The following is a 115,343-nucleotide window of genomic DNA, read 5'->3' on the forward strand; positions in this document are numbered from 1 at the left end:
AGCGCGACCGGATACGCGAGTGGGCGGAGAGCATCGCCGCCCGCCACTGGGGCACGGACTTCGGCATCCCCGACCAGTCCCGCCCCATCCGGGCCACCGACCGCTTCCAAGCGGCACTCCTCGACCTCGCCAAACTGATCGTCCGCGCCCGCGTCCGCACGAGCACCGCTGGCGACCCCGAAGACGGCACACGCGCGCAGTATGAGGACGAAGTCCTCGGGGAACTGCTCGGGCGCATCACGGAGGACTACAACGACCGCTCGACCTCCACGACCCGAAAACCCGCGACGACTCAGAGTTCCTCAGCGAGCACCGGACGGCCCTGATCCAGGAGGCCATCGAAAGCCTCACCGACCCGGACAACGAGTCGACGCCGGTCACCGACAACCCCTCGGCCGCAGATCGCCGCTTCAAGAGAGCGGTGCGGATCGTGGCGGCCTACACCGTTGAACTCGAGGCCGCACCCACGAATGACCCGTGGGTGAGCGACCGCTGGGACCATCACGAACGCTGGGCGATCAGCCGCCGGGCCCTGTTCGACCTGATCTACCAGGACACCCGGCGACAGAACCCGGCCTGGACGGACGAGCGCGCCCTGCTGGCCGCGAACCAGACCCTCGACGCCGGCCTCGTCGGCCACCGGAGTGGACTCATCAACCGCCAAATGCCCTGACCTCCGAACAGCGGAAGAGAGACCACGACCTCCCATGAGCGATCCCCCCGTGCAGAGCACGAAGATGCTGGACCACGCGTTCAGCAAGGCATCCTACAGCCAGCGCCGCCGCGACCCGACCGCCGCGTACGAAGCCGGTGCCCTGGCGCTCGTCGCGATCGCCATCGACCTGCACCGGCTCGTCACCCACCTCACCAGCCAGACGAAAAACGCCAGCACATGACCGGAACCAGCCAGAACCCGACCGTGACCGCACGACCGGTCACCCACGACGCCTGCAGCGACCGTCAGCCCAGCACCGTCGTGTAGGTACGACGGGACCACGCCGCCGACGTCACCTCGACGAAGCGCGCATCGACGCCAGTTGGCCGCCCGAGCGGGACGAGGAAAACTGGGTCTTCGTGGTGCAGACCGTCTACGGCAGCGTCCATCCCGGGAGCAGCCTGACGAAGTCCAAGCGCTTGCACGTCGAAGACTCCGAAAGGGAGACCATTCCGGTCACCCGACTGGAGAGCCGAGGCCGCCGCGCACGTCATCCTCTCCGATCCCGAGAAGGCGCGGTAATTCCTGGACGCCGCGCTCAGATCTCGACTCGCCGCCGCCACGTATGCCATCCGACCCAAACTCGTTCGAATCCACCGGATCAAAAATGGGAGATTAACTTTGCTGACGAAAAGCGAACACGAAGCCGTAGACCTTGCTGGCAAGCTGTACACCCTAATCGTCAATAACGTTATCGAACATGGGGAATGTTTCGCAGACGACGAACGTGAGATCAGGCGCCTTATCCATGGCATCCAACGAGCCGTCGAAGCGCAAGCGGCCGTGCGGACTAGCGAACCCGGGCAGTACCGATTCCTCGGACTTAGCCTAGAAGAATCTGCGCGTGCGATGCGATCACACGAATAACTGCGTCCTGGGCCGCCTCGGAAATTCTCCACGAAGCTGTCACCACCGACAACCGCCCCATGGTCGCGTACACCAATGCGCGGGATGTATCCCGACTGCTCCGCCCTGACCACTGGAACTGCAAGCCGCCTGATGCAAGACCGGCCGCTGAGCATGCGAGCAGACGATTGACCACTCGGTAGGGAATCATATGACCAGCGCCGCTACCCGAAAAGCGGGCGAAGTGAAGCCGCTCGTGGCGAACGGCCCCCACAACAGCGTGTTCGCGCTGAGGCCGCGATACAATCCACCGCTCACCGACGATGTATCCATGGAAGTCGGGCACCGCACTCTCGGCGATTTCATCAGCGTCCTCCTCACCCCCGTTGAAGCAAATCATCTCGCGCTATGCCTGTGCGACCTGCCTACCCGCGAACCCTGGCAGTTCCGCGATCTGCAAACCACCGCCACGGTCACCATGGTCGACGATGTTTTGGAGATCCGCGTCAGCTGGCACAGCGGGCGATGCAGGACCGTACGCCTGGACGCCCGGCAGACCAAGCCGATCGCCCAATGGTTGAACGACTGGGTGGAAACTTCCTGGTCACCTCACCTGCTTCGATCACGTAAAGCCGTCGACCCCCAGATGGGCAGGGAAATCCCAGAAGCGGTTTTCGAGCCGACCGGTAACCCTGCGGCCGATGAGCAGATGACCGTGATGCAACACCGGATCGGCCAGCTCGAATCCGACAAGGACAAGCTCATCGCCGCACTGAACGCTCTGACTCATCACCCGGCCGGCAACCCCGGCCCGTGCATCGCAGGTGACTGCACCCAGGACATGGACGCAGCGGTCCACCACACCCCGGCCCGGGTGTTGGGCCTGCCCCCAAACGAGGGCGGCACCCCCGGTATCGGTGCCTACCAGGATGGGAAGAACCCGGTCGACACGGCAGCGCTGGTGATCGCGACCAGCCTGCACGCGGCCGACACTAGCGCGCACACCGGATGGGGATGCCGGTTGCCCGGCGCGAAGGCGGCGGCGCTGGACCTGATCGCGGCCGGATGGGCACCCCCCGTTGGTCGATGACAGCGACCAGCCACTACGTCAACCGATCGCCCTTCACCAGCAACAACCCGACGAGCCGAGCGCGGTCATCCATCGTCTCGAGACGGGACTCGATGCGAGGAAACGCTTCCATGCAGCCGTGGTAGCGGAGGTTCACAGCCTGCTTACGCAGACCAAGACGCGGGCTACGAACGCCCAGCGGAGTCACGAGCCTGCGCTCACCTATCCCAGCGATCGCATCCCCATTTGGGCAGACGAACTCCTCCGGTCCGCAACTTGAGCTACCACACGCTCGACCTTGGCGGCGAAGGCCCAGTGTCCGGCCGTCTGAGCACCCGGTCGCTCAATCGTTTCGCCGCTCAACGCTGCTCGGCGTGCAGTGCGGCCGCCCGGACGCCGGGCGAGCCTCGCATACCCGCCCCCGCTCCCGGGCACCGGTTCGTGCGCCCGGCCCGGTCCGGCCGGTTGCCCCGGGAGCGGGGGCGGGTATGCGGGACGGCTGACCCGCCGCCGTCCGATCCCGCACCGCACGCACGGCATGCAGGCGTTCTGGGAGCAGGCCAACGGACGGAGAGCCGCAGGTGCGTGAGGACTTTGTGGATTGGGGCGACTGCGATGAGTGGGACTACCTTGTCACCGACACAAAGATCGAAGTCATTCAAGATCTGCGGCGAGAAGGGTGGACAGATACAAAGATCATCGATGCCCAGGTGATCCTGGGATATCCATTGCATCGTGCCAAGGACCTGATTTCTCATGCCAACACCAGGAGCAGCCCCATTGTGGTCGCTCCTGGATCCCAAGCGCTCAGGGCCGGCTCCGAGCCGCCCGCGGTCCCCGACGCGATGGTCCTGACCGCTCTCGCCGCCTACTTCGCCGACGGCCGCGCGCAACTCGGGGACTTCGCAATCGAGGACATCGACGGGATGCGCGATGCCCTCGCTGCAGTGATCCCTCTGACCCGCGCGTAGGTCGCCCCAGAGGTCAAGGAGAGCCGCGAACCCGCCACGTGAGCTTGTCGTCCCGCCGGTCTCGCTCCGGTGCCCGTCGACGCGCCCTGGCCGGTCAGGCCAGGGCACCGCCAGCGGGTGCGGCAGCACCGAATCCTGCTGCCGGCACCGGCCTGGGAGCCACCGCCGTATCCCTCGCCTCCCTTGAGGTCATCGCACGTCGCGAAGCCGGTGATCCGATAGCCGATCGATCCAGTCGAACCCATCCCCCGCGAGTGAAGGAGTAGTTCATGCAGACCACGCTGAAGCAGGTTCTGGAGTTCATCACCCAGGCCACCCTTTCCGACCTTGATCGGATCGAGGCCGCCATCCAGCCGTGCCGCTCGCAGGCCCTGCAGATCTGGCGCACTAACCTCCGTGCGGGCGAGACCGTAATGCTCGTCGAGATCAAGCCCGTCGTCTTCCAGGGGTTGACGGGCACCGTCGTGGGCAAAGCGCCTCGCAGCAAGGACCGCTTCACCGTCCGGCTCGACAAGCGCTCCACGCAGACGCTGCGTCTTTTGGGCGGCGACCGAGTGAAGGTACGGGCTGGTGTCGAGGAGCACGAGACGGCCGTGCCGGTCGGCTGCCTCGCGCCTTTCCAGCCGTGACCCCTTGACCTGTCTCACCTCGGGGGACGCGGTCTTTTTGGCGAGATGCGCTCGACACTGATTGGGCCGCGGCGCAGTCATTGGCCTTGCGCCGTCCCGGTTAGCATTCAGCCACGCTACGGCAGCGGCTGACTGCTGCCTTCGCCCAGGTGGAGACCGTGCCCCCGATGTGCGCTATGCCGATGGTTCACTGACCGCCCGGGGCGTCGATCCGGTCTGGTCCGGCAGGTCAGAAGCCTGCCCCGGGCACGGAGGTACCCCGCCGCACATCGACCGCAGCGCATGTCGTGGTTCAAGCCACCAGACCTATGAACGACGTAGAACCCGCTGCCGCCGCTCTGCCTGCCGCTCCCGCCCGTGCACAAGAGAACGCGCCACCGGTTCCTCGCCGGCTGGTGATCGTGGGATGCGGGGCGGCAAAGCTGAATGTGCCCGCTCCAGCGGGCCAGATGTACATCGGGTCCTTCCATCGTCTGTGCCGCCAGGTAGCTGAAGTCGTGGCACGCCCGGACGGGCAGGTGATGATCTTGTCTGCTGAGCACGGGCTACTGGACCTGCAGCAGCGCATCGAGCCCTACGACCGGCGGATGGGCGACGCCTCGGCGGTCACCGCGGAGGTCGTCGCCTGCCAAGCCGACCGGTTGGGTCTGCGTACCGCCGAGGTGACTGTCCTCGCCGGCAGGGCTTATGCCGAGGCGGTGCAAGCGGTGTGGCCGAACGCCCGCACACCACTGGCCGGATGCCGGGGCATCGGCGAGATGCAGGCCCGGCTTGTTCAGCTCCGGCAGCGATTCCGACCCACCTGAATCCGGGTGACCGCTCCCGATCCGGCCGATCTCTCCGACCTGTAACCGCCATCAACCGATCCGGGGAGGGCGCCTTCAACGTCCTCCCCGGATCGCCTGGCTACACCCCGCTCCCGGACAAGACGGCCGATAAGAGGTCGACATGCCACAGGAAATGACGTGGGGGGCCGACGACCCGGACCGACCGGTGCCCCTCGACGACGTACTCATCGACGTCACCGAACTGGACGGCCGTAGAAACGCCGTCCTCCGAGACGAGTCCGGAAACGACCGTCAGTCGCAACGGCACCGCATCAGTGATCCCGGCGACGCGTGGATCGCCGCCTCGGGGAAAGTCCGGCCGACTCGCCATCTGCATGAAATCCTCCACGCTCGCTCGGCGGCCCTCGCGGCGGCCCGCTCCAACCAGCTCACCCCAGCGATACGGTTCTTCAACTGCCGGGCACCCCTCAACCTCAAGATCGACGAGGCAGCCCCGGCGGTGGCTGGGTGAGCGCGCCCTTCGCCCAGAGCCTGTACGACGCCGCCGACCTGTTCGGCGGCCTCGGCGGATGGGACGTCGAGGCCGAGCGACTCGGGATCAGGACCATCGGCATCGAACTGGACCCCGCCGCCTGCGCCACCCGGCGCGCGGCCGGGCTGCCCACCGTCGAGGGCGACGTGCGCAACTTCGGACCTCGGGACTTCCCCGGCGTTCGTCACCTGCTCGGCGGCCCGCCGTGCCAGACCTTCGCCATCGGCGGTCTCGGAAGCGGCCGCAAAGCCCTGGACGTCGTCAAGGACCTGGCCCTTCGTATGGCCGACGGTCAGGACGTCAACGCCGACATCGACGCCCTGGAGGACGAGCGCACCGGCCTGGTTCTCGAGCCGCTGCGCTGGGCGCTGGAGATGCTGTGGTGGGCGCTGTCGGCGGCCGACGCCGGGTGCCCTTACGAGACGATCTTGCTCGAGCAGGTCCCGACCGTCCTGCCGGTCTGGGAGGTCATCGCCGAGATCCTGCGCGGTCTCGGCTACCACGTCGTTACCGGCAAGCTGTCTTCGGAGGAGTACGGCGCGCCGCAGGTCCGCCTCCGCGCGGTCCTCATGGCCAAGCTCAACGGCAGGATCGCGCTCCCCGACCCGACACACCGCCCGTACCGCAAGGGCGTCCCGCAGCACGACGGCGACCCGCGCCTGCGGCCCTGGCTGTCCATGTACGACGGGGTCGGCTGGGGCATGACGCACCGGCCCGGCCTGACCGTCACCGCCGGGACCGCCGCCGGTGGGACCGACCCCTCCTGCGTCGGCGGATCCGGTGCCCGCGCCACGCTGCGCGGCGAGCTGGCCGCCGGACGGTGGATCCACCGCGACGAGCCCGGCATCGAGACCGCCGGGGTGGTCGAGCAGACCCGCGTCAGCGTCCGCGACGCTGCCATGCTGCAGGGCTTCCGAGCCGACTACCCCGTCCAGGGCCGTAAGGGCGAGCAGTACCAGCAGGTCGCCAACGCGGTTCCGCCGCCTCTGGCCCGCGCCATCCTCCTGGCGGCCGGGCTGGGCACCGCCCACGACCTGGGGATGGCGGCATGAGCGGCTAGATGAACAACGTACGCGCGCGAAGAGTCCATCCGGTCCCCTCGGATTCAGTGACGCGGCCTGGATGCTGGCATCGGCCGGGCCCCAACTGGGCGTCGACGTGCGTAGGAACATCTGCGTGGCGGCCCGCGTCTACGGGCCGGGCGTGACCGCCACCGTCTGACCGCACTCCGCGCTCAGCCTGCCACCGCAGGTCCGGGATCCGTTCTGGCGCACAGGTGTGAAGCGATTGTCGTCGAACGGCTCCGACCGGCCGTGACGCGAACACCAGCCCGCCAGCCCCAGTGCCATGATCGCCCAGGACTCACATCGATCAGGCCTTCTGGGCAGAAGGGGTAATCCGCCGGCCGCCACCCGTCTCGGCGATACCCAGCCAGGCGAAATGACCACCGTCCCTGAACACCTCCCCGCCCCATCACCGATCCCAAACCGCGTCTGAGCACCAGCTTTCCCTTGTCGCGCGATCGAGCCGTGCGAAAGTCCCGGCCAACTCCACGGCGCACCGCGCCACACGTCCCGGCGCGGCGAATCCTGTGCCGTACCCGGCTGGCAGGCATGCCCTTTTCGGCAGCAGGAACAACGCGCCGTACCGCCGAACTGAAATCACCCTCTGTCTGAACGGAGTCCCCTCACGTGGACATCACCCCTGCCGTACTCGTGGATGTCGACGGCGTTCTGAACCCCTCCTGCGACTGCCGGCCACCAGGCTCCGTCTGCCACCCCAACCACGTTCTGCAGGACATCCTCGACTTCCGGGTCTTGCTCGACCCGGACCACGGCCGCCGGCTGCGGGCGCTGATCGAATCGACCGGAAGCGAACTGGTCTGGGCGACCATGTGGCAGGAGGCCGCGAACGAGCACATCGGCCCGCGCATCGGTCTGCCTGCATTGCCGGTCGTGCCGATCCCTCGCCCTCACGAGGGAGACACGCCGTTCGAGTCGATGGGGGCGTGGAAGGCGCGGCACGTAGCCGAGTGGGCATCGGACGGCCGCCCGTTCGCGTGGTTCGACGACGAGCCGGACATCGAGGAGGTCCTGGCGGCCCTGCCCGGCGCGGAAAAGCTCGGTCCGCACCTCATCATCACCGTCGATCCGCAGACCGGTCTGACCGAGATCGATCTGACCAAGGCGGAGCAGTGGCTACGACACCTTCGCGGCCATGGCGATGTGAGCTGATACGGCCGCCGCCGTACGACCCGTCCTCAGCGATCGCAGCCCAGCCCCGGCCGATCGGCTGGGGCTTCGTCTTCATGGAGCCACCGAATGGCGATGAGCCGCTGTCCCTACCGAGTGGGTGACCCCGTGTGGTGCACCTACGCCGTCGACCGCACCAGCCGACTGATCCTGCACGCACTCGGCATCGTCCTGCACGCCTGCCCGATGAACGACGGCACCTGGCGGGTGACCTGCCGCGTGCCACTGCGACCGACGACCGTCGCTTACCACGTCAACGACCACGGCGACGACCAGGGCCGGGACCTGGATATCTACCTCGGTCCGACGGGACCGGCGGGATGGCCGTGGATCCGCTCGGCCGACCAACCAAGGAGCACGCACCGATGAGCGCCCCGGCCGTCAAGCCGCAGATCACCATCGTGCACACCCGGCAGCACGGGACCATCGTGTACGGCACTGTCCAGGGAGACGGCGCCGGTCGAATCTTGAGCAAGCACCGGTTCCACGGATCGGAGTTCCTCGAGGTTCCCGTCGATGACGAACTCGGCGAACCGTACTGGTACATGCGGAACTCTCAGCGCCGCAGCGCGGACCAGTACTACATCAACGCGGCGGCCGACGAACTGCGTGCCGCCGAGTGGCCGGTCGAGATCCGTATCGACGACACCACCCCGGCCGTCGGGTTCTGGGAGCTCGAGCAGCGCAAGTATGAGCGCGCAGCCTCCCGCGCCGACCGCTTGGAGGGCCGCGCGGGAGCCGCCGTCGGAACCGCCGAGACCATCCGGGCGGCCAACAAGCAGACCTATGAGGCGCTGAACGGTACGCCGCTGCTCGTCGACCACTACTCCTTCTCTCCATAGTCCACCTCTGTCTCAGCCCGACCTCGGGGATGCCCTGGGGTCATCTTTTTGATCACGAGGTGACGGTTACTCCGCATGGTTGGAACCGTCTCGACGGAGAGTGGGATGGAGATCTTCTACGTGAATCGGGCTCTGCTGCCGTCTTGTTCGCAACCGGAGGGGTTCGACGCGCTGGCGGTGCTTGAGCATCGGACGCTGCCGGATGGCTTGCCGCTGATTGTGGACGGGCGGATGCGTCCGGTGGAGCCGTTGTGCGCTTGGTTCCGGTCGCTGGCGTACGAAGGCAAGCAGCCGGAGACGTTGAAGTCGTACGCGTACATCGTGCGTCGCCTGGCGGTGTTCCTGGCGGGTCGCGGCACGGATGTGTTGGGGGCGACGGAGGCTGATCTGGTCGCGTACCGGCGGTCGCGGACGGAGCTGGGTGAGCGGCCGGTCGACGGGCCGACGTGGGACAAGGAAGCCGTGGTGATCAACGGCTTCTACGGTTACCTGCTGGATTGCGGGTTTGTGCGGCGACGGCCGTTCCGGCTGGTCGGGAAGGGCCAGACACGCAGTTCGCTGCAGAGCGGGACGCGGCGGAACATGGACATCCGGCACATGACGGTTGAGCAGTACCTGTTCTTCCGGGATGTGGGGTTCGGCGGGCAGCTTCCGGACGGGAGCGTGGACGAGGCGTTTCGCGGCTGGGCGCCGAACCGGGCCCGCGCCGGTCTGGAGCTGGCGCTTTTGACCGGGATGCGGCTACAGGAGTGGTCGACGCTGCTGCTACCTGAGCTCGGTGAGGGCATACGGCGGCCGGGCGAGCTGGCGACGTTCGACCTGCAAAAGTGCGCCAAGTACGAGATCGCCCGCGAGGTCTACGTGCCGCCGGCCGCGCTGGACATGGTCGACCACTTCGTTCTGCTGGAGCGGCCGGAGATCGTCGAGGCGTCCGCGCGAGTGCTGGCACGCCGTCATCGGGAGCTGTTCGTCGTCTCGAAGGTCGACCATGACCAGGGCAGGCTGCACGGCGTCTTCGAAGGCCGTCACCGGCGGATGCTGATGTCAGCGATGCCACCGAGCCTGCGACGGCGCACGGTCCGGGAGACCGATCTGGGGCTTGAGCCGCTGGCGGTGTTCGTCGGCCATGGCGGCCAGATGCTCGGGCCCTCATCGTGGGACCGGATCCGCACCGACGCGTGGCGGCGAATGCGCGCCCACGCCGGTCACCCGGCGGCACCGACCCTGCCCAGAAAGCCGTGGCGGTTCCATGACGCCCGCCACACCTTCGCGCTGCAGCTGCTGAAGTACCTGCAACGCCTGCGGATTGAGCAGGCACTGACCCAAGACCAGCCGCGCAGGCTCGCCACTCTGCCCGAACACCACGCCCTGAACCCGGTGCTGACCGTCCAGCGGCGCCTGGGGCATCTGCGGACATCCAGCACGTATGAGTACCTGCGTTACAGCGAGGATCCGATGAACTACGTCGATGACGCGTTCCGCGAGTGGAGCGCACACGACGGCGCCACCTACGCCGAAATCGCCCTGCGGGCGCTGGAAGCCGACCGGAACGGAGCGACCGGTGCCTAAACGCGGAGAGCACACGGATGCTGTCCCGGTGCCCAAGGCCGAGCGGACAGCGTCGCGGCGGATTGGCGTCCGCCAGGTCACTCTCAAGGCCAACGGTCGAGAGACCACGATCGTCATCGACCCGTCCGCTTACCGCTGCTCACGGCTAGTCGGCGAGCTCGCCGACGAGTGGGAGTCCTACATCGCCCTGGCCCAGGGCACACCGAGCGGGGCCTACCACTACCGCAGCGCGATCCTGGACTTCGCTCAGTACGTGGATGAGCACTGCGCCAGCCCGGAAGCGGCGTCGCTGACCAAGGACCACCCGGACCTGGCCTATGTGATCAGCGAGATGTGGCGGACGCTGCCGTCGAAGTATCGGGAGGGGTCGCCCAGCCCTGGCAAGCGAGCGCACGCGCTGCGGGGGCTGCTGAGGTTCCGGGCCCAGCGCGAGGACGCTGCGGTCGCCGATGGGTTGCTGCGGCTGATCTCGGCGCCGCACAGCGTTCCCGCAGGGAAGACCAAGGAACTGGATGAGTTCTCCCGCCAGGAGAAACAGGGGCTGGTAAGGGCGGCCTGGAACGGGATCCGGGCTGTTGAGGACCGGCTGGAACTTGGGCGGGAGATGATCACAGATGCTGCGGGGCACCCCGATGAGCACGGATGGTTGGACCCACGGAACCTTCTGTGGGCTCTGGCCCGGGGCGAGCTGACGACCGGTGAGATCTTCGCTGGCCTGCCGCCGTTCCGGCAGTGGCCGGACGAACTGGTGGAACTGGCGTCGATGCGCACGCCGGCGACCACGCGCGTGGCCAAGTTTCAGCTGATCACGGTCCTGGTCAGTCTGCTCTATCCGCGCGATGAGGACCTGTACGGCTTCCAGGTGCTGCTGATGTCAGCCACGGGCCGCGCTCCGGAGGAGGTCACCGGGATGAACGTCGGGGATGTGGAGTTCACTCCGGGCGGGGTCCGGCTGACCATGGCGAAGAACCGCGCGCACGTGCTGCGGCATGAGGAGTTCGGTGCTGTGGTGGTCGCCGCTCCGGTCGGTGGGGAAGCGCAGACCGCGGCGGAGGTGGTCCGGCGGCTGCTGGCGGTGACCGAGCGGGCCCGCCAGGACTGCGACCTGGACACGACGCCGTTGTTCCTGCGGGCCGGGGCCAGCGACCAAGGCCGGGTGCTGCGGTTCGGCAGGATCGGAGACACCAACCCACACGGCGCCTTCCGCACCTGGACCAAGGCCCATGGCCTGGAGCTGTCCCAGCCGGTGGACATTCGACGGCTGCGTAAGTCGGGGAAGGTCGAGAAGGTGATCGCGCGCCGAGGTGTGGTCTCCGACATCGCCGACGACCACACCGTCCAGACGTTCAAGGGCCACTACGCGCACGGCACCACCGTCCATGTCATCTCCGGACACGTGGTGAACCAGGCGCAGAGCAGCTGGTTCGAAGCGGCGACGAACGGCCCGGTCAGCCTGGACCAGGCCGCCGCCGAGGACCTCAGCAAACCGGAGGCGCTGGACGCCATGGGTCTGACCCGCGAGGAAGCCGGGCAGATCATCAGCGGCGAGCTGGACATGGGGGTCGCCAACTGCCGGGACCCGTTCGACTCTCCTTACAGCAAGCAGGGCGAGCTGTGCGCGGTCGCGCCGCTGCGCTGCCTGGAATGCCAGAACGCGTTCATCCTGCCCGCCAACCTGCCGCAACTGCTGTTGTTCGCCGACCACCTCCAGCAGCTCAAGCTGCGGCTCACTCCCCAACACTTCCACGCCCTGTGGGGCCAGAGCATGACCAACCTGCAGGCCGTCCTGCGCGAGCGGACCCCTGCCGAGATCAACGCGGCCCGGCAGCAGATCCATGAAGAACACCTGGGCCTCCAACTGCCGCTGTCCGCACGAACGGAGTTCGACCTGTGACCGTCCCCGCTGTCCTCCCCCTCCCCAGCGGTGTCTTCGCCGACGACGAGCCAGTGCTGCAAAGCAGCCCGCTGCTGCCCGGAGCAGAGATCCCACGGTTCGGGAACACGACCTCCTGGCCGATGAGAGCCGTCCGGCGGCCGGCGAACATCACCCCGTCCGCCTGGGACATCAGCTTCGCAGGCGTCGCCGATCCGATCTGGAACCTGCGCGCCCGCGAGATCAGCATGGCCTTGCTTAACCCGACCCATCCGGCTGTGAAGGCCCGGGTGCTGAACCTTCGCCCCCGCCCGGCTCAGGGCCGCTCGGTCCGCGCGACCATCCAACGACTCAGAACATTGGCCGCCTGGGCCACGAAGCAGGGCCTGCCCTCGAACCTGTCCCTCTGGCAGGACGACGACTGCAAGGCGTTCATCGCCAACCGGCGCGAGGAACTGGGGCCGTCGTCGATCCACACCTACATCTTGCTGATCAAGCTGCTGCACCGGCTCTCGCCGCTGCTGACCGGCGGCGGTCTGACCACCGACCCATGGCCCGGAACGACCTCCGGGAAAGCCGCCCACCTGCACCAGACCATGTACCTGTCGACCCCGAACATCCCGCCGCAGACGTGGTTCCCGCTGGTGAGGGCCGCATGGCAGTACGTGCACGTTTTCGCGCCCGACATCCTGTCCGCCCGCCGCCGCTACCAGCAGCTGCGGCGAGACGCCGTCTCCTTGCTCGCGGGCCGGGAGGACAAACTGACCGCCTACCTGGCCGACCCGGCCAACATCGTCCCGCTGCACACCGACCGCGTCCCGAGGACCTCCGAGGCGATGGAAACTGGCGGGATCAACTGGCGGCTACTCAGCCTCATGATCGGCATTGACGACAACCTGCGGCCGTTCAGCAGCGGGAAGAAGACCAGCGTCTTCTATCGGATGCGTGCAGCGGTCGAGGACGCGGTGGCCGCCGGACGGGGACGTCCTGGAGGTCTACTGGCCGAGTACGCAATCGTTGATCGCCCTGACGGAACGTCGGGGCCGTGGCATCCAGGCCTGTGCTCGCGCTCGGTCGTGGATGAGTGCTTCGCCCTCCGGGCCGCCGCCTACGTGTTCGTCGCGGCGCTCAGCATGATGCGGGACTCAGAGATCAGGGAGATCACCCGAGGGGCGGTGACCGAGTTCTACGGGGCCCCGGCCGTCACCTCGACCAAACGCAAGCACGACCCGGACCTTCCGGTGGAGCACTGGTGGATCATCGAACCGGTCGCCGAGGCCATCGCGGTCGCCGAGGAACTGTCCGACCACCCGGAACTGATCTTCGCTGCGGACAAGGCCTACGCCAAGACGGGCGGCGGCTTCAACAGCGGGACTGTGGTCCGGACGTTCATCGAACGGGTCAACGCCGGAACCGCCCACCACGGACTCCACATCCCGGCCGCGCGGGTCACCCCGCATATGTTTCGCAAGACCATGGCGATGCTGACCGAGCATGAACCCGGCGGGGAGATCGCCCTAGGCGTCCAGCTCAAGCACGTCGCGGCCCGGACGCTGGCCAACCGCACCACCCACGGCTACGGCGCGACGGACACGCAGTGGGAGAAGCTCCTGGGGACCGCGGTCGAGCACGGCAGGTTCGAGCGCCTCAGCGACTTCTACGACGCCCACCACGGCGGCGAGAACATCGGATTCGGCCCCGGAGCCGACCAGCTGAAGAAGGCATTCGACGACGTCAAGACCCAGATGGAGGAACTGGTGGCCACCGGCAAGGCCCGGCAGGGCGACCGGCGGGTCGAGCAGGACCTTCTGCGCAAGGCCCGAATCTCGATCCGGTTCGGCAAGCTCAACCACTGCACCGTGAACGAGGCGAACCCCGTCGGCGCCAAGTGCTTGGAGGGCAACGTGCGGATCCCCGACGGGCACCGAGGCCCTCTCATCGACCGCTGCCAGCCCGGACGATGCGCCAACAGCATCACCAGCCCCGCCCACCTGCCGATCTGGAAAGCCGAGCGAGCCAGCCTGCGCAAGCTCAAGCAAGACAAGAAGCTCCCCGCAGTCCGGCAGGCACTGATCGACCGACAACTCGAAGACGTCCAAGCGGTCATCGACCGGGCCGAAGGCCAGGAGCAGGCGTGAGCGTTTCACCAGCGACAGACAAGGCGCTGCGGGAAGCGATGGCCCGGCTGATGGCTGGCAAGCCCCGCCACACCGACGGCGCGTTCACCAAGGAGAATTTCTACCGCGAGGCGGGCGTCAGCCGGGCCACCATGAACCGGGCCACCGAGATCATGGACGAATGGGACGCCTACGTCGCCCAGCACGGCCGCCGTACGAAAGGTGAGGTCACCCGGGACGCCGAACTGCAGGAACTGACCAAGAAGCTGAAGGCGAAGACGGCCGAGTGCACCGAACTGCGGAAGAAGCTGGACGCGGCGGCCACCGTGATCGCCGCGTTGCACCACGACAACCAGGCCCTACGTGAGCACATCGACAGCCGCTACGGCAAGGTCGTCGACCTGAACGAGCATCGGCATTGACCGGAAGACACTCGCTGCGAAGCTTACTGATCGTTTCAGAATGAGATCTTGATCTGACTTCTCGGGTGAGATGGCGCTCAGTGGCGCGGCGGAAACGGTTGCTCTGCTTGCGCGTTGGCTTGACAGGACTTGGGGGAGAACCTTGTCGAGTTTGAGCTTCCCGCCGACGCGGGCGGTCGGACGCGGGGCGGCCTGGTATCGCGGGGACTGCCATGTCCACTCTGTCCATTCGGACGGGGAACTCACTCCCGAAGAGTTGGCCGGTCGGGCACGCGCTGCGGGGCTCGACTTCATCGCGACGACGGAGCACAACTGCGGTGCGGCGCTTGGGGCATGGGGGCATCTGGCCGCCGATGACTTCTTGATCGTTCTCGGTGAGGAAGTGACCACGAGCACCGGGCACTGGCTCGCGCTCGGCATCAGCCCCGGCCAGGTCGTTGACTGGAATCACCAGGTCAGGGACGGGCTGATCGATCAGTGCCTGGACCTGGTCCATCGAGTGGGGGGCCTGTGTGTGGTTGCGCACCCACATGCGCCCTATCCGTCGGGTGACTTCATGTTCCCCTTCCGGGGCTTCGACGTGGTGGAGGTGTGGAACGGACTGTGGACTTCTGATCGGCCCTGGAATGCCGACAACGAGGCTGCCCTGGCGGAGTGGGGACGAAGCCTCGCAGCCGACATCGAGACGGGCTCATGGCTGCCGGCGATGGGCAGCAGCGACACGCACTTGGAAGGGCAGATCGGCATCCCTCACACCGTGGTCTTCGCCGAAGAGCTGAGTACGGAGGCGGTCCTGGCCGCGATCCGTTCGGGCCGCAGCTGGATCGCCGAGTCGGCGGATGTGGAGGTGGCGTTCACCGCGAACGTCGAGGGTTGCGTCGCCGGGGTGGGAGAGCGGCTCACAACTCATGGCGGGCAGGTCGAAGTGCAGGCAGCAGTACAGGGGGTGCCGTCAGCGGCCGTCAGCTTCCACACCGATCGGGGGAAGGTCCACCGGGTGACTCTTCCCGGTGGCGGGGCAGGTGTAGTGCAGTGGCACACGACGGCGGAGGAGTCGGCGTTTGTCCGCATCGAGGTCCGCCATTCCAACGGGCACGTCGCCGCACTCACCAATCCGATCATCCTGACCTGATCGCTCGCTTCACCATGCGGTGCGCAGGCGCCGGAGGCACACACATCCGTATCGCGAGGAGGCTGCGCGTCTCAGGTGTCACCGCTCCCCAGAGAGTGCTCAAGAACCCAATATCGTGACCGTCGACACCAGGTATCAACGGCGTCATAGGAGCTGATCACGTCCTCAACCGGGTGCCCGAGGCACGCGGGCGGGGTGTGGCACGATCGGGTCCATGGCGGCTGCTGCTCCGACGATCCTGGCCACGACGATGGGGTTCCACCGGGGTGGGCGGCGGTGGCGCCCGGGTGCGGTCTTCGACTTCGCGTTCGAGCTGGCCGGGCGACCGTCGCAGCCGCGGTTGTGTTTCATCGCCACGGCGGGTGGTGACCAGCCCGTGAGTGTCAGTTGTTTCTACGGGGCGTTCGCCAGCACCGAGGTGCGGGCTTCGCACTTGGCGTTGTTCGACATGCCGAACGTCGACGACGTCGCCGCTCACCTGCAGGCTCAGGACGTGATCTGGGTGGACCGGGGCAGCCTGGTCAACCTGGTGGCGGTCTGGCGGGCGCACGGCCTGGACAAGGTGCTTCGAGAGTGCTGGCAGGCCGGGGTGGTGCTGGCGGGTGAGTCAGCCGGGTCGCTGTGCTGGCACGCTGCGGGCACCACGGATTCCTACGGGCCGAAGGTCGCTCCGGCCGAGGGGCTGGGGTTCCTGCCGTTCTCCAATGCCGTTCACTACGGCCACCGCCGCACGTCGTTCCACAAGCTCATCGCCGAGGGGACCTTGCCCTCGCCCGGGTACGCCACCGATGTAGGCGCCGGGCTGTACTACCGCGGCGGCGAGCTGGCGGAAGCGTTCGCCGACCGGGCCGAAGCCGGTGCCTACCGGGTCGAGCGGAACGAGGACGGCACAGTGATCGAGACGGCGCTCGAGCCGAGGCTGATCCGCTGACGGTGAGGCAAGCCGTAGGCCTTCGCCGGCGCCGAGTACGAAGCCGTGGCCTCATCCGAGGTCGTTGAGGCGGTGACGGACCTCGCCGACGTCATCACGTTCGGGCCACCGGGCAAGGGCTGGCAGGACACGGCGGAGTTCGCTGCGTGTGGTCTGGGAATCCACGGTGGTGACCTCGTCAAGAACGTTCAGGATCAGGCCGCAGGCGAGCCCGGGCTCACCCGCGTTGGCATAGGCCTGGGCGAGCTTGGCACCGGTGATCGTATGGGTGCGCTGCGATCCGTTGCCGATGACCGTCATCCGCGGCGCGAGCGCCTCGATCACCACGGTGCCGCCGCCGAGATAGACCTGGCAGGTCGCCTCGTAGATGGCCAGCAGATCGGCGTCGTTGACACTGTGCTGGCCGACCACCGGCCCCTCTTCCTCCCCGTGGCGAGCGGCGCAGTCGAAGAACTCCACTGTCTTCTCCAGCGCGCGTTTGCTCGCGTCTGGACGCTGCGCGAGCGCATACCCGTAGGCGGCCTGCTTGGCCGCCATCGCACGAATCCGCGGCGGGGTACCTGGCGTGTTCAGCGCGAGCAAAGCCTGCTCGGCGGCGGCGAGACCGTCGCTGGCATAGCTGATGGCCAGCATGGAGCGGCGGACATGGGCATAGGAGGCCATCGCCTGCCAGCCGGCGACCGAGGCCCATTGCTGGACCCGGTCGGTCCAATACAGTGCCGCGCCAAGATCCCCGCTTTCCTCGGCCATCCAGCTCAGCGATTCGGCGCAGCGAGTCTGCAAGATGGTGAAGTCGCGGGCCAGCGAGCCCGGGGCCCGGCGGCGGACCGCGTCAATGACGGCGACATGCCCGGTCAGCGGGTCGATCAGCCGAGCCGGAGGCAGGGTCCGCCCGGCGGTCTTGAGCCCGTCCAGCGTTTGGGTGAGATCGGCCAGGAGCTCTTCGTCGGCGGCCAGACGAGCAGTGGCCTGCTGCAGGCCACCGAGCATGGTGCCACCGAGGGCTCCGATGCCCAGAGCGGCCAGCAGCTGTCGTCGGGAGACCGGCACCGTGATTCCTTGCTGGGGAACGCGCACCAGGACGACGTCATGGCCGGACTCGACCCGGTTGCCCTGTGATTCCCCAGAATAGACCTGGCCGCACAGCGCCGTGATCGTGCCGCCGGTGCCATAAGCGGCATCGAGGGCTTCCGCCAACCACTGGTGCACCTGGCGGTTACCGGTCTCGGCCTGCGAAATCAGCGATTCGGCGCAGCCCACCTGCCCGGCCACGGCCGCGAGCGTCAGCTTCCGGGCGGCACGCAGACTGCGCAACACCCCGCCGAGCTTGGGATCGCCGCGCATGACGCGCCAGCCCTTTCTTCACAGTTCTTCACACCGGGCCCGTCACCGGTGGCCGCACCCTGACTGACGTCTGACTCTAATCACGCACGTCATGCCAACGGAACCCCCACACCACCGTCGGCAGCCGAACATCACCGACCGTGAACCCCACAGATCTCCTCTCGACCGGATGACGGGAGCAGCCCATGGCCACGCCATCAGCCCTGCGGATCAACGACGGGACTGCACCCGAGCTAGAGAGGCTCAGGGCGACAGCGACGCGCGTGCTGGGCGAGCACGTCAACGACGCCGGGCTCTGCGCTGTCTGCGGGTCCTCCTGGCCATGTGACCGCGTCCTTCTGGCCGACACCAACCTGGCCGCCACATGAGCGCCACGGATGAGCCAGCCGTGCCGTCGGCGCCGGACCCGTGAGCCCGCCGACGGCACGGCCTCCCACCCCGACTTCAACAACCCGCCCTCACTACCGGCCTCACAGACCTTCAGGAGCAGCCATGTCCGCGCTCCCGACCGAAGCGCCCACCACCATGCACTCACCCTTTCGTCCCCGCCCCGAACGGGTCTCCGAAGACCTGCAACTCCCCGCACAGCCCACCGCTGTTGGTGCCGCCCGCGCATTCGCCCGCGACCAACTGCACCGCTGGCGGCTGGACGAGCCGACCGGCTACGACCTGCCCGGCACCACCGAGCTGATCACCAGCGAACTCATCACCAACAGCCTGAAAGCCACAGGCCTGCCCCACGCGCCCGCCGCGGGGCCTACGACCGCGAAACCCGGCGCGATCGTGCTTCGGCTGCGGTTGATCCGCCGCAGCCTGTTCGTCGAGGTCTGGGACGCCAACCCTTATCCACCCCTCCTCACAGGCGCCGGGGACCTCGACGAGAGTGGGCGGGGGCTGATGCTGGTCACCGCATTGGCCAAGGCATGGGACTACTACCACTCCGACGCGGCGGCCGGCGGCAAGGTCGTGTGGGCCGAGATCGACATTCCGGCCGAGCTGGCCGGTCACATCCCGCCGACCGGCATCCAGCAGGTCCTGCTGCGCTCGGCACCGACCCTAGAGCCACCGCCTTCGCCCACCCGCAACACCTACCGGCCGCCAGCCCCTGATGCCCATAACCGGCACCACTGGACGCATCCCGGCCCCTGGCCGATCGTTCCACATCCGTCTTCGCCTGTGAGGTGATGCAGATGCTTCAGATCCCGGCCTTCACCACATTTCACGACGCTTACCTCGCGGTGCTGCGGCACGTCAGCGAACAGCATGAGTACCGCAACGCGCCCCGTGGCAACGCCGCCCGCGAATGCCTCAACGTCAGCTTCACCCTGACCGACCCGCGAGAGCGGATCGTCTACGTCCCGGCACGCCGCACCAACATCGTGTTCTGTTTCGCCGAAGCGCTTTGGTATCTATCGGGCCGCGAAGACCTGGAGATGATCTCCTACTACGCGCCCCGGCTGGCCAGATTCTCCGCTGACGGGGAAACGCTGACCGGCTCCGCCTACGGACCGAAACTGTTCAGGCCCACCCACACGGGCCACTCGCAGTGGGAGCGGGTGCTGAACCTGCTCGCCGAGGACCCGGCCTCCAAACGAGCCGTCGTGTCGTTCTTCGAGCCCGAAGAGCTGATCGATGCCGCCAACCCGGACGTGTCCTGCACGCTCGCGCTGCAGTTTCTTCTCCGCGACGGCCACCTGCATGCGGTCACCTACATGCGCGGCAACGACGCGGTCATCGGGCTCGTCTCCGACGTGTTCGCCTTCACCCTCATCCAGGAGTTCACCGCCCACCAGCTCGGCGCACAGGTCGGGTCCTACAGCCACCACGTCGGCTCCATGCACATCAACGACGTCGACGCCGAACGGGTTGCCGCCATCGTCGCGACCACCTATGACAGGCAGGCGTGGTTCCCGGCGAAGGCGATGCCCCCGACCCGGTGGACCGATCTGGAGATCGTGGCGCGCTTTGAGGAGGCGCTGCGCCGCGACGAGGAACAACTCGACCCCGGCGATCAGGGCTGGCTGGGCCTGGACCCCTACTGGCAGCAGGTCGTGCTGCTGTTTGAAACTCATCGGCAGATCGTTCACCACCCCGACCAGCCGATCTGTCTCTCAACGCTTCACGCGCTCGACCCCGGCTACCGGTGGCTGGTCGCCCACCGCTGGTCCGAGCGGATCCCAGAAAAATTCCACATACCCGCAGGAGGCGAGCGATGACTTCCCGAATCCAGCCCGGCAACCAGCATCAGGTCGAGTACGTCACCGGCCAGGACGGGCTGACGGCGGCCCAGGCCGCGCACGACGGTCCCCCCACTGGCCAAGGCCGGTTGCGGATCGGGTTCAGCTTCTGGGGGTTTTTAGGGCACGGCGTGACCGACACCCCCGATGGTGGCCGGTTCTGGCGGCGGCCGATCGTGGACGCGCTCATCGCCGCAGGGCATCAGGTGATATTGCTGCAGGCCAACCGGGATGCCGCCGAGGCCGGGCAGGATCTGCCCTACCAGTGGGAGAGTGGCTTCCCGGCCCTGGACGTGCTGCTGGCCGAATGGCGGTGGCCGATGCCCGGCCGTAACACCACTGCCTGCGGTAGCACTGGCCACACCTGCGACCTACACCGCCAGAACGACCTCATCGGCCACTACACCGCCGCCGGAACGGCCACCCTCATCTGGGACACCGACCGGCAATTAGCTGCAGATGACGCGCTGCGGGGGCTTCCCCACGTGATCGTGGGCGACCCAGCCCTGCTGCCCGCCCCTGGGGCGGTGAGCCTGCTGGCGCCGGTCCCTGACCATTTGCTGGACGAGGCTGACCCGCAGAAGCTGGCCGCCCGTCACCGCCCGTTGCCGTTGGCCTATGTCGGCAACCAGTACGACCGGGACCACGACTTCGAAGAGTTCTTCGTTCCCGCCGCCACCCGCTTTCGGCACCGGGTCGCCGGGAAGTGGCCACGCACCAGCCGCTGGCCTGCGGTGAACTTCACCGGCAGATGCCCGTTCCCTGAGGTCCAAGACATCTACCGCGGTGCCCTCTGCACGGTCTTGCTGAACCCGCGACGGTACTCATCGGTGGGAGCGGTCAGCCAACGCCGGTTCGAGGCGCCGTTGGCCGGGTGCCTGCCGATCACCCCCACCACGCTCGCCCAAGCCTCCGCGTTCACCCCCGAGATCCTGCACGCCGCCGACGGACGCGAGGTGATCGAACGGATCGAATGGGCGCAGCGCATCGCCGGCACCGCTGAACACGCCGCCGTGATCGGTGACTGCCTGACCCGCCTCGCCCCGTTCCGCTTGTCCACCTGGATCCCCCGCCTGCTACAGGTGCTGCACACCCTCACCACTGCGGCCAAGGCCACACCATGACGGGCAACGGCACCACAAGCGGTGACACCGCCGGCCGGGCCCGCCTGTTCCTGGTGGACTGGGGCCGCTGGTCGGTGATCTACCTCAAGCCCGACTGCATCTCCCGCGGCCTCACCGGCCAGGTTCTGGACTGGATCGCGCAGGTCGTAAAGGTCAGCGCCGTCACCCAGGTGAACGTTACCCGCCAGCAGATCTACGCCCACTACGCCAACCTGTTCCCCCGCAGCGAAGAGATCGGCGTCGACATCGCCGCCGAACTCGACCGCATGCACGTCGGCCGGCCCGCCGTCGTCGCCCTCGGCCACGGACCGGACGCTCCCGCCCGCCTACGGGCACTCATCGGCCCCACCGACCCTGCGGCAGCCGGACCAGACACCATCCGCGGCCACTTCGGCATCGACACCCTCGCCGCCGGCAAGGCGGAGGGACGACTGATCGACAACCTCATCCACACCTCAGACGACCCCGACGCCGCTCACCGGGACTTCCTCATCTGGTTCGGTGCCGACCACGCCGACCTGCTCACGCCCGCCCACCCGCACGACTGACCGGAGGCACCCGTGAACAACACCTCGCCCGACCCGATCAAGACCGGCCCCGCCACGTTGAGGCTCATGCCGCTCGAACAGCAGCGGGCCCTGGACCCCTACATGGCCCAGATCGTCACCTACCGCAAATCCGGCCTGTCCTTGAACCACATCGTCGGCTGCCCGCTCGACTGCGGCTACTGCGTCCGCCACTTCTGGGGCGATTTCGAGCACAAGACGCCCCACCTGCTGTGCTCCACCGACGACGCCATCGACATGCTCACCGGCCACGAAGCGTTCCAGCCCTCGATCACGCCGATTCAGCTCTTCAACAAGGCCACCGACCCGTTCCTGCCCGGCGTCAAACCCCACCTGTTCCAGGTCCTGCGAGCCCTGGATGACCGCGGCCTGGACAACCTTGTCCTGATCATCACCCGGTTCAAGGTCACCGCCGAGGACATGACCGCGCTCGAAGACCTCCGCCATCTCCGCGTGACCCTGCTGTTCACCTACTCCGGCCTGAAGGACGCCCGAATCGAACCGATCGCCAAGTCCAACATCACCGTCTCCTCCCTCACCCTGGCCTGCCAGAAGAAACACCGCACCAAGGTCGTGCTCTACTGGCGGCCGATCGTCCCGGGCTGGAACGACCAACCCGAGACGATGCAGCACGTCCTCGCCGTTGGCGAACGTGCGGACGCGATCGTGTTCACCGGCTACTACCACAAGCCCGAAAACGCCGCCTACCTGCGCGCTCAAGGCGTCGAGCTCCCCTACACCGACGAAGACTTCCACCGCCGCAAGGTCCTACCGACTGAATTGGACGCCCGCGTCATCGCGGCCTGGCGCGAATCGGGCATCACTACGCCGCTGTTCCGCAAGACCTCCTGCGGCGTCTCAGCCGCCCACAACATTCCCGACTACAACGGCCACTGGGGAGTACGCGAACTCTGCGAAATCTGTCCGGCCGCCCAACGCGACCTTTGCGCAGCCGACCACAACACGCCCACCGACGCCGAATTCACCGCGGTCATGACCGGCCTGGGTTACAGCAGCGACTACCTCATCGACGGCGGACACGTCTGGACCCACGGCCTCGGCGAACAACGCCGCTACGCCATCCAGCACACCCTACGTTTCCAAATCTGGGAGCTGGACCAGCCGCACTTCCTGCACGCCCACGGCCGCTCCCTCACCGGTCACCAACCCGACCCGACGGAACAACACCGTCTTGCCGAGTTGCGGCACCAGTTCACCGCCGCCGCACGGTTTGATGACGACTGACAACCCATCAACCTCTGAGAGGCGGGCGACCCTCATGGCCGACGGCTCGGACACCTTCTGGAAAGACGCGCCACTTGTCGCACTCGACCTGGAAGGCACCGGTGCCCAAGACCGCGACGCCGAAGCGATCCTCGAAATCGCCGTCGTCCCGATCAACGAGGGCCGCCCGTCTCTCGACGAGGCCTACACCATGCTCATCAACCCGCAGCGACCGGTTCCCCGCCGCCCATGGATCTCTCCCGGCCTGACCAACAGAACCCTCGCCGACGCCCCGCCCTTGGCCGAAGTTGAACCCGAGCTCGCCGCCAGGCTCAACGGCCGCGTTATCGTCGGGCACAACATCACGGTGGACTGGCGGCTCTTGCACCGCCGCTGCCCCGCCATCCAACCGGCCGGCCTGATCGACACCCTCCGCTTGGCCCGCCGCGTCGACCCAGGCCACAAGCGCAAGAGCCTTACCGCACTCCTGGAACAGCATGGACTCCTCGATACGGTCTCCGACTACGCACCGGGCAGCCAGGCCCACCGCGCCCTCTGGGACACCATCGGCACCGCCCTGCTGCTCCGAGCGCTAATCGGCCACCTCCCACACGGCGGAAGCCGTGACCTCACCCTCGCCGAACTCTCCGGGCTCGCTGGCCAGCCCATTGGTGACGATCACGTGGTCCAGCCCGATCCGCAGCAGACCTCTCTCTGGGATATCTGACCAACAGCCAATCTTCCCGGCCGGTCGGCATGTCGCACGCCCGTCATACTCGACTTAGGTAGAGTAAGGGCTATGGCTCAGCCGTTCCGCGTGACTGCACCCCTTCTCGACGTGCTGGAGGTGTTCCTCCAAGCGCACTACGAAAACCGTGACGACCTGCATGGCTGGCCGATCGCAAAGGCGACCGGACGGTCGGGGCCAACGGTCTACGGGGTACTTGAACGTCTCCTGGCCGCCAGCTGGATCACTGGCAGGTGGGAAGAGGAGAACCCACAGCCCAACCGGCCCAGGCGACGCCTCTACCGGCTCACGCCCAACGGCGTGGTCGCATCCGAGCAACTACTCGCAGAACGGCGACCGCGACGCACCTCGGCCAAAGCGCCGCCTCGTCCAGGCTTCGCGTTCAGCCGCCTTTGGCGCGCGGCCATCTCCGGGGGCGCTCGATGAGTGCGGGGGATGTGCTGTTCGCCGTGATTTCTGGTCTGCTGATCAACGAGTGCTGCGACCTCTGCCCGTGGCTGGCGGACAAGCTCGTCCGATGGTCAGCACGTCTTCGATGCGCTGACCCGGCCGAGGCCGAAGTGATGGCTGAAGATCTCGCCACCTACATCGTCAATCGTCCCGGCAAGCTCTTCAAACTGCTTGTCGCGTTCGGCTTCGTCGGCGCCGGCCTAGCTCGCCGAGCTCGTCGCAGCCAGGCCACTGACGCCTTCCTGGACCGCCGGATCACCTGGGAGGCCAGCTTCCGCGGTTTCTGCGTGGCCGCCAGCCTGGTCTGCGTCCTGCTCATGTTCCACGGATTCGGTGCATTCCTCTCCTGGCTGATGGCGGTGTCCGCCCTGTCGTGGGTATCGGCGCGGATCGAGAAGCTGCAAGCTAAGGGGCGGGTCTCCAGGCTCGAACGGCCCTACGTCCTGGGCTTGGTCCTGCTGCTCGTTCCCGGCGTCTACCTTTGCTGTCTCGGGACCGCCATCGTCACCGCGATAGGAGTCTTCGCAGGTCACCAGTCGATCGGAATCTGGATAGGTCTGATCTTCAACCTGCTGATGCTCCCAGCGCCAATTTCCTGGTTGACGACGGCCAGAGCGCAACGCCGACTACAGCACGCCACCGTTCAACGCCCGCAGGCGAGATAGCGAGTCCGCTCCGGTCAGCGCCTTACCGTATGCACCCGAACTCGAAGCTCCAGGACTGGGCTGGCCTGACCGCAACCCGGATGCCAGAACCGAGCCTGTTTAACTACAGGACAGACTCGGCACTTGTGAGACAATCGCGTCGTGACTCATGACCCCAAGCTCAAGGAGCTATCTGCTCTGGCGGACTGGTTTCCGGAAGACAATTGGCCATGCCTGCCCTGCCCGTCATGCAGACGCGGGGAGCTTAGGGTCACGAATATAGCTACTAGGGAAACCCAGGAATCCAGAGCGACGCACGACCATTGCGACTGGGAGCCTGAATGGATCTCTGGTTTCTTTTATGGCGAACTTTGCTGTAATCGCGATAGCTGTGCGGAGCCCGTGGTCGTCTCCGGGGAGATGACGGTCGCGATGACGGGCCACAAACATAGCCCTAGCTACGATCACTACGCGACGCACTACCGCGTACTGTACTTGCTGCCCGCCTTGCCTCTCATCGATTTTCCCGAGACATGTCCACAGATCGTTAAGGACCGAATCGCGGACGCTTCGGCGATCCTGTATAGAGATCCGAGCTCTGCCGCAAATCGCATACGTGTGGCAATCGAAGAGCTACTCACTCTCCAAAGAGCGAACAGATACCCTTCGCGATCACGGAAGCGGCCACTTACGACGCACGCCCGCATTGAACTGTTCGCAGCGAAGAATCCGGACGCCGCGAAGATGCTGATGGCGGTCAAGTGGATTGGAAATAGCGGCAGTCACGACAGTGGCCTCCGAGTAGAAGATGTGCTCGACGGCGTAGAGCTACTATCTCATGCCATTAACCTCATTTATGATCGGCGGGTCAGAGAGTTGGATAAACGGGCGGCGAAAATAAACGCGCAAAGAGGAGTGAGGCGACCTCGGTCAAAGACATTTCCTGCACCGCCGTTCTAAGAGACTGCAACCCAAACTAGGATGGAATGTCTTCCAATCGCAGCAGTATGCGAGACCTGTTCCCAGGCTACTACCCACCCGCTAATGACGACATTAAGGCGTTCATCGCCGAGGGTCTTGTCGTCTTGGATACCAACGCGCTACTCAATATATATCGATTCACCGAGGAGGCTCGAACCGAGTATCTCGACACTCTTCGGATTCTCGGAGATCGCCTGTGGATCCCTCATCGAGTTGTCTACGAGTTCTTCGAGAACAGAACCAATGTGATCCGTGACTGTGCCATTGCGAATGATACTCTGACGGCCGCCCTTGCGCGCCCCTTTTCCGATGCTTGGGCTATGATTGATACCTTCGCAAAATATCGGGGCCTCTCCGAGTCGGAAACTGAAAGCCTCACTCAGATCCTGGACATGGCCGCCACTCAGATCCTGGATCGGCTCAATGAGATCTACGACTTCAGCATCGAGCCCGACACCGACCCAAGCGCAGACCCGCTGCTGCAGGAGATCGAGGTACTGCTCGAGGGCAAGATCGGCCCAGCTTTCGATGAGAAGGAAGCCGGCCGGGCGGCCAACGATGGAAAGCGTCGCATCAACAACAACATCCCGCCGGGTTACGCCGACAGAAGCAAGGGTGACGACCGAGCTATAGGCGACTATCTGCTGTGGGCCCAAACGATCAAAGAGGCCAAACGTCGACAGCTACCCGTACTTCTCGTCACTAACGATCAGAAGGAAGACTGGGTTCACCTGGATTCGGACCAGGTGCTTGGCCCGCGCAGTGAACTCATCGTGGAAATGCGCACGGAAGCGGGCCAAAAATTCCACATTGCTACTGTCCAAATGTTCCTAGTCTACGCTAAGAATTATCTGTCGGCCCATGTCAGTGATGCGACGGTCAACCAGGCCGCATCCGCTCGTCACGCAGAGGCGCAGGATGTCGACGTGGGCGCCATAGACAGCGACGTTCAAATGCAGGGCAACCGAAGCCCTCTTGAGACCCGCCTCGCCGCGGACAGCTCACGAAGCGTCCGAACCGCCTCTACGAGCCGCCTGGTGGCCGAACTCGCCCGGGCCAATCCCATGAGCCGCCTGGCCGCTCAGTTGGACGCCCTGACCTCCACGAGCCGCTTGGCCGCTCAGTTGGACGCCGTGACCTCCACGAGCCGCTTGGCCGCCGAGATTGCTCAGAGCCTTCCCACGAGTCGCCTGGCCGCTCAGTTGGACGCCGTGACGTCCACGAGCCGCCTGGCTGGCCAGTTCACCAGCGAAGCCACCGCTCACCACTTCAGCGAGAAGACCGACGATGACGAATCTAACGACGCCGAGCTGGAGGCGTCAGCCGAAGAGTGATCGTCCGAGGCGTCACAGGTCGCTAGCCACGCATCCGGCTGCGCAGCGCGAAAAGCCTATCCTGATTGCCGTGATCTGGGCGGTGGGCAGTTGCGTCGCCTACACGTCTGTGGACGTGAATCAGCAGGTCAGAATGATTCGACGAGCGAGAACTGGCTCCAGACGCGGGGGAGCCCAGCGTGAGTTGGCCCCACTTAGTGATCTTGAGTGGGCGTTCGGTGAGCCGCGCCAGGTCGGCGTGGATGCGTTTGCGGGTTCCGCGCGTGCATTGGACAACGCTGCGCCACGCCGGTCCTTTACGGGCTTGATCGCCCTTTCGGGCATGGTAGATCCGGCGGACGTCGTACACCGCCCACGCGGTGCTCGCGAGCCGGTCGTGAAACAGGCTGATCGCCTCGTCAAGGTGGTTGGCGACGGCGAGCTCAGCGGCCGTACCGGAGCTGAACAATGGGGTCCGAGGGTTCAACGCCAACGCGCGATGCTCGATGACGAGCGCCGCGGCCGCCGCCTGGGGTTCGACCCGCCAGCGGGCGACCAATTCAGGAACGCTGGCTTTGAACGGTAAGCGTGTCCTGCCCAGGCCAACGGTCCACCGGCCTGGGCGGGACGCCGCGGATGAGACTTGCCGCCCTGCGATCTGCGGCTGATCCTGCTCGTCCGCAACGATCGCCGGTCTCCCTGGGATCGGTGACGTCGGCGGGCAAATCGAAACGTCCTTCGCGCTGGTCAGCGTGCCCAGCCTCTTGAGGCCCACCACCTGCGTTTCGTGGTTTGGGATCCGCCCTCGAAAGGGCATGGGTCTGTGAGAGGTGTGTCACGATCTGCGGGTGTTGATCAGACCTGTCCCAAGGAACCCGCCGGAGCTGATCGCCGAGGCGCTGCGCGAGGCGCATACCTCGGCGGAGAACCTGGACACTTCGCACTGGTCGAAACCCTCCGCGCGGCGAGACGCCATGTGACCTGGAGAACGAGACTGCCCGCGCCCTGCATCTGATGATCAGCCGCGCCGACATCGACCGGCTCGTGTTGACTCCGGCGTTCTGGCACATCTCGGCGCTGCCCCCCGTGACGTTGTCCCACGCGGACAGTCAGACGATCGGCACCGAGATCGCGGCGTGCCGGTCCTAGCTGCTGGAGGTGCCTCACAAGGTCGCCGCGCAGTTAAAGCGGTGGGATAGCGAGGCACACTTCCGGGTGCCCGACACCCGCGGTGGCCGGCGGCGCCGAGGACGCCCGGCTCTTCGTGCGGTGCGGCGGCATGGGGATCACTCGGCGTCTCCATCCCGGGTCTGTGCGAGCAACTGGGCCACCACGTCGTCGGAGCCGTCCTGAGCCTGACGGATTAGCTCTCACGGCCGTTGACCTCTCTGCGTCATTAGATTCGTGCGATCGGCCCGATCAGAACGGTAGCGGCGTATCGCAAATCTGACTCGAACGTAAAGTTTTCCCTAAGTTAAACTCATTTTACAGATTATCTACCGTTGTTTGATTGATTCCGAGCTGGGTGGCCACTTTCGTAGAAGGTGGGGGTGATTCGTATGACTTCTAAAAGTATGCATGCGGTTATACTTTTTGTCGCCGTCTCATTTGCATTGCTTATCGGTGCCCCAGGGGCAGCGTTGGCCGTGCAGGCGGACTTCTCTAGGGGAAGTGTAATCGCACCGAAAGCTAAGACGTCGGCGGCTGATCCGGATCCAGTGAATCGTCCGGGACGAAAAGAATCTCGCCACGCCCGAGAGAGGGGATCCGGAAGTCCTCCGTTCTACTGTCTCGGCGGAGAGAAGTGTAACGGAAAGGGCCATGGCGCTTCGAATGCTGGCGCGGCGGCGAACACTAGCGAGACTTCTGAAAATTTGTCGGAAAGTGCATCTCATGCGGCCCACGTCGGCGTACAAATAATTAACGGCGTGAAATGTGTATCCAGTTTCGCTGGTGCGGTTACGGGCGCAGAGCTTGTGGCGGCCGCAGGCCTTCCTTCGTGCTCGAGTGTCCTAGGGGAAGGCGCGTATCAAGGCCTTAGCCTTGGAAGGTGCATAAAGCGGTATAGCCCACAAGTATGTCTTGGCCTATCTAAATACGAGCCGCCTAACCTTTCCGTCCATCGCATCGGGCATCGGGTCGGGCGGCCGGTAGTCGGGCACCGCATCGGGCACCGCATCGGGCATCGGGTCGGGCGGCCGGTAGTCGGGCACCGCATCGGGCACCGCATCGGGCATCGGGTCGGGCGGCCGGTAGTCGGGCACCGCATCGGGCACCGCATCGGGCATCGGGTCGGGCGGCCGGTAGTCGGGCACCGCATCGGGCACCGCATCGGGCATCGGGTCGGGCGGCCGGTAGTCGGGCACCGCATGCGAATGGGACCGCGCATGCGAATGGGACCGCGCATGGGACCGCGCATGCGAATGGGACCGCGCATGGGACCGCGCATGCGAATGCCTTGAGCGGGGACCTGTGATGCCGTCGGACAGCCCATGCCGACTCCGGACCGGTCCGCCGCCCGGATGACCTCCGCGAGAACGGCCCTCGCCGTCGACCTCGTCGCCGTCGACCTCGTCGTCAGCGGTTTGCCCTGGCCACCGCGCGGACTGAGGGCGATCCTGCGCGAGGTCGAGGCGATCGCGCGCGCGCTCGGGGCGGAGCTGTCGGCGGCGCTAGTGGTGGTGGGGACAGTAGTGCTGATGATGGCCACCGCCGTCGGGGTGGTATTGCGGCGCGTCCAGCTCGCGGCCCGCCGCCTCGAGGGGGTGCGTCAAGCGCTTCGGGAGGCCGACAAGCGGGCGCAGCACTCCATGGAGCTGCGGGACCTGTGGGAGGCGACGAGCTCGCGGCTGCAGCTCTACCACGAGACGGTCACCACGCAGGCGAAAGTGAGCTTTTACACCGCCCTGCTGGCGAGCCTGTTCGGCTTCGTCTTGCTGGTCGGCTGCGCCCTCCTGCTCGCCTTCAAAACCCCCCACAACGACACGGTGAACATCGTCACCGGCGTGCTGGTGGCATCCTCTGCGGCGTTCGCCGGCTACATCGGCCGCACGTTCGTCCGTTCGCAGGAGGCGTCCGCCGCGCACCTGCGCGCCTACTTCGACCAGCCGGTGGAGCTGTTCCGATACCTGGCCGCCGAACGCCTTCTCGAGGGCATCGATCCCGCGCAGCGCACGGCCGTCGTGGCCGACCTGGCCCGTGCGATCGTGGCGCCGACAGCCCCGTCCGCCGACATCACCGCGACCTCAGTCGATCGGCATCGACCGTGGTGGCGACGCCGCAAACGCTCCACCGACGCGAAGACCTCGACCTGATCCCCACGAAGGAATCCCGCATGACTGTCGACACCTCCCTCTCCGCTGTAGTGGGTGCGGTCCCGGCACAACGCGCCGAATTCGTCGCTACCGTGCCCGCGCCGACCGCTACGCCGGAGTTGACCGGTCGGCCGGCCGCGCGAACCCCGCACGAGCTCGCCGCGCTAATACGCGCCCAGGGACTGGCCGACCGAGGCTGACCTGTACGCCGGGGGGCCGCGCGAGGCCGGGCTGGCCGAGGCCACCCGGGCCGGTCGGCTGTCGGCGCTCAGCTCCTGATACGCCTACCCGCTCCGCGCCGGGGCCGTCCGCATCAACCCATCATCCGCCGGGTCGCCAAGGCGGCAAAGATCCCGCAGGCGGAGACGTTGTCCCCCCACTCGCTGCGGCACTCGGTCGCCACCGCGCTGCTGGGCAAGGGTCGCCCGCTGCACGTCGTCCATGACCTGCTCGGCCACGCCGACCCGCACACCACCCGACGTTACGACACCGACCGCAACTCCCTCGACCGCAGCCCCGCCTACGACCTGGGCGCAGCCCTGTCCGCTGGCATTGCCCGGCACGCCGCGACGTACGAGCCGTAGGTGACGGGGTGATGCAGGCCGGTCATCCCAGTCTTGATCGACATCGGCGGGGCCATCTCCTTGCCGACTGATCTGGCCTGCCGCCGATTCCTTGTCTTCCGCGACTGCGACGAGACGGAGGCTCACAGCCGCCTTCACAAGGCGGTAACCAGCGTCATCCCAGCGTCTGGTCCGTCCGACATGATCTTCGGCATTCCCTTTCCCCGCACGACACAGGACGAAGCCTCACCAGCCGCTGGCCAGCCCCCGAGCTGAAGATCAGGACGACATCTGCGGGTCCCTATCCTGACCGACGGGCGAACAACGTCTCGTTGGTTCTGGGGAATGCGGATCATAGGGCGCTATAGTCCCCAGAGCGCCAAGGGCCACGGATGTCTCATGGGACATGCGGATTCTGGAGAACACCCCTACCAGCGGCACAAGAACCTGCTGGACCGACTGTGGAAACGTGAGGGACGGGCCTTCGCGCTGATCGACACGGCCGGGGAGCTGATGGGCCGTGCCCAAGCCGCCCGGAACTTCCAGAATCGACGCGAAGCGCATGGCACCACACTGCGCCGGATCCAGAAGCTGGAAAAACGGCTGCGGGACATCGAAAAGGCCGTGGAAGGCCGGATCGAGCACTGGCTCGTCGAGCCGCATATCGAGGGCAGACCTTCGGAGTTGGAGGACCGGACCGCAGCGTTGACCGCCAAAGGGATCCCGGTCGAGCAGACCGGCAAAGTCACTCACGGCTGTGCAGAAGTGTCGATCGGGGTCTCTGAGCACGGCCAGGCCGTCCTCGCAGCAGAGATGGTCGAGACGTTGGAGGAGATTGCCTACTGGGAGGACCTGATCGCCGCCTCCGGACGGAAGGTGTGGCGACCTGAGGACTTCACCCCAGGCGACTTCGTCAGGCCTCACGGCTGCTGGCTGGAGGTTTGCAAGGTCGGCCGTAAGTCGCTGACCGTCCCGGACCCGTTCCACCGCCACGACGACCCGATCATGACGATGGCCGAGCTGGCACGCCGTGTCCGCCATCCGCGCACCGGCACCATCCCCTATGACAAGGTCTCCGGCAGGCTGACCGCTGAGGAGGCGCGGGAACAGTTCCCCGCCGCCTTGGCCCAGTTCCTGGAAGGCGAGGAGCTTCCTAGGCGACCTGCCATGAAACGGGGAAAGGTCAAAATCACCGGTGGAGGTGGTGCGGAGAAGGTGCACTGGTTCTTCACGATCGCCGGCCAGGATTTCCACGCGGTCTGGAAGGAACCCGCGTACGACGACTGGTACGGCCGGCCCACGCCGATCGAGGACCCGGCGCCCATCATGGTGTTCAAGACCTTCGGGCTCGGCGGCCGAAAGCCCGAACCGGTCACCCAGATTCGCGTCCCGGCCGGGATTCGCTGGTTGGACGAGGTCTTCAACGTGCTGCGCACCTGGGCCGAGCAGCGCCACGACAGCGACGACCGCAGCGCAGCTCCCGAACCGGCGAGCCGGAACGTTCCTTCCTCATCGGGCTGAGCGCAGGCCCCGGCGCCGCCACACCGCGGCGTGCACCGTCGCGATGGTCGTCAAGCCACTGAGCGGCGAAGATACCGAGCCGGGCCGGTTCTGCAGCCCGAGGCGTCTAGGGGCACGCGGACAAGACAACGCAGGTCGGCGCATGGTTCACGGTTCTTCCCCAGCTGCCGGTCCTCGCCGAACACTCCCCCACCCAGGTTGAGGAGGCTCACGGCTGCGTACGTTCGCTGACCGGTCGTCGCGCCGCCGGCCCAGCATGAAGATCTGGCCGCCCCGGGACTCAGTCCCGGGGCGGTTTGACGTAATCGGGGGTTGCCCTGGTGTTGACTTCGGTTCATCTGATGGCCGGTGGCGGTGGTGACCTGGCTGGGTTTGCGCTGGCCGGATACGAGCCGGTGGCGGCGGTCAACCATCTGCAGGCCGCTGTACAGACCGTGTGGCTGAACCGGCCGGTACGCGGCTACATCGAGGATGTCTCGCGGCTGGACCTGCTGAGCCTGCCACGTGCGGACGTACTGGCCGGGAGCCCGATCTGTACGGAGGCGGCACCGGCTGGCGGCAACGCGGTCCGCAAGCAACGAGAGAAGCCCTGGACGGCGACCCGGGCGACGGCTTGGTGCCTGATCCGGTACGCGGAGGTACACCGCCCAGCAGTGATCGTCGGGGAGAACGTACTGCGGTTCGCCCGCTGGGAGTTGTTCGAGCCGTGGCTGAAGGTGTTCGAGGCCATGGGCTACACCGCGACAGTGATGCCCGTGAACGCCGCGCACATCTCGTCCCCGGGGAACCCGGCCGCCCCGCAGGTCCGCGAACGGATGATCTTCGTTTTGGCGCAACGGGGTATCGAGGTCGATCTGGAGGTCCGGCCTGAGGCGATCTGCGAATGGTGCGGCCTGGTCGAAGGTCGGCGGGTTTGGAAGCCGGCGGCGATGCGCATCGCCGGTCACCGGATCGGAGAGTATGACCCGGGGAACAGCAAGCGCGGTGCCTACTACTACGTGTGCCCCTGGGGGCATGGACGGGTCACGCCGGTGACGCAGCCGATGGAGCCGGGAATCGACTGGTCGCAACCGATGACGTTCGTCGCGGACGGCCACAAGAACGGGCCGTACAGCCCTGCCACTCGGTGGCGTATCCAGCATGGCCTTCAGCGGTGGGACGGCAAGCCATTCGTGGCGGTCATCCGCCGCAACAAGTTGTCTGAAAGCCTGGACGGGCCTGTTGCCACGGTCACCGCCGGCGGTGGCCACCACATGCTGGTGCTGCCCGGCCCGGACATGGCCGTGGACGGCTGCTGCGTGCGGATGTTCACCACCATGGAGAAGGCTTACGCCCAACGGTTCCCTTCCGGCTGGAGATTCATCACCACGTTCCCCAAGGCCGACAGGGACAAGGTGCCCAGAAGCGCCACGGCGGGCGGGCTGCTGACCGGCAACGCCGTCCCCTCCAACGTCGCCCAGTGGGTAGGCGAGCGCATCAAATGCGGACTCGCCGCCTGAGCGGCGAATGACAGGGCTACAGGAGCCATGGAACGTCCACAAACGATGCCATGGACGACGAAACCGATCAGCCAACCGTCTTTGTAGTTCTGCTCGTGAGAGTTGACCGCGGTTGCTCGCCGGGTGTGACCGCGGCCCTGTTCCGGTGAAGTCGTTGTTCATGAGTTTTGACCGCATGTACCCCTTCCGGCTCGTCACGGTGCAGAACCGTGGTGTAGGACGTGCGGGGTTCGCTGGCCGTGTGAGATACCCCTCTCCCGTCGTCGTGGCGCTGGTGGTCTCGGGAGGTGACCATGTAGTGATGACCTCCTCGCCCCGCCCGCCGCACGTCGGTGGCCGACCGGAACCGATAGGCGGGACTACCGCGCTCGGTGGAGAGCCCGCTCCCGCCCGCGGGTACCTGCTGGACAACGCGCGCGCCGAGGCGGGCGAGCGATTCGTTTGGCTGGCCGAGCTGTTCGACGGTGTGACGCGGGGGCACTTCGATCGACTGGGGGTCAGGGTTGGTTCGCGCTGCTGGGAGGTGGGGGCCGGTGGCCGCAGTATCCCGGAGGCGCTCGCGGCGGCCGTCGGTCCGACCGGGCACGTGCTGGCCACGGACATCGACCCGTCGTGGCTGAAGGCAGGCGGCGGGTACGAGGTGCGCCGGCACGACGTCGCCGCTGATCCGCCCCCGGAGCCGGGGACGTTCGATCTGGTGCACGCCCGGCTCGTGCTGGTCCATGTACCCGACCGGGCTCGGGCGTTGGCCACGATGGCGGCGGCGCTGCGGCCCGGCGGCTGGCTGCTGGTCGAGGACGCCGATACCGCTCTGCAGCCACTGGCATGCCTGGACGACAGCGGCCCGGCGCAGCGGCGGGCCAACCGGCTGCGCGACGCGGTCCGGGAGCTGCTGACGCGCCGCGGCGCGGACCTGCGCTACGGCCGGACACTGCCGCGGGCATTGCGTGAGGCCGGTTTGGTAGATGTCGCCGCGGCAGGCTCTTTCCCGGTCGGCGGGCTGGCCTGCGACCGGCTGGAGGCGGCGACCATCCGGCACGTGCGCGGCGAGCTGCTCGCGGCCGGCCTGGCCGACGACGCCGAGATCGACGCGCACTTGGCCGCCATCCACGCGGGCAAACTCGACCTGACACTCGCACCGCTGATCTCGGCCTGGGGACGCCGTCCAGCCGAGCACCCGCCGGCACTCGGTTAGGTGCGGATCCAGACGTTGTCCGACCTGCCCACAGCGCTGTTCGTCGAGGAGATTTTCGGGCCGCAGGAGTAGCCCCTTACGGGGGCGGTCGTCATGCCGAGCATCGTCTCGGAAACGTCCCGCAACGGGCCCGCGTTTAAGAGGCAGTTTCGGTGCCCACCCGATCCCATAGCGCGCGAGTTTCTCCGGACCGGGCCCAGCGATTCAGCCTGCCATGCCGGCGGCGTGGCCGCACGGACAGGTCCCGTGTTTGCGAGGACGCCGGCGGCCACGCCGCCGGCATGGCGTTGCGGCTTTCGCCGGGCCACGGTCCGGAGAAGCAGGCGCGCCCATGCGCCTCCCAGCGGCCCATGGAGGTACCAAGCCATGCGCCACGCCGCCATCCCCGTGATCATCACCCTCACCCGGCGCGACTGGGACGACGTGTTCGCCGCCTTCGTCCGCGCCGCCGACCTGTTCGAGTTCCACCGGTGGTGCCCCTGCCTGGAGGACACCGGTCGCGTATGTGACCGGTGCGCCGCCAGCGAAGACCTGGCCGACACCTGGCGGGTCATCGCACTGGACTTGCGGTGCCGGCTGTTCGCCCGCAGCGGTCGCATCACCTTGGTCCGCTCCGCCGCGACCTGGCGCGAGATCGCCCGCGCCCTGCACGAGGTCGCCGCCGTGTGGGCCGTGATTCCGGCATGCGGCGTCACGCCCGTACGGTCCGCGCGCTGGCCGCCCGCATCGGCCGGCGGACCCGACGCACGCCCGCCCGCGCCGACCGGCCGCGCGTCGCAGCCCTTCTCACCGCTGGCCTGGACGAAGTGCACGAGCTGCTCCTGTCCGAGATTCGCAGTCTTGAGCCTGAGCGCGCGACGGACTGGCAACGGTTCAACGCCCTGTCGGACGAGCGCCGTGCGCTCGCCGCGCACCTGAACCGCCGGCCGCTGCGTCCCCGCGGCACCCGTCCCCGCCCACGCGGCCGCCGCCGCTGACCCGCCTGCTGAATGAGAGGAGCGCTGCATCATGCGCCACAACGGGACCGCCCCGGTGACCCTCACCCTCCCCCGCCGCCACTGGGAACTGGTCGTCTACGGCCTCACCAGCGCGGCCGCCGAGCACGACAATCGCGGCGGATGCGACTGCTCGGACGCGGTCGTGAGCATCTGCGACTCGTGCGCCGCCTCAGATGCTGCCTCCATCACCTGGCGGCACCTGGCGAAACAGCTGCAGGCCCGGCTCGGTGACCGCACCCGTCGTCTCACACTGGTGCATACCGTGAACGGCTGGCGGGAGATCGCTCTCGCACTCGAGGAAGGCGCAGACTCCCTGGGCGCTGTCATGTGTGTGCACTACTGCGGAGGCTCGTGCGGTGACTGCGCTGAGTGGCGCCGCGACGTCCCCGCGCTCTACGCCCTGGCGGCCCGCATCGAACGGCGGTGCCGGCGCACCCACGCCCGCGCGGGCCAGGCCGGGGCCGCGCACCTGCTGCCCGCCGAGCTGACCGGTCTGGATGGAGTCGTGCAGATCATGGCCCACGACCTCGGCGACCAACTCGGCAACATCACGCTCAGCGCGGGGCAGGCCGACCTGTATGCACTGCTGGATGAGCGCCGTCACGTGACTGCGTATCTAGCCCGCCGTCCGCGCTGCCCGCGCGGCACCCGCCCCCGCCACCACCGTCGCGGCCACCGCTGACTGCAGCATCCGGGAAGGTCTGCCGTCACAACCGAACACCGGAAAAGGACGTTCTCAGAATGTTGCCACGGTGAGGCGGACAAATGCATCCGACTGACGAACAGCCCGTGCAAATCAGACAGTGATCTCGTATGGTTATGCCACGGCAGTCTTGCGAATGCCTCAACCGTAGGTTGATGCCACGCATATCGTCCGCTCGAAACGGCCAAGGGTCTCAGACTCTCGCGATAGTTGCTCCGACCGTGTGTGCTAGCTACCACCACGGCGTGCGCGTGGGCTCGTCGTGAGGAAGAACCGTAGCCACATGACGCGCGATAGGAAAGCCAAGCTCGCCGCCCGGCAGCGTGCCGCGCACCCGGGGAACCGTACACCGCCGCAAGACGACACACCGCCGCGGCCGTCGACCACGCCGCGCCGACCATCATGGCCGCCGACCTACGAGACCAGTTGGAAACGGCATTCTTCGAGGCCGGATGACCCATCGAGGTCGACGACGCCTTCGACCTGGGCAGATATCAGCTGTATGCGGGCCATTTGACACCGGGAATTGGTCGCTTCGACCAAGTGGGCTCCGGCTCGGACCGCAATTTATCGTGTTGGCGAGCGATCTCGTCAACCGGCACAGAGGATCTAAACGACTCCACGTACGAGGTAGCCGATGAGCAGGACTGAGATTTATCCAGACTCCTGGATCTCGATTAAATGGACCGTTACCAAGCGGATGACGACCCAGATTCCGGCACGAGGTCTTGCAGAATTCGCAGCCGAGGCAAAGCTGCAAGGAGGGGCTGATCACGACTACGTGACGTTGCTGGCGACGATCCGCGCACAGGACGCACCGGCGCGGCGAACACTGCTGGCCGATATAGCCGAGGACTGGCACCACACTCACGGCCTACAGGTCGTCTCGGTGACCGACGTAGAGATTACACCAACCGATCACCGCAGCGGGTAAGGCGACGACCGACAACGTTGTGAAAGGCGTAGGCAACGGCCACGTTATCGTGGCGGCTCTGCGGTGGCCTCTACGCACCTGCAGAGAATGGACGGGTACGCTGAGAAATGCCGGCGGCTGGCGGTGAACTACTTCGAGAATGAGGACTTCGAGTCCGCGGACGCGTCGCATCAGTGGGATTTCGGCCGGGACCGCCGGCTCCGAGCCGACGTGGCGGCGCTCCTGCCCGCAGGGGCGTCACCGCAGGTGTGGATCTCCCTAGACGTCCACTGCGTCATCACCGCGGTCGTGGCTCTACAGAGACCGTGAGGCCGTATTACCACGACCGCACGCGGCGGGCTGAGTGAGCACCTTGCGCAGGAGAAGTCCGCCTAGTCTTCACGGCGCACGGTCGTCCAGCATGGCGACGTCGCCGGTTCCATCCCGGTCCTCTCTGTAGGTCCTGCCACTCTGCAGTGCCGGAGCTGCACGGGCGTCGGCAATCACGCCGCTCCGAATCTGCGCCCGCCCCAGCGAGAACGTCACCGTCGGTGCAGCATATCCGATGGCATGGGCTCCGAATGGGTCCATTCATGACCGGCGACGCCGCGGCGAGCCGACGCGTTCCGGTTCACCGCCTCAGGACGACTCGCCCTTTCGGTTTCGTGTGAAGGAACGATGACGACACACGTTGTGCAGTTCAGCGGCGGAATCGGCAGTTTCTCCGCCGCTCAACGCGTTGCAGAAAAGTACGGCACCGACAGAATGGTTCTACTGTTCGCCGACACCTTGGTCGAAGACCCCGACCTGTATCGTTTTCTCATCGACAGCGGCAGATACTTCGGGATAAAACCTACCGTCGTCGCGGACGGCCGCACTCCATTCGAGGTGTTTCGAGACCAAAGGTTCCTCGGGAATTCCCGGATCGCGCCCTGCTCGCACCATCTTAAACAAAAACCATGCCGAACATGGCTGGAAGAACACCACGCCCCAGGAGCTACGGTCCTCTACATCGGAATCGACCGGTCGGAGGCCCGCCGTGTGCCGCCCATCGAGAAGGGCTGGGCTCCATGGCGCACCCGTTATCCGATGTGCGACGCACCGTTTCTAAGCAAAGAGCAGATGCTCGATGCGGCCCGCGCCTCCGGGGTCAAGCCGCCGAAGCTCTACGAAGACGGCTTTACCCACAATAATTGCGGTGGAGTTTGCGTACGTGCGGGACAAAGACACTGGGCGTTGCTGCTGCGCACCCATCCCGATCGTTTCCTTGAGGCTGAACGGCAGGAGCAGGAAATTCGCGCTGAACTGGGAGACGTCGCCATCCTGCGTGTCCGGGTCGGCGGGAAATCACGTCCGCTAACACTTCATGAACTCCGAATGCGCATCGAGGCTTCCAGCTGCGGCATCGCGGCCTGACGCGCATCAAAATGCCCGCAGACCAGGAACACAGCTCGACAGCACGCCGCCCGATCGAGCATGAGGAGCCTTGGATGAGCGATTCGTTCAGCGCATGCGTACGCGGGATCACCCTGATCGGCCTTCAAGCACACATCGTTGATGTTCACGCGACCGTCTCCCGAGGTGCCCCCGGGCTGCACATCATCGGCCTGGAGGACCGCCGCGTCGCCCCGACTCGGGATCTCCTTCACGCAGCCCTGTCCCGCAGCGAGCACCGTGGGCCGATGCCGGGTGTGATGGTCGGCATTCTGCCGACGGCACTGCCGAAGGACACGACGGTGAATCTGCCGATCGCCGTGGCGGTTCTCAGCACCGCCCCGGCGATGCCGGCTCCGCCACGCAGCTGGGCGTTCTTCGGAGAACTGGATGGGAACGGACATCTACGCCCTGTCCGCGGTGCCTTGCCTGCAGCAAGCGGAGCCGCCGCCGCAGGCTTCAGCCACATCGTCGTCCCCGCGGCCAACGCCGCCGAAGCGGCACTCGCCGGCAACATCACCGTCCTCGGTGCTACCACGCTCGCCCAAGTGACCACCTGGTTGCGTGAAGGCGCGCTGGCCAAGGCCACCGCGGTGGCGTCCGCTCCCCTCCGACCCGACCATCACCTCGACCTGCAGGACGTCATCGCCCCAGCACACGCGCGTCAGGTCGTGGAGGTCGCCGCCGCGGAGCACCACCATCTGTCGATCATGGGAGCGCCTGCTGCTGGAGGTACCCGACTAGCGGCCGGGCTCGCGGGTCTCCTCCCCGGCCTGGGCGGGCAGCAGGCACGACAGGTCACCAGCCTGTATTCCATCGCCGGTCGGCATGACCCAACGGCGCCCCTGATGATCAGGCCGCCGCTGCAGTCACCGAGCCCCCGCACATCGTGGCCGATGATGAGCGGGAGCGCCGAATATCGTCGCCCGGTCCCCGGTGTCGTCTCGCTGGCCCATGAGGGGGTTCTCCTCTTGGAGGGCGTGACCGAGTTCGCTGTGGAGGTCCTCAACGGACTACACGAGGTACTCGCGACCCAGGCCGTGGCGATCAGCGCTGGCGGCAGGACCGCACAGTTCCCTGCCCGGTTCCTGCTCGCCATGACGGCATCGCCCTGCCGGTGCGCGCTGCATTTCACCTCGTGCACCTGTTCACCCGAGCAGCGCGCGCTCTACCGATCCCGGATTGACGGACCGATCCTCAACCGGGTACCGCTGCACCTCGATCTTCCGGTTCCCGAACCAGACGAGATCCTTGAATATGCGGCCGGCGCCGAGCCGAGCGCGGTCGTCGCACAGCGTGTCGGAGCGGCACGTTCCCGTGCCCGGCATCGCCTGGCCAGGACACCGTGGCGAACGAACAATGATGTCTCCCGAAACGACCTGTACCGCTGGTTTCCCCCGACCGATGGCGCGATGGAGGACCTCCAGGACGACCTTCGCAAGGGGTTCCTCACCCCGATCACCGCCGACCACACGGTCCGTGTCGCCTGGACACTCGCAGATCTGGCCGACATCGACCGTCCCGGCCCAGCGCAGATCGACGCCGCTCTGCGGATGACCTCGACGCCGCTCTGCGGATGACCCGGCCAGTCGATCCCAGACGCGCCGACCGCCCTGCGCGCAACGGCCGACGGCAAACCCGTCGCACCGCTCCCGCGTGCCTCTTGCAGGTGCCGCTGCGCGAGCGCACCGGCCTCGACCTCGAACGGATACCCCGCACGACTGCCTGACTCAACCGGCAACGGACACTGGCTGGAGACCCACCACAACGCACACTGCGGCGGCAAAATCCATACTTGACGCCTACCTGGACCACATCGTCGCCGCATCGCCCGAGCAGGTCGAGTACCTCCTGCACGGAGACGAATACGACACCAAGTGGCGGGTTCTGGTGTGGGACGTCCCCGCGACCGGATTCGACCAACGCAGTATCGTCCCAGCACCCCGCCAGCCGCGTCCGTCTCGGATACGCGCTCACGATGATGCTGACGGAATCGAGCCCCAGTCCACGGTCCCCTTTCGAATCGGGAGATTCACAAGCGGCTCCATAGCAAACAAGACACACGCAACATACCGCGCGGCAGAACAAAAACTCGGAGGTAAACGAAGGTGCGGACTTCGGGCAGGCGGTAGAACCCTTCCACAAAAGGGAAACAAGCCGCCTCAACCTCGGCACAGGTGGTGCAGTAGCACAGAGGACCGCCGCGGCGGCGGATGAGGCACGGGCGGCGGCATCGGATCCCATGAACCCGTGGAAACGGCACGATGGCGGCCTGGTGTTCAAGACGCCTTGGCTGGAGGTCCGTCGAGACCAGGTGACGCGGCCGGACGGGACAACTGGTGTCTACGACTGGGTGCAGGCTGCCGACCTGGTGCGGGTCGCCGCGATCGTCGACGGCAAGTTGCTCCTGGTGGACCAGCACCACTACCTGGCGGGCCGACTGCTCCAGTTGCCCGGAGGCGGCATTGAGTCCGGTGAGATGAGCATCGACGCAGCCCGGCGCGAGTTGGCTGAGGAGACCGGTTACCGAGGCGGTGAGTGGACGAGTTACGGCGCGATGTATCCGCTCCCTGGATTGACGACGGTGAGAGTGCACCTGTGGGCCGCCGAAAACCTGACTGCTGGACCGCCCATGCCTGAAGACACCGAGGCCGATCTGCGGGTACGGCGGATCCCGTTCGACTACGCCGTGACGGCTGCGGCGAATGGCCGGATCGGCTGTGCGCCCAGCGCCGCCCTCATTCTCGCCATCACCGCACGAAGATGATCAATAAGCTTTACCCCGGGTGTGGACACCCGGGGTGAAGCTCTGGGCTTGGCGGCCGAATTCGTGTCGAGGATGTAGGCGAACAACTCGCGGAGGTTCTGTGCGCCGATGCGCTATGAGCGCGACGCCAGACTCGACCCCGAGCTGCGCGATGCGAGGGCCCGCAAGCTCGGTGCCCAGCCGAGATTCAATCAACTGGCGTAGTGCGGTGCCGATGTTGCGGGTGAAGGACTCGAGGTGTGATTCCGGCCCCAAGCACGTGATCACCGTCGCGTGTCGGGAATGGGCCGATCTGGCTGAATACACCGCCGAAGAGGTCACAGCGGCGATGCGGGCGTGCCCCGACGAACTGGACCCCCAACGCGATCGAGGACGACGGCTCGGCCGCGAAATCCGCGACACCGTACCCGCCGCTCCGCCACGCCACCGGCAGGAAACGGCGCAGCGAGTTTCACTCGTTACCTGGCTCGAGAGCGATCATCTCCAACGCACCTCCGTTGCGAAGGCTTCATCAACGCTCCGATGAAGGCACAGGTAAGAACGGGTGCCAAGTGCGCCTGCCGGCGCCGCTACGCGGTCGGCTTCGCCGCCCCTTGACTCCCGCTCTTCCCCGTGCGAATCGGACAGCGTCGACGAACCCCCTCACACCGGAGGTGCACCATGTCCAAGATCACTCCTTTGCCGGCTCTGCCCGCAGACCTGTCCAATCGGCCTCGGGCGGCGGCCGAGATCATGCCCCGGTGGGTTGAGAGCGACGCCGCGAAGTTCCGGATGAGTCAGGCCTCCACCGAGCTGGTAGCGGCCTGGTTCGCAGGCAAGCGCGACGACGTGATCGTGCCGATCATGAAAGACTTCCATGAGTCGCTCACCCGCTACCTGCGGGACTTCGTGGACCCGAGGATCACCGAAATCCCTGCCTGCACCTTCAGTGGCAGCCCATACGACGACGCCTACGTCCCGGTAATCATGACCGCCCACGCCTTCACGCTCGCCGACCTGAAACGGAACCTGCGTAGCAGCGACGACTACACCGAGATCCGCGAAGTAAGCGACCAAGGGGATGAGGCCCTCTACGATCTCGCCTTCCTCATCCTCACCCAAGGCCGTGCGTAGAAGATCTCCCCCGTCCCGACCGCCGTTCACTACGAGCGGCGGTCGGGACGGCACTCCAGCAACCGCAATGTGCTCCAAAAAAAGGCTCGGTATTCGACATGAACATGCTCGAAAATGGCCGAATGTTCGACATGAGCAAGATCGACGAGCTGAACTCAGCGACGAAGTACCCCTCGATCCTCACGTACCACGCCCTCGGGGAGCGCGGAGCGCTGACCGAGGAGCTGACGACCTTCGACGGCTTCGACGGCATCACGTACCTGACGGAGAAAATCGATGGCACGAACGGCCGGATCGTCCTGCTCCCCGGCTCCGACGACTACTTCATCGGCTCCCGCGAGGAACTGTTGTACGCCCGCGGTGACCGCGTCGCGAACCCAGCCCAGGGCATCGTGAAGGCGCTGAAGCCACTGGCCGAACGCCTCGTCGAGAGCGACCACTCCGAATCTCACCGGCCGATTGTCACGCTGTACCTGGAGGTCTACGGCGGCAAGATCAGCGGCCAATCCAAGCAGTACAGCACGAAAGGCACCGTCGGGTACCGGCTGTTCGACCTCAACTCGGTCGAGATGGACGTCCTGGGCTGGGAACGCCAACGCATCTCCTCCTGGCGTGAGGACGGCGGGCAGGATTTCCTCAACGTGGACGCCCTGCAGAACCTCACCAAGAACTTGAACATCGCAGCGGTGCCGTGCCTGACCGTCGTCAGCGGCGGGGACCTGCCGAAGGACGTGGAAGGCATGTCGGCCTTCCTGACCAAACATCTTCCCGAGTCCCAGGCGGGCTTGGACGAGACGGCCGGCGGTCGGCCGGAGGGCCTGGTGCTGCGCAACTTCGATCGCTCAAGGATCGCCAAGGCGCGCTTCCAGGACTACGAGCGCACCTTGAAACGCCGTCAGCAGCGGCGGTGAGGCCCGAACCACCGAGCGAGGGCGCTCGCTTCAGACGAAATCCACGGGACACTCCTGGTGGGGTTGATGCCCGCAGGGCATCAACCCCACCGGGCGGTAACGATGGACCACCGCGCCCTTCCCACGTTCGAGCTCTCCCCGGCCGATGCCGGATTGGTAAGTGAGGCCCTGGAGCGCGAGCTCTGCGGCCGGGCCTCCACCATCGGCTGGATCGAACTCGCGGTGATACCCAATCTCATCGACACGGAACAGCCGCAGGTGGAGGCGTTGGCGGAACTCATCGAGAAACGTTCCTGGTAGACGCGAACAAAACCACCTGTTCTTTGAGCACGAAACCACGCTGCACCTCCACCACGGCTATGACCCGTACGGCCGGCGCGTCATCCACTGTCAGGCGGCCGTCGCGTTGGCCGTTGTGATGGTGCGTGCCTTCGATGGCGTCCTTGTGCGGGGTGTCGGAGATGACCGCGTGGTGATCAGGCCCTGTCTGCGAACCCCGTCCCGACCTGGGACAGGTTGCGTCACGCCGCCGCGTTCCCGCCACCGGGTGGCACGCCCATACTCCCGACCGTGTTGCACTGCGGCACATCACCGGTCCACGTACCGGGCCGTCAAGATCTTTTGGCCCGCGCGCACGGCCAACGGAGCCGGCTCCGCCGGCACCGCGCCGTTCAGGCGCGCGGAACCAAAACATCTTCACCGCCCCGGGCCACCCGGTGGCGGGCCCACAACGACGCGCCGCCGCCCCGTCTTTAGGTCGGGACGGAATCCACAGACACAAGCCGCCACCAGGCGGCCAACCCCCGACACCCCACCAAGGAGGACCCCATGCAGGACACTTTCCAGGCCGTCATCGCAGGCCACGCCAGCCAGGATCCTCGCGTCGCCAGTTTCGACGACGGGGAAAGCCAGATCTGCGAGATCTTCGTTACCGTGCTGGTGCGGCGCTGGGACGACCACGGCCCCAAGATCGAGGCACTGCCCGTCAGGTGCTTCACGAAGGATCCCGCAGTGATCCGCACCATCGTCGAAGCCAGGATCGAGCTGGGCGACTTCATCCGGGTCGGTTCCCACGACTTGCTGTACGCCACGCACTGGCAGCAGGGACGGTGCGGGGTGAACCAGGCACCGTTCATCATCTCCTCGGTCGAGAAGGTCACCACGCTGCCCACCATCACCACGCCTGGTCCCGATGCGACGGACACTGACGGGGCGGGCTCCGCGGCACCGAAGTCCGAGATGGCGGACGCCTGACGGTCGCATGCCGGTGGGACCGGCCCGGCTCGGTCCCACCGGCTCATCTGTCCGTCTTCCCCAGCGTCCTTGCCATTCATCACCGAGAGGAGCCTTCGATGGACTTCCTTGCTCTTTCCGACCTGCAGGTGCTACAGGCCGCACGGCAGATCTTCACTAGGCGCGGCATGCACAAAGGCGCGCTCATCGACCCGAATGGCTCCGGTCGCGTCGACTTGGTCGGCGCGATCGGCCTGGTGCTGGGAGGGGTGATCCGCACCGATCATGCCGAAGACGGCGCCACAGAGGTCTGGCTGCGTCTGTCCGACCCGATATGGGACCGCATCGAGCGGTTGCACGACAGCCTTCTCATGCCGTTCAATCCCCCGAACCGCCGATACGTCAATGCGATCCAAGCCAACGATCAGTCCATGACGACACAGAATGATGTCCAGCATTGGTTCGCCGCGGCGATCCGTCGCGCCGAGCAGCGTCAGCCACGCACCGTACCGGTTCCGGAGTTCGTGTACGCCTGAATTCGCCCGTGCCGTACCTGACGCCCACTCCAGCCAGAAAGCTCGCTGTCAGGAAACGAAGATAGTCACCAGACCGTCAGGGCCGTCGCAGCGATGATGCGGCGGCCCGGCGTTTTCATGCTCACAATCGTCCCCGGCAGAACTGGTGATCACTGTCTCCATCGGCCGCCCGGGGATCTACACCATTGCCATGGCACTTCCGGTCGGCAAATTCCGGCGTGATCAATAATCTGATCGCTTGCTCCGGTCGCTGACGGGAAAGGGGCGTTCCTTGCCATGGTTCAGACGGGCATTTCGTTCGGCACTCACGCCGTTTGACCATGAGGACACCATGTGGTTCGTCGGCGTGGACACGATCGCGGCGAGGTGGCTGTGGCTGATATCTCGGCGGTAGCGCCGTCGTCGTGCCGAGCGGTGGTCAGCGCCCGACCACGTCGGCCGGTCACCGATCAGCGCCTGCGGCTGGTGAGCCCGTGGGGCAGGTCAGCGGTGCCCGAATATGCCCGAACCGCGGCGGCGCCCGCGATCACCGCAAGATCAGAGGTCGTCCGATGCCTCGCAGCCCTGTTCAAACGTGAGCACGCCGATGAGCCCCCGGCATTTCCATTTCCTCGCCCACACCCGCAGGAGATACTCATGTACGACAACCAGATCACGATCGTTGGCAACCTCGTCGCCGACCCTGAACTGCGCTTCACGCCCAACGGGCAAGCGGTCGCGACGTTCCGCGTGGCCTCCACCCCTCGCTTCCGCGACCAGCAGTCCGGTGAGTGGAAGGACGGCGAGAGCCTCTTCCTCACCTGCAACGTCTGGCGGCAGGCGGCGGAGAACGTCGCCGAGAGCCTCCAGCGCGGCATGCGGGTCATCGTCCAGGGCCGCCTGAAGCAGCGGTCGTACGAGACCCGCGAGGGCGAGAAGCGCACCGTCTTCGAGCTCGAGGCCGACGAGGTCGGCCCGTCCCTGAAGAACGCCACCGCCAAGGTGAACAAGAGCCAGCGCCAAGGCGGCGGTGGCGGCTTCGGCGGCGGTGGAGGCGGCGGCGGTGGAGGCGGCGGCCAGGGCGGTGGAGGCGGCGGCTACGGCGGTGGCCAGGGCGGCAACTTCGGTGGCGGTCAGGGCGGCCAGGGCGGAGGCGGTTTCGGCGGAGGCGACAACGCCCCGGCCGACGACCGCTGGGCCACCGCATCCTTCTGAGCAGGGCAATCCGACGGTCCCGCGCTCTAGCGGCCGGTGAGCAGCGGTACTCCGACGAGGACACCGCCATGCTTTGCCCCACGCTCGTCTGCGTCATCGCAATCGTCGACGGCGACCTCGCCCATCGTGAGGACCACCGAGGCGGGACTGAACACAGCTGCGTACCGATGTTGGCGCACCTGACGCCTTGCTTGCCGTTGTGATGGTGCGCGTCTTTGATGGCGTCCTTGTGCGGGGTGTCGGAGATGACCGCGTGGTGATCAGGCCCTGTCTGCGAACCCCGTCCCGACCTGGGACAGGTTGCGTCACGCCGCCGCGTTCCCGCCACCGGGTGGCACGCCCATACTCCCGACCGTGTTGCACTGCGGCACATCACCGGTCCACGTACCGGGGCCGTCAAGATCTTTTGGCCCGCGCGCACGGCCAACGGAGCCGGCTCGCCGGCACCGCGCCGTTCAGGCGCGCGGAACCAAAACATCTTCACCGCCCCGGGCCACCCGGTGGCGGGCCCACAACGACGCGCCGCCGCCCCGTCTTTAGGTCGGGACGGAATCCACAGACACAAGCCGCCACCAGGCGGCCAACCCCCGACACCCCACCAAGGAGGACCCCATGCAGGACGGGATCATCATCGAGTTCAGTGGCCGTCTAGCGCAGGCGCCCCGAGGGTTCAAGAACGGAAACGACGACGCCTGCGAGCTGTGCATCTTGCAGCTGGTCAGGCGTCAGGGTCGGCGCGGCGCCTACAACGAGGCGGTCACACGCAGGGCGGTTGCCTACGACCCGGAGCTCGCAGCGCACATCATGGACGAGGGGTACGCGATGAACGACCGCGTCAGGGTCGTCGCCACCGACATGTCCGCCCCGCAGCACCTGAAAAATAACGGTGTGTGCGAGGTCAGGCAGCCGTCCTTCCTCATCTTCGCGATCGAGAAGGACAGCGCCGCAGCACCGGCCGGGGACCTGGAACGCGACGCCCAGAACAGCGTGCTGTCGGGCCTCACCCGATGAGCGGAGCCCCGGGGCAGGGTCCACCCCGCCCCGGGGCCACCTTCGAGCTCTATTTCTCACGGCCAACATAAGGAGTTCTGTTGCCGACCCCACCAACGGCACCGACCGTGGACATGCCCCTGCTCCTCGAAGAGACGCTGCGACATGTCATCAGCTCCTACACGTTTCGGGCGACGCTGATGGAGCGTGCCAACGCTGCAGGGTTCTGGGGGGAAATCGACGTGGCTGACTTCCTGGAGCTGACCTACACGAGCAACTACGACCGGGGCATCGAGCTCGGCATTGAGCTGAACGGCAAACGTACGAGCGTGCGAATCGTCATCGGAGCTGCCGCGGGATGAATGCTTTCGGGCCCTGCCGCCGTTCCCGGCAGGGCCCGAGCGTCACACCACAAGGGGCCGAGGTGCAGCCGGTTTCACGGCCGGTTGATCTCGCACGTGCCCACACCGAGACCGGCAGACCCCGAACCGGCGTGAGATCGCCAGCGGTGCCTGCCGCCGGCGATCTTTCGACGCCCAGCGCTCATCGGAGAGACCATCATGACCGCCCCTCTGCTCGAACGAAACCACGTGCCCGACCCACTCGTGTTCGACGGCGGGAGATTCATCGTCCGCGGCGAACGAGGGGCGATCGAGCACAGCCCCCGGGCGACTCTGCTGCATCCCACCTCATCGGACCGAACCCTCGAACGCTGCGAATGGCTGGAAACCCCCTGCACCCTGGACTGGCTCACCCGGGAACAGCATGCACAGGTTCGAGCCGTCTTGTACCGGGGAGGCGAGAATGCTTTGTGGACCCACCTGGAGAAGCTGTACCTCGAGAAGTTCCGTTCGACCCAGGCGGTAGGCACCCGGTAGTGATGCCGGTCGTCATCGGATCCGGAGGGTAAGCGCGTCAGGCCAGACCTCTAACGAAAGGTCTGGCCTGTCGGCGGCTGCTGGTGCTGCGCTGCCGCACGCGGTTGCGGTGATCACGCGCGGGACCGTCGCGCGGGCGCCGGTTGCGCCGGTGACTTGCCGGCGTCCGGCTTGGCGCGGGATCTTCGCAGCCGCGGGCGGGAGGGCAACGGCGCGGCGGTGCACCGGACTGCCCGAACGCCGCTCGCCGAACCCCCGACCCAGCGATCCGGCCACCCAAGATCTTTTGGGCCACCACGCATCCGCCTCTGCCGCACCGGCCACCCGTCACCACCCTCCCGATGGCCCAAAACATCTTCGCCGCCCGGAAGCCGCGCCGTTGCCCTCCCGCCCTTTACGGCTGCGCTGGATCTAGCGCACAAGCCGGACGCCGGCAAGCCACCGGCTCCTGGCGATCTCCCGCGCGGAAGGAAACGCACATGATCCGTCTCGTCTTTCCCCCATTCCTCTCCGAAGCGGACGAAGACGCCTTCCTCGACTCCATCGGCATGATCTATGACGGCCAACTGGTGGAAAGGGCCACGGGCGGCGTCGCCGGATGACGTGGGCCGGGGGCAGGAACGTGATTGCCTGCCCCCGAGCGGTCCGTCCTCTCTTGGCGTTCGGGCCCTGGAGCACCTCCGTGACGCGCGTCGCCGTCCGAGCCGAGGCGCGATTGAACGCCTGCGCACGCCGGAGGGCAACGGCGCGGCGCTGCACCGGACCGCCCGAACGCCGCTCGCCGAACCCCCGACCCAGCGATCCGGCCACCCAAGATCTTTTGGGCCACCACGCATCCGCCTCTGCCGCACCGGCCACCCGTCACCACCCTCCCGATGGCCCAAAACATCTTCGCCGCCCGGAAGCCGCGCCGTTGCCCTCCCACGCGCGCACGCGCTGACGCGTCCCGCTGGCTCGGCCAGCGACGCGCCCGCACAGGGCGCCTCCCGTTCGGACGGCCACGGTCCGTCCCGAGAAGAAACGAGTTCCTCATGCACCTCGACGTTCGACCCAACCAATTCGATGTCACGCTCTGTGTCGACTGCAGGAACGAGAAGACCTTCAGCGAGACGCTGCGCACGCGCCGGGGCAGGGTCTGCTTCGACTGCCTCAGTTAAGTGATCGCGGGCGGGACCGCTCGGTCCCGCCCGTTTTTCGGCATGTTCTCGGACCACGCGGAAAGCTAAGCCAGACCTACGAACGAGTAAAGCTGGGCGATACCCGCAAGACCATCAATACGCACAAATTAACCAAAGTAGAAGCAATCAACAATTTATCAACTCACATCAAAGTATACATATACCATAAATCTCAACAAGAAAACCAAAGACATCAACACTGAACCTACAATATAAGATCAACATACAAGATCAACAAATAGTGCTAAGGTATCGTAAGTTTCTTCACGCAACTCGCCGCCCAGGAGGGGGCAGCCCGACCGTCGTCGGCCGCGCCCTCCGACACCTCACAGCGCGAAGCCAGCCAGCCCAGATCTTCGCGTACGCGCACGGCGTCTGGCCTGCCCGCAGCAGGTCCGATCAGCCGGCCGAGAAGCGAGACCTCTGCTGCCGCGCTCCCCGGTTCTTCTGCAGTTCGCCAGCGCAGCTACTTTCTCGCCGCCGCGACCGCCTGGCCGCGCGGCGGTCGCCAGCCACCAGTGGAAGCAGGGTGCACGCGCCGACGCGTAGGTGACGGTGCGCTGATCGCGGACGCCTACGGTGAGTGAGCCCACTGGGGCAGTGGCAGAAGGGCTCGGCAATCGTGTCATGTCTTGGGTAACCGCCATCGGCTCGGCACCCGAGCAGACGGACTACCGCCTGGTCTATGGCCACCGTTGCGCCCCGGCCTCGTTCGACCGGATCGTCGCCACGCCGCTGATCCAGGTCGTGCGGGAGATGGCCGACCGCAGAGGCGTCACCGCCGAGCAGCTCCTCGGCGGCGGCGCGATCGCCGGTGCGTACGCCGACGCCATCGCACGGATCGGCCACGGCGACGGCCGCCTGGACATGAGCACCGCCTCACAGATCTGCGATGCGGCCGGTCTGCATCCCGCCGAGGTCTTCGCACCTGCGGATGCACGACGGCTGGCCGACCTCAACGCGGCGAGCGCCTTCTCTGAGGATGAGGATGAATGGCCGCTGCGGTGGATCGGAGACGGCTGCCGGGAGTTCGGCATCGAACCCGGGACGGTCCTGCGTCCCGAACAGTTCCCCATGGCGCACAGCCTGATGCGCGGCACGGACCCCCACACCGGCCAGCCGCTCCTGACCCACAAGCCCGCCGCGGACCCCCGCTCCAAGCTTCCTGCGGCGCCGCTCCTGGAGGCCATCCGCGACCACGCCCGGATGCTCGGACAAGATCCACTCGCCCTGATCGAACGGCCCCGGACCCGGGCGACCTTCACACAGTTGGAGCGCCAGGTCGTTCGGCTCGGTGAGTCCCACCGCGCCCGCATCCGTGACCTGTCACGGGTCGCGCGCGCATGCGGCGTGGAACTCACCGCGGTGTACGGCGCCGACGCCGTAGCCGAAGCCCGGCACTTCGACGGGCGGACGGTGATCGCCGGGAATCTCGGTTATGACGTCGAAATTAATATCCCGAAGGACTTCAGCGCCGTCATCGCCCTGGTCGAGGACGAGATGGCCGACCAGATGAGGGACGTGTTCATCGAGTGCGTCTACGAGGGAATCGCCGCGCTGGAAGAGTGGGCGGCCTACGGCCTGCGCGGCCATCAAGGCGACGGTGATCTGGCCAGACGGGTGGAGTCCAGCGGTTTCCTGGGGTGGGCCACGCTGCACTGGACGGCCCGACCAGTCGATGGCGCCGCAGTCGGTGATCCGCACCTGCACGCGCACGTGACCCTCGCCAACCTGTGCCGCGCCCTCGAGGACGGGCGCTGGTCGACGATCGCCGGCGGGGGCCGTGACCTGTACCGGCACGTCAAAGCGCTGGACGCCTTGGTGCAGGCACGACTGCGCGAGGTCACCGCGCGCCGGTGGGGCTTTGAGTGGCGGCGAAACCCGGTCACCGGGGTGTGGAGCATCGTCGGTGTGCCTGACGCGACCATCCGGCTGTTCTCCAAGCGCAACAACCAGATCCTGCGTCTATTCGAGTCCTGGGGGATCCCCTTGGACGCGTGCACGGCGCGCCAGCAGCACGCCGTCGGCAACGTGTTGAAGGAAGCCAAAACCAGCAGCGAGGCGGTGGCGGCTTCTCCCCGTGACCTGCGCGCCTACTGGCGGCAGGAGGCCCGCCGATCCGGGCACGACCCTGAGCAGATCGTGGCCGAGGTACTGGCCCGCAACCAGGCCCCCGCGCGGGATGTCACCGAGCCGAGCGAGGAAGAGCTCGAGACGTTGTGCCGGTGGGTGTTCCGGGTGAGCGACGGCCTGACCGCACACCGCAAGGACTTCACCCGCGCCGCCGCTCTGACGGCCGTCATGGACGCGATCGATCACGGCATCACCAGTCACCGCGACGGCGAGGAGTTGACGGACCTGGTGCTGCAGCACCCGAGGTACGCGGTGCCGCTGGCGTCCGCGAAACCGTCCTACCTGTCCAACCGCAAGCGGTTCACCACGGCCGACATCATCGCGGCCGAACGCGTCATCCTGGCCCAGACCCGCGCCCGCTATGGCCAGGGGACCGCGGTGGTGCGGCCCGCCACGCTGCAGATGGCCATCGACGTCCACCAGGCCGGGCACGGGCCCGCGATGAAGCTCAGCGACGAACAGCGCGCCGTGCTGGAGCGCATCACCCGCGCCGGTCACGGAATCGACGCGGTGGTCGGTGTTCCTGGCAGCGGTAAGACCACCCTCATGGAGATCGCCCGCGCCGCGTGGGAGGCCGATGGAATGATCGTGGCCGGTGCGTCGACGGCCGCCGTCGCCTGCGCCAACCTGCAGTTGGAGACCGGGATCCGGACGATGACCATCGCCGGATGGCTCAACCGTATCCAGCGTGGTCCTGGGCTGACCGGCGTCGATGTGTTGATCGTGGATGAGGCCGCGATGGTCGATGACCGGCAAAAGGCCCAGCTGCTCGCGCACGCCGCGACCACCGGCACCAAGATCGTCGGAATCGGTGACCCTGACCAGCTGCAGTCGCCCGGCGTGGGGGAAGCTTCGCGGCGGTCCACACACTCGTCGCCGGGCGGACGCTGACCACGAACTTCCGCCAGAGCGACGTCGTCGAACGCCGCGCCCTGCAGCTGTGGCGCGACGACGAGCGGCGCGCGGCACTGCGCACCTGGGCCGACCATGGACGGGTCCACGCGAGCGAGACACACGAAGACAGCTACCTTGCGATGCTCACCCTCTGGGACGAGCGTCGGCGGATCTACCCGGACGCCCACGACGCCATCGAGAACGTTCTGATGCTGGCCGGCCGTAACACCGACGTTGATGAGCTGAACGCCGCCGCGCGAGCGATCCGCCGCTCGACCGGCGAGATCGCGACCGGCGAGGTCTCGTTCGATCTGGCTGCCGGCGGCCAGATCAGTTTCGCCGTCGGCGACATCGTCTTGATCCGCCGCAACGAATACCGCGCCTGGCAAAGCAAAGGCACCCACTCCGACGTCCTCAACGGATACCGCGGCCTGGTGACAGCGGTCGACCGGCTACGTGGAGTAGAGGTGGAATGGCGCCAAACCGGAAACGACGGCAGCGAAAAACTGATCCGCGAATGGGTAACCCCCGCATATATCAGTATCGGCAGTCTTACCTACGGCGCCGCGATGACCGTCCACAAAACTCAAGGGCTGACCGCCGACTACGCCTTGATCTACGGCGCACATCTGCTGACGAACGCGGTATACACCGCACTGTCACGTGATCGCCGCGAAGCTCACCTTTTCCTTCCACGCTCCGAAGTCGAAGCCCAAAGTCAGATCAGCGCCCTCGGGTTGCCACGCACGAACCAGGAGCGGCTCGACCGCGTCCTGAACGCGTTTTGCCGCAAACTCGAGGCCGCCGGTTCCGAAGGGCTCATCGTCGAAGAACTCGGAGAACGGATCGCCCCCCTGGATGAAGCGTGCCTCAGCCCCGTCGACGAGGCCAGCGCGGCAGCTCCCCCGCATGCCGACGTGGTCCGGCAGGTCTTCGGTGAAGCCGCGCCCCTCATCCTGACCGATCCGACCTGGCCGCATCTGGCGCAGGCTCTGGACACCGCCAAGACCACGGGCTTTGATCTAGGGCACGTCCTTGCGCACGCGGCCCAGGTACACGATGCAGGCCCGTCGGACGCGCTCGCGTCCGCGCTCGCCGACCAGGTCACCGCATGGCTCGGCACGGTGACGGATCCCGCTCGGGGCCTCGCGCCTGCATCGGACGTGACCGCAGACGAATCCCACGCGCCCGTGTGGGAGTTTCCCGACTCGCCGGGCCTGATCATCACTCAAACTGAGCACGACGCCGCCTCAGCTCAGGCGGCCCGCGCCGCCGCGCGCCCCGCACCGAACCGCACGAGCGCGCGCCGCGCCGGATCGGGGCCTACCCGTCCCCTCAGGCATCTGACCGACCGCCAGATCAACGCGATGGCGGCCGGCCTGAACAACGGGTTGCAGCGGACGTTTCCGGTCCTGCGCGAGGTCGTCGACCGCAGCGAGCGGCAGACCGCGGCCGCGACGGCCTCGCAGGGACCATCGGTCATCGCCGTCGCACGCGCCTTCGATCGCCTCAAACAGCAGGCAGAAGCAATCAGCGAGGTCGACCGGGCTGAGGACGCCCTGGCCGACGCGATCGCCGCCGAGCGTGACCTCCGCGAGAAGCTGGCGGAGCTTGAGGCTGACCTCGCCTCGCCCGTGCCAAATCGGAGATCCAGCACCCATCTCAGCGACGCCGCTTCTGAGGCTGAGCGCATACGTGGACGCATCAAAAGCAGTGGACGCCTGATCGCTGAATTGTCGACACGCCGGACGCGCTTGCAGCAGGTCGCCGGTCCCGTACAGTCGTATGCGTCCGTGCTGGAGAGCTGGGCGCGGCGGCAGGACCAGCAGCCCCGCCTGCTCGAGACGGCCCGGCGCACTGACCTCGCCGACGCCCAGCGCGCTCGATCCCAGGCCGAGGAACTAGTTGCGTCGGTGGCCGAGATGGCCGGTCAGTTGGTGGTCGTCTCGCAGGAGCAGCGGCTGCGCACTGTCGCGACTCGCGGAGCGAACGCCCACAGGCGGCCGTCCGGTCACGAGCGCGTTTCCGCTGAAATAGGTGGCGGCCGTTCGTACGGCGTGGAAGGTAACGCGCCGCCCGCCGTTCGCGGGACCCGGCTTCCCGGATCTCACCGCTGACGCGGGCACCATCGGCGAGGTCTGCCGACCGCCGCCTCAGCAGCTCCGGCGTGCTCCTGGTCCCCTGTCAGACGCGTGATCTGGTCGGTACGCCACGGGGTGTCCGCGGTGAGCTGATGTCGCTCGGCCAGACGGAGGACTGGTGACTTGTTCTCGGATCTGTCTTCCGAGCATCCGCAGCCCTGCGAGCTGAGCCTCGTACATCTTCACCTGAATGCGTCGGGCCCTGCGGCTGCCGGCTTCAAGACTGGGAACCTCAGACGGTCCGTCCATGCCGAGCAAGCTCTCGCGTCCAGCCAGCGGGCGGGTCTGACGTTGCCGTGCGGTCGCATCACGCGGCCGGCAGCCGTTGTGAGTTGCTCGACGGTCCGCTGAAGGACCTCCGCCTCCCGGTCGACGGCCTCGGCCAGGACGGGAGCGAGTTGCGGTGCGGCGTCGCGGTGGTCGGCCAGCCGAGCCAGCTGCACGGCCGCCCGCGTCGCGAAAAGCGAGCATTCCTCTGCCGTCGGTTTGGCGGATCGCGCGCTGTGCAGTGTCGCCAGTGCGGCGGGCGGGCCCTCCCAGTTACCTCGTCGCTGCTGGCGGTCCTGTGTCACGCTTTCGGCCGGCCCAGACGGGATCGTCAGGCGATTGCCGTATACCTCCACGAGTTGCAATCCGGAGATCGCGCACATCGTGACCCTGTCAACCAGGCCCTCCTCATCGACCCGGCGGGCGAGCTTTGGAAGAACCCGATGGAAGACGGCATCGTGTGTCTCCACGTCGATCCGCGGGGTGTAGCCGACCGCTTCGGCGAGGTTCAGATCGTGCTCGACCGCGTTGAGGAGACTCCACGTTTCGCGGACCGCGTCGATGATCAGCGCGGTACGCCATTGGACGGCCCCACCCCGAAACTCGTTAAACGTCTCCATAGAGAACATATCGGTGACGAGATGTGGGCGCAACGGCTGGCCTGTGCGGCGCCTGCCGACTCGTTCTTCTGCATCCGGACCGCGCATGACGTTCAGAGCCTGGCGAGTCCAGCGCGCTACATCGTCAGCCACCTGCATATCAGCGTGGCGGTTGTCGATGCGGGCGAGTTCGTCGAAGGACGGATGCTTGTTCCGGATATCCCCGATACCGAGGTTGATCGTTTCGTTGGGTCCGAGATTTTCATACGCCATGGCGCGGATGGCGTCTCCGTATCCTCCAGGACGGTCGAGGACGAAGACTGCGCAGGGGTTTGGGCGGCCTTTGCCGCCGCCGACGAGGAGAGGAAGGATATCTCGCTCGAAGATGACTCGTGATTCCCGTTCAGGAAGTCCGTCCATCGGATTGGCCTCTCCGGATCCGCTCCAGAAGCGCCGGATACCTCGCGACGATACGTTGGATGCTAGCGTGATCGGTGGTCTTGAGATTTCTTTTTTCGGCTTCAATTCTGTCGCGGGCAGCCAGCAGACCAGCAGCCGATTCGGGGGCTTGTGCGATACGACTGGAGTACGCAGCGATTATCGCGTCGAGGATCCCGGCGGCCGCTTGGTAGGCAGTGGGATCGGCTGGCACCACGGGCTGGTCGGCGGGGTCCTCGCCTGCTGCAGCTGGGTCCTGACGGTCATGCTTCATGCGTTGCTCCTCGGGGCTCGAAGGCCGCCAGCCTAGGGCAGTGCGGGGGGCCTTGGTGCTTCACCTAGGGCACCAGACGCCGCGTAGGCGTCAGCGGAACGCTAGCCGGGGGATGTCAGCGCATGAATAGCCGACGACAAGGTCGGGGAAATTCTCGTTCGCAATTCGATCAGCGAACCTGAATCGCGTTTTTTAGTGCAATGAACTGTGATAGAATAGATATCGGCGAAACCCGGAGAACGGAGGGGCGGCGGAGATGCGATATGAACCTTGGTGGATGACGCTGCTGGTCGCGATAGGCAGGATGATGTTGTTCGCGGTGAAGGCGGCGTGCATCATCCTTGGCATTGTCATCGCCGCTGCAGTTGGCGGTATGTCCGGGGGTACACGCGTTCGCTTGTAGAGACAGATTCCTGCGTTTCCACCGCGCGCAGTGTCGCTTCGCGCGGTGGAAGTGCGGGAATTGTCGAGCGTCGATTATGGCATTGCCGCGTTCGGGGCTGCCGCACCGTTTCCTGCGTCGGACGCATCGGCTGTGTAGGCATCTCCAGGCGCCCGGTTCTGAGCGGTTCGTTCGTAGTGGCCGTCCAGGAGAGCGCGGAGGCTTTCATCAGCCCGGAATAGTGCTTTTTCAGCCGTGCCGCGCGGGTCGCGGCTTGTCGCGGCGAGGTCCATCACAGCTTCAACGAACGCCGTCTCCGACGATCGGAGTGTCAGTTCCTTGACCAAAACGTCGATGTGTTCCGCTGGTGACGCCCTGTAGGTGGCCGCGAACTCATCTGCCGATAGGCGAAGAATCTCTCCGATGAGCCCCAAGCGCTGCGCCTCGATCGATAGAAGAACAGCATCGGCCGGCCAGCCCTTGTCTCGCAGATCACCGATCGCGGCGTAGAGGACATCTCGGCCAGGGGTGATGAAGTCTTCCGGTGCGACCACTCCCCGTATGTCATTCACCAGCCCCGGATTCTGGAGCAGCGCGGCGATCAGATTGTCTTCTAGAGTTCTCCGACGATCGAACCTCGCGATCTGATACGCCAGGAAGGTCGATGACAAAGACGCCCCGGTGATGAACCGCTCCCAGACTCGTTTTGCCTGCGCATCATCAGGAATCAAGCCGATGTCTCTTGCTCGAGCGAACATCGATTGGGGTGTGATCGGCGTGTCGGCTTCGCGCAGGGATATGAGCACGTTGTAGATCTGAACTGCCTCCCGGTCGTACAGGCGGTCGGGCTGCACCGCGTTCCATACCGGATCAGAGACCCCTTTATGGTGAAGGATGGATCCGACGAAGGCGACCTCGATCCGCGCGCGGCGTGTCACGGCATCGCGGCGGCCGGTCGGTTCGGGAGCATCTGTCGTTTCGAGTTGGCCTCCATGCCAGCTCGGGTCGGAGGCCGCCGCCGATGCCTTGTCCCATTGATCGGAGAGTTCCCCCACCCGTTCAAGGGTCTCGGTTACAGCCGGCCACAGGCCATCGATCTGCGCGTCCTGGCTGCTGCGCCAGCGTTCGTATCCGGCCGCCAGGCCTCGTGCGTGCTTACCGATGACGCGCATGACGTGCGCTTCAACGACCGCTCGCGCATACCAGCGCGCGTTAGCGACCCGGGGGCATGCTTCCATCAGCCGCATGAGATCACCGGGCGGGACCTTCTTGCCGGTCCGGGCACGCAGGATCCGAGCCCATTCGATCGCCAGTGGCTCCCTTTCGGTCGACGATGGCCCTGTTCCATCGCGGATGACCGCCGCAATGCGCTGATATAGCTCCTGTTCAGATCTGTTGTAGAACATCTCATGCGCAGGCCACGCATCACCGTCTTGTGCGATCTTCCAGTCAAGGAGGAGCGCACCAAGGAGTGCGTGTTCTGCGTAACGTCGCGGATTCATTCTGTGTCCTTATCGCTCCTGGGTGTTCACGCGCAGGTGTCAGACTTTCGATGGGGCACCTCCTGGTGCCGTCACCGTTCGGCGAGGCAGGCTTGCCGCCGGCGATGAGATCTCTTCTGCCCTGATATAGGGCGCCCGACCGTAGTAGGACTTCGCGTGCCCCTCTTTGACTCCTCGAATACGATTTAGGGCCGCGAGTCCAGCGGGGATTGCCCTACGCGCCGGGTTGTCCGCTGCCGCCTGTAGGGCGTCTATCTCCGCAGTGATGTTCCGGGCGGCCGAGGCGTCGAGAATTTCCTTGCCGACGTGTACGGCTGCTACGACGGTGCGGCGCTCGAGCCGTTTGAGGAGCCTGTCTGCGCTCCGGGGGTGAGCGGGGATGAGTCCGTGGACTTGGGCGTCCCCTACGACGAGGAGAGGGGTGATGGGCATCACGCGTTGATCCAGGTCGAGGAGGAGCGAATACAGCTTCGCGCGCCGGCCATCGGTGAAGTCCTCCGGCGACAGCCAGTGCCTGACCAGGCTGATCTGCTCGGGGTGCTGCACGAGTGAGGCGATCAGCTGATCCTCTCGGCGCGCGCTGCGGTAGGTTTCGAGGTCTGGCAGCCGCGGGCGTCGCTGCCACCATTGGGCCGAGACCGGTTCTTCTGCAGGCGCCTCGTCAACGGAGGCGGCGTCCGATGGCGCTTCGCTCGGCTCTTGGCGGAAGTTCTTGAGTCGTTCGGCGAGCGTGGCCAGGACGGCTTCGGTTCGGCCGACGTGTTTGAACACGGCGCCGATGCCATCGCGCTTGTCGTTTGCGCTGTTGAGTTCACGTGCGAGGCGCGTGGCGTGCGCGCGGATCACCTCGAGCGCTTGCAGCTCGACGATCCTGTACATGTATTCCGCGATGAGGCGTGGTTGCTCGCAGGTGTTCTTCATCCGTTCCAGGTCGGTAACGGAAAAGGCGGAGGCAGGGTTGTGTGCCTGCTCGTAGATCACCGCCAGGAACCTGTGTTTGTCTTCCTCTACCGTCAGATTGAAGACGTACTTTCCTCCATTCTCTTTGGTGTTCAGTAGCGTGTACATTAGTGAGCCGAGCTTTTGGTGGACGGGATTCACGAAGTCGACGGGATGGACCTCGTGAGCGGCGAGGAGGAGCAGGTGGCCGGGGTCGTGCAGAATGCTTCCCAGGACGGCGTCGGCGAGTTTCTCTTGGGGCGTCATGATTCGGTTTCCTCACCCGGTATGGCACGGATGTCCAGTGCGGCCTTCTCAGCGGCCTCGAGCTTGAGTGCCTGCTTATTCATGTCGGATCTGACTTGAGGGTCGTCGACGCGTACGTAGGTCTCCTCGTCACCGAACCACCAGTCGTCGTCGTAGAACACCGCCGGCGTGCCCCCGAGTTGGTTCGCGTCGCCCGCCTCGATCAGTTCTTTCATTTCCCTTGCGGACAGGATCGTCGGTTTGTGATCTTCGGGGGCTGGCCCGAACCATGACATGTCCATGGGCGCCTCTCTGGATGGCATCTGGGTCGCGAAGTCGAGGGTGATGGCTGGTGCGGTGGTGAATTCTGATTCCGCAAGCCAGGTGTCCCAGTCGGGCAGGGGGTCGGCGGCCTGGAGTTCGTCGTGGCGGCGTTTTAGGCACTTGCCAGCGAATCCGAGCATGCTGGTGTGGCGGTCGAGTGCGTCGAAGAAGGAGGGGATGGGCAGGTCGCCGGCGGCGGTGTAGACGCGGAGCCATTCCAGGTACAGGCCGGTGAGGCGGTCGAGCGGCCCGGGGTGCAGGAACCAGCAGCCTGGGATGCGATCCCGCAGGTCGACGGGTGGTTCGCAGTGCCTGTTGGTCATCCAGGTGATCCAGTTCCGGAGACGTTCCAGGTTCTCCCGGCGGTCGGCGGGCTCCATCGCCTCCCAGACCCATTGCGGTGGCGAGTCGACGCTTCCCGGTATGTCGAAGGTGTTGGCGTCGTCGGCGGCGGCGAGGGGCATGGGCCGGAACAGGCTCAGGTCGCCGAAGTCATCGGGCTCGTCCGGTGTGGTGTCCGTCATGTGTGTGCCTTTTCGGGGTTGCTGAGGGCCAGCAGGTCGGGGTCGTCGAACGCGCGTCGCATTTCGATGTGCATCGGAGGCAGGTTGTCGTATTGCAGAACGGCATGCCATTTGTCGAGCTGCTGTAGTTCGTGCAGGGGTGCGAGTTCGTCTTTGTTGGGGTTGGTGGCGAACGTGTGGCGTCCGTCGGTGCCGATGGTGACGCTGGAGCGGTTGATCTGTGTGTTTCCGAGCATCTGTGAGAAATACTGGAGGGTGCTGAGGTCGCCGACGCCGTTCAGCAGGAGCCTCAGTTTTGAGTTCGACAGGATGGTGCGGGCGGTCTCCTTGCCGTACATGGTTTCCAGCTGCGCGAGGTCATGCCAGATGGTGAGTAGCTGGATTCCCATGCCGCGAGCGGTCGTCAGGAGTGTCGCCATCCGGGCGTAGCGGAAGGTGTTCCCCGCTTCATCCAGCGCCAAGAGCAGGCGCGGCGTCAGCGGTTTCCCGGTCTGCTCGTAGTTCTTCTCGGCCGCGTACAGGATTGATGCGATCATCGCGGTGTTCATGGGCGCGAACGTTTCTGCTTCGCTCGGGGGCGCGACGATGCAGATCGTGCCGGATTTTTCCAGGAACTCCTCTGCGGTGAAATCGCTGCGGGCCGCTGATTGGCGTACCTTCGGGTTGGCGTAGGCGTCGACGATGTTGGAGGCGGTGAACAGCACACTTCCGATGCCGTCGGGGTGCAGCCGCCACACCGATTCGTAGGTTTCGGCCATCTCGTCGTGGCCGTGTTCGAGGAGGATGCTGCGGACGTCGCGGCGGACATCTTCTCCTTCGAGGCTCCAGCGGTAGAAGCTGCTGATGCCGCCTCCGGACAGGTGGGCGGCGATGAGGAGTGGGCCGACGAGCGCCCTGGCCTTCATCGCCCACGGCTTGGCGGTCTTGTCATCGGCTGATGCGGATGCTTCGACCTGCCAACGGGCCATCCGGTCAGCGGCGTCGTCGTCGACGGCGTAGGGAACGGGTGACCAGCAGGCGGTCTGGCGGCCGGGCAGGCCCGCGGGTGCCACGATCCAGACCGGTCCCCGGTCCTTGCGTGCGGCGAGGATCGCGTCCAGATCGGGGCCCTTGGCCGTGGAGACGACGCAGGGGCCATCCCATTCCAGGACGTTCGGGTTAATCAGTCCCTGCGTTTTCCCTGACCCGTTGGGACCGAACGCCACCGCGGAGATGCAGTCTTCCCCGGCCAGCAGCCGACTGGTCCGCTCGCTTCGTCCGGCGATGAGCCGGCCAGGCCGCTGGGCCGGCTCGTCGGGGACCTGGATGCGTTGTTCGTGCCGGTCGGTGGCCCACTGCGCGCCGAGGGCCGCGCGGTGCAGGCGCCGCTGCCGCCATACGCGCAACAGCCGCACGGCCCCGTAGACCAGCCCGGCGATTACGGCGGTAAGCAGAATCCAGAACAGCGCGTCAGGAGCGGGCGCGGAGTGGCAGGCGTGTCGCCAGGCGTGCCCCTGGCTGCCGGTGGAGATCAGCGCCCAGCTGAAGGACCCAGCCTTGGCGAAGGTCCCGGCCGGCCAGCCGCGTCCCGATAGTAGGCGGGCCAGCGCTGCGGCCAGCCAGATGATCCTCGCTCCGACCACGGCGGTGACGATCAGCAGGGCGATGACGAAGATCGGTTCGGTTGCGCCGTTGGGCCCATCGGTGCCTGCTCCGCCGGCGGTTCCGCCGCCGGGCGGCCCGTACGGTGAGCTCATCCCTGGCCTCCTGGTGCTGTTGCCGGGGTGGAATCGCGGGCGGTGTCTGCGGCGGCCGGGTCGGTGTTGGTGAAGGTCGCCTCGATGGGAGAGCGGACATGCTGGACGACGGCTGAACGGCTTTCGCCGACCTTCCACAGCGCCTGACCGGGTGGCAGAGCACGGAGCACGTCTTCTTCAGCGGCGTTGATGCCGTAGTAGGCGCGCAGCAGCGGGATCTGCTGGGCACGCTGCCGGTAGAAGACGGTCGTTCCGGTGTCGGCGACGAGTGCTTCGGCCAGACGCTCGCGTTCGCTCCCGGCATCGCCCGCGGTGAGCAGATCACCCGGCTTGTGGAACACCAGGACGTTGGCCGCCAGGTCACGCCGAGTGAGTTTGAAACTGCTCTGGTACCAGCGCAGGGTTCCCAGTGTCAGGTCGGCCCAGGCCTCGTCGGCGACGACCAGGCGCCGGCGCCCGTCACGCCGGGTGAGGGCTGATTGCAACCATGACGTCGCGCAGATACGGACCAGCGGGAGCGCCTGCCGGCGTTGTTCGAGAACCCGGGACAAGTTGACGGCTAGGAACCGGCCGGACGGGTCGGCGTCGATGTTGGTGGGTTCGTCGAACATTGACCGCAGGTCACCGTCGATCAGCCGCTGGAATCCCATGATCAAATCGGCGGTGTTCTCGCGCAGCGCCCCCCAGTCCAAGGGAAGGCGCTCCACATGCTGCGGGGCGGGCCGCATCATCGCCTCAACGACCTCGGGCAGGACCGGAATCCGAAGCCGCCGAGCGGGAGTTACGACCGGCAGCGGGTCGCCGGCGTCGTCCTGGTGCACCTCGAGTTCGCCGTCGGTCACCGCGGCGATGGCAATCTTGCAAAGCGTCAATTCCGACTGGCTCATCGGCCGATCCAGCACCGCCGTGCCCAGGGCGACGAGCATCGCCAGCTGCCGTTCGGTGACGACGTCGCGTTCGGTCTCCCACACCGAGCCGGGATCGAAAGGGTTGAGGCGGGCGCCGAGGCCCGGCCCCAGGAAAATGGGCTCGTACCCCAGGAAGGCGGCGAGGTCGGAGTACTCGCTTTTGACATCGGTGACAAAGGCGTCGCGGCCGAACTCAAACCCCCGCGCGATCATCGTCTTGACCAGGGTCGACTTCCGGGACCCGATCTCCCCGAAGATCATCATGTTGGGGTTGGTCGTGACACCCGCGTCGTACCAGTCCCACGGATCGTGAGCGAAGGATCGGCCGCCGAGCATGTTATGGCCGACGAACTGGCCGAGGTGCCCGATCCCGGCATCGGCCATCCAAGGGAACACGGCTTGCAGGACATCGGAGGTGGCGCGATGCGGCGCCAGACTCAGGCGACGCAGTTGCCGTCCCGACCGCGGGCGCAGCGCCCCGTCGCCCGCGACGCCGGGGACGCGTTCGATGGCGACGACGGCCGGAGGCTTTTTCGCCGCCGGCGCTGGTGCGGGGTTTGGCGACCACGCGGGTCGCGGTGCGGACCTCCCGGACCGGGCCGGCGCTGTGCTGAGGCGTGCGCCCGAACGGCCACCACCGCTTGCGCCACGGGCGGCCGATCATTGCAGCATCCCGAATCGCAGACCCCGGCACAGCGGGAGGGTCGCGGCGAACCCGCTGTCCTGCTCCCCGTACAGGCGGCGCAACTTCAAATTGCGGGCGTTGACGGCGATGTTGCTGCAGGCCTCGTCCAGGGCGTCCAGGGTGGGTGCCGACACACGGATGAGGCCCAGGAACCGATAGCTCGTGTGGCCAGAGGCCAGGGCGTCGTCCTGGCGGGTGAGCGCGTCGGCCTGGTGGCGTTCCTTGGCCGAAGAACGGAAGCCGAGCCGGGCGCGCAGGGTGCGGTTGGCGTCCTGGGCGGTTTCACGGCGGCCGATGTCGTCCTCGGCGGCGCGATGCTCCCGCGGTTCCATGACGATCGACACGGTGCGTTCGCAGGTGGTGTGCAGCAGGAGTTGTTCCAGGAACGGCCCGATCACCGGGCGGCGGGGCCACTCGGCGATCCAGAAGGTGGCGTGGAAGCTGTCGTCGGTGCGGTAGTAGCTCCAGCGCGCTGAGGCTGCGGCCGGGCCGGCCTCATCGCCATCGGCTCCGCCGTCGCCGGTCATGTCCGGGCCACGTGCCTCGATCCCCCAGCGGGCTCCCGGCTCGTAGGCGGTTCGCAGCACCATCGCGATCTGGCGGGGTGGTAGTGCGCCGTCGACTTCGACGCCGGCCTGTTGCAGTTCCAGCTGGAAGTTCTGGGCTTGTTGCAGGAGGTATTGGCATGCGCCTTTGTCGCCGCCGCCCAGGTGCCGGATCTGCGCGCGGGCCTTGCGCGGAGAGAGCATGATCGCCACATGGTTCTCGTGTCGTTGGGTGACCGGCCGGGCCCGTTGCAGTAGCTGCTGGTAGGAGTCGTAGGTCCCGGTGGTGCCGCGGCCTCCGTTGGTGCCCCAGCCGCGGATCAGCGCGTCCCCGGAGTCCGGGACAGTGGTATCGAGGAGCTGGACGCGGACGATGCCCGCGGCGTTGCCGATGCCGGCCAGCGTCTCCCCCCAGGAGACCAGGCGGGCGTCTTGCTCTTCGGGATCCAGCAACTGGAACGCTCCGCCGCGGGTCGCCAGGACCAGCGTGTAGGTAGCACGGCGCCGGTCCTTGATGACGCCGACCTGCGCGGTGCCGCCGTGTGTGGCGACCTCCGCCGTCAGAATCGACAGCCCGGCGAGTTCTCCGGGAAGTTCCAGGGGGGCCATATCCGGACGCTGCGGGTCTGGCGGTGGGGTGGCCGCCGCCGGGCCGCCGCGGTATTCGGTGTAGCCGAACCCGCGGCGCGCGGCGAAGACGATCGCGATGGGAAGCCATCCGGCGATGGGACGGTCACCGACCGGCACCCACACGGCGATCACGGTCCCCAGGACGAGGACCAGGCCGAAGAGCGTCCCGATGAGGCCGGTACTGATGAGCCGGGTGAGCAGGAACACCGCGCCGAACAACGCGAGGATGCTGCCCATGCCCAGGCCGAGGAAGACGCCGCCGGATTCGCGTGGCCCGAAGGTGTAGGTGTACCGGCGGTAGGACGTGGGTGCTGCTGCCATTGCCTTACTCCTGCTCAGGGGTCGGGGTGTCGGTCAGGTGGGAGGCGTCGGGGGCGTCGGCGGTGTGGGGTTGGTGGGAGGAGTTGGGCGGGTCGGTGGAGTCGGCGGCGTCGGGTTGGTCGGCGCGGTTGGGCGTGTGGGACTGGTGGGAGGAGTCGGTGTCCGGGGGGCGCCGCGCGGTCCCGGAGATGCGGCGGTCGGGCGTGCCGGTGGTGGCATGCGCAGGGCATCGGCCCCAGAGCCGCTCATGGTGGCCGGCACGTGGTGATCGCCTGGAAGGTCATCGGATCGGCCGTGTTGTTGCGGCGCGCCGCCGTGGTCCTTCGGCGTGGGGCGTGGTGGAGGAGGTGGTGTCGGGGAGCGGCCGGAATCGTTTCCATCGGCCGGTGGCTTTCCGGGGACCGGGAACGGATTCTGGAAGTCTTCTGAGCCCAGTTCACGTGGGCCTCGCACGGGTGGCATTTGCGTCTTGCCGCCGGCTTGCATGCCTTTTCCTGCAGCTCCTGCCGCGCCGCCGCCCGCGCCGGAGGCGAGCCGTACGGCTTGCATCCCTGCCCCGATCGCCGCGCCCGTTGCCATCTGGCGCAGGCCTTCGCCGGTGTGGCTGGGTTGGATTGCACCGTCGGTGAATCCGACGAGGCGCATCATGATGAACGGTCCGCTGGCTCCGAGAAGGACGATGCCGATCCCTTTGAGGCAGTCGGAGGGAGAGTGGACGTTGAGGAGGGCGTCACGTCCCAGCCTCATGTCAACTGCGAGGAAGAATTTGCTGGCAAGGAACGCGATGATCGTGTGGGAGGTGCGCCTGGTCCAGTTCTGTGCGCCGACCCACACGGATCCGGCGACGCTCATCGGCCACCAGATGACGCACACGCTGATACACACGGACCGGATCACCATCTCCAGCCAGATGATCAGCAGCGTTATCAGTAGCAGCAGGGCGAGGAGTTCGGTGACCAGCATGGGCAGGTCGATACCGCTGGTGTGAGCGACGTCGTTCGCCGGTGTGTTGCGCAGGTAGGTCGCCGGTCCGGCGAGTCCTGCGGTGATCTGTTTCCAGCCGTCGCCTTTTTTGCCTCCGAGGATCTGGTCGCACAGTGTGCCGATCAGGGCGTCGCCCCAGGTGACGAATATGACGATCGCTCCGGTGGTCAGGCCTGCGGTGAGGACGCGGACCAGTGTCCGCCCTATCTCCGCGCCATCGCGTTTCGCTGCGGCGTAGAGCATTGATAGGAGCAGGCCGATGAGGGCGACCGCCATGGCAATGTTTCGCATGGACTGATACGTGCCGGCAAACCACGGCTTCGTGATGTCGAGCTGACCAGATGAGTCGATGGCTGAACCGATCTCTCCAGCGGCCCAGCCGGTGGCGTCGATCGTCATCGTCACCATGGCCCGGAAACTGCCATAAAGCCAGCACGATGGCTTTACTGAATCCCCGAATCCTGTGCATTTTTCAGGGGGCGTGCACGGGACAACGAAGGGACCGTTCGCCGCATGAACCGGGTCGGGTGACATGAGCCCGGTTCCGGTTTTCGAGTCTTGCTTGAACGCGCCGATGCATACTGGCAGCGGTTGTGTGGAACTGGCACTCGGGGCCGGCGTCACGGTCGACGGAGCCGAACTGACCGGTCCGGTGGGCTTCGGCGTGGTCGACCCGGTCGGTGACGCCGTCGGCGTTGACGGTGTCGGCGAGGCCGACGTCGAGGGAGATGGCAAACCGGCGGGTGGTGTGGGCGTCACCCGCGGAGGTGGCGTACGCTCCGCGAGCGCGCTTCCGCCGAGTACCAGCGTGGCACACGCGGCAATCAGCAACAACGCCGCCCTGGCACAGTGTCTGCACATCATGGGTGAATGCTGAGGCCGAGGCCGAAAGCCCACTGCACGAGCGATCCGCTGCCGCCGACGACGACCGCAGTTCCCAGACACGCAAACAAGCCGATCCGGCCTCCTACAGCCGCATATTGATTGGCGATATATCTCCCAATTCCGAAGACGATTCCACTGATCACCAACCCGGCACCACTAAAGACGAGTCCATAGAATTTGAACGCGCCGACAAGTTGGCTCAGCGCCTCTCCACCCGGAGCATTATTGTTAGGCGGAGGGTCGATCAGCGTAGGGACTGATCCAGTTCCCTTCGGCACCGGCGAGGAGCTCGGCGAAGCCGTCACGCTGTCCAGCAGTAGGTGCAGGAGATGGCTCATTATGGAGTCCTTTCCACGGAAGAGTTAACGTCCGCCAGCGGAGCGCTGAGGAGCGCGCCGGCGATGTCCCATGTCGCGTTGAGATACGCACGGCGCGTGTTACGGCGCAGCCGGGCCAGGTCGACCGGGACATCGCGTTGGAGTCGCGGGTCCCACGGGATCGAATGCATCGCGCGTACGCGGCCGGCTACTTCGTCCATCCCGGCGGTGAGCCGAGCTGCCCCGCGGCCGAGCTCGTGCACGAGCAGCACGGACGACGCAGCGAGTCGCTCGTTGCCGCCAGCGGCCAGCCAGTCGAGGAGTGTGTGGGCGACGTGCGCAGCGTCGGGTGCCGCGGCGATCGGGATGACGAGTGCCTGGGCGTGTGCCAGGAGATCGGGGAAGGGGAATGTGGTGGAGGCCATTCCCAGGTCCACGATCGTGCAGGGGTATGTCCGCTCCCAAGCCGAGACCGCCTGCCACGTGGCGCGACTTGGAAGCGCTGTGATTCCGAGACTGCTCAGGACCTCTACGTGTCCCAGTTCACCTACGTGTCTGGCGAAGTGCGGCTGCGGCGGCTTGCGGGCCCCGGCGGCCAGGAGCGGGATCGTGCGTACGCCGACACGCCGGGCAAGGGTTCCTGGAGGAATGGTCAGATCGACAGCGCCGACGGGCACCGCTCCGGCGCCAGCGGTCATTTCCGCAAGCAACGCAGTTGTGGTCGTGCACCCTGAGGCGCGGCGAGCACCGAGAACAGCGACGATGTGCGGGCCGCTGCCGGTTGCGAGGCGCGTGCTGATCCCGGCGACATCTGCCGTGTCGTCCTCGCCGACGGAATGGAAGATGAACGGCATTGGGCGACTTCTGCTGGGCTCTGTATTCCGGCGGCGCGCCTGAAGCGTTGCCAAGGCCCGGGGGCGCGTTCGTTGCCCGGCCAGCGGTGATCCAGGAGGCGGCTGCTCTGCGTGCGCGCCGCCGGTTCCGCCTCGCGGACGCAGTTGCTTCCCCGGTGGTGCAGGAAGCGCCCGCGCATCGGCAAGCTGCAGCAGGTCGACCGCATGATCGCCCGATTGTTCATAACCGTCCGTCTCGGCGGACGCCGCACGACGTGTTCTCCGCATCGACCTCATCCCTGACCGCCTGGGCCAGGGGCGGCGCGCGCGGATGTCACCGACGGGCGTCGCCCCTGGCCCTGTCCCCTGATTGCGAGTGCGGGCGCGACGATAGGGCGCGACGATCAGGAAACGATCAGGCCGGTGAAAGGGCGGACCCGAATAACGCGATGCTTCTCCGATGGGTAAGGCGAGGACTATCTCCGGTTCGCTGAGCCTGGATTCACGGCGTGATTTCTTGCGGTCATTCTTCGGCCCGATTGGTCGATTCAAGGGTTTCGCCTGAGATCGACGAGCATGTTCGGGTACCCGATCGTCGCCCATGACGACTCGGAGATCGCAGCGATCGACCGTTCGATCTTCGGGGCCATTTCCGCGTTGACCGCAAAGTGCAGCCACACTTCCCTGGCATTGTTCAGCACCGCAGCGGCCGAGAGCGCCAAGTCGGGGTGGATCACCAACGTGTTGCGCGACCCTGCCGCGCAGGCCGTAATGGTGCGCTCAGCGACGGAACCCGCGGTGCGGCGCGCTGAGCCGAACTACCCGCTCCGCAGCCGATGACGACCAGCGTGGCCAGCGGCGTCGTCAGCGTGAAGGCCAGCCACCGGCGCGGTCTTGCCGTCGATCGTGGTGTTGTCGAAACCCCGGACTCTGCTGGGCGCGTCTGTGGGGCGCGGTGCTGGACCGAGTCCGTCCAAGAAACGCCGGCTTCCCTGCACCGGACAGCAGCGGCGTGCGCCGCCAGGCTCGTTGGCATCCTGCCCGCCGTATTTCCAACGGGCGAACGATCCTCCCAGGTGGACGCCCATACGAACGCACCCAGCGTGGACGGGTACGCACCTGGGTGAACGCTCTGTCTATGCCACCGTGCTGCAGAACATCGAGATCTCGATCGAGTCGGCCCGGCCAGCATCCCCAGCCACGGCAGAAGTGACCTCAGGGGACGCAAGCGGCCTGTCACGATCAGCTATCACCACCGGCTCTGCGACCAGACCGCGCAGGTCGCTGCGTTCAGCCGACCGCATGACCGGAGCAAGGCCAGCGTGGGGGATCATGTGCTCGTCATCGACGATCGCATGAATACAGACTGGAATGTGAAAGGTTTACACCTACAGAGCGCCTTTCTAGTCGGGGCTCCTGGAAGCGCGACAAACTCCGCCATCATCCCATGCCGTAGGGGCGCCTCTCCTCATGCACGACATTCGAAGGAGACATGGCTCCACGGATTCAGATTCAGCTTCCGCGCTGCCGCGAATTACCGGCGTACTGGAGCCAGCGACGGCACAAACCGAGGCGGTTGGTGAATCAAGATTCTGCCGGAACAAAAAACCACTCGAACGGTTTCGTGATGCGACCGGATACGGAACCGTTCCGGCGCCAAAACCACGCCAAATTCCGCGAATGGCCCTCAGGATGCGCCGGATCCACAACAATCGAGAAGCGAACGAGCCTCCTCTTCCTCTCTTGCCATGCCGTTTTTGCGAAGCATCGCGAGCGATCGATCGAGCTGCTTGACGGCTTTCGATGTCTGCCCCATCTGAACATAGACACGGGCGAGGTCCAGCCGGCAAGCAGCTAGAGGGCTCTCGGCGCCAAGCTGCTCGTACAGCTGAACCGCTCGTGACAAGGAATCGAGCGCCTCGTCATACTCGCCGAGTCCGGAGAGTGCTCGGCCGTATTGCCGCGTGGAGCACGCCAACCCCTGCTTCCAGCCGTCAGCCTCGGCTTCAGCGAGGTTTCTCCGAGCGAGATCCACGGCGTCCGGGTACCGCTCAGCACTCGTAAGCGTGTGAACCATTTCACGCTTGGCCAGGCTCGTGTACATCCAATCACCCTGCAGCCGAGCAACCGAGTCGGCGCGCTCGCAGGTTTCAATGGCAATATCGTACCGGTGCTGAAGTGTGTAAATACGCGCCATGCTTAGGAGATTAGCGAATTCTGCATGCTCGTCATCCAAGTCACCGGCGAGCCGGAGTCCCCGGCGCACATCAGCTTCCGCCGACTCCAGACGATTACCCGCCTGCTTGCACCAAGCGCGGAGCGCAAGCGCTTGCGCGAGAAGGCCACCTTCGCCGCGGCCTCCGAATGACGTAATGGGCTGGTCAAGCATTGCCAGTGCTTCCATGTAACGACCACAATGTGCACCGACAACGACGGCCTGGTAAAAGCGCGCCGCGGCGGCAACTTTTGGATCGCCTACCCGCGCGGCCGCATGTTCGACTGCACGCCACATCTCCGGCATATCGTGAAGGTGGCCACTGAACAGCAGATGCGGCGACAGGCGGAGCATCAGGTCGCAGGCGACGCGAACGCTCCCGGAATCGCATGCTGCACGCGCTACGCCAGTAAGCGTCGAGCGTTCAGAGTCGAACCACGCTCGCGCTGCCTGCGTCACGATTTGTTTGGTTCGTCCGCTCGCCTCGACCATCTCATGTGAGAATCGCTGCGGAATGGCGAAGTAAAGTGCGTTCGGTAGGGCAGCGCCCGCTAGATCGGCGAGTTCAAGGCTTCGCCGGGCAAGACGATCCGATGCCTGCCCGAGCTCAGAATCGCCAGTAGCAAGTCCGCGAGCGTATTCCAGCACCAGATCATGCATGGCGTAGCGCGGTTGCCCTGCCGCGTCCAAACCGCAGTCGTTGAGCAGGCTCCGGTCAGCGAGGACGTTAATCTCATCGTCCGCATGACGTCGGTCGATCAACGCGGCCATAGACCATTCGGAAAAGTGTGGAGAGGCTATGACGGATGCCAGACGAAACGCTCGTGCGACGTCACCCGGCAGCGATTCGTAGCTAAGATCGAAACTGGACCGGATCGCGAGCTCACCGGCGGTGAGATGGTCGAGGCGTCGTTGCCGCTCGGTGAGCATCCTCGCGAGATCACCGAGCTTCCATGAGCGTCTCGCGGCCAGCTTTGCTCCAGCGATGCGGACAGCGAGGGGTAGCCCCGCGCAAGCTTCGATGACCGTCTGCGTAGCGGCGGGTTCCGCGTCGACTACGGCGCTGCCGACGATGTGGGCCAGGAGCCTGCGTGCGTCGTTGGGTGTCATCGGGCCGAGTTGCAGGAGGTAGCCGCCCACGATGTAGCAGGACCGCGTACGGCTGGTCGCGATGAGCGCGCTGCCGGACGTGCCTGGGATCAGGGGGCGAATCTGCTCGGGGCCGGTCGCTTCGTCGACCACCACGAGAACGCGCCGTCTGGCCAGGTACGACCGGTACAACGCCGAACGGCCTTCGAGTGTTTCGGGAATGTCTGCAGGGGAGACTCCGAAGGAGCGCAGTACTTGCGTGAGTGCATCGGCGGCGGCCTGCAGCGATGGCGTCTGCTTCCTGAGGCTGATGTACAGCTGACCATCTGGGTAGTCGTCTCGAACGGCGTGGGCGGCGTGCACTGCCAGTGACGATTTACCGACCCCCGGCGGCCCAATGATCAGCAAGACAGGCGTCGCCGTACCTTCTCGTCGTACGTCCAGCTGCTGGACGAGTTCAGAACACTCATCATCGCGGCCGGTGAAGTCAGCAAGGTCGGGCGGAAGCTGAGCGGGCGCCGGCATGGTGTTGTGGCCTTCCGAGCGCGCCGGAGCCCAGGTTGGTGGAAGTTCTGCAGAAGGATCCTTCCCGTCGCGAATGAGATCGCACATCCGTCTGAGGATGGGACTGGGCTGGATCCTGACCTCACGTTGAAGTGCCGTGGCCGCTTCGTCAAACGCTCGCAGCGCCTCCGCTGACCGCCCCGACCGCCAAAGCGCCAGCATGAGCCTCGCCCACAGGACCTCATAGATCGGGTCATCTGTCAGCCATACGCGGGCCGCAGTAATCAGGGCGTCATAATCGCCGGTGGCGAGCCAGGCATCTGCCAACGCCTCGCGAGCCCTTGCAAGTTCATCATGGAGGCTTCGGGTGAGGGCCTGTGCAGCTGGCGTCTCCGACAGATCAGTGATCGATGTGTCTCGCCACAGGGCGATCGCTTCGCTCAGCATCGACACTGATGACGTAGGTTCAGCCTGCTCCGCAGCGACTCGCGCTTGATAAGCGAGGCTGCGGAAGCGGAGTAGGTCGACCGAGTCGTCGCCGATCAGATCGAGTTGATAACCAGTGCCGTCGCTCGGGCCGAGCCTCCGTTCGCCGACGAAGACGCGCACCTCATGCATCAGCGTTCGAAGTCGCCGAGTGTCAGCCTCTGGATCGTCCCATAGCAGATCAATCAGCTTGGCAGATGAGACGAGTTCGCCGGCATAGATCGCCAGGACACACAGGGCATGACGCACGAGCGGCTGAGTGACCGGCACGAGACTCCGGCCGCGGCCTTCGCGGATCTGCAACGGCCCGAGGATGTTGATGTGCATGGTCTCCCCCAAACGTCGCATCGACATATCGACTTGTGTCAGCAGCGGTTTTACGTGTGATCGGGAAACCGCACGTCTTCGCCCGTCCACGCCGCGGCGCAAGGGCTGCCGACAAGGTCGTTCGGAAGAGAAGCGGCACGTGAATGATCCCCGTGTGCGCGTCCTGGCAGGTTCACCACGACGCTGACCGACACGCACATGCGATACGGGTTGCAGCAGAGAAGCCCCAAAGGTGGGACAGCCCCGGCCCGAACCGCTTGCACGTGCTGACTGGCCACGATCGTAGGAGAGGTCCGTTATCTGACGCTCACACAGTGATCACCTGGCGGTCACATGCGATGATCACGAGCATCATCGCGGCGTTACAGGACCGTCACGAGTGGCTGACGCGGCTGGTCAAGGGGCCTCCGTTCGAGTTTGTCATGTGGCCAGATTCGGACACACAGCTACCGGCTTTGCCTAGATCGACTAGACGGCATAGGTTCGCTACCTGGCAAAAGCCGACGGAAGAGGGCGAGGCCATGCAGTTCAAGATCTTGGGAGGTGTGCAGGTCGCCGCAGGTGCCGGCACGATTGATCTGCCGGAGGGCCTCGTCACCCATGCGGTCTGGGTGCTCGTTCAGGCGGAGCGAAGTCTTTCCCGCTCAGAGCTCAAGGAGTTGCTGTGGGAAGGCGGACAAGTCAGCAACGGTCAGGTCAGATCGCTGATCAACCGCATGGCCGAACCCCTGGGCAATCGGATCATCCGCGATGGCGGTGCCGTTGGCATCGAGATCAAGGACGAGGACTACGTCGACCTACGTGCGTTCAGGGAACTGGTCGACGACGCCGAACGAGAGAGTCAGCGCGACCTGTGGAAAGCCGTGGCGCTGTACGACTATGGGCTGCGCCTTTGGTCTGAGCCGCTGCTGGATGGGCTACCAACGACACGCGCTCTTGAAACGATGCGCATGTCCCTGCTCGACGAATATCTCGATGCGTTTGAACGCGCGATCGAGCTGCACCTCAAAGTAGGGCATCACCGGGAGCTGGCTCGGAGCCAGCAGTTGGCCAACCTCGTCGACGAGTTCCCTCACCGCGAGGGGCTGCGGCATACCCTCATGATGGCGAAGGTACGGGCGGGACGTCCCGGGGAAGCACGACGACTTTATGAAGACTTCAGCGCCGAGCTGGAGGTTAGGCAAAATGCGGCGCCCGGACCCCTCCTTCAGCGCCTGCACGAGCAGATTCGCGCCGGTGATCCGGCACTGTTGTGGAGTAAGCCTCCCGAGCATCCCTCCGATGAAGCCGTGAGGGAGGCTGGTGGGAACATTAGTCAGCCCTCGACGGTAAGGATGGAGTGCAGCCTGAGCGGTGGCGACTTCCACGCTGCACCCGACCGGGCCGCGGTGACGATCGTGAAGCGAGCGGCCCGACAGGTCGCCCGACTTCAGCACGAGAACGAGCGCTACGGCGTCCGGGTGGTCCGGAAGCTAGCGGCGGACGCGGGAATCGTCCGGGTACTCGAAGTCGGAGCGCCGGTACCGGGGGATTTCAGCGCTCACGTGCACCTGCGCCGAGTCACTCAGGGCGACGACATTCGCGTCGTCTACACCCAGGCTGACGCCAGCGTCGTGACCCACGCCCGGTCCCTCCTCGCCGACGAGAGGCAGGTGGACTACGTCCTTGCCGATCTAAGGGATCCTCGCACGATCATCGACAACCCGCAGGTCCAGGAACTGCTGCTGGCTAGTCAGCCGATCCTTCTAATGATGCGTTCGGCAATCAACTACACCCCCAGAGAGGAAGACCCCCAGGCACTGCTTGGTGCGCTCGTCGACGCAGTGCCCCCAGGCAGCTATGTCGCCTTGAACATCGCGACGACGGAAGGGATGAACGACCTGGTCGAAGCACAAATCGGGGGTATCTACGACGGCGTGGATGACGAGCCCCGTCTGGTGCTGCGGACCCGCAAGGAGGCGGAGGCGATGTTCGCTGGGTTGGATCTGGTCGCTGGCGTCTCCTACATTCAGGAGATCTGGCCCGATCGCCCGCACTTGGCCGGCCTCAAGCCTGACCAGCTCGGCTCCTTCCGGGCGTTTGGCGGCGTTGGCGTCAAACGGTAAATCAGGTTCAGTCCTGGGAGCACCGCCCGCGGACGCAACATCGTTGAGTGTTGACAGACGGCTCCTCATTTGATGGCCTAGAGAAGCAGCAGAGGAGCCACGTCTTGCGAGAGGTATCTGGCGTGGTCTTTGTCGTTAGGAAGGCACTTCGCCCTCCCAACAGGGATGGACGTCCACCCCCAACAGCACAGCGCGGCTTTCACGCGCGCCACATCGCGATTTCTATGAATCATCGGGAAATTTGTGGCGGCCAGGTGGCAGGATCGGTGAGCCGGTGGTGCGCTCGAACCACCTGATCGCTTGTAGCGTCACCGCCTACCACGCGAAGTCCTTTTCGTAGTTATCGAAGAAGCCCGACGATCGATTGAGCACGAGACTCACAGGGCACAAGAAGGGATTTCCTAATGACCCCTCCGGCCAACGAAAACCGACTTCCACTGTATCCGCTTCCCTGCGATAGGGACCCTCTCCACCTCAGTAAGAGTTACCAAAGCCTGAACCGCCCGATGGACCGAGTCTGCCACAAGGCCAATGGCCAGATGATCTGGGTCGCAATGGATGTCAGGTCCGTCCGGGAAGTACTGGTCCACCCAGCACTGAGTCGAGCTGCAGCCGATCGCCTCAACTTGCTTGGCTACCCGCCTCTGGGCCCGGCCTCTCTGCTCGGAACCGACGGCAACGACCACCGCAAACTACGCGACAGAGTCAAAGACGCTTTCACGAAGGAGCGCGTTGACGCCCTGCGACCGAAGATTGCACGAACCTGCGACGAACTGATCGATGCGATGATCGAACAAGGCCCACCCTGCGACCTTGTCGAATCGTTCGCCCTACGGCTGGCCATGGACACCGTTGGCGAGGTCATCGGAATTCCCTCACATGACAGACCAAAGTTCCGCGAGTGGGGAGACGCATTCCTTTCCACTCACACCGGGGATAATGCGCCCGAAGCAATGCTGGCAGCTCGACAGGCCATGGAAGAATATCTGCAAGATCTTATCGCGCAACGGAGTAAGCACCCCGCCGACGATCTCATTTCAGCGATGATCCAGCAGAGCGATCCGGAAGCAGGGCCGGACAAAGCATTGATCAGCCTTCCGCTCGAGATCATGCTTGCCGGATGGGAGACCACGGCAGCAGCCATCACGTCCTTCACCTACTGGCTTCTGACTAACCGATTTGCACACGACACAAGCCACTATACCTACCTGAGCACACATCCCGAGGCCATCCACCATGCTGTCGAAGAACTGTTTAGGATGGTTCCGGTCGGCGCCGAGGATGGCCTCCCGCGTTGCGCAATTCGCGACATCGAAATCGACGGCATACCAATCACAAAAGGAGATCTGGTCGTAGCGAGCCACGATGCAGCCCATCGCGATCCAGAATTCTATTCTCCCGACCCTGATCACGTCGATCTTACCCGGCAGAAAAATCCTCACATGGCTTTCGGCTATGGTACACATCACTGCCTGGGCGCGATGCTGGGCCGACTTGAAGTCAAGAAAGCAATCGAGCACCTGACGCGAAGACTCCCCGATCTTCAGATCGATGTCTCCGAGCAACATCTCCGTTACAAGACTGGGGTCTCCATAAGAGGCTTCGAGGACCTACCTGTCAGATGGGGTACCGGACGATAGGCTGCTCCTTGTCTTCGGCGCGGCAGAGACGCTAGCTTGATCTCTAGCCCGCTATTTCGATATTGCGCCCCGGTTGATCGCGGGGAAGCGTTTGGTCGATCACTCCTTCCTGCAACAGACGGAAGATTAACGACCGAGAGCTTTCCCGTGATCCACGTTCGACTTGTCGGTGTCGGCCATGCACACGGGCAGCCGGTCTCCGACAGGAGTTCTACGGTGCCTGCCGCCGCGGACGGTGCCATTCGTTCGAACTCATCGACATGTTGATCCACACGCTTCCAGAACTCTCGCTGGTCGGGTAAACACCGCTGGATCGCTGTATGTCGCGCTGGCCCGGACGAGACTGGACACCCAGCGTCTGCCTAGTTCAAGCAGGCCATCGGCTGGATGCGCCAGCAAAGGCTGCTCATCGCTCACCTGACTATCATCGACCGTCATGGCGGAGTACAGTTAGAGTCGATCACCTCGATCTGCTACAGGAGGAAGAGTCGCTGCGAGCGCCTCGGCCCGGTCAGCGTCTTCCGGCATATTTAGATTTCTGAATTCCACTGCGCAGCGCCCGAGCTCAGCACGAGCTTGAGTCGAATTTCCAGTAGCACGATAAGCCATGGCGAGACTGAATCGACAATTTGTTACTTGCCAGCCTATGCGATGAGTAATGAAGATATTCAATGCTCGTTCGAGTTTTGGTATAGACTCGAGGTTACGGGCAAGTTCCCGCAACGCCTCAGCTTGATGTTTCAGGAAATAAGCCACGCCCACACCGTAGTCCATCTGCTCCGCTAGCCGCACGCCGTCATCGCACAAATATGCCGCAGTGTCATTATTTCCAGAAAGCAGATGCACGTTGACAAGCGCTAGCAGGGCCATACTGATATAAGATTGCTCATTCAAGCTTGCCGCAATCGCATATCCGCGTTCACACAGCTCAATGGCGTGTTCGTGCTCGCCACGGCCTGCGGCGATGAGTCCGAGTACCCCAAGGCATGTGAATTCCGCGTGCCGATCAGCGACTCTCATGGCTATCTGCAGGCCCAGATCAGCGTCTTCTTCGGCGGCGCTGTTAGTTTCGAGGTTCAGATGACACCGCGCGCGCAGAGCTAGAGCTCGGCTGAGCTCGCGAGGGTTACCCACTCCTGCCCGGTCGCCACGTAGGTCGCTTATGCAGGCGTTGAGATGAGAAATTGCATGGCGAAAGTCCCAGCGATCGGCAGCGATCACTGTTGCGAGCCGTAGGCGCGCCAGGCCTGCGACCCTGTCGTTACCATGTTTCTTGGAGCCATCGATGATTGTTTGCCACATGCGCTGCGCTTCGTCGTGTTGTGCTTGAATATGTAGATGCGCCGCAAGTCGCATACCGAGGCCCATAGCCAGTGTCGACCGACCCTCTAGACCAGCTGTACGGATCATACCTAGTACGTTGGCCTGTTCCACAGTCAACCACGATTTAGGATCGGCATCGACCATATGATGAATATCCACTGGAAGCGTCATATCGGCTGAGTCGAATCGCTCTGGACGAGGGAAATATGGTTCGCGAGGCAGATGGGAGTCGGCGCGGTCGAGGATCTCCAGCCAAGCGATGAGCAAGCGGACGAGTACCGCTTCCCGGTCGGCGTCCTGTCTTAGGCGCTCAGCGGCAAAGTCATTCAGAAGAGAGTGCAGTTGGTATCGGGGCTGTCCCATGGGATCGCAGCCGACGTGGCTCACCAAGCTGTGCTGAACCAGGGTATCGATCACGTCCTCGGTGTCGGACTCGTTGAGCAACGGCGTAAGCGTCCATGGGGCGAAGTCGGCCGGCCCGAACAAGCTCAGACGTCGGAAGGCAACCTGGCTGCGGGCATCGAGCGCCTGGTAACTGGATTCGATGACAGTCCGCACGGCGAGGTCGCCCGCGCTGAGCTCGTCCAGCCGACGTCCCTGAGCCCTGAGCAGATTCACCATGTGCCGCAGCGACCAGTTCCTGGCCGTTGCCAGTCTCGCACCAGCAATGCGTACCGCCAGTGGAAGGCCTGCACACTCGGCAACCAGATCGGTGGTCGCCTGCAGCTCAGCGTTAATGCGGGCTTGGCCCTCGTCGCCGAGAATCTTCGTTAGCAGCTCACGTGCATCGTCGTCCGCGAAGCCGCTTACGTTGATTGCGTGACACTGGGGCTGACCGGTTGGTTTGATGCGGCTGGTCACCAACAGGCTGCTCCCAGGGCTCTCTGGGATTAGTGGCTGAATCTGCGAGGCCGTGGCAGCGTCATCGGCGACTAGGAGGATGCGGCGTCCAGTCATCTCGGAGCGGTACTGGGCGACGCGCGCTCCAAGGTCATCAGGGATGTCGCCGGCGGTCGTTCCGAGCGCGCTAAGGATCTGGTGCAAAATCGCGCCGGGTGTCAGGGGCGCCGATGATGATCCGGCCAGGTGTACGTAAAGCTGCCCATCGGGGTAGTAGCCACGATGCAGCAGTTCGTGAGCGGCGTGTATGGCCATCGAGGTTTTTCCTGCGCCGGGCGGCCCGGTGACCCACGCGACGGTTCCCCTGTTTGACGCATCGGATCCCGGAAGGATGGCCAAGAGACGATCCAGCGGTTCCCGGAGACCGGTGAAGTCAGGCAGGTCAGGCGGGAGCTGGGCAAGCGAGCCACGGGTGGAGTCCATGGTCTGCTGGGCAGTGTGGGGTGGTGGTGACCACGGAGGTCGCAAGCCAAAGACCGGATTATGTCCAGTTGCGATGAGGTCGCGTATTCGGACGAGGTTACGGTCGGGGTCCATGCCTAGCGCGCGATGAATTGTCTGATGGGCGTCAGTGTAGGTCTGTACGGCTTGGCCGGCTCTACCGACCTGATACAGCGCCAGCATCAGCCGTGCCCAGAAGGGCTCGTGCACTGGGTCGTCAGCCAGCCAGAGGCGTGTCTCCGCCACGATGGATCTTTGATCGCCTATCGCCGCAAGCGAATCGGCGAGCGTCATCCGGACGTCTCGTAGTTCCTGAAGCAGGCTGTGGACGAGGCTTCCCATTGCTGCGGTATCGGGGAAGTCGACGAGTTGTGGTTCACGCCAAACGGCGAGAGCATCGCGCAAATGTCTGACGGCGCGCTCGGCATCGGAGTCCGCGAGTGCTCGGCGCCCGCGAGCCACGAGGTCGCGGAACCGTCGAACGTCGAACGCGTCGCCTGGCTGCAGGCGCAGGCCATACCCCACTTCGTCTTTCTTCGGTAGCCGATCACGACCGATGATTTTGCGTACTTCGGCCAAGCGCGTTCTCAACGCGCCTTCGCCGGGTACCTGCCCTTCACCCCATAGCAGCTTCATCAGCCTGCGCTCGGGTACTGAGCGGCCCTCGTGCAGCAGCAGAACAGCGAGCATTTGTCGGATCGTCCGTTGGCTGAGCAGTGTCGCCGCGTCATGACTGGGTGCGCCGTTGACCTCTAGAGGTCCGAGAAGCTTGAAATCCATGAGCCCCCGCTTCCATGGACATGATCAAACCCTGGTGATGCCATACACGTCAAATGCGATTGAGGTCTCCTATCTGCACCGGGCCGTCAGATCGACCGGCTGCTCCTGCGAGTCTCTTCCATGCCTGCTAGTCCTCAGCGGTATCCGTCGCACGCCGGGTGTCACGACTGGGTAAGGCCATCGCGCCAGGTCACACAGGCTGGACCCCGCCAGCCTGGGCGGGGTCATCATGCGAACCGTGGCCGCACAAGTCGGCTCTCGCCGCTTTAGCCCACGGAAGCGACGGATGCGCACATGCCTCATACAGAGCATATACAGCATCCTCTCATTTACCTACAACCGGACCGATGTCGCTACCGAGCGAGCGCCAGTATTCACTCCTGGCTTGCCGCAGAACCACATCCAGCGTCCGCTAACGCAGATCTAACGCCCAGCTGATCCGGTTTTGTTAAGGTCTCCCGCTTACGGCACTGTGCACGGGGCACGGGCAAGAATCGCGAGCAGCACCTTGAATCGCCGGCGTGCCGGGAGGAGCGGTTTGACCTACAGCTACACGATCACCGTTGAAGAACTGGGTCCACAGTGGCTGGGATTTCCGGTGGAGACGATCTCCGGCGACGGAAGACGGATCGGCGGGCGCCTCGTCGGATACAGCATCCCACCCGACGCAGACGCAACGCTGGGAATAGAACCTCACGAGAATCCGGTGGAAGTCAGACCCAAGACAACAATATTGGTCGTCGTTCACTGGCCATTCCAATGGCGACAGCCCATCACATCGGATGCAACATCCGCACGCCCCACCACGGCCGAGCGTCAACGAGCCGAACGCAGCCATGAATAGCCCACCGCAATGGGCGAATATCGTCTCTCCTGACACCTCCCGGCCGATGCTGGTTGCGTCGAGAGCGATCCCGGCAGGAAATCTAGTCGTCTCCATCACCGGCCCCGGCAGCTCAATGCAGCTCACTCCTGCGGCCAAGCCGCGAACACGTTCCACCCGGCCTCGGCAGCCACGCGGCGGGAGCATGTGCCCTCCAAAGGCAAGGCGCCGCCGCTGCTGTGGTCGGGCAAGTCGCGGGATGACGGCCCGGCGATGCCGTTCTGGCTGCGTCCGGTGAAGCGCGAGGACGGTGACGACGAACGATGAGGAGCCGATGGACCTGACTGATCGCCAGCGCAAGTTCCTGTTCGCCGCGCTGGTGGTGCTCCTTGTCGCGGCCGGAGTGGTCCTGACCGTCGGCACCGGAAGCGGTAAGCACAAGAACTCGGCGCGGCGGAACGGGACGACCCCGTCGCCGTCCGTGCCGTCGGCGACCGTGCCCGGACTGACGGGTCCTCCGCCGAGTGGTGGTTCTTACGACATCTATTCACTTCTGCCGTTCACGCAGAAGGACTTCAGCGCGGCGGCGGACGTGGCCCGGCGTTTCACCATCGCGTACGGCACGTATCGGTACGACGAACAGCCGGGTGCCTATACCGGGCGGATGCAGGGCATGGTAGGCGCCGATCTCGCGGCGCAACTGCAGCGCGATTCGTCGGCGCCGGGCGTTCTCGAGCAGCGGAAGCAGGACAAGGAGGTCTCGACCTCCGACGCGCATCTGGACTCTCTCCGGGACATGGAGAAAGACCAGTTCATCTTCCTGGTCACCGGAACGCAGCACATCAACAAGGGAGGAAGTTCCAGCGACAGCAGTCAGCAGTACGCCGTCACGGTGACGAGGTCCGGTGGGGGCTGGGTCGTCTATGCCTTCCAGCCGGCCAATGTAGGGGACAAGTGAAGGGAAAGAGATGAGGCTTCGCCGGCACTCGCAGCTCGGCGTCGGCCTGGGGGGACGATGTGGAGAGCGTTGCATTGCACCGGATCAAGGTGCGGTCCACTTGCCGATCATCATCGCCGGAGGTGCCGCGGCTCTTTTCGTCCTGAGCTTGCTCGTCATTCCGTTCTTTCTCGCGGCGAACCACCCTGAGCAGATCGCGAGCGGCGGCGGAAACTGCACGGACACCTCCGGCGCGGCGTCACAGCCGCAGCAGTCCGGCGATGCCAGCAGCATCCCGTCCAACTATCTGGCGCTCTACAAGAAGGCAGGCCAGCAGTACGGCATCCCCTGGAACGTGCTCGCCGGAATCGGATGGGTGGAGACCCAACACGGCCAGTACAAGGCACCCGGCGTCCTCAGCGGCGAGAACTCCATGCACGCGGGTGGCCCCATGCAGTTCATCCCGAAGACGTGGGCGGAGTTCGGGGTCGACGGCAACGGCGACGGCAAGAAGGACCGCTATGATCCGGCCGACGCGATCCCCGCTGCCGCCAACTATCTGAAGCACAGTGGTGCACCAGATCGTATGCGCGATGCCATTTTCGCGTACAACCACTTGGTGTCGTACGTCAACAACGTACTGTCCTGGGCGAAGAAATACGCTTCAGGCAACTTCGACGTCGTCCAAGCCAACGGCCCGAGCTGTGCCGACACGGATGCTGCGCCAGCGGCCCCGAACGAGGTCGCCGCCAAAGTGATCGCCTTCGCGAAGGCGCAGTTGGGCAAGCCGTACGTCTACGGGGCAACCGGGCCCAACAGCTTCGACTGTTCCGGGCTGACGATGAGTGCCTACAAGAGTGCGGGCGTGACCATCCCGCGACTGTCCGATGATCAGTATTGGTGGGGGGCTTCGGTTCCGAAGGGGCAGGAGCAGCCCGGTGACCTCGTCTTCTTCGAGTACCTGCCGGGGCATACCGGCCCTGGGCATGTCGGCATGGTCTACAACCCCCAGAAGGGCATCATGATCGTCGCACCGCATACCGGCGACGTCGTCAAGCTCCAGAACTACAAGACCTATCCCGGTGGTGCCGTCGGCTTCACCCGGCCGACGGCTCACAACGGTCATAATGGTCCGACCAAGAGGCTCTGATCGCGCATCGTCGAGTCGACATCAGCGCCGCTGATACGTGGCGAATTGAGCACCGACGGCGCTACAGGTCCTCGCAGCGTCGCGAAACAAGCGGGCTCCACCGCGTCAGATATTCTGCCCCGTCCAGGCGAGGGCGGACATGCCGTGCCGGATGGTAGCCAGGATCAGTATGCGGCCGGTGCCCGGTCTCCGGAGCAGGCTCGCGGATTGGCGAGCAGACTGCCGCTCGCGGATTGGCGAGCAGACTGCCGTCGGATAGTCGTCCCGGATCGGCTGCGGCGTCGGCCAGCTGATGAAGATCGTGGAGCTGTCTGCGTCTGCTGCGGGTCAGGAACGACGGGAGCCCGAACCGCGCGAGTACTTTCTCAGCCCGGTACCGTGGCCCCCCTGTCCGTCGGCGGTATAGTGCGCCCCTTCCTTGGAAGAGCACGTCGATGCCACTGGCCTGCTCGATGTCGGCTGAAAGCAGGTCGAGCGCCGTACCGTCTTTGAGATTGAACGTCGCGATCACCAGTTCGCCGTCACTCATCGCCGCCTCCGGGCGAGCGCTGCCCGCTCAGCGCGTCTTGCGCTTGGGCGCGTGGATACGCCCACAGCGGCTTCATCGCCCAGGGCGGGAACGGTGTGGTGGGACGGCGCGAAGACCAGGTGCTCGGCAGATGCCACACAGTGCGACTGCGTTCGCGACCACCACCACGGTGTTCCGTCCGTACGACCGGCCGATGGTGGCTGCCGAGCAGCTCACAGGACCGGGCCGTCGCGACGACGCTGACGTGGCTGAACCCACCGAGCGTCATCTCGGCCTTCCAGGGAATCTCGCAGGCGCATGGGCCCCGGCCGTGCGGACCCGGGAGTACCCGCACGGCCGGGGTGCTCGTTGCGTGACCGAGCGTGTCCTATTGCGTGCCGCTCGGTCGCTTCACCGTGTGATCACCGCTGTGACCAGTACGGTCAGCGGAACAAGCCGTCGCGCATCGTTACCTCCTCGGTCGTTGGGTGGGGTCGGCGCTCATGTCGAGCGCTCGACGGCTCAGTCTGAAGACGGACGATGCTGTGGCCGTCCACCCCTGGACGTCCACCGTTCAAGCCGTGCGAGCCAGCGCATGGACGAATCGGAGGGCGCTACCGACGGTACCGACACCGGAGGCCGGGTCTTCACTGAACATCGCGTCGTTGTCCAAGGGTGGCCCGGCGGGGAGAGGTCAACGGCGTGAGCGCGTGGTCGGGCCGGTCGAGCCAAATCTGTGTCCTGTCCGAGGTGACGGTGATGCCGAATCGGTCGCGGGTGGGTTGGCCGTAGCTGATCCAGGTGAAGAACGCCTCACAGATCTCGTGCCATAGATCCCGCGGGCCGTGTTGTCGCACGAGGGGGCGCTTGAGGCCGGTGCCGCACTCCACGGTGAGCCTTGAGTCGCTGGTCCAGGCCAGCAGGCGGAAGTGCTGGCCGTCGTCGGTGGTTTCGTAGGTGCCAGATACGTCTGGGAGCAGACCCGCGATGGCGACGTCGGCGCCCCAGCCAGCGAAGACGATGCGGCGAGGATCCATCGACGCCTCCTGTTGCCCACAGGTCCCGTTCGGGCCGATCAGGTCGGCGGGTTGGGGGCGTTGGGAGCGCATCATCATGTACTCGGTGCTGTCGACGAACCGTCCGATCGCTGTCCGGTCATGTTGCACGGTCAGCGTGACGGTGTGCCCGCCGATCCAGTCGGCCATCCACGGCAGCACGATCACCCCGCCGGGTCGGGTCTGTTCCACCCAGGCGTGCGGAATGGTCGTGACACCGCAGGTCACATGCACCCGGTCGTAGGGGGCACGTTCCAGGCAGCCGTGTATGCCATCGCCGACGATCAGGTGCGGGGCGTAGCCGAAGTGCGCCAAGTTCGCGGCGGCTTGCATCGAGAGACTTTCATCTACTTCGATCGAGGTGACGTTGCCGCATCCCAGGCGGTGGCTCAGCAGCGCGGTGGTGTAGCCGACGCCGGTGCCGATCTCCAGCACCTGGTCGCCGTCGTAGGGATGAAGGCGCTGCAGCATGTTCAGTACCGAGATCACGCGCGACAGTGAGGAGGTCGCCCTGCCCTCGCCACTGGCCGGATCGCCTGCACCGTCGTTGATCTGGGTGACGATCACGTCACCGCTGTAGACCGCCGTCATCCACCCGAGCGGATCTTTGCACTTGTCGATCGCGTGGCCGTTGCCGCAGCCGGGCGGCCGGCGCCATGCCCGATCCTGCACGAACCAATGCCGCGGTACCTCAAGCAGGGCATCTGCCCATTCCTCCTGAGTCAGGTGCCCGTCTTCCCGCAGCTCTTTGATCATCGCTTCCAGATGGCTGGGTGGGCGGGTGTCGGGTTTTGTGAAGACCGGCGGTCGGCCCGGGATGAGCCCGTGCTCGTCGAAGTCGTGTTGGTTCATGTCCTTCCAAGGGGTCGTAGTCAAAAGCGGATCGTGATCCACCGGGCCCGTCAGCAGTGCGCCCAGCAGTGCCTCGTAGGCCCGTCTGGTTCCGGCAGCCGCCCGCCAGTCGGGCGGTCCATATCTTGTTCCGTGATTGACGCGGTTGAGCCCGTGTCGTCGGCCGTGACTTGCCGGCCGCGCGGGAACGTCAGCGACCTGGAGGCACCGCTGCGGTCAGGCCAAACACGAAGCGGCGGGCGTCCCCGACCGTTCCGATGCCGCCCAGCGGCAACCGGTGCCGCTGGGGAGTTCATGGGTACGCCGACGACCGCAGTAGGCTGCGGCGTCTGAGAGCCGGATCATCAGCGAGCCCATGTTCGGGTCGTGACGGCCCGGTGCCCTTATGGGCTGGTTGTGGCGTTGTCCTGGCGAGCTTCAGTTCCTCGGCGTCAGACGGGCGGGGAGCGCCTGGGCGGCGTTGGAAAACAGGGAAGGGACAGGTTCGAGGTCATCGGGCGCGACTGCGAGGGTCAGGTCAGGGAAGCGATCGAACAGGGTGCTCAGGCCGATGGCAGCTTCAAGGCGCGCGAGAGGCGCGCCGAGGCAGTAGTGGGGGCCGCCGCCGAACGCCAGGTGTCCTTTTTGCTGGCGGGTGATGGTGAAGCTCTCGGCGTTGGGCCCGTGTTGGTGCGGATCTTGGCCGACGCCGCCGAACAGTCCGAGCACGGCGTCACCGGCTGGGATCGTGACGTTGGCGATGGTGATGTCCTCGAGCGGGTAGCCGGCGGTGAGGAAGTCGATGGGGCCGTTCCAGCGCAGCGTTTCCTCCACGACGTCTTCCCAGATTCCCGGTCCGCCGGATAGTGCGATTGTCTTCTGATCGGGGTGGGTGAGGAGGGCGTGGGTCGCGTTGGTGATCAGGTTCAGGGTGGTTTCGTGGCCAGCGGTGATCATCAACCACAGGGTGTCGGTCAGGACCTCCTCGGTCAGGACGTCGGGGTGCTCGCCTTGGGCGGTGAGGAGTGCGCTGGTCAGGTCCTGGGCTGGTCTGCGGCGTCGCAGGTCGATGAGTTCGGCCAAGGTGGCATGACGGTCGCGTTCGGTCGCGGCGGCCTGGTCGGGGCTGATGTCGGTGCGGAACAAGGCTTCCACCAGCGCTCGGAATCGCTCTCGCCTGGGTTCAGGGACGCCGAGCAGGGTGCAGATCACGTTCATGGGCAGCGGGTAGGCGAAGTGCTTGCGCACGTCGACGACTCCGTACTCGTCGGTGTGTTCCGGGAGCGCTTGGAGGAGTGTTTGGGCCAGGTGGGTGATTTGCGGGCGTAGTTGCTCGACGCGACGTGGGGTGAACACGCTGCTGATGAGGCGTCGCAGGCGCTGGTGGGCATGCCCATCGGCGGTGAACATGTTGGTGACGATGAACATCCCGGCCAGCGGCCAGTGGTGGATGCGTCCGTCGTCGGCAGCCTTCCAGTTCCGCCAGTCTTTGCTGACGCGGGGGTCACGCAGCCATTCGGCGAGAAGACGGTGGCGGGTGATGACCCAGGCGGGGACGCCGTCCGGTCGGAACTTGTCACCGGGGAGCAGAACCGGCACGACGGGGCCGAGGCCTCGCAGCCGCGCGATCTGGCGGCGGTGCTCTTGGCCGGATACGTCCAAGGGAAGGGGCTTCGGGGATGGGTGGTGGTCCGGCATGGTTACCTCGCGCGAGACGACAGGTGTGTGGGGACGGGGGCGAAGGTGACCGGGAGGCTGGCCAGGCCGCGTGTCCAGGGCGACGGTATGAGCGGCACGTCCTCGGCGGCGATGGTCAGGCGGATCTCGGACAGCCGGTTGAGGGCGGTCTGGACGGCGACGCGGGTGATGATGCGGGCCGGGTCGTGGGCGGGGCAAAGGTGCGGGCCGGTCGACCAGGCCAGGTGAGCGCGGTTGCCCTGGTCCAGCCACGGGTTGCCGGTGTGGAGGATCGGGTCGTGATTGGCGGCGGCCAGGCCCAGGACCAGTGCGTCGCCGCGGCGGATGTGATGACCGGCCAGGTCGTGATCGTGCAGGGCGAACCGGGCCGGCATGTTGCTCATAGGCGGGTCGCGGAGGAGAACCTCGTCAAGGGCCTCGTCGATGCCGAGGCGTCCACCGTGCAGGCGCAGCGCGAAGCGCGGATCGGTAAGCATCAGCAGCAGGGTGCGTGCGATCCAGACCGTGGTCGTCTCATAGCCGGCCGAGACCATCACCACCATCTGCTGCAGAACCTCGGTGGTGTCGTGCATGTCGGGGTGCTGCAGGAAACGGGTGGTCAGATCGTCGGCAGGAACCGCCTGGCGGGCGTGTAGCACGTCCAAGAGGATCTGCTCGAAGCGTCGGTTGCCGTCCTGTGAGTCATCCCCGGATCCGAACAACGCGAGCAGTCCCTGGCGGAGTTCCTCGCCCGTTCGAGGGTCGAGCCCGAACCAGGCGGCGACCGCGAGCATCGGGATGACGGCGGCGTAATCGGCAACCAGGTCCGCGTTCCCACGGTCAGCGAATCCGGCGATCAGGTCATCACAGATCTGTGTGACCGACCCGCTGATGCGACCCAGATTGGCGATGCCGTGTTCCAGCGGGGCGCGTAGCCGCCGGTGCTTGGCACCGTCGGAGAAGTATGCGTTGTCGCGTGGGAACATCATCGGCCCCAGACCCGAATCCGGCGGGACTTTGCCTTCAGCCAGGTCACGCCAGTTGTGGGGGTTACGCGAGTACAGCTCTTCGCGGCGGGCGACCTGGATGAGCTCGGGGTAACCGAGGACAAGCCAGGCCTTGATGTCGGGTGCCTCGAGTTGGACCGGGGCGACGCTGCCCCACTGCTCGCGCAGCCGCCGGTACACCACATGGGGGTCTGGGCACATGGTCGTGGCTGCCAGCGGGGTCAAGTTCGTCATGTCCGCCAGCGCGGCGGGCGGGGTCAGAGTCATGAGGATGTCGCTTTCAGATTCAACGCATGTTCGGCGAGAACGACCAGGGCATCGCGGCAGGATCCGCGCTGCCGGGCGTCGCAGTAGACGACGGGGGTTTCAGGCGGCAGATCGAGCGCGGCTCGCAGCTGGCCGGTACCGGGTTCGGGGGCTCTGGGGAAACGGTTGACCGCGACGGCGAGTGGAAGTCCGGGGCTCCGAGTCTCCAGCTCATCGAAGACCTCGAAGCTCTGTTTGAGACGGCGGGTGTCGACCAGGACCAGGACGCCGACCGCGCCGAGGGCGAGTCCATCCCACAGGTTCCACAATCGGCGTTGCCCGGGAGTGCCGTACAGATACAGGACCGTTCGGTCGCTGATGGTGATACGGCCGAAGTCCATCGCGACCGTCGTGGTCGTTTTCTCGGGAAGGCCGGACAGGTCATCGACGCCGACGCTGGCTTCGGTCATCGCCTCTTCGGTGTGCAAGGGCCGAATTTCGCTGACCGATCCGACCAGCGTGGTCTTGCCCACCCCGAACCCGCCGGTGACGAGGATCTTCAGCGAGTTTTCGACGGTGGCCGGGACATAGCGGCGGTCAGAGACGGCGGAGGCCATCAAGCAGCTCCTGCAGGATCTCGCGGGATGGGTCCGGGGCGGGCGTACGGGCCGATAGGTACTGGTCGTCGACCAGGCCGGAGGCGACAACGGCGGTCACGCTCACCGGCAGCTCCAGGTGCGCGGCCGCCTCGGCGAGCGACATCAGCCCCTGGCAAAGGCCCACCAAGCGTCGCTGCTCGAGGGTGGCGTGGACCGGCAGCGGCCGCGACGTGTTCGCGATGAGCAGCGTTTCGGGCCGAATCGTGTTGCGGGTGGGCGCCGCGCGGCCGCCGGTGATGACGTACGGCCGCACGGGGCGGTCCCGGTACTCGCCCGCGCCGGTCATGGCCGACCGGTGCCGCGGGCTGGCGTGCTGAGCGTCTCCTTCCCCAACTGCTTGACCCAGCGCTGCATCTCCGAGCCGATCAGCGCCGGGTCAACGTCGCCGGCGGTGATGACCGCCAGGCGGGTGCCGTTCCCGGCCCCGCAGAGGAAGACAAACCCCCCCTCGAACTCCACCATCACCTGGTGCACGGTGTGGGGCTTGGATCCGAAGGTCGTAGCGAAGTCCTGTCCCAACGCCATCAGCCCGCTGCTGCCTGCTGCGGTCCGTTCGGCCTGCTCGTGTTGCAGGGTCTGGGATTTACCGATCGGCAGGCCATCGGCGGCAAGAATTACCGCGTGCCACACGCGGTCGATCTCGGTGATCTTGTCCGCCATCCAGTCGAAGTCGCCCATTGCCAGCTCCTATTTCTCGGTTCGCTCATCGATGTCGGTGTCGTCGGCGACACCGACGTCAGGGGAATCGCCCGCCTTAGCATTTGGCCGGAGGAATCTCCGTAGCCACTCCCCCGCTTCTTCGGGCGTGGCAGCGGCCGGCCCGGCGGACTGCGGCGAATCCGGCTGGGCCGTCTGTAGCCGGGCCGTCTCTGCGGGCCGGGTGTCACGACGGCGTGACCGGCGACGGGGCAATTCGTCTACGGTCCCCTCGTCTGCGTCGACGCCCGGCTCCGCGTGTCGCGACGAGACCGCCATGCCACGCGGCGGGGCCGCTGTGAGCACATCGTTCGCGACGATCGGTTCGATCAGCTCTTCGGGGATCCCGACTACCACATGCAGACCGCCATACGGAGAAACACCGCGCAGGTCGACTCGGAAGCCGAAGCGATCGGCGTACAGGCCGACCACGACCAGCCCGGTCGGGACCGACTCCCCCAGGTCCTCGACAACTACTCGCCGCCGCCCTGAAGCGATCTGGCGGGCCTGTTCCAGCCGGGACTCATCCATCCCGACACCACAATCATCGATCTCGATGACCGCACCTTGCTGGACGCGTGTCACCGTCGCGATCACCGGGGTCCTCGGCGGTGAGGACTGCGCGGCGTTCGCCAGCAGTTCAGCGACTACGTGGATCAACGCCTCGGCCGCTCGTGCAGCGACAGCGGCATCCTGGCCGGTGTTGCTGCGGATCTCTACCCGCTCATAGGAGATGATCCGCCCGGAAGCGGCGCGCACAACCTCGGTCAGCGGCAACGCTTCGGTCCATTGCTGTCCCGGCCAGTCCCCGCACAGCACCCGCCGGTTCTGGGCATACCGAGCAATGACCGCGGCGACGTGGTCGATGCGCATCCCGGCCTCGACGACCGATTCATCTGGATGTTCGAGCAGTTGTCGCGTCGCCACCTCCTGGAGCCGGTGCGCCAGGGGCTGCGTGTGCTGACCGAACGCGACCACCGCGGCCCGCATCGCCTCCTGGTGATCCCGATGCCGCTTCGTCGCCTCAGCGGCGGCGATGATGATCTCGTCCAGCAGCCTGCGCACCATCGGGTCCAGGTGCTCATCTATTGGTATCGGCGGCGTCGTCTGCCCTTGCAGCGTGGCAGGGAGTCGCCGCTGTGACACATAGGCGATCGCGTGCCGTGTCGCCTGTGATGTCGCCACCAGCCGAGTGCGCAGCTGTTCGATCTGCCGGGCGGATTCATCGGCGCGGTGAGCGGCGTCCGCAGCGCGCAGGTCGGCTTGTTCGATACGCCGAGTGGCGCCGACTTGGACCGCGTCTGCGTACTGTTCCGCCCGCCTGACACGCTGGGTGGCCGCGATTTGTATCGCTCGGTGCTGCCGGCTTAGCAGCCACTGGCGTCCTGTCAGGGTGAACGCCGTCGCGACCGCAGCCACCCCAAGCGGCCACGCCGGCGGCGGTGCCGCAACGACGTCTGCGCCTGAGAAGGCGACAAAGATGGTTCCGGCCCAGCCGAGGACGTTGTTCAAGCGTCGGTGGCTCACAACGGCGGGGGCCGGATCCGTCGTGACGTCGGTCGCGGGGGAACGTGGGGCTGTCACGGCGGGCGTGTCAGAGTTTGCCGAGATGTGCGGATACTGGCGAGCTTCGTCGCTGGCGCGGTTACCTCTGGGGGCGTTCACCTGGTTTCTCCTTTCTGTGTCCGGTACGGCGACGGGTCAGCGCTGTCGTCGCGGAGCGCACCGTCATTGCGATGCCATTGCGTAGTCCTGTCCCTGTTCGGCGGCGTCGGTGCCGGAAGCTGGGAGGCCGGGCATGCCGAACAGTGCGTCGAGCAGGAGGTGACGCACGGGCAAGAGCGGCGGGGGCCGATCGCCTGGCAGGCTCTGGCTCATCACGATTCCTGTTCGAGGGTCGCAAGGCGCTGGGCGATGAGTGAGCCGGGGCTCGGGTGTGGTCTTCACGAGCAGCCTTGGTGGTAGGTGGTCATGTGCCAGGACGTACGGGGCGCCTCGGGTCGATTGCTGGCAGGGCCTGGCCGGGGGCGGCGGTCACCATCTGACCATCGCAAGTCGCTGATCGGGTCGGTGCGGGGTGCAAACCGGCTCTCATAGCGGCGTGACATCAGGCTCAGAAACCGACCCCGAGCCGGGCCACCCCACCCAGATGCGGCATCTCGATTTGCTGTTCAGGAGGAGCATCAGGTCGCCACTGGTTCACCGGAACCACCCCAGGGCCGATCAGCTCGAGGCCGTCGAAGAAACGAGTGATTTCCGCTTCGCTGCGTGGCACTCCGGGGATCCTGGCTTCCTGCTTCCATACTTCGGCAGCGTGTTCGGTCGCATCGGTTCGCTTGACATGTGAGATCGCCAGACAGCTCCCCGGCGCCATCGGCTCGAGCAGGGCTTCGACGATCCGGTAGGCCTCATCGTCCGGAGCAAAATGCAGAGCAGCGATCAGCAGCAGCCCGACCGGCCGCCTGAAGTCGATCAGCTCATGAACGCCCCCGTGAGACAAGATCTCCTGGGGCTTGCGCATATCGGCCCGGACGATGTTGGTCTGGTCGCCGGCCAGGAGCGCTCGGCCGTGCGTCAGGACGATCGGGTCCTTGTCGACGTAGACGACGCGCGCATCCGGAGCAACTGCCTGTGCGACCTCGTGAACGTTGCGTTGCGTGGGCAGACCGGAACCGACATCGAGGAACTGCTGTATCCCGCACTCCGCAGCCATGTAACGGACCGCCTGCTCGAGGAACCACCGGTTCGCCTTGGCCATCTCGGGGATCTCCGGCACGAGTGCCATGGCGCGTTTGGCGGCTTCCCGGTCGACGGGGAAGTTGTCCTTGCCGCCGAGAAAGTAGTCATACATCCGCGCGGCGCTGGGGACAGTCGTGTCGAAATCGTCGCCGAAGGCGCCGACTGGCTGGCCGGTGTCCCGCTCGGGATCCAGGCCCTTGATCACTGTGTTCTCCGTACGTCGTGGTGGGGTTTGAGGATGGGCCGGGCCAGAGCCACCTTGGCCCAGCCCGGCCCATCGATCGGCGGCGTCGAGAGACGGAACCGCCGAAGACAGCTGCTACGCGTCACTTCGGCGCGCCGGACCGTGCCGTCATGACCTGGCAACTGTGGGGACTCCCGGCCCTGCGGCGGGGCGTCTGCCTGTATCTCTTGAGGACCGGTCAGCCGCCGCCGGGCCGAGAGCGGTCACGGGGGCATCAGCTCGTCGACTCTTTCAAGCTGAACACTGATCCGCTGGGCCGGAACGTCGAGCCACACGCGCTGGTCAACGGGCGTCACGATAAGCCCGAACCGGTCGAGGTCCGGCGAGCCCCAACCCACCCATCGCAGGTAGGCGGCGCGGACGGCGTCCCACAGGCGGCGCGACCCGCACTGCTCGACGACGAAGCGGACCTCACCCGGCCGGTAGCGCACCAGCGCCCAAGAGCCGCTCGCAAGCGCGTCCGGGCGGGTCTCGACGAGCCACATCGTCCGTTCACCGGGAATGTCCGGGCTCGCGGGAGCGAAATGGAAACGTACCCCGGGCACCAGCGCGGAGATCGCGAGCCACGCACCGTGTGGATCCTGGACGATCGACCGCGGATCCATGACGGTGGTGCCGACTTCGGCGTAGCCGGAGTGATGCCGGAACTCGGTGATGTCCTTAGCGACCAGGTGGCGCTCGGAGCGCATCCTTGCCGCTGCTCGGTCGACCATGCCGTTGTTCTTGCCGCCAAGGTAGTGGTCGTACATGCACGCCGCGTTGGGCCGGCTCGGGTCGTAAGGCATGGGCGGCCGACTATTCATCCGTCGCCTCCCCACGAGCTGAAGTGGCAGCAGCGAGTTGTTCGGCCAGGTCATCGATCTGGGTGGCGCGCAACTCCGCCGACTCCCCGGTGCCGGGTAGGGGGCGCGCGACCCAGTCCCCGTGCCGACCGCCGTCCAGGAGTTCGCGGTAGATCTCGAAGCGGTCGCCGTAGATCGCCTGGAGTTCTTCGGGGCGGCTTGGCCAAGGGCCGTGCAGCCCGTCTCTCTCGCTATTTCTGCTGCTCATCGGGTGTCCCTCTCAGGTCACCCGAGACGGTATGCAGAGGGAGGTCAGTGTGACAGTGACGGACCGTCGCAGTTCTAGTCAGAGCACAGGGAACTACTACGCTCCATAGCAGTTCCGACTCTCCGTATTACCTAGAACAGCCCTGGCGATATCGAATGTGGCCGACGAGCGAATGATCAAGTAGATCTCGTCGGCCATGTAGCGTTTGAGGCAGCGCATGATCTCGGGCTTGGACAGGCTTTGCTTGGTGCGGCGATCGACGTAGTCGCGGGTGCGAGGCGGCGTTGGCCTGACAGTCCCCGCAGCGGTTATGCGGATCCGGTTGGGGTCGTTGTCGGCCGTGACCGACAGGTGGTCGACGACGTCGGGACCGCCGTCGTAGGCTTCTAGCAGCCTTGGGTTGATCGCCGCGGCCAGCGGTTGATGAGGTCTCCAGGTCGACCTCGATCGACAGTTGCTGCTGGCGGCGGACCAAGGCGCACAGCGCCAGCAGGGCGATAGTCAAGTCAGCAATGGGTGCAGACGAGCGCCTTCCGACCCAGGCCGACGAATCGGCCCTCTGAGGACCCGAAGTCACTCCGTCCTAGGATCAGACCCAGGCGGGAGGCGCTCATCTACATCATCACGGTCAACCCTCCACGTTCATGAACTCGGCGAGTTGCCGCTGGTCCTCGTTGGGCATGCGTGGACGCTTACCGAGGATGTCCCTCACGACATCCCTGGCGTACTGCTGGTATCGCATCCATTCGGGGTGCTGCCGCCGGAGGCTGGTCATGATCTCGGTGGCCTTGTCAGTGTTGCCGGTACTCACATGCGCGTTCGCGAGGTCAAGCAGATGACGGTTCCAGGTCGAGGTGTTCGCTCGGCCGGCGTCGCGGGGTATCTGACTGGCCAGCCGCAGTGCCGCGTCAGGCTGGTCCGCGAGGATCTCGATCTCTGGGCCCATCACTGCGGCGCTCACCGGACCGAAGTTGTGATGGCCAGCGAGGTCTTCGTGCTCGCGCTCCAGCCGAGCCCCTGCCGTTCTGGCGACCGCCGCGTACTCCCGCGCCTCGCGCGGCCGGTTGTTGCGGGAAGCAGCCGCAGCCGCGCGAACCAGCAGCCATCCCCAGGTCGACAGCTGATCCGGCGTGGCCGTCGACATCTTCGGCTCGATCTCATCGGCTGTCCTGACGCAGAGCCGCTCCACCTCCCCGAGTCGGCCCTGCCGCAGCATCGCCCATGCCTGACTGCTCACCGCAGCGGCAGCGAGCGGGATGTCGCCGACCTCGATGGCGTCCCGCAACGACGTGTGCAGGGCGATCAGCGCGAGATCGTGAGCACGGACCTGGATCAGGTACCGGCCCGCCAGTCCCGTGATGTCCGCTCGCAGCTGGAGAGCCTCCTGGTGATCGTTACCCGCATCAAACACTTCCACGTGATGGTGGGCTGATCGGACAAGCGCCGGCATGGTTCCGGCGAGGTCGTCGTATCTGTCGGCGTGGTAAGCAGCGGCGACGTAACGGACGGCGCGACGGAGCTGGCCGAGATCTGGAGCACCGACCTCGGTCGTGCCGAAGATCGGATGGCCAGTGAGACTGATGGGCGGATGGATCGCTGACCGCATCTCCGCGAGGACAAGTTCATCGACCGAAGCCTCAGTCGGCTCTGGTGACGTCGGCGCGACAAAGGTGACGGTGACCACGCCAAGCGCACGAGCGATCTTGTGCAACGTCTCCATGCGTACGTTGCCGCCCTGCTCGATCTTCCTGATTACCGCGACGCTGAGGCCAGAGGCTTCGGCCAGCTCCTCTTGACTCATACCGCGTCGACGACGTAGCTCCCGAATTCGATCAGCGATGGTAGATTCGCTCACAGCCCTGTGTCCTTCCTGAGACCTGACGACCCCAGGTTAGGACGCAGGGCTGTTCTATGTAATACGGAGAGTCGGAACTGCTATGGAGCGTAGTAGTTCCCTGTGCTCTGACTAGAACTGCGACGGTCCGTCACTGTCACACTGACCTCCCTCTGCATACCGTCTCGGGTGACCTGAGAGGGACACCCGATGAGCAGCAGAAATAGCGAGAGAGACGGGCTGCACGGCCCTTGGCCAAGCCGCCCCGAAGAACTCCAGGCGATCTACGGCGACCGCTTCGAGATCTACCGCGAACTCCTGGACGGCGGTCGGCACGGGGACTGGGTCGCGCGCCCCCTACCCGGCACCGGGGAGTCGGCGGAGTTGCGCGCCACCCAGATCGATGACCTGGCCGAACAACTCGCTGCTGCCACTTCAGCTCGTGGGGAGGCGACGGATGAATAGTCGGCCGCCCATGCCTTACGACCCGAGCCGGCCCAACGCGGCGTGCATGTACGACCACTACCTTGGCGGCAAGAACAACGGCATGGTCGACCGAGCAGCGGCCGAAGCGGCGATTGCTCAAGAACCCCTCATTCCCCTGATGGCCAGGGAGAATCGTGCCTTCCTCCGCCGGGCGGCCAGGTGCCTCGCCGGGAAAGGGATCCGGCAGTTCGTCGATGTCGGCAGTGGCCTGCCCACGCAGGCCAATACGCACGAGATCGTTCAGGAGATCGCACCCGAGGCCCGCGTCGTCTACGTCGACAACGACCCGCTCGTCCTGGCACACGGTCGCGCCCTTCTGGTGACGAATGACCGCACGACGATCATCGAGGCAGACCTGCGTGACCCGGACGACATCATCGAGGACTCGGAGCGCAGGGAGCTGATCGACTGGTCGCAGCCGACCGCCGTCCTTGCGATCGCTGTCTTTCACTTCATTCGCGATAGCGATGACCCGTACGGCATCGTCGCGAAGCTCCGATCGGCGATGGCGCCTGGCAGCTTCCTAGCGCTGAGCCACGGAGAACGCACCCGCAGGATGAAACGTGCCGCGAAGGCCGCCTACAGCAGGGCGAACGCGCCAGGAGTACCCCGCCCGCGCAAGGCGATCGAACGCTTCTTCACTGGCTTCGAACTCCTCGATCCCGGGCTGGTCCCCGTCACTCGGTGGCAGCCCGATCTGGAGCCCCGCAACCTCACCATCCCGTTCCTGGGCGGCGTCGGCCACATACCAGCGGAGGCACCTCGTGGATGAGCTACAGCGCCCGCGCAAGTTGATCGATCTGCTGTCCGCCGCTCTCCTCGCGCGAGACCTGCGCGTCAAGGTCGACGACGACCTCGTGACAGCGACCAATCCGGACGGGCCGTCCCAGAGCGTACGGCTCTGCGAGACACCGGGGGGCGGGTTGATGTGGTGCTGGGGCTGGGCCGGCGTGCGTCCGGCCGACCACGCCCCACGAATGCCAGTGCCAGGCGTCGATCCGATCTGCCCCGCTGGCGAGATCGGCCAGGCCGCGGATCGCATCGCAAAGGTGGTGTCCAGCCGTGTCCAGGAGGCCGCCGATGCGTAACAGCCGCAGGACCCAGATCGCCGCGCAGCGGACCGAGATTGCCGCGCAGAAGACCCAGATCGCCGCACAGCTGGAGCACGACCTTCCCGGCTGGGTCGTCATATCCGCGCCCTACCACCGTGGCTTCACCGCGTTCGGCGCGTGCACCCCTGCGAGAACGATCATCGACGCGACCGACCCGGACACCCTCATCACTCAGTGCCGCGCCGCCGAGCTCGCTGCCGTATCCGGCGCACGTCGCGCCCCGTAGACGTGGGTGCGCAGCTCAGGCCCGCGGACGCCGGCCTCTAACCACGAGGTCACCGGATACCGGGCTGCGCACCCGCATCCAGCCCCTCCCCCTACGCCCGACCTTCGGCCGGGCCGAGACCGACGACGGAGCCATGACCGATACCTTCGACACCACCTACCAAGCCTGCCTCGACGATGACGCTCAGCGCCTCTACCGGCTGTTGAGCTACCACCCTGGGCCCGACATCACTCCCGGTCCCGCCGCGGCGCTGATCGACACCACCGAGCAGACCGCGGCCGACCTCCTGAAAGTCCTGGTCGAGTTCGACCTGCTCCAAGAGCAGCAGGACCGTTACTTCTTCCACGACCTGGCCTACGACCACGCATGCACCACCGCCACGAAGTACGAGAGCAAGGACGACCCGCTCGGGGCGTTCACCCGCCTGGCGTACTGGTACCTGCGCAGGGCCGAGGCGGGTCAGCGGGCGGTGATCCCCGACCTCTGGCATCTCGGCCGCGTCTTCACCGAAACCCGCGTCGTTGAGTTTGACGAGATCACGGCGTTGGACTGGCTGGGAGCCGAGCGCCACAACCTCCTCGCCATCGTCGACGCAGCCCACAAACGGCACCTACACGCCCTCGCCTCCCGGGTCGCGGCGGCAGCCGGGACTCTGTTCAGCCGCTGCCGGTACTACGACACTTGGGTCAGCATGTACGAGATCGGTCTCGAGGCCGCCCGCGCAGCCGGCGACCTTGAAGCACAGGCGTGCATGCTTCACGGCCAGGCATCGGCCTTCCTTGGACTGCGCCACTACAGCCACGCAGCAGCCCTCGCCGACCAGGCATTGGAAGTCGCACGCCGCAGCGGTCACCCTCATGCCGAGGCGACGTCGCTGGAGCAGTTGGGCCTCGCCCTGCTCGGCTGCGGCGAACACGCCGTCGCCACCGACCACTTCGGTGCCGCACGCCAGATCTACCGCAGTATGGAAGATGAGCCCGGGACCGCGCTCATGACCCAGCGCTTGGGCGAAGCAGCCCTCAGCGCCAAAGACTTCCATCATGCAGTCGAGCTGTTGATCGGGGCCGAGCAGTGGTACGCGTCCCGACCAGCGGAGCGCTACCTGCGCTCATGCTGCCTGGGCCAACTTGGTCGTGCCTACCGCCTCGTCGGCCGGCACGAGGACGCCCTGACGGCACTGGAAACGGCCCTAGAACTCGCACGGGACAGCCATGCTCATCAGCAGCAGGCCGATGTCCTCGTCGAACTCGCCGACGTCGCCGCCGATCTCGGCAAGACCGATCTCGAACACCGGCGCCTCCGCGAAGCGCACACCATCTGCACCGAACTGGGCGCTCCCGAGGCAGAAGCGATCGCCGACCGACTCATCCCCGAGAGCGAATGAGGACTGGTGAACGCGATCCCTGGCCGGAAGCAACACCGGTAGCCACGTATGGACAACCCCTCGGCAGCCGCCACACACATCCTCCAAGCGGTCCTCAACGCCGAGGCCACGACGCTGCGGAAGGTCGTCGCGGCCGTACTCGACGGCCATTCCACGCAGGTGGACGTGGCTCAGATTCTCGACATGGATGACGCCGCGTTGGCCGCACTCGTGGATACAACGAACTACGCCCGGATCCGAGATGACACACAACCAAGCGCGAACACGCGCCGCACGCACGATCGTCTTGACCGAGCTGACAGCCGGCGCCTCGATGAGGGAAGCGTGTCGTCGCGCCAAGGTCAGCCCTCAAACCATTACAGAGCATGCCCGAACCGACGATAAGTTCCGCCGCCAGTTGGCCGCCACTGGCTGGCAGCCGGGCTCGCCGGTCCGTGATACGTCGTGGCACCCGAGGGTGCTGGCCGCTATCACGAACGGGTCCACTATCCGCGAGGCGGAACGTCAAGCTGGCATCGGCATCGGCATGATCAGTAATCGACGTAGGGTCGACGCCCGGTTCTCCGCCGCCGTGGCGGTGGCGCGCCGTGCCGGTGAAGCGAAGCGAAAGGCTCGCACGGCGGCCAAAGTCGCCGAACGCCGTGAGGTGCAAGGGTGCGGTACCCCTGCCGCCTATGAGCGCCACCTGTCCAAGGGCGAGGAGCCTTGCACGGCATGCCGGCGAGCGAACTCCGAAGTCACTCGGAGCCGCCCCTCGTACAAGGCCTACGAGAAGGCAACGTATCGGGCACGCCAGCGGCTGGCCGCGGCGCACAAGGAGGAGCTACGCGGCCTGGCGGCTCGCGAGCGGCTGCGCACCGACCGGTCCCCCAAGGGCGCGAGGGGGCGAGCGCTCTCGGTCCTGGTCCGCCTGCACAAGAGGGAGTACCGGACTCTCTTCGCTCAAGAGCGCGAAGCGATCCAAGCTCAGCCGGAACCAGCAGACCAGACGTAACCCAGCCGACGCAGAGGCAGTGCACGAATGTGACTCCTGGACGGCAGGGGCGAGCACGTGCGGGACTGGCTCTACGCCGACGCGAAGGAAAGGACAGGACTATCGATGCGCATCGGATTAAGTTTCTGGGGATTCCTCGGTCCAGGCGTTCTCGACACTCCCGACGGCGGCCGGTTCTGGCGCCGCCCCATCGTCGATGAACTCCTCGCCCTCGGGCACGACGTGGTCCTCCTGCAGAAGGACCGAGACGGGCTCGAAGCCGGTGACGCCCTGCCGTATCAGTGGCACCAGGGATTCCCGCCGGTTGACGTGCTGTTCTGCGAGTGGCGGTGGCCGCTTCCGGGCCGTAACACAACGCCGTGCGGGGCGGACGGGCACACCTGCGACCTGCACCGCCAAACCGATCTGATCTTCCGGTACACGATCAGGTCAACCACGCCCACCGTCATCTGGGACACCGACCGGCAATTAGCTGCAGATGACGAGCTGCGGGAGTTGCCCCACGTGATCGTGGGCGACCCGGCCCTGCTGCCCACCCCTGGGACAGTGAGCCTGCTGGCGCCGGTCCCTGACCATCTGCTGGACGAGGCCGACCCGCAGAGGCTGGCCGCCCGTCACCGGCCGTTGCCCTTGGCCTATGTCGGCAACCAGTACGACCGGGACCACGACTTCGAGAAGTTCTTCGTTCCCGCCGCCGCCCGCTTTCGGCACCGGGTCGCCGGGAAGTGGCAACGCACCAGCCGCTGGCCTGCGGTGACCTTCACCGGCAGATGCCCGTTCCCTGAGGTCCAAGACATCTACCGCGGTGCCCTCTGCACGGTCTTGCTGAACCCGCGACGGTACTCATCGGTGGGAGCGGTCAGCCAACGCCGGTTCGAGGGGCCGTTGGCCGGGTGCCTGCCGATCGCCCCCACCACGCTCGCCCAAGCCGCCGCGTTCACCCCCGAGATCCTGCACGCCGCCGATGGAGGTGAGGTGATCGACCGCATCGAATGGGCGCTCGGTATCGCCGGCAGCAAAGAACATGCCGACCTGATCGAAACGTGCCTTTCCCTCCTGAGCCCGTTCCGGTTGTCGGCCTGGGCAGTCCGTCTCACACGGCTCATGGAATCTCTCACCCACTCGACGGGAGCAGACGAGTGATGGACCTACCGCAGTTCGCGACGTTTCACCACGCCTACCGGGCCGTCCTCGGTCAGGTCTACCGGCGTCCGCAGTTCAAGCCCGAGTCCCGGGGCAACAGGTCACGCGAATGCCTGAACGTGGCCTTCACCCTCACCGACCCTCGCCAGCGCACCCCCTACCTGGTGGCCCGCCGCACGAACATCGTCTTCAACTACGCCGAAACGCTCTGGTATCTGTCCGGCCGTGACGACCTCGCCATGATCGGCCACTACGCTCCCCGCCTGCGTGCCCTGTCGGCAGACGGTGAACGTCTCACCGGCTCGGCGTACGGTCCGCGGCTGTTCACCCCGCTCGGCTCCGCCGAGGTCGGCCAATGGGACCAGGTCGTCGAGCTTTTGCGCCACGACCCCGATTCCAAGCGTGCGGTGATGACCGTGATGCGTCCCGGCGAATCAGCCCAGTTCGACAACCCGGACGTGGCCTGCACCCTCGCGCTGCAATTCCTGCTCCGCGACGGCCACCTGCACATGGTGGCGACCATGCGCGGCAACGACGCCGTAATCGGCCTGGTCTGCGACGTCTTCGCCTTCACCTTCATCCACGAGTTCACGGCCGTGCAACTCCGGGCGCAGCTCGGCAGCTACACCCATCAGGTCTCCTCGATGCACATCAACGAATCCGACCTGGCCCGCGTCGACGCCAGTCTCACCGAGCACGAGCCGCTCAGCGCCGCGGGTGCCTTCCGCGGCGCGGCGATGCCGATGGACACCAGTTGGCGCACCATCGAGGACGTTGCGCGCTGGGAGGAGGACCTGCGAACCGACCGGCGGCGATTCGACCCCGACCAGGTCGCGACCGGCAGCGGCACGCTGAGCAGCGCGTACTGGCGGCAGGTGGTGCTGCTGTTCGAGGTGTACCGCCAAGTCGTGCACCAGCCCGGCCAGCCGATCACCTCTGCCGTGGTGGCCGCGCTGACGCCGGCGCATCGGTGGTTGGTCGCGCATCGCTGGCCCGAGCGGTTCCCGAGCACCGTCACCGCAGCGCCGGAGCAGTCATGACGCAGATCGAGAACGATTCGCGCGGTGCCGACGTCCCTGCTTCGGTGGATTGGACCCGTTGGACAGTGATCCTCCTCAAGCCGGACTGCGTACGCCGTGGCCTGGTCGATGCGGTTCTTGACCACGTCGGCTGCCACGTCCGGGTGTCAGCGGTCCGCCGGGTGAACGTCACCCGCGAACAGATCCTCGCCCACTACGACGACATGCTCCGCCCGGAAGTCTCCCTAGAGCTCGGCGTGGACGTTCCCGCCGAACTCGTGCGGATGTTCGTCGGCCACCAAGTCGTCGTCGCCCTCGGCTACGGGACCGACGCCGCCGCGCGACTGCGGGCCGTCATCGGTGACACCGACCCGGACGTGGCCGGCCCGGACACGATCCGCGGCCGGTTCGTCATCGACACCTTCGCCGCCGCCCGCGCCAAGAAACGGCTGCTCGAAACCGTGATCCACACCTCCGACAACGCCAGCCTCGTCGAACGCGACTTCGCGATCTGGTTCGGCTCCGACAACCAGCACCTGCTCACCGCACCGGAAGGACAGCAATGACCTCGATCCAATCGGGCCCTCGCACGCTGCAACTGATGCCGGCCGACCAGCAGAAGACCCTGGACCCGTACATGGCCCAGATCGTCACGTACCGCAAGTCCGGTCTGTCGCTGAATCACATCATCGGTTGCCCGCTGGACTGCGGTTACTGCGTCCGGCACTTCTGGGGCGACTTCGAGCACAAGACCCCGAACCTGCTGTGCTCCACCGAAGACGCGATCGAGATGCTCATCGGCCATGAGGCGTTCCGGGCGTCGACCACCCCGATCCAGCTGTTCAACAAGGCCACCGATCCGTTCCTGCCCGGCGTCAAACCGCACCTGTTCCAGGTCCTGCGGGCACTGGACGAACGGGGCCTGGACAACCTCGTGCTGATCATCACCCGATTCAAGGTCACCGCCGAGGACATGGCCGTCCTCGAACAGCTCCGGCATGTCCGTGTCACGTTGCTGTTCACCTACTCCGGCATCACCGATCCCCGGATCGAACCGGTCGCCAAGAGCGACATCACTGTCTCCTCCCTCACCCGCGCATGTCAGGAGAAGAAACGCACGAAAGTCGTGTTGTACTGGCGGCCGATCGTGCCCGGGTGGAACGACGCGCCCGAGACGATGCGGCACGTCCTACAGGTCGGGGACCAAGCGGACGCGATCGTGTTCACCGGCTACTACCACAAGCCCGAGAACGCCACCTACCTGCAAGACCAGGGGGTGACGCTGCCGTACGGCGACGCTGAGTTCCATCGCCGCAAGGTCTTGCCGGCCGAGCTCGACGCCCGCGTCATCGCGGCCTGGCGCGAGTCCGGGATCAGCACGCCGCTGTATCGCAAGACCTCCTGCGGCGTCTCAGCCGCGCACAACCTCCCGGACTACAACGGTCACTGGGGCGTACGCGAGCTGTGCGACATCTGCCCTACCCCCCAGCGAGAGTTGTGCGCCGCCGACCACGTCACCCCGACGCCCGCACGGTTCGAGCAGGTTCTCGACCAGCTCGGCTACACCAGCCCCTACCTGATCGACGGCGGCCACGTGTGGACCCACGGCCTCGGCGAGCAGCGCCGCTACGCGATCCAGCACACCCTGCGCTACCAGATCTGGGAACTGGACCAGCCGCATTACCTGCACGCCCACGGCCGATCTCTCACCGGCCACCAGCCCGACGGCCAAGAACGCGAACGGCTTTCCGCGCTTCGCCGCGAGTTCGCCACCGCGACCCGCTTTGATGAAGAGGACTAGGCACTGACGACACGCAGACGGGCGGCCCTATGACGACAATCGCGGATACGCCGTGGACAGATGCTCCCCTCGTCGCACTGGACCTGGAAGGCACCGGCGCTCAAGACCGCGAAGACGAGCGAATCCTTGAGATCGCCGTCATCTCGATCGTCCAGGGCCTCCCGTCTCTCCCCGACGCCTACAGGACGCTGATCCACCCTGGCCGGCGGATCCAGCAGCGCCCCTGGATATCGCCCGGACTGACCAATGCCGCACTCGCCGACGCCCCACCATTGGCCGCAGTGGAACCCGAACTCGCTCGCCGTCTCGAGGGACGCCTGATTGTCGGCCACAACATCGGGGTGGACTGGCGGCTGCTGCATCGCTGCTGTCCCACCGTCCACCCGGCCGGCCTGATCGACACCCTCCGACTCGCCCGCCATCTCTACCCCGGCGACAAACGAAACAGCCTCACTGCCCTACTCGAACGTCACTCGCTCACTGAACAGGTCAACCGTTCCACCCCAGACAGCCAACCGCACCGCGCCATGTGGGACACCCTCGGCACCGCATTGCTGCTATCCACACTCATCGACCACCAGGCCACCGACCACGTGCTGTCCCTCGCAGAACTCCAGCGACTTGCCGGGATCCCTCTCGCCAACGACACCACCGAACGCGGAGGGCCAGAACAGGCACCGATGCTGTGGTGACCTGTTCGTACTTGGCCGTCAGCGGCACCCAGCCCTCTTTCTCCAATGCTGCCCCCAACGGCACCCACATGACCGCTGGGATTACCGACGCCCGACAGGTTGGCCACGACAACGCCGGTTTCCGTAACGCAATGACCTGATTCACAAAATACCGTTCTATAGATTGGCACTAAAGCCTCGCGTTATCGACAATCTAGACACGAGGTTAATTTAACCTACACAAAGTCAGATACCAAGGAAATCGAGTTATCGAATTTCGGGGTTGACGGCCTCAACAAGCCGATAAAATATGAGGCCGACCAGGAAGCGAGAGCCGTGGAAACTTTATCGGCAAACGAACGATTGCCAGTAATAGCGACCCGACACCGGGTCGCCCGCGCGAAGACCAGGGACCGCCAAAGCCGCGGCGGCCACACACATCGGAAGAGAACACCGTCATGAGCATCGACACCATGGGCAGTGAGAGCCTCCGTCGCGAGATGGTCGACCGGCTGGCCGCCGATCACGCAGCGAAAGGCCTCAAGCTGCGCCCCGACGTAGAGGCGGCGATGCGGGCCGTTCCCCGTGAGCTGTACACGCCGGGCCTCCCGATGGAGGAGGCGTACCAGAACACCGCGGTCATCACCAAGCGGCGCGGTGAGGAGAACATCAGCTCGGTGTCGGCGCCGTTCCTGATCGCGGAGATGCTCGGTCAGGCAGCGGATGCGCTCGGCAGCCTGGAAGGCCGTCACGCGCTGGAGATCGGCAGTGGCGGTTACAACGCCTCACTCCTGCGGGAGCTCGTCGGTCCGGCCGGGTCGGTCACGACTGTCGACATCGATCCCGACGTGACCGATCGGGCGGCCACCTGCCTAGCGGCGGCCGGTTACAACGACGTCATCGTGGTGTGCGAGGACGCCGAACAGCCGATCGAGGCGGGCCGCCGCTACGACCTGATCATCGTCACGGCCGGCGCGTGGGACATCCCGCCCGCATGGCGCGACCAGCTCACCGACGACGGCGTCCTCGTGGTGCCGCTGCGGACGTTCGGGATGACGCGATCGTGGGCGCTGCGACGCTCCGGGGACCGGCTGGACAGTGTGAGCCACCGCCAGTGCGGGTTCGTGTCCATGCAGGGCGCCGGAGCCCACGAAATCGGGTACGTGGACATCGCCGATGGCGTCCACCTGCGGCTGGATGAAGGCCAGCAGGTCGACGCCGCCGCGATCGCGGGTCTGCTCACCCAGCCGCGGCAGGAGGCGTGGGCCGGGCTGAGCCTGCCGCCCCGCACCGTCCTGGCCGACATGGACCTGTGGCTGGCGACCCGCCTCAGACGCGAGGTCAACGAGTTCGTGGTGCTGACGGCGCAGGAGGAGGCCGTCACCTCCGGCATCGTCGCCCCGTCCTGGCAGTTCGGCACCCCCGCAGTCGCACACGACGGCACGTTCTCCTACCGGTCGGCGCTGCGCTGGACCGACCGGAGATTCGACCTCGGCGCATACGCCCACGGATCCGAAGCCGCCGCGGCGGCCGGGCGGATGGTCGAGCACATGCGCGCGTGGGTAGATGCGGGCAGCCCTTCGCCGGTGCTGCACGTCCTGCCCGCGGCGGCCCCTGACGGCGACCTGCCGGACGGGGCGGTCCTGGACAAGCGGCACAGCCGCGTCGTCCTGGCCTTCACCCCCCGAGAAAGGAACCTGTGATGGAATCCCAGCTGAACGTGCGTCTGGTCGACGCCGGGCCTTCCACGAACGGCTACGCCACCAGCACCGATGACAACTGCGGCTCGGGCAACACCGGCTCGGACGCCTGCTCGGGCTGACCTTCGCCCACCCGCCGGGCCCGGCCCCCTCGCGGGGCCGGGCCCTACCTCTTCTCCCCACCGACCCCCGGAACGGTGAGCGCATCATGTTCCACGTCGCCGACGCCGCGTTAATCAGAGCCGCCGCCTACCCCCACGACCCGACCCTGCCCGCCTGGCCCGACTTGACCGCCGACCAACCCAAGGAGTGGCTGGAATGGCTGAGCCAGATATGGCAACTCCCGGCTTTCGCAACGACTGTCACGTCCGCCGCGCCGCAGCTGGCCCGCCAGATCACCCGCGCCCTGGCCGGCGAGCTGCCGGAAACGCGCAGGCTGCGACGTCTGGTGGAGACGACAGTCCGATACCTGCTGAGGTGGACGACCCGCGCGACCCCGTTCGGCTACTTCGCCGGAGTGGCACCGGTCGAGCTTGGTCCCCGCGCGGCGGTCCATTGGGGCGAGGCGCATCACGCCGTGGCCCGCCCCGACGAGGAGTTCATCGCCGAGCACACCGCCCAGGCCGAGCAGGACCTTGCCACGCTCCGCACGGTCGCGGTGGTCACGAACTCGCTGGGGTATCGACGTGGCGGAGCCTGGGTGCTCCCTTGCGGGCGCGCCGAGGGCGGCCGAATGTGGGATGTCGAGATCGATCTGACCGGCCCCGTCCGAATCGCGGTAGAGACGGCCGCATCCCCGATCATGTTCAGGGAACTCGCAGCCTGGATAGCCGTTCAGTTGCCCGCTGGCATGGCGGCGGCCGAGCAGCTGCTGGCCGAACTCGTGAACGCCGGGGTGCTGTTGTCAGCGGTCCGACCGCCGATGACCGAACCCGACCCCGCCGCGCACCTCGCGCGCCACCGCGACCTGCCCGACCCCGCCGAGCAGATCGCGGTCGATCTGCGGGTCGACTGCTCGGTGACACTGCCCCCGGCGGTCGTCGATGAGGCGCGGGAGGCCGCGTCCGCGCTCGCCGCGCTGGCGCCGCCTCTGCCCGGCTGGGCCGCCTATCATCGCGCGTTCATCGACCGGTGGGGGCCGGGCGCGGCCGTGCCGCTACGTGACGTCCTGCGCATCCTGGGGTTCCCCGCCGGATACCGGGGCGCATCCCACCGACGTGACCCGGCGATGTTCACCGCCCGCGACTGCGTGCTCGCCGAACTCGCCCAACGCTCCACCCTGGACGACTGCGCCGAGGTCGTGCTCGATGACGAACTGATCGGCCGACTGCGCGGCGATGACCATCGGCCGCCGATCCCGCACACCGAACTGCGGTTCACCCTAGCCGCCGAAACGCTCCGTGATCTGGATCGGGGCGCGTTCACGCTGACCGTGGTGAGCGGGGCCCGCCACGCCGGCGTCGCGGCCGCCCGGTTCCTGCACCTGCTCGCCCCCGCGGAACTGGAGCGATTCCGCCGCGTCTACGCGAGCCTGCCGACCGCCCTGCCCGGCGCAGACACGGTGCAACTGTCGGCTCCCCCGCTGGAGACCCGCTTGGCCACCGTCGCCCGCACGCCCGAACTGCTACCCGTCCTACCTGCCGGGGACTTCTGCCCCGACCCCGCGCGGACGCTGGAGGACCTGGCGGTCGCCGGCGACGGGCAACGGCTGTGGCTGGTGTCCAGCGCCACTGGCCGGCCTGTCGAGCCGCTGCTGCTCAATTGCGTGCTCCCGGCCGTGCAGCAGCCGCTCGTGTGGTTCCTGACAGAGATCTGGACGGCATGGACGGCTCCGTGCAGCAGAGTCGACTGGGGACACGCCCGTGACCTGCCGTTCCTGCCACGCCTGCGGCGGGGCCGCTCCATCCTGCACCCGGCCCGCTGGAACATCGGCCAGGCCACGCTCCCCGCCCGCACCGCGACATGGCCGCAGTGGCAGGACGCCTGGCAGCGACACCGCGAACACCACCGGCTACCGCGCGAGGTGCTCATCGGCGACGACGATGTACGGCTACGTCTCGACCTGGACGAGCCCGCCCACCTGGCGGTGCTGCGCAGCCACCTCGACCGCCAAGGACACGCCGTCCTCACCGAGGCCCCCGGCCCGTCCGGCTGGATCGACGGCAGACCCGCCGAGCTCCTGCTCACCCTCACCAACACCCAGCCACGTCGGCCCCCGCGCGCCGTACGGCCCGCCAGCACCCGCCACCACCGGCCCGGACGCTCGCCCTGGCTGGACGTCCGCCTGTTCGGGCGGTCCGACGACATCCTCGCCCACCTGGCCGATCGGCCCGACGGAGACTTGCCCGCAGGCTGGTGGTTCCTCCGCTTCCCCGACCCGGCCCCCCACCTGCGGCTGCGAATCCCGCTGCGCACTGCCACGTTCACCGACGCTGCCCGACGCCTCGCCCGGTGGGCGGAGCGTCTACACGACGATGGCCTGCTGGCCGACTACACCCTGCACACCTACCGGCCCGAAACCCGCCACGGGACCGGGCCGACCCTCGCCGCCGCCGAGGCCGTGTTCGCCGCCGACTCCCGCGCCGCCCTCCACCGGCTCTCCGGCGACCGGCACGCCGCCACGGCCGCGGGGATGATCGCCATCGCCGACGCCTTCACCGGCGACGGCCTGCGCTGGCTCGTCGAACACGTCCCCCGCCGCAGCGGCCCACGCCTTCAACCCGCCCAACTCGCTCTGGCCCGCGCCCCCTACGGCGACGACAGCCTGTCCGCGGCGCTGGTCACCTACCGGCGCCTAGCCGACCGCGAAGGCCTCGACACCGACCAGGTGCTCGCGGATCTGCTGCACCTGCACCACGCCCGCATGATCGGCGTCGACACCGCCTCCGAACGGCACTGCCTGCGCCTGGCCCGCGCCATCGCCCACACCGACCTCGCCCGGAGGAACTCATGACGGCGGGACAATCCCTCGCCGACGGGGCGGCCGGTGTCGCCCTTCTCCACCTGGAGACCGGCCGATGGGAGGAGGCGTACGCGGCGCTGGAGCAGGCCGTCGCCGACGGCGTCAGCATCGCCGGAGGCGCCAGCCTCTACTACGGCGCGCCCGCCCTCGCCTTCGTCCTCGCCGGATCCGACCATCCCAGCCTCGCCCAGGCGCGGGACCTCGCCGCCGCCGGAACCCAGACGGTGACACGCCACCGACTGGAGGCCGCCCACCGCCGCATCGACGGACACGGCCGACCGCACTACGCCGAATTCGACCTCATCCGCGGACTGACCGGACTCGGCGTCGCTCTACGCCGCATCGGCGACCTCGACCTGCTCCGAGACGTGCTCGCCTACCTGGTCCGGCTCACCGAGCCCATCGGCGGGCTTCCCGGCTGGTGGTGCCCGACCGGCCCCAACCACGAGAAGCCACCGCCAATCGGCGGCCACAGCAACCACGGAATCGCCCACGGCATCACCGGCCCACTCGCCCTTCTCAGCCTCGCCCTGTCCGACGGCGTCACCGTCGACGGACACACCGAAGCGATCACATGCATCTGCCAATGGCTGGACGCCTGGGAACAGCAGACCGACAGCGGCACCTGGTGGCCGCAGATCATCACGCTCGACGACCTGCACCGCGGCGAGCCGAGCCAGCCGGGTCCGCTACGCCCGTCCTGGTGCTACGGCACCCCCGGCATCGCCCGCGCCCAGCAACTCGCCGCCCGAGCCCTCGACGACACCACCCGCCAGCGCAACGCCGAAACCGCATTCACCGGCTGCGTGACCGACCCCGCACAGACAGCCCATCTCATCGACCGCAGCCTGTGCCACGGAACCGCCGGGCTCCTGGCGACCGGACGCCGGATCGCCGCCGACGCCCTCACCCCGATACCCCTCACACCACTGCTGCGCCGACACCACCAAGCCATCGCCGCAGCGGACGAACCCGCCGGATTCCTCGACGGGTCGGCCGGCGCCACCCTGGCCGCCGCTGAAACAACGGCGACGTCGTGGGACTCCTGCCTCCTGCTCTGCTGACCGAAAGGCCAACCAGTGGAAGAGACCTCCTGGAAACAGGTCAACATCGCCTACCCCGGCTCTGACTCTCACCAGCGTGAACGCCACGCCATCGGCCACCTCGCACCGATCCTGCCCGACGCCGAAGCCGACGGCCTCATCACCTCCTGGTGGTTCATCCGCAAAGGCCACTGGCGCGTCCGCTACCTCCTCACCGAGCAGGCGCACGCCCACGACCGCAGCGACCCGCTCCACCCGCTCCTCACTACCGGAGTCACCTGGACCGACGACATCTACGAACCCGAAATCCACGCCTTCGGCGGCCCCGCCAGCATGGACGCCGCGCACGCCCTGTTCCACCACGACAGCCGCCACCTCCTCACCTTTCTCCACGACGACCCCACCGACCGGCGAGAACACTCACTCGTGCTGTGCACCGCGCTCATGCGGGCCGCGGAACTCGACTGGAACGAGCAAGGCGACGTGTGGGCACGTCTCGCCGAACAACGCGCCGGACTGCCCGGCCAACCATCCGGCCCAGACCCCCAGGTGTGGGCCTCCTTCACCAGCGACGTCCGTCACCTCCTCCTCGGCACCGCCCGCGCAGACACCATCGCGGGCGGATGGCTCACCGCGTTCGAGGACACCGGCAGAGCACTCCTGACCCTGCGCGAAAACGGCGAACTCACGCGAGGCCTACGCACGGTGATCGCACTACACGTGATCTTCCACTGGAACCGAATCGGACTCCCCGCGACCACCCAGGCCACCCTCGCCCAGGCCGCGAAGGAAGCCATCTTCGGCAGCACGCCATGCGCGTAGATCGGCAGCTAACGCAACCGCGGCAGGACGAATCACCCCGATACACCACGATTCACCGAAGCCCCGCGACACGACCCTGATCGGCAGTACGGTCATGCCGTTGCCTCCGGGCACACCTCGCTGTCAGCACTCGATCACCCAATCGAGACAGCAGAAGGGAGATGTCCGGATGACTGTCCGGCAAGCCGCCAGATGGCGGCGCCGCTGCCAGACAACGGCAACGCTCGCCGTGGTGGTCGCGGCCGGATCCGTCGGCATCGCCGCCGGAATCGGATACGCCGTCGCCGCGTCGAGGGGAAGCCGGCCGAGCGCGCCTCGAAGCTAAGCCCGGCCGACCCCTCGGTAAGGGGCGTCCCTCCGGGGGCGCCCCGCTCCATCTCCCGCACCGGAGCACGAGAAGCCTGTTTACGACTTGCCTCATCGAGGCGAGCAGCACGCTTTTTAGGAACTTGCCACCTCGATAGTGCAACCCGCAAGACGTCGTTCTACGGTAGCGACCTCGATGCCCGCGCACAGCGAACTCGAACGGAACTGACCGGCGGATTTTGCGAACGCGGGTCAGGACGAATCCGTCAACGACACCACCGACGATGACGGCTCGGTCAGGGGCGTACCAGCCCCTCGGGCAGATCGATGCGCACAACGCAACCCGCGCCTGCGTCACCAGCGGGCACCACCTGTTCGAGAGGTTCACGCAGGTCATTACCCTGTTCCCATGTTCTGGGTCGACGAGTTCAGGCGACGCATGGAGGTGATCGTCCTCGACCGCGGCAGCTGCGGCCCGCAGCAATGGATCCGCGTCAGCCAGCGCGGGATCCTTGTCGGCCCCGGATACTTCCGCGACCCCGACGAGGCTCTGGCGTACATGGACATCGACAGCCTGGTCGAGATCGTGGAGCTTCGGCCCGGTCAGCGCGACGCGCCGTAGACCGTCTCGCGCAGGACACCACCACTCAAGCGATCACCGCGCAACCTGCAGAAACAGGATCACGCGAAGGCTGGCTCATACACCACCCGCGTGGACGTGACCCCGGGCCCACGTGGCTCCCATCCCGGAGCCAGAGCGCCCCCACCGGAGGCTTCCTTCGGTGGTAGGGACGAGGCAAGCTACATGGCATACAAGGCGGGGAAGCCGTGGCTAGCAGGAGTGGCTGAGGTGGATGATCCTGATTACGTGCTCACGCGTGGGCGCCGGCCGATCGCTTTGCTGCGGGAGGTCGAGAGGGATTACCCATGGGTGAGATGCGAGTTCCAGGCTTTCCCGGCGTTCGAATCCATTCGGCCGGTGCTGCAGTCCCCGCGGGATGCGGACACGTTGAGAGGGGTGCTTCGTAGTCGTATGCTCCGCCTGCGGCTGCGCTCGACCGACGGCTATCCGACCGTCAGACGGCTCTGGTTGGTCGTGGACGGGGACAGTGCCAGCTTCAGGTTCGCGTACGGGCCGCTCGGTCGGTGGAAGCTTCGACGTTGGGCACGGCGGCAGATTGCCAGCGGCATCGACTGATCATCCGGTGCTAGCACCGGTCGAAGGGGCCGCTCGGGAGTACCGTCGGCTATAGCCCTCACCAAGACGTGAAGCCTTCCACCGGGTTCTCTGCTCCTCCCGCTCCGAGACGATCGAACCACCCTCTTCGGAACCGGCTACTTCAACTCGTCCCACGTCCACGGCTCGGCAGCGGTCCCGTCCGGTTCGCGGCCGAACCAGAACCGCTCCTGATGATCGGCAACGGTCATGAACTGATCGAACAACCCGGCTGCGGCCACGCGCTCGGCCAACCTGATGACCAGTTCGTCAGCCTCGGCCCCCCGCAGGCTGTCCAGCAGTGATGTCACAGCGAACGGAAAATCCAAACTGGCCTGAGTCACGGCCCGCTCAGCGAGCACGCAGAACGGCTCCCCGGCATCGAATCTCCTCAGAACCTTCAGCAGCGCTGCCACCGCATCGGTGTCCTCAACCTCGACACCCCCGGCGGCCCGGTCAGCCAGCGCCGCGAACTGGGCGCCGTGCGCAGCCTGTCCCAAGACCTTAAGCAGCATCGCAACGCCGTCCGCGTCCTCCACTGCGACGTTCTCGACGGCACGCTCGGCCAGCGCAGTGAATTGCTCATCCGCTCCGACGTTCCTCAAGCTGGCCAGCAGATCTGCGATCCCGGCCGGATCATCGAGCGCGACGCATGCGGCGGGATCGCGAGTCAGCAGCGCGGCGACCTGCTCCTGGGCCCCAGCCTTTCCGAGTGAGTCCAACAGCCACGCCACACCCCGAGCATGAGTCAGGTCCGCACCGGCAGCGACCCGTTCAGCCAGCGCCGTCACCTGGCCGTCGGCACCGACTTCCCGCATCCATTCCAGCAGTGCCCCCACGGAAAACACGTCGCTCAAGCCCACGTGGGCGGCCGGGTCACGAGCGAGGAGCACCGCAACCTGCTCCGCAGCACCCACGGCCTGCAACCCCTCCCAGAGCCGGTGAACGTCGAACGGCTCCAGCGGAATGTGCATCGCAGGGTTCCGGGCCAGCAACGTCATCAACGGCTGTTCGGCACCGACCTCTCGCAAAGCCATCAGGAACCAAGCGACACCCCGCGCGTCCAAGGCACACTCAGCAGCCGCCCGCTCAGCGAGCGCGACGACATGGTCATTAGCGCCGATCATCCCCAGGATGCTCAGCAACGTAGCCACGTGCCGTGGGTCGTAGCGGTGACGGTACGCGATGACCCGAGTGGCAAGCGCGTTCACCTGATCACTCGCCCCGACCTGCGCCACGCTGTACAGCAGATCAAGGACAGCCGCCGGATCGTCGATCGCGACACATGCGGCGGGATCGCGTGCCACCAAGGCCTGCACGTGATCATCTGCTCCGACCTGCCGCAGCGTGTCCAGCAGCCGAGCCACAGGGACGGGGGCGTCCAGGGGAACACGCGCCACCGGATCGCGCGCCAGCAAGGCCGTCGCCTGCTCACCCGCCCCGGCTTCCCGCAGCGTCTCCAGCAACGAGCCCACCGCATACGTGCGGTCCAGACACACAGACGCGGCTGGGTTGCGGGCCAGCAGCGTGTGCACCTCAGCATCGCCGCCGATCTTCGCGAACAGATTCAGCAGGCGGCCGATCACGACCGGGTCGTCAAGAGGGACGTGCGTGGCAGCCCAGTTCGCGGCACGGTGGTCGGTCGGGTCCAACGAATGAAGACGTTCGACGAGGGAGACTGCAGCGTCAGCGTTACCGTTGACAGCGGCGTCCTTGAGCAGTTGCGCACCGATCCGGTACAGCCCCCGTCGCCACGCGGCGTCGCCGAGACTCGCGAGGTCGGCAGGGCTGGCGTAGGTCGCGGCAGCGGTCCAAAAAGATCTTGGTGGGATTCGTTCGCGCCGGTAGCGGTCGGCGTGCTGGTCGAGGTAGTGGGCGAGGCGGTACCCGGCCACGCCGATGCCGCGCTCGGGCGGGACCGGCTCCAATGCGCGGACAGCGCCTTTCAGCGTTCGTGTGGCGTACGCCGAGGCCTTCGCCATCGCCTCGTGCCAGCCCAATTCCGGCAACGCCCGGTGCGGGGGCGCCAGATAGTCTTCGGCGGCCTGCTGAAGCAGTTCCTGGCCGAGCGGATGGTGGTGACCGAGCCGGACCGCGTCCATCGCCGCCGTGATCAGCGCCTGTCCATAGGGATCAGCGCCGGGGCCCTGATAGTGCTCGAGCAGGGCGGGAAGACCGGCCAGGTACTGAGTAACCTGCCCGGGTGCGCCCGCGACTTCCGCTGCGACGATGGCCTCCTCCAGCAGCGGGTCGCCGCGGCGGCGCGCCCTTGTCAGATCCTCGGCCGTGAAAGCCATCGGCACGTCAATGACGCCGCCTCCGGCGGCGTTGATGCTGACCGGGGAAACCCCGTTCAACTCCGGCAACGCGGTCAGCAGCGCACGGGTCGCCGACACCGGATCGGCGGTACCGGGACCATCGTGGTG

The 115,343-nt window shown here is 66.1% G+C and carries 111 protein-coding genes (2 of these 111 only partly in view); 81 read left to right on the top strand and 30 right to left on the bottom strand.

Going from position 1 to position 115,343, the window contains the following annotated elements:
• The 18 genes from ACYVF7_RS33650 to ACYVF7_RS33735 form a co-directional block, all read left to right on the top strand.
• Positions 1 to 326, top strand: the 3' portion of a protein-coding gene (locus tag ACYVF7_RS33650) for a hypothetical protein (RefSeq protein WP_460348639.1). 238 nt of this gene lie to the left of the window's left edge; 326 of the gene's 564 nt are visible here — the last part of the coding sequence; its start codon lies off the left edge, out of view; the stop codon is at positions 324 to 326.
• A 95-nt stretch (positions 327 to 421) separates the two neighbouring features.
• The gene (locus ACYVF7_RS33655; protein WP_460348641.1) at positions 422 to 673 is read left to right on the top strand and encodes a hypothetical protein; all 252 of its coding nucleotides are present in this window, start codon (positions 422 to 424) and stop codon (positions 671 to 673) included.
• A 34-nt stretch (positions 674 to 707) separates the two neighbouring features.
• Positions 708 to 896 (top strand): hypothetical protein, encoded by a 189-nt coding sequence (locus ACYVF7_RS33660; RefSeq protein WP_460348643.1) that lies wholly within the window; start codon positions 708 to 710, stop codon positions 894 to 896.
• An 876-nt stretch (positions 897 to 1,772) separates the two neighbouring features.
• Positions 1,773 to 2,651, top strand: coding sequence for a hypothetical protein (locus tag ACYVF7_RS33665; RefSeq protein WP_460348645.1), 879 nt, complete (start codon positions 1,773 to 1,775; stop codon positions 2,649 to 2,651).
• Between the two features lie 560 nt (positions 2,652 to 3,211).
• Positions 3,212 to 3,601, top strand: a complete 390-nt coding sequence (locus tag ACYVF7_RS33670) for a hypothetical protein (RefSeq protein ID WP_460348646.1) — start codon at positions 3,212 to 3,214, stop codon at positions 3,599 to 3,601.
• A 269-nt stretch (positions 3,602 to 3,870) separates the two neighbouring features.
• Positions 3,871 to 4,230: a hypothetical protein gene (locus ACYVF7_RS33675; RefSeq protein ID WP_460348649.1), complete on the top strand. Its 360-nt coding sequence runs from the start codon at positions 3,871 to 3,873 to the stop codon at positions 4,228 to 4,230.
• Positions 4,231 to 4,538: 308 nt separating this feature from the next.
• On the top strand, positions 4,539 to 5,036 hold the full coding sequence (locus tag ACYVF7_RS33680; protein WP_460348651.1) for a DUF6884 domain-containing protein: 498 nt from the start codon (positions 4,539 to 4,541) through the stop codon (positions 5,034 to 5,036).
• A 142-nt stretch (positions 5,037 to 5,178) separates the two neighbouring features.
• Positions 5,179 to 5,529 carry a hypothetical protein gene (locus ACYVF7_RS33685; protein ID WP_460348653.1) on the top strand — a complete coding sequence of 117 codons (351 nt, stop codon included), beginning with the start codon at positions 5,179 to 5,181 and terminating at the stop codon, positions 5,527 to 5,529.
• Positions 5,526 to 6,602 carry a DNA cytosine methyltransferase gene (locus ACYVF7_RS33690; RefSeq protein ID WP_460348655.1) on the top strand — a complete coding sequence of 359 codons (1,077 nt, stop codon included), beginning with the start codon at positions 5,526 to 5,528 and terminating at the stop codon, positions 6,600 to 6,602. The genes ACYVF7_RS33685 and ACYVF7_RS33690 overlap by 4 nt, the downstream gene beginning before the upstream one ends.
• 639 nt (positions 6,603 to 7,241) lie before the next feature.
• A complete protein-coding gene (locus tag ACYVF7_RS33695; protein WP_460348657.1) occupies positions 7,242 to 7,784 on the top strand; it encodes an HAD domain-containing protein in 543 nt (180 codons plus the stop codon).
• Positions 7,785 to 7,871: 87 nt separating this feature from the next.
• Positions 7,872 to 8,171: a hypothetical protein gene (locus tag ACYVF7_RS33700; protein ID WP_460348659.1), complete on the top strand. Its 300-nt coding sequence runs from the start codon at positions 7,872 to 7,874 to the stop codon at positions 8,169 to 8,171.
• Complete coding sequence (locus ACYVF7_RS33705; protein ID WP_460348661.1) at positions 8,168 to 8,644, top strand: hypothetical protein; 477 nt, start codon at positions 8,168 to 8,170, stop codon at positions 8,642 to 8,644. The genes ACYVF7_RS33700 and ACYVF7_RS33705 overlap by 4 nt, the downstream gene beginning before the upstream one ends.
• A 105-nt stretch (positions 8,645 to 8,749) precedes the next feature.
• A complete protein-coding gene (locus ACYVF7_RS33710) occupies positions 8,750 to 10,213 on the top strand; it encodes a hypothetical protein (RefSeq protein ID WP_460348663.1) in 1,464 nt (487 codons plus the stop codon).
• Positions 10,206 to 12,107, top strand: a complete 1,902-nt coding sequence (locus ACYVF7_RS33715) for a hypothetical protein (protein ID WP_460348665.1) — start codon at positions 10,206 to 10,208, stop codon at positions 12,105 to 12,107. The genes ACYVF7_RS33710 and ACYVF7_RS33715 overlap by 8 nt, the downstream gene beginning before the upstream one ends.
• Complete coding sequence (locus ACYVF7_RS33720) at positions 12,104 to 14,224, top strand: hypothetical protein (RefSeq protein WP_460348667.1); 2,121 nt, start codon at positions 12,104 to 12,106, stop codon at positions 14,222 to 14,224. The genes ACYVF7_RS33715 and ACYVF7_RS33720 overlap by 4 nt, the downstream gene beginning before the upstream one ends.
• A complete protein-coding gene (locus tag ACYVF7_RS33725) occupies positions 14,221 to 14,625 on the top strand; it encodes a hypothetical protein (RefSeq protein WP_460348669.1) in 405 nt (134 codons plus the stop codon). The genes ACYVF7_RS33720 and ACYVF7_RS33725 overlap by 4 nt, the downstream gene beginning before the upstream one ends.
• 151 nt (positions 14,626 to 14,776) lie before the next feature.
• Positions 14,777 to 15,757, top strand: a complete 981-nt coding sequence (locus ACYVF7_RS33730) for a CehA/McbA family metallohydrolase (RefSeq protein WP_460348671.1) — start codon at positions 14,777 to 14,779, stop codon at positions 15,755 to 15,757.
• 214 nt (positions 15,758 to 15,971) lie between these two features.
• A complete protein-coding gene (locus ACYVF7_RS33735; protein WP_460348673.1) occupies positions 15,972 to 16,688 on the top strand; it encodes a Type 1 glutamine amidotransferase-like domain-containing protein in 717 nt (238 codons plus the stop codon).
• A gap of 51 nt (positions 16,689 to 16,739) precedes the next feature.
• Here ACYVF7_RS33735 and ACYVF7_RS33740 read toward each other — a convergent pair whose 3' ends face one another.
• Positions 16,740 to 18,032, bottom strand: coding sequence for a helix-turn-helix domain-containing protein (locus ACYVF7_RS33740; protein ID WP_460348675.1), 1,293 nt, complete (start codon positions 18,030 to 18,032; stop codon positions 16,740 to 16,742).
• A gap of 185 nt (positions 18,033 to 18,217) precedes the next feature.
• Between ACYVF7_RS33740 and ACYVF7_RS33745 the strand changes: the two genes are divergently transcribed.
• From ACYVF7_RS33745 to ACYVF7_RS33795, 11 genes are all read left to right on the top strand, one after another.
• Complete coding sequence (locus ACYVF7_RS33745; protein ID WP_460348677.1) at positions 18,218 to 18,400, top strand: hypothetical protein; 183 nt, start codon at positions 18,218 to 18,220, stop codon at positions 18,398 to 18,400.
• 124 nt (positions 18,401 to 18,524) lie between these two features.
• Positions 18,525 to 19,217, top strand: coding sequence for an ATP-binding protein (locus ACYVF7_RS33750; protein WP_460348679.1), 693 nt, complete (start codon positions 18,525 to 18,527; stop codon positions 19,215 to 19,217).
• Between the two features lie 5 nt (positions 19,218 to 19,222).
• On the top strand, positions 19,223 to 20,248 hold the full coding sequence (locus ACYVF7_RS33755; RefSeq protein ID WP_460348681.1) for a thymidylate synthase: 1,026 nt from the start codon (positions 19,223 to 19,225) through the stop codon (positions 20,246 to 20,248).
• Positions 20,245 to 21,393, top strand: a complete 1,149-nt coding sequence (locus ACYVF7_RS33760; protein WP_460348683.1) for a glycosyltransferase family protein — start codon at positions 20,245 to 20,247, stop codon at positions 21,391 to 21,393. Before ACYVF7_RS33755 ends, ACYVF7_RS33760 begins: the two co-directional genes overlap by 4 nt.
• Positions 21,390 to 21,941: a nucleoside-diphosphate kinase gene (locus ACYVF7_RS33765; RefSeq protein ID WP_460348685.1), complete on the top strand. Its 552-nt coding sequence runs from the start codon at positions 21,390 to 21,392 to the stop codon at positions 21,939 to 21,941. The genes ACYVF7_RS33760 and ACYVF7_RS33765 overlap by 4 nt, the downstream gene beginning before the upstream one ends.
• Before the next feature lie 12 nt (positions 21,942 to 21,953).
• Complete coding sequence (locus ACYVF7_RS33770) at positions 21,954 to 23,204, top strand: hypothetical protein (protein WP_460348687.1); 1,251 nt, start codon at positions 21,954 to 21,956, stop codon at positions 23,202 to 23,204.
• A gap of 34 nt (positions 23,205 to 23,238) precedes the next feature.
• On the top strand, positions 23,239 to 23,910 hold the full coding sequence (locus ACYVF7_RS33775) for a 3'-5' exonuclease (protein WP_460348689.1): 672 nt from the start codon (positions 23,239 to 23,241) through the stop codon (positions 23,908 to 23,910).
• Positions 23,911 to 23,982: 72 nt separating this feature from the next.
• The gene (locus ACYVF7_RS33780; RefSeq protein WP_460348691.1) at positions 23,983 to 24,357 is read left to right on the top strand and encodes a PadR family transcriptional regulator; all 375 of its coding nucleotides are present in this window, start codon (positions 23,983 to 23,985) and stop codon (positions 24,355 to 24,357) included.
• Between the two features lie 11 nt (positions 24,358 to 24,368).
• Positions 24,369 to 25,046, top strand: coding sequence for a hypothetical protein (locus ACYVF7_RS33785; protein WP_460348693.1), 678 nt, complete (start codon positions 24,369 to 24,371; stop codon positions 25,044 to 25,046).
• Between the two features lie 411 nt (positions 25,047 to 25,457).
• Positions 25,458 to 25,985: a DUF4145 domain-containing protein gene (locus tag ACYVF7_RS33790; protein ID WP_460358255.1), complete on the top strand. Its 528-nt coding sequence runs from the start codon at positions 25,458 to 25,460 to the stop codon at positions 25,983 to 25,985.
• 47 nt (positions 25,986 to 26,032) lie between these two features.
• Entirely contained in the window at positions 26,033 to 27,340 is a 1,308-nt protein-coding gene (locus ACYVF7_RS33795; protein ID WP_460348695.1) for a PIN-like domain-containing protein, read from the top strand.
• A gap of 22 nt (positions 27,341 to 27,362) precedes the next feature.
• Here the strand turns inward: ACYVF7_RS33795 and ACYVF7_RS33800 are convergent, their stop codons facing one another.
• Entirely contained in the window at positions 27,363 to 28,097 is a 735-nt protein-coding gene (locus ACYVF7_RS33800; RefSeq protein WP_460348697.1) for a hypothetical protein, read from the bottom strand.
• A 70-nt stretch (positions 28,098 to 28,167) separates the two neighbouring features.
• Between ACYVF7_RS33800 and ACYVF7_RS33805 the strand changes: the two genes are divergently transcribed.
• Together ACYVF7_RS33805 and ACYVF7_RS33810 are read left to right on the top strand one after the other, a co-directional pair.
• Positions 28,168 to 28,299 (top strand): hypothetical protein, encoded by a 132-nt coding sequence (locus tag ACYVF7_RS33805; RefSeq protein ID WP_460348699.1) that lies wholly within the window; start codon positions 28,168 to 28,170, stop codon positions 28,297 to 28,299.
• Positions 28,300 to 28,333: 34 nt separating this feature from the next.
• Positions 28,334 to 28,468 (top strand): hypothetical protein, encoded by a 135-nt coding sequence (locus ACYVF7_RS33810; RefSeq protein WP_460348701.1) that lies wholly within the window; start codon positions 28,334 to 28,336, stop codon positions 28,466 to 28,468.
• 938 nt (positions 28,469 to 29,406) lie between these two features.
• On the opposite strand, the gene ACYVF7_RS33815 is transcribed toward ACYVF7_RS33810, so the two are convergent.
• Positions 29,407 to 29,685 (bottom strand): hypothetical protein, encoded by a 279-nt coding sequence (locus ACYVF7_RS33815; RefSeq protein WP_460348703.1) that lies wholly within the window; start codon positions 29,683 to 29,685, stop codon positions 29,407 to 29,409.
• A gap of 126 nt (positions 29,686 to 29,811) precedes the next feature.
• Between ACYVF7_RS33815 and ACYVF7_RS33820 the strand changes: the two genes are divergently transcribed.
• From ACYVF7_RS33820 to ACYVF7_RS33940, 25 genes are all read left to right on the top strand, one after another.
• Entirely contained in the window at positions 29,812 to 30,633 is an 822-nt protein-coding gene (locus ACYVF7_RS33820; RefSeq protein WP_460348705.1) for a TRADD-N-associated membrane domain-containing protein, read from the top strand.
• Positions 30,634 to 30,653: 20 nt separating this feature from the next.
• Entirely contained in the window at positions 30,654 to 30,833 is a 180-nt protein-coding gene (locus tag ACYVF7_RS33825) for a hypothetical protein (protein WP_460348707.1), read from the top strand.
• A gap of 123 nt (positions 30,834 to 30,956) precedes the next feature.
• Positions 30,957 to 31,217, top strand: a complete 261-nt coding sequence (locus ACYVF7_RS33830) for a tyrosine-type recombinase/integrase (protein ID WP_460358257.1) — start codon at positions 30,957 to 30,959, stop codon at positions 31,215 to 31,217.
• 378 nt (positions 31,218 to 31,595) lie between these two features.
• Positions 31,596 to 32,717, top strand: a complete 1,122-nt coding sequence (locus tag ACYVF7_RS33835; protein ID WP_460348709.1) for a DUF3560 domain-containing protein — start codon at positions 31,596 to 31,598, stop codon at positions 32,715 to 32,717.
• A gap of 341 nt (positions 32,718 to 33,058) precedes the next feature.
• Entirely contained in the window at positions 33,059 to 34,216 is a 1,158-nt protein-coding gene (locus ACYVF7_RS33840) for a DNA cytosine methyltransferase (RefSeq protein ID WP_460348711.1), read from the top strand.
• A gap of 301 nt (positions 34,217 to 34,517) precedes the next feature.
• Positions 34,518 to 35,411: a methyltransferase domain-containing protein gene (locus ACYVF7_RS33845; RefSeq protein ID WP_460348713.1), complete on the top strand. Its 894-nt coding sequence runs from the start codon at positions 34,518 to 34,520 to the stop codon at positions 35,409 to 35,411.
• 366 nt (positions 35,412 to 35,777) lie between these two features.
• A complete protein-coding gene (locus ACYVF7_RS33850) occupies positions 35,778 to 36,329 on the top strand; it encodes a hypothetical protein (RefSeq protein WP_460348715.1) in 552 nt (183 codons plus the stop codon).
• A 90-nt stretch (positions 36,330 to 36,419) separates the two neighbouring features.
• A complete protein-coding gene (locus tag ACYVF7_RS33855) occupies positions 36,420 to 37,091 on the top strand; it encodes a hypothetical protein (protein ID WP_460348717.1) in 672 nt (223 codons plus the stop codon).
• A gap of 658 nt (positions 37,092 to 37,749) precedes the next feature.
• On the top strand, positions 37,750 to 38,046 hold the full coding sequence (locus tag ACYVF7_RS33860) for a hypothetical protein (protein WP_460348720.1): 297 nt from the start codon (positions 37,750 to 37,752) through the stop codon (positions 38,044 to 38,046).
• Positions 38,047 to 38,109: 63 nt separating this feature from the next.
• Complete coding sequence (locus ACYVF7_RS33865; protein WP_460348722.1) at positions 38,110 to 38,355, top strand: hypothetical protein; 246 nt, start codon at positions 38,110 to 38,112, stop codon at positions 38,353 to 38,355.
• 348 nt (positions 38,356 to 38,703) lie between these two features.
• The gene (locus tag ACYVF7_RS33870; protein WP_460348724.1) at positions 38,704 to 39,441 is read left to right on the top strand and encodes a hypothetical protein; all 738 of its coding nucleotides are present in this window, start codon (positions 38,704 to 38,706) and stop codon (positions 39,439 to 39,441) included.
• 74 nt (positions 39,442 to 39,515) lie between these two features.
• Positions 39,516 to 41,039, top strand: coding sequence for an ATP-binding protein (locus tag ACYVF7_RS33875; RefSeq protein WP_460348726.1), 1,524 nt, complete (start codon positions 39,516 to 39,518; stop codon positions 41,037 to 41,039).
• 662 nt (positions 41,040 to 41,701) lie between these two features.
• Positions 41,702 to 42,226: an NUDIX domain-containing protein gene (locus ACYVF7_RS33880; RefSeq protein ID WP_460348728.1), complete on the top strand. Its 525-nt coding sequence runs from the start codon at positions 41,702 to 41,704 to the stop codon at positions 42,224 to 42,226.
• A gap of 660 nt (positions 42,227 to 42,886) precedes the next feature.
• Positions 42,887 to 43,339 carry a hypothetical protein gene (locus ACYVF7_RS33885; protein ID WP_460348731.1) on the top strand — a complete coding sequence of 151 codons (453 nt, stop codon included), beginning with the start codon at positions 42,887 to 42,889 and terminating at the stop codon, positions 43,337 to 43,339.
• A gap of 131 nt (positions 43,340 to 43,470) precedes the next feature.
• Complete coding sequence (locus ACYVF7_RS33890; RefSeq protein ID WP_460348733.1) at positions 43,471 to 44,250, top strand: RNA ligase family protein; 780 nt, start codon at positions 43,471 to 43,473, stop codon at positions 44,248 to 44,250.
• Positions 44,251 to 44,352: 102 nt separating this feature from the next.
• On the top strand, positions 44,353 to 44,550 hold the full coding sequence (locus ACYVF7_RS33895; protein WP_460348735.1) for a hypothetical protein: 198 nt from the start codon (positions 44,353 to 44,355) through the stop codon (positions 44,548 to 44,550).
• A 528-nt stretch (positions 44,551 to 45,078) separates the two neighbouring features.
• On the top strand, positions 45,079 to 45,504 hold the full coding sequence (locus ACYVF7_RS33900) for a hypothetical protein (RefSeq protein ID WP_460348737.1): 426 nt from the start codon (positions 45,079 to 45,081) through the stop codon (positions 45,502 to 45,504).
• 98 nt (positions 45,505 to 45,602) lie between these two features.
• Complete coding sequence (locus tag ACYVF7_RS33905; RefSeq protein WP_460348739.1) at positions 45,603 to 46,019, top strand: DUF6197 family protein; 417 nt, start codon at positions 45,603 to 45,605, stop codon at positions 46,017 to 46,019.
• Between the two features lie 636 nt (positions 46,020 to 46,655).
• On the top strand, positions 46,656 to 47,213 hold the full coding sequence (locus tag ACYVF7_RS33910) for a single-stranded DNA-binding protein (protein WP_460348741.1): 558 nt from the start codon (positions 46,656 to 46,658) through the stop codon (positions 47,211 to 47,213).
• 612 nt (positions 47,214 to 47,825) lie between these two features.
• On the top strand, positions 47,826 to 48,224 hold the full coding sequence (locus ACYVF7_RS33915) for a hypothetical protein (RefSeq protein ID WP_460348742.1): 399 nt from the start codon (positions 47,826 to 47,828) through the stop codon (positions 48,222 to 48,224).
• A gap of 80 nt (positions 48,225 to 48,304) precedes the next feature.
• A complete protein-coding gene (locus tag ACYVF7_RS33920) occupies positions 48,305 to 48,565 on the top strand; it encodes a hypothetical protein (RefSeq protein WP_460348744.1) in 261 nt (86 codons plus the stop codon).
• 198 nt (positions 48,566 to 48,763) lie between these two features.
• Positions 48,764 to 49,081: a hypothetical protein gene (locus tag ACYVF7_RS33925; RefSeq protein ID WP_460348746.1), complete on the top strand. Its 318-nt coding sequence runs from the start codon at positions 48,764 to 48,766 to the stop codon at positions 49,079 to 49,081.
• A 479-nt stretch (positions 49,082 to 49,560) separates the two neighbouring features.
• Positions 49,561 to 49,683 (top strand): hypothetical protein, encoded by a 123-nt coding sequence (locus ACYVF7_RS33930; RefSeq protein WP_460348748.1) that lies wholly within the window; start codon positions 49,561 to 49,563, stop codon positions 49,681 to 49,683.
• Positions 49,684 to 50,886: 1,203 nt separating this feature from the next.
• Complete coding sequence (mobF, locus tag ACYVF7_RS33935) at positions 50,887 to 53,283, top strand: MobF family relaxase (RefSeq protein ID WP_460348750.1); 2,397 nt, start codon at positions 50,887 to 50,889, stop codon at positions 53,281 to 53,283.
• Positions 53,284 to 53,426: 143 nt separating this feature from the next.
• The gene (locus tag ACYVF7_RS33940; protein ID WP_460348752.1) at positions 53,427 to 55,403 is read left to right on the top strand and encodes a hypothetical protein; all 1,977 of its coding nucleotides are present in this window, start codon (positions 53,427 to 53,429) and stop codon (positions 55,401 to 55,403) included.
• 206 nt (positions 55,404 to 55,609) lie between these two features.
• Here the strand turns inward: ACYVF7_RS33940 and ACYVF7_RS33945 are convergent, their stop codons facing one another.
• On the bottom strand, positions 55,610 to 56,713 hold the full coding sequence (locus ACYVF7_RS33945) for a hypothetical protein (RefSeq protein ID WP_460348754.1): 1,104 nt from the start codon (positions 56,711 to 56,713) through the stop codon (positions 55,610 to 55,612).
• On the bottom strand, positions 56,697 to 57,005 hold the full coding sequence (locus ACYVF7_RS33950; protein WP_460348756.1) for a hypothetical protein: 309 nt from the start codon (positions 57,003 to 57,005) through the stop codon (positions 56,697 to 56,699). Before ACYVF7_RS33950 ends, ACYVF7_RS33945 begins: the two co-directional genes overlap by 17 nt.
• Before the next feature lie 277 nt (positions 57,006 to 57,282).
• On the opposite strand from ACYVF7_RS33950, the gene ACYVF7_RS33955 reads away from it, so the two are divergent.
• Positions 57,283 to 57,408, top strand: a complete 126-nt coding sequence (locus ACYVF7_RS33955) for a hypothetical protein (protein WP_460348758.1) — start codon at positions 57,283 to 57,285, stop codon at positions 57,406 to 57,408.
• 74 nt (positions 57,409 to 57,482) lie between these two features.
• Here the strand turns inward: ACYVF7_RS33955 and ACYVF7_RS33960 are convergent, their stop codons facing one another.
• From ACYVF7_RS33960 to ACYVF7_RS33990, 7 genes are all read right to left on the bottom strand, one after another.
• Positions 57,483 to 58,889, bottom strand: coding sequence for a DnaB-like helicase N-terminal domain-containing protein (locus ACYVF7_RS33960; protein WP_460348760.1), 1,407 nt, complete (start codon positions 58,887 to 58,889; stop codon positions 57,483 to 57,485).
• Between the two features lie 39 nt (positions 58,890 to 58,928).
• Positions 58,929 to 60,095 (bottom strand): DnaB-like helicase N-terminal domain-containing protein, encoded by a 1,167-nt coding sequence (locus ACYVF7_RS33965; protein WP_460348762.1) that lies wholly within the window; start codon positions 60,093 to 60,095, stop codon positions 58,929 to 58,931.
• Positions 60,092 to 60,862 carry a hypothetical protein gene (locus ACYVF7_RS33970; protein ID WP_460348764.1) on the bottom strand — a complete coding sequence of 257 codons (771 nt, stop codon included), beginning with the start codon at positions 60,860 to 60,862 and terminating at the stop codon, positions 60,092 to 60,094. Before ACYVF7_RS33970 ends, ACYVF7_RS33965 begins: the two co-directional genes overlap by 4 nt.
• A gap of 56 nt (positions 60,863 to 60,918) precedes the next feature.
• Positions 60,919 to 62,658, bottom strand: a complete 1,740-nt coding sequence (locus ACYVF7_RS33975; RefSeq protein ID WP_460348765.1) for a type IV secretory system conjugative DNA transfer family protein — start codon at positions 62,656 to 62,658, stop codon at positions 60,919 to 60,921.
• A complete protein-coding gene (locus tag ACYVF7_RS33980) occupies positions 62,655 to 63,950 on the bottom strand; it encodes a hypothetical protein (protein ID WP_460348766.1) in 1,296 nt (431 codons plus the stop codon). Before ACYVF7_RS33980 ends, ACYVF7_RS33975 begins: the two co-directional genes overlap by 4 nt.
• 276 nt (positions 63,951 to 64,226) lie before the next feature.
• The gene (locus tag ACYVF7_RS33985; RefSeq protein ID WP_460348768.1) at positions 64,227 to 65,747 is read right to left on the bottom strand and encodes an SCO6880 family protein; all 1,521 of its coding nucleotides are present in this window, start codon (positions 65,745 to 65,747) and stop codon (positions 64,227 to 64,229) included.
• A gap of 33 nt (positions 65,748 to 65,780) precedes the next feature.
• Positions 65,781 to 67,139, bottom strand: coding sequence for a hypothetical protein (locus tag ACYVF7_RS33990; RefSeq protein ID WP_460348770.1), 1,359 nt, complete (start codon positions 67,137 to 67,139; stop codon positions 65,781 to 65,783).
• A gap of 187 nt (positions 67,140 to 67,326) precedes the next feature.
• On the opposite strand from ACYVF7_RS33990, the gene ACYVF7_RS33995 reads away from it, so the two are divergent.
• Positions 67,327 to 67,608, top strand: coding sequence for a hypothetical protein (locus ACYVF7_RS33995; RefSeq protein ID WP_460348772.1), 282 nt, complete (start codon positions 67,327 to 67,329; stop codon positions 67,606 to 67,608).
• Here ACYVF7_RS33995 and ACYVF7_RS34000 read toward each other — a convergent pair.
• Positions 67,592 to 67,954, bottom strand: coding sequence for a DUF6112 family protein (locus ACYVF7_RS34000; RefSeq protein ID WP_460348774.1), 363 nt, complete (start codon positions 67,952 to 67,954; stop codon positions 67,592 to 67,594). The two genes, ACYVF7_RS33995 and ACYVF7_RS34000, sit on opposite strands and share 17 nt — an antisense overlap.
• Positions 67,954 to 68,358: a hypothetical protein gene (locus tag ACYVF7_RS34005; RefSeq protein WP_460348776.1), complete on the bottom strand. Its 405-nt coding sequence runs from the start codon at positions 68,356 to 68,358 to the stop codon at positions 67,954 to 67,956. Before ACYVF7_RS34005 ends, ACYVF7_RS34000 begins: the two co-directional genes overlap by 1 nt.
• 108 nt (positions 68,359 to 68,466) lie before the next feature.
• Here ACYVF7_RS34005 and ACYVF7_RS34010 point away from each other — a divergent pair, with 108 nt between their 5' ends.
• Entirely contained in the window at positions 68,467 to 68,667 is a 201-nt protein-coding gene (locus ACYVF7_RS34010; protein ID WP_460348778.1) for a hypothetical protein, read from the top strand.
• Between the two features lie 675 nt (positions 68,668 to 69,342).
• On the top strand, positions 69,343 to 69,606 hold the full coding sequence (locus ACYVF7_RS34015) for a hypothetical protein (RefSeq protein ID WP_460348780.1): 264 nt from the start codon (positions 69,343 to 69,345) through the stop codon (positions 69,604 to 69,606).
• 847 nt (positions 69,607 to 70,453) lie between these two features.
• Here the strand turns inward: ACYVF7_RS34015 and ACYVF7_RS34020 are convergent.
• On the bottom strand, positions 70,454 to 73,387 hold the full coding sequence (locus ACYVF7_RS34020) for an AfsR/SARP family transcriptional regulator (protein ID WP_460348782.1): 2,934 nt from the start codon (positions 73,385 to 73,387) through the stop codon (positions 70,454 to 70,456).
• A gap of 521 nt (positions 73,388 to 73,908) precedes the next feature.
• On the opposite strand from ACYVF7_RS34020, the gene ACYVF7_RS34025 reads away from it, so the two are divergent.
• Together ACYVF7_RS34025 and ACYVF7_RS34030 are read left to right on the top strand one after the other, a co-directional pair.
• A complete protein-coding gene (locus ACYVF7_RS34025; RefSeq protein WP_460348784.1) occupies positions 73,909 to 75,492 on the top strand; it encodes an SAM-dependent methyltransferase in 1,584 nt (527 codons plus the stop codon).
• 539 nt (positions 75,493 to 76,031) lie between these two features.
• Positions 76,032 to 77,132 (top strand): cytochrome P450, encoded by a 1,101-nt coding sequence (locus tag ACYVF7_RS34030; protein WP_460348786.1) that lies wholly within the window; start codon positions 76,032 to 76,034, stop codon positions 77,130 to 77,132.
• Positions 77,133 to 77,582: 450 nt separating this feature from the next.
• Here the strand turns inward: ACYVF7_RS34030 and ACYVF7_RS34035 are convergent, their stop codons facing one another.
• Complete coding sequence (locus tag ACYVF7_RS34035) at positions 77,583 to 80,576, bottom strand: AfsR/SARP family transcriptional regulator (RefSeq protein ID WP_460348788.1); 2,994 nt, start codon at positions 80,574 to 80,576, stop codon at positions 77,583 to 77,585.
• 1,157 nt (positions 80,577 to 81,733) lie between these two features.
• Between ACYVF7_RS34035 and ACYVF7_RS34040 the strand changes: the two genes are divergently transcribed.
• On the top strand, positions 81,734 to 82,357 hold the full coding sequence (locus ACYVF7_RS34040; protein ID WP_460348790.1) for a hypothetical protein: 624 nt from the start codon (positions 81,734 to 81,736) through the stop codon (positions 82,355 to 82,357).
• A 100-nt stretch (positions 82,358 to 82,457) separates the two neighbouring features.
• Positions 82,458 to 83,486, top strand: a complete 1,029-nt coding sequence (locus ACYVF7_RS34045) for a C40 family peptidase (protein WP_460348792.1) — start codon at positions 82,458 to 82,460, stop codon at positions 83,484 to 83,486.
• A gap of 61 nt (positions 83,487 to 83,547) precedes the next feature.
• Here the strand turns inward: ACYVF7_RS34045 and ACYVF7_RS34050 are convergent, their stop codons facing one another.
• From ACYVF7_RS34050 to ACYVF7_RS34110, 13 genes are all read right to left on the bottom strand, one after another.
• Entirely contained in the window at positions 83,548 to 84,015 is a 468-nt protein-coding gene (locus tag ACYVF7_RS34050) for a hypothetical protein (RefSeq protein WP_460348795.1), read from the bottom strand.
• Positions 84,016 to 84,641: 626 nt separating this feature from the next.
• Positions 84,642 to 85,901 (bottom strand): methyltransferase domain-containing protein, encoded by a 1,260-nt coding sequence (locus ACYVF7_RS34055; RefSeq protein ID WP_460348797.1) that lies wholly within the window; start codon positions 85,899 to 85,901, stop codon positions 84,642 to 84,644.
• A 417-nt stretch (positions 85,902 to 86,318) separates the two neighbouring features.
• Positions 86,319 to 87,542 (bottom strand): cytochrome P450 family protein, encoded by a 1,224-nt coding sequence (locus ACYVF7_RS34060; protein ID WP_460348799.1) that lies wholly within the window; start codon positions 87,540 to 87,542, stop codon positions 86,319 to 86,321.
• A gap of 38 nt (positions 87,543 to 87,580) precedes the next feature.
• Complete coding sequence (locus ACYVF7_RS34065) at positions 87,581 to 88,831, bottom strand: cytochrome P450 family protein (protein WP_460348801.1); 1,251 nt, start codon at positions 88,829 to 88,831, stop codon at positions 87,581 to 87,583.
• On the bottom strand, positions 88,828 to 89,427 hold the full coding sequence (locus tag ACYVF7_RS34070) for a GTP-binding protein (RefSeq protein ID WP_460348803.1): 600 nt from the start codon (positions 89,425 to 89,427) through the stop codon (positions 88,828 to 88,830). The genes ACYVF7_RS34065 and ACYVF7_RS34070 overlap by 4 nt, the downstream gene beginning before the upstream one ends.
• On the bottom strand, positions 89,408 to 89,755 hold the full coding sequence (locus tag ACYVF7_RS34075; protein ID WP_460348806.1) for a DUF742 domain-containing protein: 348 nt from the start codon (positions 89,753 to 89,755) through the stop codon (positions 89,408 to 89,410). Before ACYVF7_RS34075 ends, ACYVF7_RS34070 begins: the two co-directional genes overlap by 20 nt.
• On the bottom strand, positions 89,752 to 90,147 hold the full coding sequence (locus tag ACYVF7_RS34080) for a roadblock/LC7 domain-containing protein (RefSeq protein WP_460348808.1): 396 nt from the start codon (positions 90,145 to 90,147) through the stop codon (positions 89,752 to 89,754). Before ACYVF7_RS34080 ends, ACYVF7_RS34075 begins: the two co-directional genes overlap by 4 nt.
• Positions 90,148 to 90,156: 9 nt before the next feature.
• The gene (locus tag ACYVF7_RS34085) at positions 90,157 to 91,830 is read right to left on the bottom strand and encodes an ATP-binding protein (protein WP_460348810.1); all 1,674 of its coding nucleotides are present in this window, start codon (positions 91,828 to 91,830) and stop codon (positions 90,157 to 90,159) included.
• A 63-nt stretch (positions 91,831 to 91,893) separates the two neighbouring features.
• Positions 91,894 to 92,043 (bottom strand): hypothetical protein, encoded by a 150-nt coding sequence (locus ACYVF7_RS34090; RefSeq protein ID WP_460348812.1) that lies wholly within the window; start codon positions 92,041 to 92,043, stop codon positions 91,894 to 91,896.
• 235 nt (positions 92,044 to 92,278) lie between these two features.
• The gene (locus tag ACYVF7_RS34095) at positions 92,279 to 93,109 is read right to left on the bottom strand and encodes an SAM-dependent methyltransferase (protein ID WP_460348814.1); all 831 of its coding nucleotides are present in this window, start codon (positions 93,107 to 93,109) and stop codon (positions 92,279 to 92,281) included.
• Between the two features lie 242 nt (positions 93,110 to 93,351).
• A complete protein-coding gene (locus tag ACYVF7_RS34100) occupies positions 93,352 to 93,933 on the bottom strand; it encodes a hypothetical protein (RefSeq protein ID WP_460348816.1) in 582 nt (193 codons plus the stop codon).
• A 10-nt stretch (positions 93,934 to 93,943) separates the two neighbouring features.
• Positions 93,944 to 94,198: a hypothetical protein gene (locus tag ACYVF7_RS34105; RefSeq protein WP_460348818.1), complete on the bottom strand. Its 255-nt coding sequence runs from the start codon at positions 94,196 to 94,198 to the stop codon at positions 93,944 to 93,946.
• Positions 94,199 to 94,826: 628 nt separating this feature from the next.
• A complete protein-coding gene (locus ACYVF7_RS34110) occupies positions 94,827 to 96,053 on the bottom strand; it encodes a helix-turn-helix domain-containing protein (protein ID WP_460348820.1) in 1,227 nt (408 codons plus the stop codon).
• A 189-nt stretch (positions 96,054 to 96,242) separates the two neighbouring features.
• On the opposite strand from ACYVF7_RS34110, the gene ACYVF7_RS34115 reads away from it, so the two are divergent.
• From ACYVF7_RS34115 to ACYVF7_RS34195, 17 genes are all read left to right on the top strand, one after another.
• Entirely contained in the window at positions 96,243 to 96,497 is a 255-nt protein-coding gene (locus ACYVF7_RS34115) for a hypothetical protein (RefSeq protein WP_460348818.1), read from the top strand.
• 10 nt (positions 96,498 to 96,507) lie between these two features.
• Positions 96,508 to 97,290 carry an SAM-dependent methyltransferase gene (locus ACYVF7_RS34120; RefSeq protein ID WP_460348822.1) on the top strand — a complete coding sequence of 261 codons (783 nt, stop codon included), beginning with the start codon at positions 96,508 to 96,510 and terminating at the stop codon, positions 97,288 to 97,290.
• On the top strand, positions 97,283 to 97,606 hold the full coding sequence (locus ACYVF7_RS34125) for a hypothetical protein (protein WP_460348824.1): 324 nt from the start codon (positions 97,283 to 97,285) through the stop codon (positions 97,604 to 97,606). Before ACYVF7_RS34120 ends, ACYVF7_RS34125 begins: the two co-directional genes overlap by 8 nt.
• Positions 97,599 to 97,856, top strand: coding sequence for a hypothetical protein (locus ACYVF7_RS34130; protein ID WP_460348826.1), 258 nt, complete (start codon positions 97,599 to 97,601; stop codon positions 97,854 to 97,856). The genes ACYVF7_RS34125 and ACYVF7_RS34130 overlap by 8 nt, the downstream gene beginning before the upstream one ends.
• A gap of 133 nt (positions 97,857 to 97,989) precedes the next feature.
• Positions 97,990 to 99,240 (top strand): tetratricopeptide repeat protein, encoded by a 1,251-nt coding sequence (locus ACYVF7_RS34135; RefSeq protein ID WP_460348828.1) that lies wholly within the window; start codon positions 97,990 to 97,992, stop codon positions 99,238 to 99,240.
• Positions 99,241 to 99,526: 286 nt separating this feature from the next.
• Positions 99,527 to 100,234: a hypothetical protein gene (locus ACYVF7_RS34140; protein WP_460348830.1), complete on the top strand. Its 708-nt coding sequence runs from the start codon at positions 99,527 to 99,529 to the stop codon at positions 100,232 to 100,234.
• Positions 100,235 to 100,339: 105 nt separating this feature from the next.
• Entirely contained in the window at positions 100,340 to 101,377 is a 1,038-nt protein-coding gene (locus ACYVF7_RS34145; protein ID WP_460348832.1) for a CgeB family protein, read from the top strand.
• A complete protein-coding gene (locus ACYVF7_RS34150) occupies positions 101,377 to 102,417 on the top strand; it encodes a thymidylate synthase (RefSeq protein ID WP_460348834.1) in 1,041 nt (346 codons plus the stop codon). The genes ACYVF7_RS34145 and ACYVF7_RS34150 overlap by 1 nt, the downstream gene beginning before the upstream one ends.
• The gene (locus ACYVF7_RS34155; protein ID WP_460348836.1) at positions 102,414 to 102,962 is read left to right on the top strand and encodes a nucleoside-diphosphate kinase; all 549 of its coding nucleotides are present in this window, start codon (positions 102,414 to 102,416) and stop codon (positions 102,960 to 102,962) included. Before ACYVF7_RS34150 ends, ACYVF7_RS34155 begins: the two co-directional genes overlap by 4 nt.
• Complete coding sequence (locus ACYVF7_RS34160; RefSeq protein WP_460348838.1) at positions 102,959 to 104,197, top strand: radical SAM protein; 1,239 nt, start codon at positions 102,959 to 102,961, stop codon at positions 104,195 to 104,197. The genes ACYVF7_RS34155 and ACYVF7_RS34160 overlap by 4 nt, the downstream gene beginning before the upstream one ends.
• Before the next feature lie 29 nt (positions 104,198 to 104,226).
• Positions 104,227 to 104,889: a 3'-5' exonuclease gene (locus ACYVF7_RS34165; RefSeq protein WP_460348840.1), complete on the top strand. Its 663-nt coding sequence runs from the start codon at positions 104,227 to 104,229 to the stop codon at positions 104,887 to 104,889.
• Positions 104,890 to 105,326: 437 nt separating this feature from the next.
• On the top strand, positions 105,327 to 106,571 hold the full coding sequence (gene fxlM, locus ACYVF7_RS34170; protein ID WP_460348842.1) for a methyltransferase, FxLD system: 1,245 nt from the start codon (positions 105,327 to 105,329) through the stop codon (positions 106,569 to 106,571).
• Entirely contained in the window at positions 106,571 to 106,690 is a 120-nt protein-coding gene (fxlA, locus tag ACYVF7_RS34175) for an FxLD family lanthipeptide (RefSeq protein ID WP_460348844.1), read from the top strand. The genes fxlM and fxlA overlap by 1 nt, the downstream gene beginning before the upstream one ends.
• A gap of 86 nt (positions 106,691 to 106,776) precedes the next feature.
• Positions 106,777 to 109,521: a lantibiotic dehydratase gene (locus ACYVF7_RS34180; protein WP_460348846.1), complete on the top strand. Its 2,745-nt coding sequence runs from the start codon at positions 106,777 to 106,779 to the stop codon at positions 109,519 to 109,521.
• Positions 109,518 to 110,594: a lanthionine synthetase C family protein gene (locus ACYVF7_RS34185; RefSeq protein WP_460348848.1), complete on the top strand. Its 1,077-nt coding sequence runs from the start codon at positions 109,518 to 109,520 to the stop codon at positions 110,592 to 110,594. The genes ACYVF7_RS34180 and ACYVF7_RS34185 overlap by 4 nt, the downstream gene beginning before the upstream one ends.
• A gap of 15 nt (positions 110,595 to 110,609) precedes the next feature.
• Positions 110,610 to 111,395, top strand: coding sequence for a thiopeptide-type bacteriocin biosynthesis protein (locus ACYVF7_RS34190; protein ID WP_460348850.1), 786 nt, complete (start codon positions 110,610 to 110,612; stop codon positions 111,393 to 111,395).
• 715 nt (positions 111,396 to 112,110) lie between these two features.
• Complete coding sequence (locus ACYVF7_RS34195) at positions 112,111 to 112,323, top strand: hypothetical protein (protein ID WP_460348852.1); 213 nt, start codon at positions 112,111 to 112,113, stop codon at positions 112,321 to 112,323.
• A gap of 713 nt (positions 112,324 to 113,036) precedes the next feature.
• Here ACYVF7_RS34195 and ACYVF7_RS34200 read toward each other — a convergent pair.
• Positions 113,037 to 115,343, bottom strand: the 3' portion of a protein-coding gene (locus ACYVF7_RS34200; protein ID WP_460348855.1) for a hypothetical protein. It continues 810 nt past the right edge of the window; 2,307 of the gene's 3,117 nt are visible here — the last part of the coding sequence; the start codon falls outside the window, past its right edge — the gene reads right to left on this strand; it ends in the stop codon at positions 113,037 to 113,039.

This window comes from Actinoallomurus acanthiterrae, assembly GCF_054775715.1.

Bases quoted from the DNA above. Each gene is read 5' to 3' on its own strand.
- ACYVF7_RS33700 (WP_460348659.1), top strand. From the start codon at position 7,872: ATGGCGATGAGCCGCTGTCCCTACCGAGTGGGTGACCCCGTGTGGTGC.
- ACYVF7_RS34005 (WP_460348776.1), bottom strand. From the start codon at position 68,358: ATGGCCTCCACCACATTCCCCTTCCCCGATCTCCTGGCACACGCCCAG.
- ACYVF7_RS34090 (WP_460348812.1), bottom strand. From the start codon at position 92,043: ATGAGCCAGAGCCTGCCAGGCGATCGGCCCCCGCCGCTCTTGCCCGTG.
- ACYVF7_RS34185 (WP_460348848.1), top strand. From the start codon at position 109,518: ATGACGGCGGGACAATCCCTCGCCGACGGGGCGGCCGGTGTCGCCCTT.
- ACYVF7_RS34040 (WP_460348790.1), top strand. From the start codon at position 81,734: ATGGACCTGACTGATCGCCAGCGCAAGTTCCTGTTCGCCGCGCTGGTG.
- ACYVF7_RS33950 (WP_460348756.1), bottom strand. From the start codon at position 57,005: ATGAAGCATGACCGTCAGGACCCAGCTGCAGCAGGCGAGGACCCCGCC.
- ACYVF7_RS33790 (WP_460358255.1), top strand. From the start codon at position 25,458: ATGACGGGCCACAAACATAGCCCTAGCTACGATCACTACGCGACGCAC.
- ACYVF7_RS33820 (WP_460348705.1), top strand. From the start codon at position 29,812: ATGCCGACTCCGGACCGGTCCGCCGCCCGGATGACCTCCGCGAGAACG.
- ACYVF7_RS33900 (WP_460348737.1), top strand. From the start codon at position 45,079: ATGCAGGACACTTTCCAGGCCGTCATCGCAGGCCACGCCAGCCAGGAT.
- ACYVF7_RS33905 (WP_460348739.1), top strand. From the start codon at position 45,603: ATGGACTTCCTTGCTCTTTCCGACCTGCAGGTGCTACAGGCCGCACGG.
- ACYVF7_RS33775 (WP_460348689.1), top strand. From the start codon at position 23,239: ATGGCCGACGGCTCGGACACCTTCTGGAAAGACGCGCCACTTGTCGCA.
- ACYVF7_RS34000 (WP_460348774.1), bottom strand. From the start codon at position 67,954: ATGAGCCATCTCCTGCACCTACTGCTGGACAGCGTGACGGCTTCGCCG.
- ACYVF7_RS34015 (WP_460348780.1), top strand. From the start codon at position 69,343: ATGTTCGGGTACCCGATCGTCGCCCATGACGACTCGGAGATCGCAGCG.
- ACYVF7_RS33960 (WP_460348760.1), bottom strand. From the start codon at position 58,889: ATGAATCCGCGACGTTACGCAGAACACGCACTCCTTGGTGCGCTCCTC.
- ACYVF7_RS33810 (WP_460348701.1), top strand. From the start codon at position 28,334: ATGATCAGCCGCGCCGACATCGACCGGCTCGTGTTGACTCCGGCGTTC.
- ACYVF7_RS33970 (WP_460348764.1), bottom strand. From the start codon at position 60,862: ATGCCCCTCGCCGCCGCCGACGACGCCAACACCTTCGACATACCGGGA.
- fxlM (WP_460348842.1), top strand. From the start codon at position 105,327: ATGAGCATCGACACCATGGGCAGTGAGAGCCTCCGTCGCGAGATGGTC.
- ACYVF7_RS34055 (WP_460348797.1), bottom strand. From the start codon at position 85,901: ATGAACCAACACGACTTCGACGAGCACGGGCTCATCCCGGGCCGACCG.
- ACYVF7_RS33760 (WP_460348683.1), top strand. From the start codon at position 20,245: ATGACTTCCCGAATCCAGCCCGGCAACCAGCATCAGGTCGAGTACGTC.
- ACYVF7_RS33705 (WP_460348661.1), top strand. From the start codon at position 8,168: ATGAGCGCCCCGGCCGTCAAGCCGCAGATCACCATCGTGCACACCCGG.
- ACYVF7_RS33940 (WP_460348752.1), top strand. From the start codon at position 53,427: ATGCTCACCCTCTGGGACGAGCGTCGGCGGATCTACCCGGACGCCCAC.
- ACYVF7_RS34070 (WP_460348803.1), bottom strand. From the start codon at position 89,427: ATGGCCTCCGCCGTCTCTGACCGCCGCTATGTCCCGGCCACCGTCGAA.
- ACYVF7_RS33875 (WP_460348726.1), top strand. From the start codon at position 39,516: ATGAGCGATTCGTTCAGCGCATGCGTACGCGGGATCACCCTGATCGGC.
- ACYVF7_RS33990 (WP_460348770.1), bottom strand. From the start codon at position 67,139: ATGGTGACGATGACGATCGACGCCACCGGCTGGGCCGCTGGAGAGATC.
- ACYVF7_RS34120 (WP_460348822.1), top strand. From the start codon at position 96,508: ATGCCTTACGACCCGAGCCGGCCCAACGCGGCGTGCATGTACGACCAC.
- fxlA (WP_460348844.1), top strand. From the start codon at position 106,571: ATGGAATCCCAGCTGAACGTGCGTCTGGTCGACGCCGGGCCTTCCACG.
- ACYVF7_RS33660 (WP_460348643.1), top strand. From the start codon at position 708: ATGAGCGATCCCCCCGTGCAGAGCACGAAGATGCTGGACCACGCGTTC.
- ACYVF7_RS33930 (WP_460348748.1), top strand. From the start codon at position 49,561: ATGATCCGTCTCGTCTTTCCCCCATTCCTCTCCGAAGCGGACGAAGAC.
- ACYVF7_RS33750 (WP_460348679.1), top strand. From the start codon at position 18,525: ATGTCCGCGCTCCCGACCGAAGCGCCCACCACCATGCACTCACCCTTT.
- ACYVF7_RS34165 (WP_460348840.1), top strand. From the start codon at position 104,227: ATGACGACAATCGCGGATACGCCGTGGACAGATGCTCCCCTCGTCGCA.
- ACYVF7_RS34115 (WP_460348818.1), top strand. From the start codon at position 96,243: ATGAGCAGCAGAAATAGCGAGAGAGACGGGCTGCACGGCCCTTGGCCA.
- ACYVF7_RS34050 (WP_460348795.1), bottom strand. From the start codon at position 84,015: ATGAGTGACGGCGAACTGGTGATCGCGACGTTCAATCTCAAAGACGGT.
- ACYVF7_RS34150 (WP_460348834.1), top strand. From the start codon at position 101,377: ATGGACCTACCGCAGTTCGCGACGTTTCACCACGCCTACCGGGCCGTC.
- ACYVF7_RS33825 (WP_460348707.1), top strand. From the start codon at position 30,654: ATGACTGTCGACACCTCCCTCTCCGCTGTAGTGGGTGCGGTCCCGGCA.
- ACYVF7_RS33855 (WP_460348717.1), top strand. From the start codon at position 36,420: ATGCGCCACAACGGGACCGCCCCGGTGACCCTCACCCTCCCCCGCCGC.
- ACYVF7_RS34105 (WP_460348818.1), bottom strand. From the start codon at position 94,198: ATGAGCAGCAGAAATAGCGAGAGAGACGGGCTGCACGGCCCTTGGCCA.
- ACYVF7_RS33685 (WP_460348653.1), top strand. From the start codon at position 5,179: ATGCCACAGGAAATGACGTGGGGGGCCGACGACCCGGACCGACCGGTG.
- ACYVF7_RS33925 (WP_460348746.1), top strand. From the start codon at position 48,764: ATGACCGCCCCTCTGCTCGAACGAAACCACGTGCCCGACCCACTCGTG.
- ACYVF7_RS33955 (WP_460348758.1), top strand. From the start codon at position 57,283: ATGACGCTGCTGGTCGCGATAGGCAGGATGATGTTGTTCGCGGTGAAG.
- ACYVF7_RS34080 (WP_460348808.1), bottom strand. From the start codon at position 90,147: ATGGGCGACTTCGACTGGATGGCGGACAAGATCACCGAGATCGACCGC.
- mobF (WP_460348750.1), top strand. From the start codon at position 50,887: ATGTCTTGGGTAACCGCCATCGGCTCGGCACCCGAGCAGACGGACTAC.
- ACYVF7_RS33870 (WP_460348724.1), top strand. From the start codon at position 38,704: ATGACGACACACGTTGTGCAGTTCAGCGGCGGAATCGGCAGTTTCTCC.
- ACYVF7_RS34155 (WP_460348836.1), top strand. From the start codon at position 102,414: ATGACGCAGATCGAGAACGATTCGCGCGGTGCCGACGTCCCTGCTTCG.
- ACYVF7_RS33680 (WP_460348651.1), top strand. From the start codon at position 4,539: ATGAACGACGTAGAACCCGCTGCCGCCGCTCTGCCTGCCGCTCCCGCC.
- ACYVF7_RS33985 (WP_460348768.1), bottom strand. From the start codon at position 65,747: ATGGCAGCAGCACCCACGTCCTACCGCCGGTACACCTACACCTTCGGG.
- ACYVF7_RS33780 (WP_460348691.1), top strand. From the start codon at position 23,983: ATGGCTCAGCCGTTCCGCGTGACTGCACCCCTTCTCGACGTGCTGGAG.
- ACYVF7_RS34135 (WP_460348828.1), top strand. From the start codon at position 97,990: ATGACCGATACCTTCGACACCACCTACCAAGCCTGCCTCGACGATGAC.
- ACYVF7_RS34025 (WP_460348784.1), top strand. From the start codon at position 73,909: ATGCAGTTCAAGATCTTGGGAGGTGTGCAGGTCGCCGCAGGTGCCGGC.
- ACYVF7_RS33735 (WP_460348673.1), top strand. From the start codon at position 15,972: ATGGCGGCTGCTGCTCCGACGATCCTGGCCACGACGATGGGGTTCCAC.
- ACYVF7_RS33665 (WP_460348645.1), top strand. From the start codon at position 1,773: ATGACCAGCGCCGCTACCCGAAAAGCGGGCGAAGTGAAGCCGCTCGTG.
- ACYVF7_RS34020 (WP_460348782.1), bottom strand. From the start codon at position 73,387: ATGCACATCAACATCCTCGGGCCGTTGCAGATCCGCGAAGGCCGCGGC.
- ACYVF7_RS33675 (WP_460348649.1), top strand. From the start codon at position 3,871: ATGCAGACCACGCTGAAGCAGGTTCTGGAGTTCATCACCCAGGCCACC.
- ACYVF7_RS33795 (WP_460348695.1), top strand. From the start codon at position 26,033: ATGCGAGACCTGTTCCCAGGCTACTACCCACCCGCTAATGACGACATT.
- ACYVF7_RS33765 (WP_460348685.1), top strand. From the start codon at position 21,390: ATGACGGGCAACGGCACCACAAGCGGTGACACCGCCGGCCGGGCCCGC.
- ACYVF7_RS33745 (WP_460348677.1), top strand. From the start codon at position 18,218: ATGGCCACGCCATCAGCCCTGCGGATCAACGACGGGACTGCACCCGAG.
- ACYVF7_RS34195 (WP_460348852.1), top strand. From the start codon at position 112,111: ATGTTCTGGGTCGACGAGTTCAGGCGACGCATGGAGGTGATCGTCCTC.
- ACYVF7_RS33895 (WP_460348735.1), top strand. From the start codon at position 44,353: ATGGACCACCGCGCCCTTCCCACGTTCGAGCTCTCCCCGGCCGATGCC.
- ACYVF7_RS34160 (WP_460348838.1), top strand. From the start codon at position 102,959: ATGACCTCGATCCAATCGGGCCCTCGCACGCTGCAACTGATGCCGGCC.
- ACYVF7_RS33755 (WP_460348681.1), top strand. From the start codon at position 19,223: ATGCTTCAGATCCCGGCCTTCACCACATTTCACGACGCTTACCTCGCG.
- ACYVF7_RS33890 (WP_460348733.1), top strand. From the start codon at position 43,471: ATGAGCAAGATCGACGAGCTGAACTCAGCGACGAAGTACCCCTCGATC.
- ACYVF7_RS33975 (WP_460348765.1), bottom strand. From the start codon at position 62,658: ATGAGCTCACCGTACGGGCCGCCCGGCGGCGGAACCGCCGGCGGAGCA.
- ACYVF7_RS33835 (WP_460348709.1), top strand. From the start codon at position 31,596: ATGGGACATGCGGATTCTGGAGAACACCCCTACCAGCGGCACAAGAAC.
- ACYVF7_RS34065 (WP_460348801.1), bottom strand. From the start codon at position 88,831: ATGACTCTGACCCCGCCCGCCGCGCTGGCGGACATGACGAACTTGACC.
- ACYVF7_RS33860 (WP_460348720.1), top strand. From the start codon at position 37,750: ATGAGCAGGACTGAGATTTATCCAGACTCCTGGATCTCGATTAAATGG.
- ACYVF7_RS34100 (WP_460348816.1), bottom strand. From the start codon at position 93,933: ATGCCTTACGACCCGAGCCGGCCCAACGCGGCGTGCATGTACGACCAC.
- ACYVF7_RS33845 (WP_460348713.1), top strand. From the start codon at position 34,518: ATGACCTCCTCGCCCCGCCCGCCGCACGTCGGTGGCCGACCGGAACCG.
- ACYVF7_RS34130 (WP_460348826.1), top strand. From the start codon at position 97,599: ATGCGTAACAGCCGCAGGACCCAGATCGCCGCGCAGCGGACCGAGATT.
- ACYVF7_RS34030 (WP_460348786.1), top strand. From the start codon at position 76,032: ATGATCTGGGTCGCAATGGATGTCAGGTCCGTCCGGGAAGTACTGGTC.
- ACYVF7_RS33740 (WP_460348675.1), bottom strand. From the start codon at position 18,032: ATGCGCGGCGATCCCAAGCTCGGCGGGGTGTTGCGCAGTCTGCGTGCC.
- ACYVF7_RS33885 (WP_460348731.1), top strand. From the start codon at position 42,887: ATGTCCAAGATCACTCCTTTGCCGGCTCTGCCCGCAGACCTGTCCAAT.
- ACYVF7_RS33850 (WP_460348715.1), top strand. From the start codon at position 35,778: ATGCGCCACGCCGCCATCCCCGTGATCATCACCCTCACCCGGCGCGAC.
- ACYVF7_RS33910 (WP_460348741.1), top strand. From the start codon at position 46,656: ATGTACGACAACCAGATCACGATCGTTGGCAACCTCGTCGCCGACCCT.
- ACYVF7_RS34075 (WP_460348806.1), bottom strand. From the start codon at position 89,755: ATGACCGGCGCGGGCGAGTACCGGGACCGCCCCGTGCGGCCGTACGTC.
- ACYVF7_RS33945 (WP_460348754.1), bottom strand. From the start codon at position 56,713: ATGGACGGACTTCCTGAACGGGAATCACGAGTCATCTTCGAGCGAGAT.
- ACYVF7_RS33980 (WP_460348766.1), bottom strand. From the start codon at position 63,950: ATGGCCGATGCCGGGATCGGGCACCTCGGCCAGTTCGTCGGCCATAAC.
- ACYVF7_RS33915 (WP_460348742.1), top strand. From the start codon at position 47,826: ATGCAGGACGGGATCATCATCGAGTTCAGTGGCCGTCTAGCGCAGGCG.
- ACYVF7_RS34145 (WP_460348832.1), top strand. From the start codon at position 100,340: ATGCGCATCGGATTAAGTTTCTGGGGATTCCTCGGTCCAGGCGTTCTC.
- ACYVF7_RS33710 (WP_460348663.1), top strand. From the start codon at position 8,750: ATGGAGATCTTCTACGTGAATCGGGCTCTGCTGCCGTCTTGTTCGCAA.
- ACYVF7_RS34180 (WP_460348846.1), top strand. From the start codon at position 106,777: ATGTTCCACGTCGCCGACGCCGCGTTAATCAGAGCCGCCGCCTACCCC.
- ACYVF7_RS33840 (WP_460348711.1), top strand. From the start codon at position 33,059: ATGGCCGGTGGCGGTGGTGACCTGGCTGGGTTTGCGCTGGCCGGATAC.
- ACYVF7_RS34035 (WP_460348788.1), bottom strand. From the start codon at position 80,576: ATGGATTTCAAGCTTCTCGGACCTCTAGAGGTCAACGGCGCACCCAGT.
- ACYVF7_RS33965 (WP_460348762.1), bottom strand. From the start codon at position 60,095: ATGACGCCCCAAGAGAAACTCGCCGACGCCGTCCTGGGAAGCATTCTG.
- ACYVF7_RS33880 (WP_460348728.1), top strand. From the start codon at position 41,702: ATGAACCCGTGGAAACGGCACGATGGCGGCCTGGTGTTCAAGACGCCT.